Raw genomic sequence first — 81,177 nt, forward strand, 5'->3', positions numbered from 1 at the left:
TAAGCCAAAACTGTGAATGGCATAGGTATGACTAAAAGACAGCAAACCAAAGCCAAAGAACGTCGACATCATGCACAGAAACAAAGCCATACCCACCACCTGCGGGTGATCATGTCCGTGGCGGTAGAAAATCGCATAGTCCACCCCAATTCCAATGATCAGGAAGGTACCCATAATGCTGAATAAATTAATCTCGACACCCAGCCATGCCTGAATCGCAAACGTGGTCATTAGAGCCATACTGACAGGCAACACCAAAGGCAGAATGGATTTTTTGCCATAAAGTGCGCCTAAGCCAACAGCTAACATCAGCAAAGCGCTGAGCAATAGCCACTGTGCCTGCACACGATGCTGTTTGAATAACTCAGATAATTGATGAACGGGACGTAACAGTTGTACATCCGCATCTTCAAGCTGCTGTATGGCTTTAACATCATGCACATTTTGCAGCATTACTAAACGTTGCGTCGGACTCATCTGCAAAAAATGCAAGGGATGATCTTTAAAGACTGCTTCAGTCAGCAACGGTTGGTCTTTTAAATGCGCTTGCCAGTTTAAAACATCGGCTGCATTGAGCTGTAACGCTTGCGCATATTCCACTAAAGCCGGCTGAGGAATCGCCTGTAACATTTCAACATTCTTTTTTTGCTGCTCAAGCGATGGAATCCACTGCCCTAAAGATTGTATAGCATCTAGCTTTCCAGCCTGCTGCAAGGGCGCAAGCTCTGCCAACAGTTGCTGTTCACGTTGCTCTAACTCTGCTGGGGTTCTGCCCTGTACCACAAAATATTCACTGCTTTGCTGTTGCATAAAACGCGAACGAATATATTGATCTTCCTGCTTTAAAGTGGCATCCATACTTTGCAAATTGCGGATGTCATCATTGCTTTTCAGGAAGGCGAGGCTGCTGCCTGTCACCACTACAATTAGTGCAATCATGCCATAACGCAGTGTATTTCGACTCTGCACATAACTGCGTGCTTTGCCAATAAAGCCCAAAGCACGTATCGCAGGTTCCGCATTCAGCGCAGGCAAACGTGGCAGCAGTAAAATACTGGTCACCCATGCGGCACTCAATCCAACCATGGAAAAGACCGCAATCTGTTTAAAACCCGGAAATGGAGTAAAGCTCAGCACCACATAGGCCAACAGCGTGGTCATTAGCCCCACAAATAGACTCGGCAATAATGGTTTTAAAACAGCAAATCCATCGAGCTGTCGGTGCTGAGACTGCATGGCCATAAAGTAAAATGAAAAATCGACACAGACCCCAATCAGACTTGCGCCAAAGACCAGTGTCATCAGGTGAATTTCACCGAAAACCCAATAGGTCACCGCAAAGGCCACTAAGCTGCCTGTGCCGACTGCAACCATTTCCGTCAGCATCGGTCGTATCGAACGGAAGCCAAACCAGACTAGAAGCAAAATCCCGATGGTCGAACCCACGCCAATGGTGGAAATTTCCTCTTTGGCAGAGTTAGTGCCGAACTGTGCAAACAGCAGCGTACCTGTCCAGTGCGGTTTAACTTGCAACTGTTTGAGCTGCTGATTGATATTTTGGATAAACGCAGCGGTCTGCTCTTGGTAGGCAATATTATAAGGGCTGTTATTAAGCTGAAGTACCATCAGGCGTGAGATGCCTTGCGTATCACGAATCGTGGCAAAGCCCTGCTCTAAATTGATATCAGCATTGCTATGTAAAGCGCTTAAACCCACTGCATAACGCGGGAACAGCAGCAAGGGATCTTGCTTGAGCATTTCAGCCGTGATCGGCATGCCAGGACTCATCAGTTGCAATAAGCCCTGCTCTGTCAGTGCGGCATCATCCTGCTCCTGCAAAATCTGCTGATCGGTCTTGGATAATAACCCCGCCTTGTGTTGATACAGCGCTTGGGCAAATTGATCAGGATCAAGCTGCGGACGGACAGGTAAAAATAGCTGACTTTGGTCGGCTTGGGTTTTGAGTGCTTGCGTTGCCTGTTCTAATTGCTGATCCGTTTTGGCATCCAACACCACAAAAACTTTGTCATTTAACTGCTGACTGACGTATTGCTGTGCTTGTTCCAGATGCGCATCTTGATGTGCCTCAGGCAGCAAAGCAAAAATATTAGTCTCAATCTTAATGCCTTTATTCAGCCAAGCCACGCCCAGTGCCAAAGCAATGACACACAGCACCAACAGCCACAGGGCGCTAAATTTATTTTGCCAATTGGAAAAGCGCATTTTCCGCAGCCGTTAAAGTTTGAGGTTGAGCCTTTTGCTGGCTAAAACGAATGATGGTGCGGTTATTGGCTTGTTCCAAAATCGTGATACGGTCCACATAACGCTGGCCTTGCGCATCAACTTGGACAAAAAGCTTTTTAAATAGACTGCTTTTCGGCGTCAAGCTGACATTCCACTGCGTCGGGCTGTAGTTGGCAGATACCACATTAAAGTTTTTAGCGAGCGCCGCTTCGTTGCCCGACATCAACTGTAAAAACATTGTCGCGACTGAGCCATAGGGAGTCTTATCAACTTCAATTTGACTGGACGTACGCTGCGTCTTTTGTACCAACTTACGCGGTGTCACCACCAAATCAGCTTTGACTGGACTTTGAATCTGCCACAGCACGCCTTGGTTTTTGCTGAACAGCACCGTGCCTTTGGACACATAGGTTTTATTTAAAGAGGCCAGTTTTTTCTGTTGCTCAAATTGAGCACGCACAACAGGCGTTGCACCGAGTTGAGCAAACACCTGCTTCAATTCAGTATTTTGTGCATTCGCTGCGGGAGCAAGCAAAGTCATCGCACTTGCCATACACGCAACGGAAATCGTCTTAGAAAATTTGTATCGAATCATACTTGCATTACTCCGCCTTAAACTCAGGCCATGCATTTAAACAGTCCAACAACACCTGTGGTGACTGGAAGCACATTTCACGTTTTTCAATGTGTACCGCCACTTGCGAAGTAAAGCCCTTGGTCAGCTTTCTGCCTGAAACCGCATCGAAAATCAGATATTCAATTTTCAAACGATTTTCCCATTCTTTTAAAATGGCACGCACGCGAATTTTTTGCTCAAACTCAATGCCTTGCACATAACGTACATAGCTTTCAATCACAGGCCATGCATAACCCGAGTCGCGCATTTGGTTATAGTTATAGTGAAATTGATCCAGCAGTTTGCAACGCGCAATTTCAAAATATTTTAAATAATGCCCGTGCCACACCACATTCATGGTGTCGACATCGTGAAAAGGCACTTCAATGATTACATCAGCATGCATGCTCATTTCCTATGAATATTGAACAGCAACGCTGTCTAACAGTTCTAAATGCTCAAAGCGATTAACCAATGCTTGAAGCTCTTGTTGCAAAGGACGATCTTCCTCTACATAGGTGAAGCTCTGAAGCACCCAGTGTTGAAATGCTGTTAAAACAGGGCTGAGTTCTGTATCTACACCTTTGAGTTTGACCGCCTGAACTGCTGCACAACTGAGTGCCGCAATCACTTGTTCAGTCAGAGTAATCACACGACTGGCATCACGCGCAGCAATGGTGCCCATGCTGACTTTGTCTTGATTATGACATTCGGTTGAGCGTGAGAAAATCGACGCAGCAAGCGTCTGTTTCAAAGCTTCTGCCGTCCATGCCGAAACCCCGATTTGCACCGCTTTAAAGCCATGATTCAGTGGTAAACGCTCAGCACTTGAACCAGTTAAATTGCGTGGCAAGCCATTGTTCATTTTATAGTCAACTAACTGCGCCAACTGACGATCCATCAAGTCAGCAATATTCGCGATCATAATTTTCAGGCTGTCCATGGCTTGGGCAATATGTCCGCCATAGAAATGTCCACCATGCAGTACCCGCAGGTTCACAGGGTCAATCAATGGATTGTCATTACTTGAATTCAGCTCATTTTCAATAAACTGACGCAACCACAGTTTAGAATCTTCAAACACCCCAATCACATGCGGTGCACAGCGCAGTGAATAACGGTCTTGCAGACGTGAACTTTGGTGTTCGGTCTGCACTTCACTATTCAACCAGTCACGTAACTGAGCTGCAATATGTTGCTGTCCCGGATGTGGTTTTTGAGCAAACAAGACTTCATCAAAATGGCTTGGATTCCCTTCTAAAGCCAATACATTCAATGCGGTAATCAAAGTACTGGCAAAAGAAATCTGTTCGGCTTTTTTATAATTCAGGCAGGCAATCGCGGTCATGACCGCTGTACCATTCATCAGGGCCAAGCCTTCTTTGGGGCGCATCACCAAAGGCTGCACACCTTTTTCAGCATACACTTGTGCAATCGGCACGATCTGACCTTGATAGTACACATCGCGCTCACCAACCAATGCCCCAGCAATATAAGACAAAGGTGTTAAATCGCCACTAGCACCTACCGAACCTTCCGAGGGAATCACAGGAATCACATCTTCATTGAGCATCCAGACCAAACGCTGTAACAAGGCATGCGAAACACCCGAATAGCCGCGTGCCAAAGAACATAAACGCACCACCACTACAGCACGTGCGGTAATTAAGTCTAAGTTTTGGCCCATGCCACAGCCATGAAAACGCGACAAATGCAGTGGTAACTCATGCACTTGGTGGGCTGGAATTTCAACTAAGCACGAGTCGCCATAACCCGTGGTCACGCCATAAATGACGCCTTCGTCTTGCAACAGCTGATCGAGGAAATCTGCGCCGCGTTGAATCAATGCTGTCCATTCAGCAGAGGTAGGCAATGCCACCTGTTTTTCTTTAAATGCTACAGCTACAACATCTTCAATACTGAGCGGAGTTTCCCCAACAATTAACACAAGACTTATCCTTTATTCCAAAAATTATAAAAATTAAACCATTGATAAGGCGCACGTATGCAATGCCGTTCCAACAGTTCCACATACTGACTTGTGGTCTGTTGCATGGCCTGTAAACGCTCTTTACGCGGCCAGTTCAACTGCTCCGCCACTTGATGAATATGCACTTCAAAATGTGTATCAACTCGATAGCAAAACACTGCCAATACAGGAGCTTTTAGTAAGCTGGCCAAGATCCAAGCGCCTTGCGGCCACAGCGCTTGCTCGCCTAAAAAAGCAACCGATTGTACCCGATCTGACTGCACGGGTACGCGGTCTGCTGCCACAATCACCCATTCACCTTGATCGAGCTTCTCCTGCAAAATCAGTGCTGTTTCGATTCCTAGCTCATCCACCGAAACCAAATTAACATCGGCATGTTCATTCAGTTTTTTTAAAAATGCATTGAACTTGGTGGCATGTTTTTGATAAACCAACACATTAATTTTCTGCGGATGCTCTGCTTTGATGGCGCGCAGCAATTCAATATTGCCAAAATGCGACACCACAATCACCGCACCTTTTTGATAGTGCGAACGAAAGTGCGCATGACCATGTAGCTTTAAGTTCTGCTCAGGAATATGCCCGAGCCAGCCCTCAATTTTATCTAAAATACATTCGCCAAATTGCATTAAATGCGTATAGCTGAGCCACAGCTGTGGCTCAGCCTGAAACGGCGACTGTGCACCTGCAAAATGATGCAATTTCTTTAAGTACAGCAGAGAAGCTTGACGCGCGGTATTGGAAAAGAGCCAATACCATAAAATCACAAAGTATAAGATGACTCGGCACAGCCAGCGCCCACCCAAACGGTAAAAACCCAGCATCAGCATCAGCGGCAACATCCCGCCCCGCTCTTTCACGGCGTTCCATTTCTGCATATGCTTCTCTGACCGCCTTAGCCTTTGACTTTCTGATAAATCAGTTTGGGGAACCGCAGCAGCATGCCACCCAATAAGCGGCTATGCGCGCGCGCCATGCCCAAATTGTCACGCCAAACATCAAAATGTGAAATGCCGCCTTCAGGGTAAATCACATGCGTGGGCAGATTGATAAACGGCACATTGTCCCATTTCAAACGCACTAAAATTTCCGAGTCAAAGCCCATCCGCGGTTGAAACTTGGCTGTATTTAAAATGTTCACCGTCTGCGCCAGAGGATAAACGCGAAAGCCACACATGCTGTCTTTAATGTCAAAAGATAGGCTGTTAATCCACACCCAAATATGTGTTGCATAACGGCCATAGAGACGTTTTTTCGGAACAGTCGCATCAAAGATTGGCTGGCCAATAATCATGGCTTCAGGATGCTGGATAGAGGTGTCTAAAAAGCGTTGTACGTCCTGCCAGTCATGTTGACCATCGGCATCCAGTTGCAAAGCATGGCTATAACCACATTCAAAGGCATGTTTAAGACCCGTGATCACTGCCTGTCCTTTGCCCTGATTATGGGTATGTTCAACCAAATCGACCATTGGATAATCCTGCGCGAGCTGATGTAACACCGCCGTACAAGTAGCATCACTGCCATCATTCACCATAATAATCGGTAACTCGAAAGCGCTTAAATGTGACAGTAACGCAGCCAAATAATGCGGATGGTTATACACAGGAATCACGAAGCAGTGTTTCATTTTTGTCTCTCGGCTTAAACGTCTGAAGGGGCAGCAAACAGCAAACGTCCGGATGCCAATATTTTGTCATGATTTTTCAGCTCAAAACTGACCTTATGCGCTTTACGGCTGAGCACCAGTTCCACCGTTTGATAAGGTTGGATCAGTCCTTGAAATTTTATCTGTTCAAAACCATTACACCACAGTAAATCCGCCCAGTTTTGTTTGGCAAAATGCTGAATAAATCCTATTTGCCCTACGCCTGGATAAATCGGGAAGTTCGGAAAATGTCCTTTAAAGCATTCCAATTCAGGAATAAATTCCAAAGCATAACTGATCTGCGTATCCTGAGATTGCTGCATCAAAACCACAGGCAAGCTCATCGGTTGAAACAGCGATTTTAAATACTGTTTATTCAGCTTCGATTGTGCATTTTGTGGCATTTGCGTTAAGAACCGCCACTGTCGCGGAATCGCAATACTTTCCAGTTTTTGTTGTAATTGTTTTTTCAGCTCTGCGGTAAAGGAAGCTTTGCCCTTTTCAATGAGTAGCGCCCGAGCATCCTCTGTCAGCACAGCCACCACCGCCAAAATCTGACGCTGTTCTTTTTCGTGAGTTAGGACATGACATTGTTGTATTTCGACCAATTCAGCGATTTTCGCTTCAATCGCATCGAGACTTAAACGCTTTTCTTCAAGTTTAACAATGCGGTCCAAACGTCCCAATAACTGAAACGGACTTTTGAAATTCTGTACATCATCAACCCGCACTTTATCTCCCGTCAGAATCCAATCCGCGCTAAAGGCATGATTGGTTTTAACGGCTAACTCTTGCTGCTCAGTGCACTGAATTTCGACATTGGTAAAGGGTGTCCATAGCGCATCATCTGCCTGACGGTGAGCGATCCCGCCTGTTTCAGAACTACCAAACACTTCCGTAATCGGACGGTTCAGCAAAGGACGCACGCCTGCATCCAACTTTCCACCAGAGGAATAGACCCTATGGCAGTCTTGCAATACCACATCTGTGGTCCAGCGCTTCAACAAAGCGGGGCTGGAAATCAGATAATTGGGCAGCTGCACATGGGCAATTTTCTTTTGAAGATCGACCACATCCTCAGGAAAAGCCAGTTGTTTTTGATAGAAACTGCGCCCACTGGCTAAGGGCCACAACAGCTTAAACAACAAACCATAAATATGTTGATGGCTCACCGTGGCAATGGCTACCGCCTGCTCAGGTAAATCAAAACTGGCTTCCAAACCACAGACTTCGTTGAACAACTGTTGCAAAGTGCGGGGAATCTTTTTCGGCTGCCCAGTTGAACCCGAAGTATAAAAATACAGCTGCGCCTGATTGAAAAAGGAAGCATCAAATTGAAGCTCGAAGGTTGTCTCTGCTGTCGACGGCAAACGTTTTAAAAAATAAATCTGTTGTTCAGCCAATTCTTTTTCTAAGTCGCTGACCCGATGCGGCGGCAATAGCACTTGCTTGCCTGCTTGCAATGCCGCAAACAACAACACTAAAAATTCATAACTGTCTTCTTGCCAAAGCGCCCATACAGGCTGTTCCAACGGCTGAATTTGCGCAGCCTGTTCAGCCACATCCAACCAAAAATTTTGAAATGTAATGAGGCTTGAATCCGCCTGAATACACAGGGGACGCAATGAATGAAGATGCTGCTGAAAATGACAAGACATAAAATTTGTTTTTAAAACCGTATTTCTAATCGCTATAGTTCGAGGCCGCTGTTTCAGCTGCCCTGACGGAAATGCTGTTATTTCTGTACCTGATGCAATCGCTGCTGGCGTTTGCGCAACACAAACTCACCCAGCAACAGTCCACCCATCAAGACATAAGAGATCAAACCGTTATACAGCACCCAAATCTTCATTGGTGCGAAAAAAACGGTGATCAAAGCAAGGACCGCATTGATGCAGAAAAACCCACACCAAACTTTGGTCACTTGACGGGTCCATTCTACCCCTTCTTCGGGCAAATTAGGCTCTGCCAAACGTGCAAAACGTTCAATCATCGAAGGCGGTCGAATCAAGGTGCTGGCAAATATAAACAACGCCCCGAGACTCATAAAGACAGGATAGAGTTTAAGCCATGCATGATCTTTTAAAATCAAACTCAGCCCGCCACATAAAATGGCAAAACCCGTCAATGGCCACAGCAAGGCATTGCCCTTACTCAATAGACGCAGGGTGCCCAGTGCAATCAATACCGCACTGACCCAGACATACTGTCCATGCGCCAAAGCATAAGCCACAAAAAAAGGATAGAGGATCAATCCGACCCCTACTATCCCTTTTAAGATGTTGTTCATGCAGCAGACATATTCTGAATCACGAGCACCACATCTTGTACGGTACGCACGTTTTTAAAGTCTTCAGGATTGACTTGCTTGCCTGTCAGCTCTTTAATTTTTACGACCAAATCAATGGCATCAATACTGTCGACATCAAGGTCTGAGGCTAAGTTTGACTCTAACTGCACATCTTCAGGCGCAATTTCAAACAGCTCTTCCATCCACTCACGTAATTTTTCTAACACGGTTTCTTGTGCAAGCATAGCAACCTCTTATGCTGTTTTCTGTGCTTCAACCAAAGCCACTAAGCTTTGAATTGATTTAAAATGTTCTTTGGTTTCTGCAGACTCTGCATTTAGATGAATGCCATAGCGCTTTTTCAATGCCAAACCCAGTTCTAAAGCATCAATCGAGTCCAAACCCAGACCATCACCAAACAAAGGTGCGTCTGTATCAATGTCTTCAATACGGATGTCTTCAAGGGCGAGGACATCAATAATCATTTGCTTTAATTCATCAGCAAGATTGCTCATTTACGGATAACTCTTGGTTAAAAAACCACTGTAATTGTTGATTTAATTGACGCACATTTTTGGGATTGACCGTTACATCATCCAATACGTCTTCCACTCGGATCGCATCCAACACTTTCACATGGATATGAAAAGGCTGTTCTGGAATGTGATACCACTTTTCATTTTTAGTCAGGGTCGATGGCGTGCAGCTAATCAGCACAGGGCGAATCGGCACACCAGCACGCAAAGCAATATTGGCCGCACCACGCTGAAAATCATTCAGTTGCTCACCTTTTGCTGTCCGCGTCCCTTCAGGAAAGATCAACAAGGACGCCGCATGATCCTGCTGTAATTTGTGTACGCAGTCCTGAATAAACTGTTCAGAACCTGCATTTAAAATATAACCTGCGCTTTGCACAGGGCCTTTGGTAAATGGATTCGACCACAGCGCCTGCTTGACCACGCAGTTTGCTTGTTCCATTAAACCAATTAAAACCACCACGTCAATCAGTGTCGGATGATTGGCAATCACCAACTCTTGTTGACTGTGCTGTAGTTTATCTAAGCCTTCAACTGTATAAGTCATGATGCCCAGTTTCACCATCATTTCGGTGAAACCTTTAAAACTGTGCTTAATCACCTTTTGAGTGCGCTGCTTACGAAGCTCAAGGTCTGCTGAGCTCAGCTTGACCAGAGGTGCAATCAAACCACCAATCGCCACACCGCCTAAGCCAAAGCTGGCAAAACTAAACCCTGTCGCTCCAACACGCCAGACATAGTTGGCTTTTTGCTTGATTTGATTTAATTTCAGCATTTCGTCCACGCTTCAGATTCAGTTTGCTCAGGATTATTCCAAAATGTATTAAATGCTAAAGCCTGCTGATAAGTAGGCGTTGCATCCGCATGCTTTGGCGCCAACATCAAATTGGCAGGCGCTAGTGAAATCACCGCGGCCATTGCAAAAGCAGCAAATGGCTGATGCTCGATATAAATGTCCGGCAAGGCTTCATCATAATACACCAGCAAAACCTGACGAGCTTCTGGCCTTGTTTTTAACCATGCATAGGCTTCAATCAACCCATCATTCCACGAACCCGCCAAACTGGTCGCAGGTGTCGCATCCTGACATAAAATAGAATATAAGCCTGAAATTGCATTATGTACCGACGTTGAAAATTGAGTCGGTGAAGGGGTTTGCTCGCGTAACACATCTGCTAAAATATTCAGTGTTTTTGCTTCATCGCCATATTGCGACACCCACACAATATAATCGACTTTGTGGGTATCTAAAGTCTGCATTGCGCTATTCAAAGCCAGCTTTGCCAGACGCGATAAGCGCCGGCGTTGCATCGCAGGAATGTACTCTATAGCTGATAATTCTTGATCAACCAAGCTCATATTCAAGCGGGATACGTGGAGTTGCATCATCATGATCAGTGTTTAAAAGTTGACAAATTATCAGGCGCGCAATTATAGCACTGAGCCACATTTTTCACAAAAAATAACAAGCGCTGATAGGTTCAAAAAAGGAGGATGCAGCAACACTGATCCCCCTCCTTAAAACAAGAGCAACTAGATATAATATTGCGTTCTTTTCTTGGCAAATTTATCCAGTTGTTTTAAAAAGCCTTCGAAATAATCCTTCTCTTTTTCCTCAGTACGATAGCCTGCATAAAGAGTACGACGCAAACCTTCAGGCGCTACGCAGTCCAAACGACGCGAAGTCACCCAACCCTTTTGTTCATATTCGTTCACCACCCAATCGGGTAATGCCCCAATACCACGCCCACTTGCCACCAGTTGAATCAACATTTGGGTGAGGTCGGTGGTGCGGATCTGTTTCGGCAGGATATTGGCCGGAATAAACAGACGCGACATAATATCTAAACGGTGCTTATCCACTGGATAGGTCACCAAGGTTTCTTCTGCAAGTTCTTGCACGGTAATGTCTTTGGCACGAACCAAAGGATGGGTATTGGATAAAACCAAACGCGATTCGTACTCAAAAATCGGAAAATACTCCACCCCTTTTAACGCTATCGGGTCGGCTGTAATCAATAAATCAAACTCACCCGTCTGCAATAACTCATGCGGATTGGCCTCAAAACCTGAAGCGAAGTCCAGATCAACATCTGGATATTGTTGGCGATATTGATTTAATAACGGCATTAACCAATCGAAACAGCTATGACACTCTGAGGAAAAAGTAATACGTCCAGTTTGACCATGCACAATACGGGTGATGTCGCTTTGTGCAATTTGCACCTGCGGCAACACTTCATCAGCCAGTTTTAACAAACGCTGTCCCACATTAGAAAAGCTAACGGGACGGCTACGACGGTTCACCACTTCAACCCCAAACCACTGGTCTAACTCACGCAACTGGTGCGACAAAGCTGAAGGCGTTAAGCATAGGTCTCCCGCAGCAGCCACCAATGAGCCATGCTCTCTTAAAGCGGTTAAGGTTTTTAAATGGCGGAGTTCTAACATCTGGCGCGGCCCAATTTTTTAATCTTGATGAATACGGTATAGCTTAACCTATAAAAGTGAGATTCACTTATTTTTTTTCACCTTAATATATTTTTAATTAGTTTATTTCATTTTAACATCTATGATCTGCAACAAAAACACTCGCCCCATTTACAGAGAATGAAAAAATTTAAGCATTCAAATTCACAATCTTCATGATCCGTACATGTGCGCCAATCGAGAAGTAAGGCTTTCTTTTATAACTGTGGATGACTTTTAAGCCCATCTCTTAATCATGCCTAGGTTGAAGCGTGATTCCTTCAGTTTTTGAGAGGTACAACGACCGAATCCAGCCCACCAACTGTCCTATTTAACTCGTGGCTATGCATCGAACTCTTGTGATATCTCTACTTTGATACAACGAAATCATGTGAGAGCAAGCAGCATGCTCTTGTACCTGAGTTAAATTCAGCTCAAATATTGAGAACTGATGATTCTGATCTTTCATCGAAATTGAGGGGCTAAGCGCTGAAAAAGCATACCATGCTGACAGCAGAACTTCTCACCACCCTAGTCTTCGGGCTTTTTTATGTTCCACGTGAAGCATTATGTAAATATCGAATCAAAGTCGCTTGTCTCTCAAACTGATGAAATGCAAAACAGAGCATACAAAAACAAAAAAGCTTCCGACTAGGAAGCTTTTTTTAAATCTTAGATTTAACCATCAATCGTGAGCTTTAAAATCTCAGCTTTGGTATAACCCCGTTCTTTTAAAAGATGTTGAATGGCTTTTTTCTCATCTTGATCTTCAAGGAATTTACAGCGTTGGATCAAACGCATATCGGTCTCATACTGAAAGTTATGACGACACTCTAATTCCTTATTGGAAGGCGTAGTAAAAAAATGAAGCACAGCTAGATACTCTCTTTCTTGCTGTTGAAGTGGCCCGCCTTCAACGAATACCTATCTAACACAACTGTTAAACACCCTTTGGGTAAATGATGACGAATCTCGCTCAATTATGCAAGTTTGGGCCCCTCAAATGTTCTCTCTCTACTCATCTTCAGCGCTCAAAGCAGGTCTTCATCATCTGCCAAAGTCGATTTTAATCATGAAAATTCATCAGCTCATCCTGAGAATTCTTCATCCAATCGTCGTTGATCCGCTCGTTAGACGTTTTAAACTGTTGGGTTTAAATAGATAAAAATCATTCAATATGTCGAAGCTCGAACGTCAGAAACTTAGCCTCCCCACAGGTCATGACAAACTGCTCTTGCATTCCTGCTGTGCGCCTTGCTCAGGTGAAGTCATGGAAACCCTCATTGAATCGGGTATCGATTTTTCTATCTTTTTCTACAACCCCAATATTCATCCTGTAAAGGAATATCTGATTCGCAAAGAAGAAAATATTCGCTTTGCAGAAAAACATCATATTCCATTTATTGACTGTGATTACGACACAGACAACTGGTTTGCACGTGCCAAAGGTATGGAAAATGAGCCAGAGAAAGGTATCCGTTGTACCATGTGTTTTGATATGCGTTTTGAACGGACGGCATTATATGCAGCAGAACATGGCTTTAGCCTAATCAGCAGCTCTCTCGGCATTTCCCGTTGGAAGAACATGCAACAGATCAATGAGTGCGGACACCGCTCTGCTTCACATTATGCAGGCATTCACTACTGGGACTACAACTGGCGCAAACATGGCGGTGCGGTACGCATGCTGGACATCAGCAAACGTGAAGAATTTTATCAACAAGAGTACTGTGGCTGCGTATACTCACTGCGAGATAGCAACCGTTGGCGCATGAGCCAAGGCCGCGAACGCATCAAATTCGGACAAAAGTTCTATTCCAATGCCATGGATCAGGACAGCTGATTTCAGCCAGTAGCCTCCACATACCAATTTTTCCAAGAGCTGGTTCCACGCACCGCAATCGACACGGTCGGAATCAGCTTTTCTTTTAAGATCTTTGTTTGTCCAACGGCTTTAGCTAAGCGTGCTTTGACTGAATGAATGCATTCACGGTCACCAAATTCACAACGGTCTAAACTGGTTCCACCACAGGGCCCATTGGCCAAGCCTTTGGGGCAAGTTTCTGGGCAAATATACAGAGTCTCGCCTAAACGGCATTGACCACAACTTTCACAGCCCACCACTGCATGCTTACTCAAATGTTCTGTTTTCAGTAACGCTTGTTTGGCACGCGAGCAATCCCAAACATTGAAATTAAAAATAAACCGCCCCACGCCTTTGGCCAGTTTAGATTCAAATAAAGCATCGTGCATCAAATGCAGATGTTGGTACTTAATAATCTGACTCGATGTCGCAGGCCGTGAATAATAAGCCAGCTTCGGATGAAACTCTGTACCGGTTTGCACCTGCCAAAGCGTATTCCAAAGTCGTTCACACTCAGCAAAACTCAAGTGCCGATATTCTTCAATATAATGCTCCAGTAAGCTTTGTTCTTCAGGCTGATGGCAAGCTGATAAATGCACCCCCGCAAAACCCAAATGTCGACACATTAGAATCTGTAATGCGCAGCGCACATAGACGCGATCACTTAAACCCTGTTCTTTTTCCTGTTGCAACACCTGCAACATATGCGGGGTGATCACAATGCCAGCCACTTTATGTTTCAGCATAAACTTGGCCCGTGCCAAGGTCAGTGGCATGACGCAAGCTAAAATTTTCTGCGCATACTGATGCCGCGCTAAAAATGCATGCGCATCCTGTAAAGCAGTCATGTCATAGCCCAATTGGGTAATCACATAATCAGCCCCTGCTTTCATCTTTTTATGCAGTTTTAAATATTGCGCCTCTTTTTCCGCTTCCGCATATTTAAATGGATTAAACGCGACACCAATATGAAAACTGCCTTGGCGTTTGGCTTCCATGACAGCATTCACAGACTCCAAATAACGTGTTCGGGGTTCTAGGTCGTGGCTATAGCAGTGCTGTTTTAATTTATCGCCTGTTAAAAGCAACAGGTTCTTTTGACCCTGTGTTTTTGCATCTTTCAAAAACTGCTCAAAGTCTTGTATATCGCGCGCTTTCCCCGAAAAGTGAATGACTTTTTCAATCTCTTGTGGATACTGTTTGGCGACTTGCAAAGGCGCTTCATCGTCATCCGCATGCACCCGATCGGCCAGCGTCATAGCCGCAGGAAAGCCTGCAAATTCAGTTTTGACAGACCACTGGGTTTGGTGTGCACTTAAGTATTCAACCAATACGCAAAATTGTTTCTGTGCAAAATATTGAGCAAGTAAGGACATCACAGGAGAAATAATCCAGAGGATTAAAAAAGAAGAATTATAGTACAAATCAAAAATAGATGATGAGTCATCAGGTTATTCGCTATGACATATTCAATATTTTTTTGACTCGTCCTCTACCTGATGAGTGAGCACAAATATCCACCCCGATCTGATTGATCAGTTGCAGCACCCTGCTCAAAATGAACCTGATGGTCAATTTCAAAAAAGAAGGTACTCTAACGCTCAACCACACGCCGCCAAGAGCGCAACATTTGTCTAGACCCCTTATTTACTGCGCCGATTGACTTATTTTCGATAAGATTGTTCTTTTTTATGCTTTTCAATCGCTTAAAGACTAAGCACATTTCAACTTTTTAAAATAAAGGCATCTTTTCAAGCTTGGACTGACTGTGTATAACAATGGACGACTCAAGGAAATGATTCGCACATAGGCAAAAGCCTGAAAAAAGCTTAAACTATGTGCCAATGAAAACAAATGATATGTCGTCCATGGCGACAACGATGAAGGTGAAGGTTGATGCCGCTCAATACCGTTGAAGAGCTAGTTGCAGATATCCGTGCAGGTAAAATGGTCATCCTGATGGATGACGAAGATCGTGAAAATGAAGGTGATTTAGTTATCGCAGCGACCCATGTTCGCGCAGAAGACATCAACTTTATGATCACCCACGCACGTGGTTTGGTGTGCTTAACGCTCAGCCGTGATCGCTGTAAACAATTGAATCTTCCATTGATGGTCGATGCCAATGGCGCACAACATGGCACCAACTTCACGCTCTCCATTGAAGCGGCAGAAGGTATTTCTACAGGGATTTCACCTGCAGAACGTGCGCATACTATTCAAACGGCTGTAGCGGCACATGCAAAACCATCAGATATCGTTCAACCAGGACATATTTTCCCATTGATGGCGCAGCCTGGTGGCGTTCTACACCGCGCAGGTCATACCGAAGCAGGTTGTGATTTATCTCGCCTAGCGGGTCTAGAGCCTGCATCGGTCATCTGTGAAATCATCAATGAAGATGGCACGATGGCGCGTCGTGCCGATCTTGAAATTTTTGCTGAAAAGCATGGTTTAAAAATTGGTACCATCGCGGATCTGATCCACTATCGTATGACCAATGAACAAACCGTTGAACGGATTGATCAGCAAAGCATTGATACCGAATATGGCACTTTTGACTTATATCGTTACCGCGAATTAGGCAATCCAGATATTCACTTGGCTTTGGTGAAAGGCGAACCAAAAGAAGGGGTAACCACCGTTCGTGTCCATGGTTTCAACCCTGTTCGTGACCTGCTCAAACTCAACAAAAAAGACGGCGAGCCCGCATGGAATCTCGACAAAGCGCTGCAAGAAATCGCAAGCAGCGATCGGGGTGTTTTGGTTTGGATTGGCCAGCGTCATTTACAAGACTTAGGCCCAGCCTTAGACAGCCTTACAGCACCAAAACCAACCAAATCCAATGCTGCTTTATCTCAGCAGTACCAAACCATTGGGGTGGGCGCACAAATTTTACGTGATTTAGGCGTAGAAAAGATGAAGCTTTTGAGCTCACCTTTACGCTTTAATGCACTCTCTGGGTTTAATTTAGAAGTGGTGGAATATATCACCGCACATCAAACAACTTAAAAAATCATCGAGGTTGCTATGGCAATTCGCCGTATTGAAGGTATGTTACATCTCGCTAGCGAAGGCCGTTATGCGATTTTAGTGGGTCGTTTTAATAGTTTTGTTGTCGAACATCTATTAGAAGGTGCAATTGATACATTGAAACGTCATGGTGTATCAGAGGATAATATCACTGTTGTTCATGCACCAGGCGCGTGGGAACTTCCTGTCGTGGCTAAAAAATTAGTGGCGTCTGAACGCTTCGATGCCATCATTGCACTGGGTGCTGTGATTCGTGGTAGCACACCGCACTTCGACTTTGTTGCAGGTGAATGTGCCAAAGGTTTAGGCGTGGTTGGCCTAGAATCTGGTCTTCCAGTGATTAATGGTGTATTGACTACGGATAGTATTGAACAAGCGATTGAACGCTCGGGTACAAAAGCAGGTAATAAAGGCGGCGAAGCTGCTCTTACTGCAATTGAAATGGTTAACTTGTTAAAGGCTATTTAACGCTATGTCGCAAACATTGCAAGCAACTTATGCAGCAAAACGTAAAGCACGTCGCTTTGCTGTACAAGGAATTTACGAATGGCAAATGAGCCACAATCCAGTCCATGAGATTGAAGCACGTACGCGTGTGGAAAATGCCATGCACAAAGTGGATCTGAGCTATTATCATGAATTGTTAACCCAAGTGGTTGCCAATCATGAAGCATTGGATGCGCTCTTAATCCCTGTGCTTGATCGCGAAGTTTCTGCGCTTGATGGCGTTGAACTTGCGACCCTTCGTTTAGGCGCATATGAACTCAAGGAACATCTTGAAATTCCATATCGTGTGGTTTTAGACGAAGCGATCGAGCTTGCTAAACATTTTGGCGGTGCAGACAGCCATAAATACATCAATGGTGTATTAGATCGTTTAGCAACAACTTTACGTGCAGCAGAAAAGCAACAAGCGAACTCACAGTAGTAGATTTGTTGTATGGCTGAGTTTTCGATCATTGATACCTATTTTAATCGTAAGAGTCCTCATTCTGTCGATTTAGGCGTCGGTGACGACTCAGCCTTGCTCACCCCACCACCACAGCAACAATTGGTCATTTGTGCCGATACCTTGGTTGCTGGACGTCACTTCCCGCTTGATACCAGCCCACATGCGATTGGCTGGAAATCTGTCGCGGTCAATTTATCTGATATCGCCGCAATGGGCGCGAAACCTCAGAGTATTTTACTGGCTTTGAGCTTACCCCAAATTGATCATGACTGGCTCAAAGGTTTTAGTCAGGGTTTATATGATTGCTGTGATCAATTTGGCGTGAGTTTAATTGGTGGAGACACCACCCAAAGCCCACATCTCACCATTTCCGTGACAGCACTGGGTTGGGTCGATATCGGTCAAGCCATCACTCGCTCTGCCGCTCAAGTGGGTGATTTGATTTGTGTCAGTGGTACTGTCGGCGATGCTGCTTTTGCCCTGCAACACTTAGGCCATCCTCTCCAACACCGTTTGGACTACCCTACCCCACGCTGTGAACTGGGGCAAGCACTCAAAGGCTTAGCGCACAGTATGATTGATGTGTCAGATGGCTTAGCACAAGACTTAAGTCATATTTTAAAAGCATCCCATGTGGGCGCGACCCTACAGCTTGATCAATTGCCCATCAACACCACGCTACAAGATTTAACACGAGAACAACAATGGCAATATGCTTTGGCGGGTGGCGATGACTATGAATTATGCTTTACAATAAGCCCGCAGAATTATGAAAAACTTTTGCAACAACAAAACCATAGCAGCATCAGTGTCATTGGAAAAATTGATGCCGAAAGTGGTCTGCGTTTTCAACAAAATGGCTTAGACCATTCCTTGCAATTTAATGGATATCAACACTTTGCATAAGCCCCCTATCCTCTTTCGTCAGATGTCTTGGTATGACCGTTTCATCGTATTTTGTGGTGTAGGGTTTGGCTCAGGGCTAGCACCCAAAGCACCAGGAACGTTTGGTTCTGCATTCGCACTGCTGTTCGTCCCGATTTGGCTTGCAATTGGCTTATCGAACACCATTATTGCCATCATCCTCATGTCTCTAATTGGCATTTATATCTGTGGGCATACTGCCAAAGTGATGGGCGTCCATGATGATGGGCGTATTGTATGGGATGAGTTTGCTGGCCAGTCCATCACCTTTTTGCCTGTCCTGTATTTAGGGCAAATGAATTGGCTCTGGCTGCTGCTGGGTTTTATTTTATTTCGTATTTTTGATGTGTGGAAACCGTGGCCGATTCGTGTCATTGACCAAAAAGTCGAAGGTGGCTTTGGTATTATGCTCGACGACCTGATTGCAGGACTTTGGGCTGCACTTTGTATTTGGATTTATTTTTATTTCACTGTGGCTTAGGCCATTTTTAGGATTAGAACATGTCAACGACTGTTATTATTCTTGCTGCAGGTAAAGGAACACGTATGCGTTCTTCTTTACCCAAAGTACTACAACCACTTGCAGGACGTCCTTTACTTGGTCATGTCATCGACACTGCAAAAAAATTAAATGCAGCCAATATTATTACAATTTATGGGCACGGCGGAGCACGAGTTCAAGAAACATTTACTCATGAAAAGATTGAATGGGTGGAACAAGCTGAGCAACTCGGAACAGGTCATGCAGTGCAAATGACACTCCCAGTCCTTCCACAGGAAGGCAGCTCACTGATTTTATCAGGCGATGTACCTTGCATCTCTCAAAACACGCTACAAAAATTACTCAATGCAACTGCCGAGACAGGCATTGGTCTAGTGACTTTAACTTTAGCCGATGCAACAGGTTATGGGCGTATAGTGCGTGAGAATGGTCAGATTCAGGCGATTGTTGAACATAAGGATGCGACCACAGAGCAGCACCAGATTAAAGAAATTAATACAGGTATTTACTGTGTCAGCAATGCCAAATTACATGAGTGGTTACCACGCTTAAGCAATAATAATGCGCAAGGTGAATATTACCTGACTGATATTGTAGCAATGGCCTTAACAGATGGGATGCAAGTCGCATCGGTTGAGCCTGAACAAGCCTTCGAAGTTGAAGGAGTCAATGATCGCATTCAGCTTGCCGCATTAGAGCGCCAATTCCAAATAGCCCAAGCCAAAAAGCTCATGCAGCAAGGTGTGCATTTGATTGACCCTCGTCGCTTTGACCTTCGTGGACATTTAACCGTTGGACAGGACGTACGCATTGACATCAATGTGATTATTGAAGGCGAATGTGAATTCGGCGACCATGTAGAAATTGGTGCAGGTTGTATCATCAAAAACACCAAGATCGCAGCAGGTACAAAAGTTCAGCCGTATAGCATCTTTGATAATGCTATGGTCGGCGAAGATGCGCAGATTGGTCCTTTTGCTCGTTTACGACCAGGTGCAAAACTGGCTGCTGAAGTGCATATTGGTAACTTCGTTGAAGTCAAAAACACCAGCGTTGGCCTCGGTTCAAAAGCCAACCACTTTACCTATTTAGGTGATGCTGAAATTGGTGCAGGCTCGAACATTGGTGCTGGGACTATTACCTGTAATTATGATGGTGCAAATAAATTTAAAACCATCATTGGTGATGCTGCATTTATTGGTTCTAACAGCTCATTGGTTGCACCTGTCACGATTGGCAATGGGGCAACTGTCGGGGCTGGTTCAACCATTACCCGTGATGTTGCAGAGAATAGCTTAGCGGTAGAACGCTCTAAGCAAGTTGAAAAAGAAAACTATCAACGTCCACAAAAGATGAAGAAATAAGAGGATTAAATTATGTGCGGTATTGTCGGTGGCGTTGCAGAACGTAGTATTACCAATATTTTAATTGAAGGTTTAAAGCGTCTTGAATATCGTGGCTATGACTCTGCGGGTTTAGCGCTGGTCAATCAAGGCCAAGTTTTACGCGAAAGACGTGTCGGTAAAGTATCCAATCTAGAAGAAGCCGTTAATCAATCAGGTATTCTAGGTTCTCTAGGTATTGCACATACACGTTGGGCAACCCATGGCAAACCCACTGAAGATAATGCACATCCGCACATTTCAGGCGATGTTGCTGTAGTCCATAACGGCATTATTGAAAACTATCAAGAACTCAAAGACGATCTTGAAGCTTTAGGCTATGTATTTACCTCACAGACCGATACTGAAGTGGTCGCTCACTTGGTTAAAGATGCTTTAAAGTCTACCCCAAGCTTGCTGGAAGCTGTGCAACAAGTTGTGCCTCAGCTTAAAGGGGCTTATGCACTGGGTATCGTACATACCGACCATCCAGATGAACTGATTACCGTGCGTGAAGGTTCACCTTTGGTCATTGGCGTCGGTATTGGCGAAAACTTTATCAGTTCAGATCAATTGGCTTTACTGCCTATTACCAATCGTTTTATTTACCTTGAAGAAGGTGATATTGCTCGTTTAACCCGCAATAGCATTGAAGTTTTTGTCGCTGGTCAACGGGTCGAGCGCCCAATCAAAGAATTAGATGCTGCCGTCAGCAATGCATCTAAAGGTGAATATAAACATTACATGCTCAAAGAAATTTATGAGCAACCCGAAGCGATTCAACAAACCATTTCTCAAGCTCTAGATGGCAATGCACTGCGTGAAGACTTTCTTGCCAATGCAGTCGCGGATTTCCAAAAAATTCAGCAAATCCAAATCATTGCCTGTGGGACCAGCTACCATGCAGGGATGATTGCCAAATATTGGTTTGAACAACTGATTGATTTACCGTGCCAAGTAGAAATTGCGAGCGAATTCCGCTATCGCAGCCCTGTAATTGTCAATCACACACTTTATGTCTGCATTTCACAATCTGGTGAAACCGCTGATACTTTAGCCGCACTGCGTGATACCCAAAAACGTGCTGCAGCAAAAGGTGCTGATATCACCACCATGACTATTTGTAATGTCGCAACATCGTCTATGGTACGTGAGACCAATCATAGTTTGCTTACACTGGCGGGTCCTGAAATTGGTGTAGCATCGACCAAGGCGTTTACCACGCAGCTTGCAGCACTGATGTTATTGGTCCTAAAAATCGGTACAGTTAAGAAAAGCATTTCTGTACAGCATGTGGCTGAGATTACGGCTGAACTTTGGCATACCCCTAAAGTAATTTTAGATACCTTACGTAATGACCCTGAAATTTTACGTTTGTCTGAACTTTTCGTAGAGAAGCAGCACTGCTTATTCTTAGGTCGTGGCACGAATTTCCCGATTGCACTTGAAGGGGCGTTAAAACTCAAAGAGATTTCATATATCCATGCTGAAGGCTATGCCGCAGGTGAACTTAAACATGGTCCGCTCGCTTTAGTCGACAATGACATGCCTGTGGTCATTCTCGCACCGAAAGATGATATGCTCGATAAACTCAAATCGAATATGGAAGAGGTTCAAGCTCGTGGTGGTGAACTCTTTGTCTTTGCCGATGAAAATAGTGGCATTAAAGCCAAAGACCGTCAGCATGTGGTTTATGTACCAAGCATTAGCCCAATATTGGCTCCAATTGTTTATAGCGTACCTGTACAACTGCTGTCTTATCATGTTGCAGTCCTTCGTGGCACGGATGTCGACCAACCTCGAAACCTCGCTAAATCGGTCACTGTAGAATAATTATTTAAATAAAGGCTGGATATCCAGCCTTTATTCTTTATCTAAATAGAGAATTGCATATGTCGCAACTTACCTGCTTTAAAGCCTATGATATTCGTGGCAAGCTCGGGACAGAGCTAAATGAAGAAATTGCCTATAAAATTGGCCGTGCCTATGGACAAATTTATCAACCCAAAACTGTAGTTATCGGTTGCGATATCCGTCTGACCAGTGAAAGTCTCAAACAAGCCACTATTCAGGGCTTAAATGATGCTGGGGTGGATGTCCTTGATCTTGGTATGACAGGTACAGAAGAGGTTTACTTTGGTGCATTTCATCTCGATGTTCAAGGCGGTATTGAGATTACGGCGAGCCACAACCCCATGGATTACAATGGGATGAAATTGGTTCGAGAACAAGCGCGCCCTATTGGTGCAGATAGTGGTCTGGCAGAAATCCAAGCCTTAGCAGAATCGGGGGCATTTACAGAAGTCACGCAAAAAGGCTCAACCACACCATATAATATTCTACCTGAGTTTATTGAACACCTTATGGGGTATATTAATCCTGCAAAAATCCGCCCATTAAAATTGGTCGTAAATGCAGGAAATGGCGCCGCAGGTCATGTCATTGATGCGATCGAAGAAAAATTTAAAGCCCTAAATATCCCTGTTGAATTTATTAAAATTCACCATGAAGCCGATGGTCATTTCCCCAATGGCATTCCCAACCCAATTTTAGTTGAAAATCGTGATAGCACACGCCATGCTGTACTTGAACATCACGCAGATATGGGTATTGCATGGGATGGTGACTTCGACCGCTGTTTCCTGTTTGATGAAAAAGGACAGTTCATTGAAGGTTATTATATTGTCGGGCTTTTAGCACAAGCCTTCTTACTGAAACAATCAGGCGAAAAAATTGTCCATGACCCACGTCTGATTTGGAATACTTTTGATGTTGTAGAGAAATATCAAGGTATCCCTATTCAGTCGAAATCAGGGCATTCCTTTATTAAAGACACCATGCGTGAGCACAACGCCGTTTATGGCGGCGAAATGTCTGCACACCATTATTTCCGCGATTTTTCTTATTGCGATAGTGGAATGATTCCATGGTTGTTGGTTGTTTCCGTACTGTCTGAAACGGGACAATCTTTGTCCTCATTGGTTGAAGAAATGATCAAAAAATTTCCTTGCTCAGGGGAAATCAATTTCAAAGTTGCGGATACACAAGTCACAATTCAAAAGCTTTTTGACCATTTCGCAGATCAAAATCCAAGTATTGACCACACAGATGGCGTAAGTTTAGATTTTGGTGCTTGGCGCTTTAACGTACGTGCTTCAAACACAGAGCCCCTATTACGTTTAAATATTGAAACTCGTTTAGACCAACATCCAAAGCCGATGCAAGACTATGTTGATGAATTGACTCGGTTGATTCAAAATTAATTTCTCGGTTTTAAATATAAAAATAGGCACCTTAAGTGCCTATTTTATTGTGCGGAAAAATCTTATAGAAAATTATGCTTTGTAGCCTGTGGGATTCTGCTTTTGCCAATTCCAACTGTCTGCTAACATATCTTCTAATGTCAATTCAGGTGTCCAGTTTAATTCTCGATTGGCTCTTGAAGCATCTGCATAGAAGCATGCTAAATCACCAGCTCTTCGCTCAACAAACTCGGAATTAACGATAACGCCATTCACTTTTTCAAAAGTCTCTTTAATTTTTAATACTGAAATTGGAATGCCTGTCCCAATATTCCACGCACGACAACCTTTATGATTCAGTCTATTTTCAACAGCTAAAACATGCGCCTTTGCCAAATCAACCACATGAATAAAGTCTCTTTCACAGGTTCCATCATCAGTTGGGTAATCTTGTCCAAAAATAGACAGTTTTTCTCTGCATCCCACTGCAACCTGTGTCAAATAAGGCATTAAATTGTTTGGAATTCCTTGAGGATCTTCACCAATTTGAGCGCTTTTATGTGCACCCACAGGATTAAAATAGCGCAACAAGGCAATTGACCACTCATCATTTGCCTTTGACAGTTTTTCTAATAACTGTTCTACAATCAATTTGGTATAGCCGTAATTGTTGTTTGGCATCCCCAAAACCATATTTTCTTGATATGGCGGTGAGTTTTCTTCTCCATAAACAGTTGCAGATGAACTGAACACCAAGTTAAAAACGTGTGCACGCTCCATCGCTTGCACTAACTGGATTGAACCTGAAATATTATGATCAAAATAAGTCAGTGGTATTTGCTGGCTTTCACCTACTGCTTTTAACCCTGCAAAATGAATCACTGCATCAATGCGATTGGAAGAAAAAGCTTGATCTAAATCACTTTGATTACGAATATCGCCCTGAATAAACTTAAGCGTTTTTCCAGTTAACTCCTGAACACGTTTTAACGACTCTTCCGAGCTATTAGAAAGGTTATCGAGCACAATCACATCATGTCCAGCTTCAAGGAGTTCAACACAGGTATGTGAACCGATATAACCCGCCCCACCAGTCACTAAAATATTAGCCATCTATTTTTCCTAATAAGATTTTTAATAAACCCTGAGTCGAAACATCTAATGTAGATAGATCTTGTTGATGACCATTTAAAATGGGCAGTAACTGATTGGCAATTTCCTTGCCCTTTTCAACACCCCATTGATCGAAAGGGTTAATATTCCAAAGTACGGATTGTACAAATACTTTATGTTCATACATCGCGATGAGCATACCTAAGCTATAAGGATTGAGCTCCTGCATTAAAATAGTTGTACTAGGCTGGTTACCCTCATATTTTTTATATTCAGGCAACGAGGCTAATTCGCTCTGATCTAGCGCTTGATTTCCAAATGCCAATAAACGTGACTGTGCTAAACAATTTGACAGTGCCAAATGATGCTGTTCAATCAATGCCTCAGCATTATCCACATAGGTAAACTGATTTGCGTTATAACGTTGTATTGGTGCAATGAAGTCACAACTCACCGAATGTGTTCCTTGATGCAACAGCTGATAAAATGCATGCTGCGCATTCGGTCCCACCTCGCCCCACACAATCGGACAGGTATCCCATTCAACTTTTTCACCATTGCGTTGGATCGACTTACCATTCGATTCCATCTCAAGCTGCTGTAGATAGGATGCAAAGTACTTGAGGCGACCGTCATACGGTAAAACAGCATGGGTTTGAATGTCTAAGAAATTATTATTCCAAGCCCCTAAAAGCCCCATCAAGACAGGAATATTCTGCTCAAAAGGGGCATTTTGAAAATGCTGGTCAATGGTATAAGCACCCGCTAAAAACTGCTTAAATCCATTCACTCCAATAGTTAAAGCAATTGGAAGTCCAATACATGACCACAGAGAATAACGACCACCCACCCAATCCCACAATAAAAATTGATTCTCTGGCGCGATCCCCCAAGCAGTCATTTTTTCAGGCTTGGTCGATACGCCAATAAAATGATGCTTTAAGGTTTGGGCCTCTTGACCTAATGCTTTTTCAAGCCACTGACGTACCGTTTGAGCATTGGAGAGTGTATCAATCGTACCAAATGACTTTGACGAGATAATAAATAATGTGGTTTCTGGACGAAGCTTATGCAGAAGTTCTGAAAGCTGACTTCCATCTATTGTTGAAACAAAATGCAGATTTAAAGGCTTTTGTGTCGATTTTTTAAAATCAGATAAAGCATGGCTGACCATCAGCGGCCCTAAGTCAGACCCCCCCACACCAATATTGACTACATCTTGAATCACTTCACCAGTCGCGCCACGGTATTGGCCCTCGTGAATTTTGTTGACCAATCCATACATTTTTTGCAATTGTTCATGAACCTGATCAGCAATAGCCTGATGCTGTTGATCACATTTTGGTAAACGTAAAGCCCAATGCATGGCTGAGCGCTGTTCAGTATAGTTAATTGCTGTACTTGAGAATAAGTTTTTAATCCAGTTGGTTAAATCTCGTGTTTGCGCCCACTGTACTAAAGAATCAACTACACTTCGGTCAATACGATGTTTACTAAAATCAAAAATAATCGGCTCTAATACGACAGAGAGCTGCTCAAAACGAGTCGAATCATCTGCAAAAAGATCATTCAGATGATGCTGTTCAAAATGATCTTTCAAGCCCTGCAGTCGGGCAATGGCTGTATTAATATCTTCAACGGGATATGGTTTATTTTGATGCTTCATCGCCCTACTCCCTGATAGGCAAAGCCTTGGGCTTTGACATAGCATGGATCATAAATATTGCGACCATCTAGAATCAGTGGGTGCTGCATTTTTTTGAGTAGTTCTGAATAATTAGGGCTCCAATACTGCTTCCAAGCGGTTAATAAGCACAAAGCATGTGCTCCCTCAACTGCTTCATATTGATCGGTACAGTAAATCAAATCTTCTCGATGCCCATAATGTTTTTCAATTTCGGCCAATGCCTGAGGATCATGCAATTTGACCACCATATTTTGTGCCCAAAGCGCTTTTAACATGGCATGAATTGGAGATTGCTGAATGCGAGACGTGTTTTCTTTAAATGATGCACCCCAAATCGCAATCACCTTACCCGCCAAATCCCCATGATAATAATTCCATAATTTACGAAAGAGAATTTCTTTTTGCTGCTCATTGATATCCCAAACTTGTGCCAATAATTGGCTCTTCGCTCCAGTCCCCGAAACAGTATTTGCCAATGTTAAGACATCATGAGAGAAATTTTCACCGCCAAAGCCAGCACCTGGATAAAGATATGAAGCCCCGATTCGACTATCCGCCGCCAAGCCTTGACGTACATGCTCAATATCGATACCTAGCTTTTCAGCCACCACAGCTAAATCGTTAATATAACTGATGCGGGTTGCCAACATGCCTGAAACACTAAGTTTAGTAAACTCGGCATCTAAAACGGGCATAAACAAATATTGTTGTTCTCTTGGAAATAAAGGGCGAAGTAACTCTCGAATTTTAATTTGACTCGTTTCACTTGAACAGCCCACTGTCAGTTGTTTTGCCTGCACTAGGCTTTGTAAAGCATTACCTTCTTGGATTACGTCAGGCAAATACACCCAATCATCGTCCGATAATATTTTTTCAAATTTTTCAGTGCCATGTAACCCTAAAGTCGAGGCATTGATCATCAATTTAGGATGAATAATAGGCCGCTGTTTGAGTTCTTTTAAAATTTCAATGCCTTGTGATTCTTCTGTCGGACTCAGACTAAAAAAGTAAGCATCGATATCGAGAGGAATCGCATTAAAATTGCAGTATTGCAGAAATCCACTTTTTTCTTGCTTATGGAGTAGATTGATCACAGCATCATCTTGGGTATAGGCTTGCTCTGAAGCCGACCTTTTTAAGATATCGCACCAAAAGACCTGATGTCCACATTCAGCTAGCAATGCCGCCATAACACCTGAATACAGGGTTTGTCCAAATACTGCAACTTTCATAAGAGTTTCCCGCTGATCATTAAAGCTCTTGGATAAGCGCTTTAAATGCCTCACCCAAAGTCGGGTGATCAACCCCATAATGTAAAACGGCTTTTAAATAACCCAGTTTACTACCACAATCAAAAGTTTGACCTTTCATACGATAGGCTTCAACCGTATTGGTCTGTTGTAGCATGGCAATTGCATCGGTTAATTGAATTTCGTTACCTGCACCTTTCGGTGTTTGTTCCAAAAGTTGCATAATCTCAGCGGGCAAAATATAGCGTCCGACCACGGATAAATTAGACGGTGCTGAACCCACTGCTGGTTTTTCAACAATACCTTGCATCACTATACTTTGACCTTCATTGGGTACAGAAGCTACATCAACAATACCATACTGATCAACCAAATGGTCAGGCACCGCTTCAACCATAATTTGTGAAGCATGTGTTTCATTGAAACGCTGAATCATTAAGCTCAAATCATTAGTTAGATCAGCATCTTTAACTAGAACATCAGGTAACAGCACAGCAAAATCATCATTTCCCACAATCGACTTTGCACATAAAACTGCATGTCCAAGTCCTAAGGGTTGCGGCTGGCGCACACTGACTACGCTGACATGTGCGGGCAGAATATCCTTAATCTCTTTGAGTAAATCAAATTTTTGCTTCTGCTCGAGCGTTGTTTCAAGCTCAAAGTTACGATCAAAATAGTTTTCAATCGATGCTTTAGATGAATGCGTGACTAAAATGATCTGCTCAATACCCGCCGCAACAGCCTCTTTTACAACGTACTCAATCGCTGGGCGGTCAACAACAGTCACCATTTCCTTTGGAATAGATTTACTTGCAGGTAGAAAGCGGGTACCTAGACCTGCTACAGGAAGAATTGCCTTTTTAATTGTCATCACTGATCCAAAAATTTGTGCTCATTAAGCCATTAAAGCTTAGTTTACCTTAACTTCTCGACTTCGGTGATAGCCATCAACATAATGTTCTAACTGAGTAAGTGCCCAGTCAATGTCTTGATCAATTGCAGTTAAGCCATAAATGCGTTCGAAAATCGGCAATAATTCATCTAAAGAGAAATGCTTTTCAAATGAACGTAAGATTCGACTATGCTCAGTTAACTGTGTATCTTCATGATCAATTAGCAACTCTTCATACAACTTTTCGCCTGGACGTAATCCAGAGTATTCAATGGCAATGTCGCCAATATCCGACCCTTCTTCACGCATTTTTAAGCCACTCAACGCGATCATTTGACGTGCTAAATCTTGAATACGAACAGGCTCACCCATATCCAACAAGAAAACATCCCCCCCCGTACCCAAAGCACCAGCCTGAATGACTAACTGTGATGCTTCAGGAATCGTCATAAAGTAACGAGTCACTTCAGGGTGAGTCACCGTAATTGGGCCACCTTTTGCTATCTGTTGCTTGAACAGTGGAACAACTGAGCCTGAAGAACCTAATACATTCCCAAAACGGACAATACTAATTTGAGTTTGCTGCTGTGCTTCTGCCATCGCTTGACAGTACAGCTCAGCCATTCGCTTAGACGCTCCCATTACATTGGTCGGACGCACAGCTTTATCTGTTGAAATCAGTACAAAAGTCTCTACACCTCTTTTAATCGCCGCATTCACACTAAAGGCTGTACCAATAGAGTTATTTTTTAGTCCCGCAATGGGATTACACTCGACCAATGGAACATGCTTATAAGCCGCTGCATGGTATACAGTTTGTACATTATACTGCTCAATCACACGCTCAAGTTTAGCTTCGTCGAGGACTGTTCCTAAAATCGGAATAATTTCTACTTGTGACTTAAGACGTAACTCTTTATCAATACTATACAGTGCAAATTCACTAAGCTCATAAATAACTAATTTCTGCGGATTGTTCTTAATAATTTGTCGACAAAGTTCTGAACCAATAGAACCACCTGCCCCTGTGACCATCACTACTTTATGTTGAATATTTTTGGCCAATAATTCAGGGATCGGCGGAACAGGGTCACGTCCAAGTAAATCAATAATGTCTACTTCTCGGATGTCTGAGACTTTAATGTCGCCATCTACAAGCTTGGTAAGGCCAGGAATTTCGGTAATTTTAATATGTGCAGGTTCAAGAAATTGAATAATTTCACTTTTGCGCGTACGCCCTACAGATGGTAAAGCAATGAGAATTTCATCAACTGTTTCTCTTTCCAGACGTTTAAGCGCATGTTCAGCATTATAAACTTTTAAACCACCAATAATTTGCCCTGATAATGACTGTTCATCATCAATAAAAAATAAAGGAAAATGCTCATCAGAACGATTCAACATTGCTGCAATTTGTTGGCCTGCATATCCAGCCCCATAAATCACGATTTTTCTTTTTGGAATATCCGTTTGCAAACATGCTCGCACAATAAATCGAATAGCACCACGGCTGAACCAAATCCAGGAAAACATAAAGAAACCAAACATCAAAGGAATTGATGTCGGAATAAAAGCCTCTGTACAATATGCCAGCCCAAAAAGTCCAAGAACGGTTAACCCTGTTGCAATTGCTAAGCGTGTAAAGAACACCTCATTGAATGTACGAACAATAAAATGATATGTTCCACAAATCAATAACATAGTGATTGCTAAAACACTTACCCAGAGTGATCCAAATGAGATATTAGGAACAACTTCTGCCCCTAGGTTAAATTCACGTAATGCGTAGCTCAACCAAATCAAGACAGGAAAAACTAAAAAATCCAAAAGGATTAAAAATAATTGTTTGGCATATCGTGGCGATGTAACCAAAGGCAGAATGACTGATTTCACAGGGTGAGTCTTCTCTATGCTATTTATATAAGTAAACTAAATGTGTTTTTAAGTTATTTGCTACCCACAAACAAATGTAAAAATGTAAAGTGAATGCAAAAGCGAAGCATTCACTTTACATCAGAGCATTTAAATTCTAGTAAGTACTTGTTCAATAGCAGAAATAGTTTGATTAATACTATCTTCACTCAAAGTTGGATGAACTAAAAACATTAAACTATTTTCACCTAGTTTTTGTGCGTTCTGAAGTCGTTGAGTAGGGCGCCAAGGCGTATTGTCAAAAGCATGCTCTAAATACACTTCTGAACAAGAACCACTAAAGCAAGGAACACCTAATTCAGCAATTTCATTCATAATACGATCACGAGACCACCCTTTTGGTAATTGATCTACATTTACTTGAACATAACACTTATAAGCGGCATGTATATAATCATTCGAAGGCTGAAAAACGGTTATATATGGGGCCTTTTCAAATGCTGAATAAATGCGCTGCATATTTTGATTACGAATTTCAGTCCAGTCAGTCATTTTTTTCAATTGAATACGACCAATGACCGCTTGCATTTCCATCATACGCCAGTTGGTACCAAAAGAGTCATGTAGCCAACGAAAACCTGGTGGATGCTGCTTGTTATAAATACTGTCAAAGTTTTTACCATGATCTTTATAAGACCACATTTTTTTCCACAACGCTTCATCATTGGTGGTGACCATACCGCCTTCACCGCCAGTAGTCATAATTTTATCTTGGCAGAAAGACCAGGCAGCAATATGCCCAATAGAACCCGCAGGTTTGCCCTTATATTGTGCGCCATGTGCTTGCGCACAATCTTCAATCACATACAAACCACGCTCCGCTGCAAGTTGCATGATTGGATCCATATCACACATCCAACCTGCCAAATGGACACAAATAATCGCTTTAGTATTTGGCGTAAGTACCGCTTCAATAGTCCGAGCCGAAATATTTTGTGAATCCAACTCAACATCTGCGAATATAGGATTAGCGCCAGCAGTCACAATTGAGCTGGCAGAGGCTAAAAATGTCCGCGAAGTAACAATAACATCATCACCGGCACCAATATTTAAAGCCTTTAATGCAACATCAAGCGCTACTGTCCCATTTGCTAAAGCCACTGCATATTGTGTTCCTGCAAATGTTGCGAATTCTTTTTCAAATTTATGGCATTCTTGACCCGTCCAATAGTTTACCTTATTCGACAACAGTACTTTAGATACAGCATCTGCTTCTTCTTGCGTAAAGCTTGGCCATGGTTCAAATGCAGTGTTTAACATATTTATTTCCTAGTTAAATTCTTACAAAAATCTTTATTTTTTCTCTAAGATTCGGGCTGGATTACCCACGACGGTAACACCTGCGGGAACACTTTTGGTCACTACTGCACCCATACCAACCACAGCACCTTTACCAATCACTAATGGTTTGTCTGGTGTACCTTGTTTGATCACAGCACCAGTACCAATATAGGCATGATCTTCAATGTGTATATTGCCATTGCATTTTACACCTGGTGCAAATGTAACATAGTCACCAATGATGCAATCATGTTCTACATAACTGTACAAATTTGCATGGAAACATTTACCAATTTGAATATTCGAAGTCACCGTCACAAATGGACTTAATGCTGCGCCTGCGGCAATAATAGCCTCATCCATAATAATAGTAGTATTCGCTTGAACTGACCAAAGTTCAATTTCATCTTGTTCAAGTTTATTTGCTAATTTTTCACGTACTTGGCTATTTGCGATCGCAATTAAAACTGATTTCCGAGAGGCATTTAGTGCTTTGAACATTGCGTAGCTAATCGCCAGATGTCCATTCACTAACGTTTGTTCAGTTAAACTGTCATCTATAAAATAGATGTCAGCCTGAATACCTGTACGCGCTAAATGCTCTCGTGCAACAGGCATCAGGCTACGACCACAACCAGAAGCGCCATAAATCGCATACAGCGTTTCAGTCATGACCTTGCTCTGGTTTAGTCCCCGTGAACTTTGTCATGGTCGCTTCACCTTCTGCACTGATATCATCCTTCGCCATCACTTTCTGAACTGTCTTCAGCATGATTTTAAAGTCCAATACAGTTGATTGGTTTTCGACATACCATGTATCTAATTTGAATTTTTCTTCCCAACCAATAGCATTGCGGCCATTCACTTGTGCATGACCTGTCATGCCGGGGCGCACGTTATGACGCTTAGCTTGCTCTTCATTATATAAAGGCAGATATTCCATAAGTAATGGGCGTGGGCCAACAACACTCATATCACCTTTAATCACGTTCCAAAGCTCAGGCATTTCATCCAAACTGGTTGAACGCAGCATTTTACCAAATGGCGTCAAGCGTTCACTGTCGGGCAATGGATTGCCTAGGGCATCCACTGCATCTTTCATGGTGCGAAACTTAATCATTTCAAATGGCTTACCATTGAGCCCGGGACGAACTTGACGAAACAAAACAGGAGAGCCTAAGTTTTTTTTCACTTTATAAGCTACGAATGCATATAAAGGGGAAAGAAGAATAAGTGCAATAGTGGCGATAATGATATCTAACAGTCTTTTCACAATTATTCCTTAAACAATATTGAAGCCAATTTTTTAGTTAAACTTCCATATTCGTAGGATTGAACTGCTTCCTGATGCCCATTACTCCCCATAATAGCTCGTTCTTCAGAGCTCAAATTATAAAGTTTAAGTACGCCCTCAACAATATCAGCAACATTTTCAGGCTCAATTTGAATGCCTGCTTGAGAATCAGCAACAGGTGTATAAGGACCAGAATCAATTGCATATAAAACTGGCTTACCTGCATATAAATAATCAAAAAGCTTATTAGGAGAAACACCAAATCTAAAAAGCGGATCTTTCGTTAAGCCGATATAACAAACATTAAAGACTTTTAGTAAACTTTGAACTTGTCTTTTTGGGATAGCATCGACAAAGTAAACATTGGTCAAACCTAATTCTTCTACTTGCTGCTGTAGACTTTGTTTTAACTTCCCATTACCCACAAGTACAAATGCAATTTCCGAATATACCTTTAACTCATTTGCTGCTCGTATAAAAGAATCTAAAGCATTCGCAATCCCTAATGTACCAGCATAACCCACAATAAATTTATCTTTAGGTAGTTGATCTAAAGTAGATTGCTCTAATGGTTGAGCATTCTCAACTTCTTCTTTTAAGAAACCATTAGGTACCCATGCAAACTTTTCAGGCTTCATTCCTCTAGATTGCATATGTTCATAAGATTTTTTTAAATTTGATAAAACAAAATCTGAATTCTTATAAGCACGGTCCTCAATCCATTGTAATAACCGTATAAATGGATGGTTTTCAGAATATCCACCCAACTCACATAAAGTTAATGGCCAAATGTCACGGACCTCAAATGCCAATGGCACAGATAAATCACGTGCTAATTTTTCTGCTCCCAAATATCCCACTAAACTTGGAGATGAATATAAAATCACATCAGGTTTAGGCAAAATATTTTTCAGGTTTGTAATTTTCCACGCAAAAGAAAACCAATTAGCAATCCTTTTTTTACTATGTGCTTCAGCATACGTTGGCATTTTCACCCATACAAAATTAAAGTTTTCTGCAATTGGCTCAACTTTAAAATTATTTTCAAGAACAGGTGGTTCTCTCAGTAGGTGTGTAAATGCTGCACCAACTAAGTAAACCTCATATCCTAATTGTGCTAAAGACTTTGCAAAATAATAATGTCTGCCCCCAACACCTGTTTCTGGTGTTGAAGAGTATTGATTGATTATCCAAATGGTTTTCTTCTGACTCATCTTAAATTATATACCTGCTAATACATTGGCTATATTTTGCGATGCTTTACCGCCGCCGTATAGATTTAAAGGATCCTCAATATTTTTATTTAACATGGCTTGTGCGAAATCAATAATTTTTTGAGTATCTGCACCAGCTAAAACATTGACACCGTGCTCGATCAATTCAACCCATTCAGTTTGGTCACGCATGGTAATACATGGTTTTTTAAAGAAGAAAGCTTCTTTTTGAACACCACCACTATCAGAAACCACTGCATTACAATGCTTTAATAACCAGATCATTTCTAAATATCCCACAGGTTCAAGCACCAACATTTCCAATTGCAGTCCTAAAGATTTCACAACTTTCTGCGTCCGTGGGTGTAATGGAAGCACGACTGGTAAAATATTGTTATGAATATAATTCAGTGCATCCACAATTGCTTTTAGACGCACAGGATCATCGGTATTTTCTGCACGATGTAATGTCGCTACAATAAAATTATTTTCAGGTACAACTTTAAGTGCTTCACCTTTTACTGCACGCTCAGCAAAAAACATAGATGAGTCTTGCATCACATCACCGACATTTAAAACCTGAATTGGCTTTTGATCAAAACCTTCATTTTTTAAATTCTTGACGGCAGTTTCTGTTGGGCAGAATAAAATATCACTAACTTGGTCTGTTAAAATACGGTTGATTTCTTCAGGCATACGCATATTAAAACTACGTAAACCCGCTTCAATATGTGCAACAGGAATATGTAATTTAGATGCTGCTAATGCGCCTGCTAATGTTGAATTAGTATCACCATATACCATTAAACGATCTGGTTTTGACTCTAAGCAAATTTTTTCAATCGCTTCTAGCATGCGACCAGTCATTGAGCCGTGGCTGCCGCTATTAATATCTAACTGGTAATGTGGTTTTGGAATACCTAGTTGGTCAAAGAAAATATTAGACATGTTTGCATCAAAATGCTGACCGGTATGAATAATCTCTTCAGACAAACCCGCTGTTTTTTCAATCGCAGCTGATACTACACTCGCTTTAATAAATTGAGGACGTGCACCAATCACTGTAAGAATTTTCATATTAATTACCTTACTTTAAAAATTTTTAATGTTTTTTGATAAACATCTGACATTTTTTTTGCACACGATTGCCATGAAAAATTCGAATGTGCAAATTGTTTAGCTTCTATAGACATTGATCGTCTCAGCTCAGTATCTAAAATCAGTGTTTTAATAGCATTTGCTGCTTGTTGCGGATTTTCACTATCGACAATAAAACCTGTTTTTCCATTTTGCACAACTTCAGGTAAGCCACCTACATTTGAGACAACTACAGGAATACCCATAGCTTGAGCTTCAACCACAGCAACACCAAAGCTTTCTTGCCGACTTAGTGCAACATATATATCTAATCGATTTAATTCACTTGGAACGTCTTCATGAGCCACAGATCCAGTAAAATGTGTTAAATGATCTATTCCCAATTCGACAGCAAGCTTTTTAAGTTCATCCATATCTGTCCCACCACCAACTATTCTAAAATTTAATTGGTTAGAAACTTCAGGAAACTCATTTTTTGTATCTTTATATACGATAGATAAAGCTTTTAATAAGACATCTATACCGTATACATGTTTAAGCGTTTTGACCGTACCAATACAAATCGTTTGAACATTCGTATTTTTATCACAACCACTAGGGTTAAATTTTTCTAGATCTACACCAAAAGGTGTAATTTCAATTTCTTTATGATCAACAAAGAGTTGTGTCTGTTTAGCCATGCTTAGGCTAGTAGATGCTATAACATCTGCACTTTTAAGATTTTTTTGTAGTAGTTTTTTATGAAAAAAAGAACGGTAAGGAAATTCAAAAACATCACTTCCCCAAACGGAAAGTACATAGGGATGAAAGTTTGCTAAACGTGCAGTCGTACCATAACCACTAGCATAATGAATATTTAAAATATCTGGTTTAAATTCTTTTAACAGTTTTTTTAAAGCAAAAACATTAAGAAAATAACCTAAAAAACCAGAAAAGGGTAAAACATGGACTTTCACATCTTTAGGAAAATTATCGGCTATAGGATGCTGAGAAATGACTTCCACATCAAGACCTAATTTACATAGATGATTAACCCACTGTATTGTATGAATACTATTAGTACTCGATAATAAAATAACTTTCACAAAATCACGCCTAAGTCAGTACATACTTTTTTTGCTCTGCTTTCCCATGTTTCATGTATTTTCAACTCGCAAACTTGCTCAACTTTTTGATCATAATCAGCTTTAGATATATTAGACAATAAATTAACTAATTCATTAACATCATAATTAAGTACCCAACCAACATTATGATTAGCTACAAAATCACCAACTAAAGTTGTTGACGTACAAATTATAGGTTTGTTTCGTCCAATGTACTCATATAATTTAAAAGGTACAGCAAACTCACGATAATCCTTTGGTTCCACAAATAAAACAGCTATGTGAGCGTTGTTATACAAATCTCCAAGCTCATTACCACTTTTATGTACAATATTAATATTTTCAGAAATTAAACCATATTCATTTTTTACATTATTCCAATCAGATTCTCTAGTACAAAGAGTCAGGCAAACATTTGGAAGTAATTTTACTGCTTCAAAAAGCTTGTGCATTCTATAATCAACACCCATCCCTCCAATATATAATAGATTTAATTTTTTATAATAATTATTCTTGACCATATAATTTGAAGTAGAGTGTGCTGGTGGCAAATTATCAATAATACTTTTATTGAAAATATTTATATAATCTCCCATTTTTAAAGATGGTAAATAAAGTTTATCTAGCAGGTTGTTGTACATCTTCAAATCTAATCGGTAAAAAAACAAAGCTAATTGTTTCTTATACCAAGGTAAATTATTTCCATAATCATCAAACATCCAATAGATATCTCTGTAGAAAAGACCAATTTTAATATTTTTATTTTTTAAAAATTGGAAAAAACTAAAATCAAGAAATGGACATAATGGTAGGTGATGCTTATCAGTTAATGCTGTAGGCATTGTTGAGCTTTCTGAGTAGGCAAAATCATAAATTGTCCCAGAATTAATTTTCCTTTTAATATCTTTTATAGTTTTTTTTCGTTCTGAGCTGTTCCCAGCAACCACATCCACTTCAAAACCCAGACTTCGGAAAGCATCCAACATTTTAAGTGGCCTAATGCCACTTGCAGAAGTAGCATTATAATCCATAACAAATGGGCAATGAAAAATCATATTCATTATAATTTCGAACCTTCTCTATTTGATGAGTTAACACCAACAATATATGAAATTAAACAAAAAATAGGAACACTCATTGCTAAGTTATTTTGCAACAATGTAACCTCAAAATTTTGAATTAAAATTAAATAAATAAATAATCCATTTGCATAGTAAATATCTTTATTTCCTTTACCTTTCCAAATAAACAGCCAAAATAGTATATAAAAAATAAATATCAAAATAATACTAAAGTAGCCAATTTGCAAAGCTGTATGTAAATAAAAATTATGACTAGAAAATTTAAATGAACTTACATCATCCAAACTAACACCGCCACCCCAACCAAAGTAAGGATGTTGCTGGGTTAGATTCAAAACAAAAGGCCAAACCTCATTTCGACCAGAAAGTAAATTTTTACCAGAATACAATCTAAATAATTCATTATAATTTGTTAAGTCTAAGTAAGCCATAAAATAAACTATAGCTACCGCCAAAATTATAAAAAAAGTAATAATGAAAACATATAACCGTCTATTACTATAAAAATATGAACCAAAAATTATAAAAAATATAGATGATAAATATGCAAGTAGCGAACTTCTTGAAGAACTAATAAATATAAAAAAAAATCCCAAAAAGAAAATCAATGACTTTACATTTTTACCACTTAAATAAATTAGACTTAAAAAAAGTAATGCCGCATACATTCCAAATGCATTTGGATTTAGGAAAATAGACTGGTACGAACTAAATCCAGGATTAACAAAATATGAACTTAAGATTAATATTAAGACCATTAAAAGCAAATAGTATAGTTTGTTTTTTAAAATACCTTTATAATCAATTAGCCCAATTTTATAAAAAAAGCATATTGCGAACGCAATAAAGAAGATCAATATAGATCTTTGGAGTGAAACTAAGGGATTTGCTGTAACAAAAACATTGATAAAGTAAATTAGAGAAATGATAAAAATTGGTAATAGTGAAAAAAATAATTTTTTATCTACTGTTAAAAAAAACTTATGATTAATTAAAACTACCAAAAAAATAACAACAAGAGATGATAGTAGTAAAAAATCACCCAATATATTTAAATATTCCATATTAACAATTTTTAAAAATGATAAAAACATCATTAGTATTAAAATTGTACTTAAATTTATTAAACCTAAATTTGACTTTAATGTTTTTCTCATAATTCAAATCTTTTCAAGATACGCGCTGGTGTTCCACCTAAAATAAGATTACCTTCTTTAAAGCTCTGATTTACTACAGCACCAGCCGCAACAATTGTATTATCACCTAACTCAACTCCTGGCAAAATCACACAATTCATTCCAAGCCAACATTTTTCTCCAATTATTACATCCTTTCCGTCTTCATGATTATCAAGATCACCAATAATATGATTAGCTGTAATAATGCCGACATTAGGGCCAATGTACGATCCCTTACCAATATAAATCTTTGCTTTAAAGTTTTGATAATACGTTCCAGGCGATTGAAAATTATTAATATCATCTGGATCAAAAATAATATTATCACTATTTGAAACATGACAATTCAATGATGTAGGGAATCTATGAGGCACACCCAACCTAAGTATGTTTTTTGACCAAATTGATCTTAATGCAATCTTATAGCCTTGAAATGCATTATCAAAGTATCTTCCTTGTATATATTTTTTATCATAAAAAATACATACAAAAGTTTTGAGCAAGAATATCAATATTTTTTTCATGTTAAAAACCAAGCTCCATATAACGCATATAAAATAATAGAAAGCATTAGAAAATGAGTAGCTTTTATTATTTTAAAATAATCTTTTAACTTCAATCCTACATATGACCCAAACACAAAAAAACAAACGCAATAAAAAACAAAACTAGAATATATATAGGCTTCAACCATATATTTTTTTAAAAAAAAGTACGCAAATAAGATACTTGTCAACTTAACAATTAAGCCAAAAACTGTTAAATACAACATTATTTTCTGTTGGTTTTTTATATGCATTACCATAGATATAGGTGATGCAATAAATTGCATAACAAACCATGGAATCATAATAAATATTAACTCACCTGTTCTAGCCCAATTTTCACCCAATACAAAAGGAATTATCACTGAAATAATCAGCCCACCACCTATAATTAAAGAACTTATATTAATTAATTTTATTAATATGTTCTGCGTGTAAACTTTTAATTGATTTAATTTATATTTTTTGGGAGCTTCAGCTAAGTATACTTGTGATACGGCTCCACCAATCAATCCCATTGGCATAGCAAGTATCCGCATAGCCATCATCAAAAGCCCAACTTCTGGTCCAATTAATAGTGAAGCAATAATTATTAATGGCAATTGAATTGAACTTGTATTAGCAAATGCTTCAAAAGTAGAATACTTGGGGAAATTGCTATATTTTACAAATGTAGCTTCTAATGGGCTGCTTTTAACAATAGCTAAATCCTTTTTAGCACTCACAGCTAACTTAAATAGCCCACCAGAGAAATTTAAAAGTTGTCCAATAATCAATCCACCAAACCCAACAGAAAACATACCACCAGCTAAACTTGCAGTATTTCCAGATATAGCTTGTGTCATACGAGTCTTAGCAATATCTTTAAATCGTTTATGTCGTGTTGCCCAAAACTGTAGAGCAGAATAAAACCCTGATACAAATACACCAAGTGGAATTAACCAAATCCAAAAAGATAGCTGATCTATTATTTTATAATGCTGGATGTATGGATAACTTATAAAAAGTACTACATAAAGAATTATGCTAAAAATTGTATTACTCAAAAAAGACAAGAGCAATAAAGCCTTTCCATCATTTTCATTTTCTGGAATAGGGATGGCTATATCAAATCTTAAGCATGAAATTACAGCTAAAATAGCCACTATTGCAACATACACACCTAAAACTGAATAGTCTTCTGGTGTATATAAACGCGTTAATATGGGTAAACACAAAAAACCAATTAACTGAGCAAAAGCAGTTCCTCCAACCAAGACAGATACTGCTTTTAAAAAGCCCCCTTGTGCATTTAACTTTGCATTAACTTTATCAAGAAGGCTTTTCACAACTATTTACTCAAAAGTGCCGCAACAATCTTTTCTTGAGCTTCTGCAGTCAAGTAAGGATGCATTGGCAAACTCATCACACGCTCAGCAATTGCATCACCAACAGGTAAACTTACATTCGCATTGGCAACTGCTGGCTGCTTATTCAATGGAATTGGATAATGTACAGCTGTTGGTATACCCTGCTCTTTTAACTTCGCTTGCACATTATCACGGCTTTCAACTTGAATGGTATATTGCGCCCATGCACTCTGATTATGTGCTTCTATACATGGTGTAGTATTAACACCCGCGTCATTAAATAGTTTGGTATAGGTTTCCGCAACATGCTGACGCGCTTGCATTTCTTCATCCAAAATTTCAAGTTTTGGCAAAAGAATCGCAGCTTGCAATGTATCCAAACGACTATTCATACCTACACGAATGTGATGATAGCGTCGGTCTTGACCATGTCGTGCAATTTGGCGAATCACTTTCGCTAGCTCATCATCATTGGTAAAAATCGCACCACCGTCCCCATAGCAACCCAAAGGTTTACTTGGGAAGAAACTCGTACAAGCCACAGTAGTCAAATTACAACTTTTACGACCTTTATAGGTTGCACCAAAACTTTGCGCTGCATCTTCAATAACAGGAATATTATACTTCGCTGCAATTGCATTGATTGCATCAAAATCAGCGCATTGACCATATAGACTAACAGGAATAATCGCTTTAGTACGTGGTGTAATCGTTGCCTCTAATTGCTCAACGTCCAAGTTATATGTATTTGGATTGACATCGACATATACGGGAGTCGCACCCAATATTGCAACTGTTTCAGCTGTTGCAATATAGGTAAATCCGGGCGTAATCACTTCATCACCCGGACCGATACCAAACGCCATTTGGGCAATTTGCAAGGCATCGGTGCCATTTGCACATGTAATACAGTATTTTGCACCTACATAAGCAGCAAGTTTTTCTTCTAACTCTTTTACCTCAGGACCTAAAATGTATTGACCATGGGTTAATACATTTTGAATACCTGCTTCAATCTTATCTTTTAAACGAGCTTGCTGAGCTTTTAAGTCAATAAATTCAATCATTTTTATGCCTGTTCTTTGATTACAGTGCTACCAGACAATCGGTATATCGCACCTGTATGTGAACACACAGATTCTGCGTTACCGGTTAAAGGTAAATCTAACTGTTCACCGAACTCACTCATCCAACCAATTTGTTTTGCTGGAACACCCACCATCAATGCATATGCCGGTACGTCTTTATTAATTACCGCACCTGCACCAACAAACGAGTATTCACCAATCGTCACACCACAAACAATCGTACAGTTTGCACCTAGTGTGGCACCTTTTTTAACCAATGTATTACGATATTGGTCTTTGCGTTCAATTAAAGAGCGTGGGTTATACACATTGGTGAAAACCATACTTGGTCCACAAAAAACACCTTCTTCCAAGGTCACGTTATCGTATACCGACACGTTATTTTGAACTTTACAATGATCGCCAATAACGACTTTATTGCCAACGAATACGTTTTGTCCTAAAGATACGCCTTGACCGATTTTGGCACCGCCACATACGTGAACAAAATGCCAAACTCGTGAATCGCTTCCTATTTGCGCACCTTGATCAACAATCGCTGTTTCATGTTGATAAAAGCTCATGCTTTTTTCACCTTTGCCAATAATGGATGTGGATTTTCTGGGTTTTCAACAATAGGAGAAACACGAATGACTTCCACTGTTTCAATTGCTGCTCGGTTTTCTTCCACACCGTAACCTTTGCCTTCCAAAATACGTTGATAACTCTGCGTATGTAAATCTGTGAAACCGCCTGAAAATTCTAATTCTTCATTTTCAATCGTAATACTACGGTAAGTTAGTTTTTCACCTTGTACCGCATTGTCCGGAAGGTTATTCGCGTCAATAGACAAGAACCAACGCACACGTGCACGCTCATATTCTAAATAACCAGAAGAGGTTTTTTCATCACGGAAATGCACTTCATTTTTAACGATTTTTCCAAAAATAAAATGCAACATATCGTAGAAATGTACACCAATATTAGTTGCTACACCGCCAGATTTGTTGTCCACGCCTTTCCACGACTTTAAATACCATTTACCGCGAGAAGTTAAATAAGTGAGATCAACATCAAATACTTTATCTGTTGGTGCAGCCTGAACTTTATCGCGGAGGGCAATAATAGACGGATGTAAACGTAACTGTAATATTGAGTTTACCTTGGCACCATATTGTTTTTCATATTCAGAAAGCATGTTTAAATCTTCTGAACTCAGTACCAATGGTTTTTCACAAATCACTTCAATGCCATTTTTCAACGCATACTTCATGTGCGGCGCATGTAAATAGTTCGGTGAGCAGATTGCAACGTAATCCAGCTTTTCTCCTTTTAATTTTTGGTCTTCTACATAGGCCTCAAATTCTTCAAACTCAGTAAAGAATTCCGCTTCAGGAAAATGACTGTCCATAATCCCGACAGAGTCATTTACATCCATGGCAACAGCTAAAGTATTACCCGTTTCTTTGATCGCTTTAAGATGGCGTGGTGCGATATATCCAGCCGCACCAATAAGAGCAAATTTTTTCATCGTTTCACTTCTTTTCAATTTTTAAATTAGAGACGGAATACTGTAAAACCTTGTTCAGCCAGAGTTGTACGATCGAATAAACCTTTGACATCTGCAAGAACTGGCTTATTACTACGCACATAGCTTTTTAACTCGGCTGCAGGCAAGCTACGGAATTCATTATGCCCAACAGCAATCACCAGTGCATCGACTGGATGCTCAGCATTGACCTGCCCTAACTCAATACCATATTCGCCTTTCACTTCTTCAGCATCTGCCCATGGATCTGCAACGACCACTTGCACCCCCCAAGCTTCAAACTCTTTAATTAAGTCCGCAACCTTACTGTTACGGATATCTGGACAGTTTTCTTTAAAGGTAACGCCAAGTACACCTACTTTTGCACGAGGGACATCAATACCATTTTGTAACATACGCTTGATGGTATTACGTGCCACATAACGTGCCATATTGTCATTAATGCGACGGCCCGCCAAAATCACTTGTGGGTGATAACCGACCTCTTCTGCTTTATGGGTTAGATAGTAAGGATCGACACCAATACAATGGCCACCAACCAAACCAGGGCGGAATGGTAGGAAATTCCACTTACTGCCAGCGGCCTCAAGTACGTCAATGGTATCAATACCTAAACGATCAAAAATCACCGAGAGTTCATTCACTAAGGCAATATTTAAATCGCGCTGGGTGTTTTCAATTACTTTAGCTGCTTCTGCAACCTTGATACTTGAAGCTTTATGTGTACCCGCAGTAATGATACTGGCATAGACTGCATCTACTTTATCTGCGACTTCAGGCGTGCTGCCGCTGGTAATTTTCTTAATTTTGGTTAAGGTATTTACTTTATCACCAGGGTTAATACGTTCAGGACTATAACCCGCAAAGAAATCCTGATTGAATTTTAGGCCTGAGATTTTCTCAAGCACAGGAATACATACTTCTTCTGTAGCGCCAGGATAAACGGTTGACTCATAGACAACAATATCGCCTTTTTTTATCACCTTGCCTAATGTTTCGCTCGCTTTCTTTAAAGGCATCAGATCTGGGCGATTTACATCATCAACAGGGGTCGGGACAGTCACAATAAAAAAGTTACAACTTTTTAAGTCTTCTAAATTTGCGCTATAAGTTAAGTTTGTTGCTTGACTTAGTTCTTCTGGTGAAACTTCCAAAGTATGGTCTTGACCAATTTTTAATTCTTCAATCCGTGTTGTATGGATGTCAAACCCAACAACCGGTACTTTTTTACCAAATTCGACTGCCAATGGCAAACCAACATAGCCTAAACCAATCACTGCTATTTTTAGATCAGAGAGTTGTAGCATTTTAACGCCTTAATTTATTTCTGTTATGAACATGAATCAATCGGCAGAAATACTATCAGAAAAACATGAACTTTCTGTTATGATTTTTTACCAAATTATTAGTGCGGTTCTGTTTGGTTATGCTTGCAGACTAGATGGACCTTGCTATTTTGCTCAATACAGTAAAATCCGCAAAATTTGCATCCATAGCAATCAACAAAAATTCTTACTATAAAAATTGATTACAATTTGCTATATACCCAAAAGCTAAGTTCGGTAAAATGCTGTTTAATTGAAATGATTTTAAAAAATCTAAAATGGGAATTTTTGTGCGACATTTTAAATCTATAATTCTATTGTCCTTTATCATGACATCCTCTGGATGCGCTCTGACATCTGGGCTACAAACTTATGATTTACCTGATGAAGGTATGTATCAAACAGAGTTAGGCACACAAGTCAATGTTGTGAAACTCACCCAAACATCATTACCAGCTGTCCAACTTGCACAATACAATCAAGAATATTTTGCTCATTTGTTCAACATTCCTCAGAAAAATTACAAGCTCAGTGCTGGAGATATTCTCTCGATTTATCTCTGGGCATATCCAGAAATTACTCCACCTACAAATACCATCAGTAATGAAGAAGCTATCAAGTCCAATGGCTATCAAATTGATCAAAGTGGTTATATCCAATTTCCTATTATTGGTCGCTACAAAGCCGCAGGAAAGTCTTTAACACAAGTGAACCAAGAATTACGTAGCCAGCTTTCACGGTATTTAAAAACTCCCGACGTCATTGCTCGTGTTCTATCGTATCAAGGACAACGCTACTCTGTACAAGGCAGTGTCATGAAAGGTGGACAGTTTACTTTAACTGACCAACCCACCAGTGTTTATACTGCATTAGGTTTAGCTGGCGGTATCAATACTCAGTTAGGAGATAACACCTCTATTACACTTGTCCGCCAAGGTAAAACTTATAATCTCAATAGCATTTCGCTTGAAAAGGCGGGTTATTCACTACACAATTTATTGATTCAGCCTAATGATACACTTTATGTAAATTCAAAAGAAAATCAGAAAATTTATGTAATGGGTGAATCGGGACAAAACAAACCGATCCCGATGCGAGATCAGGGTATTAGCTTAAGTGATGTCATTGGGGAAAGCCTCGGTTTGAATCCACTTTCAGGCAGCCGAAGCAAAATTTATGTGGTTCGTAGTCATCGAGATGCAGGGATCACTGATGTCTATCACCTAGATTTAACCAGTATTGGTGATTTTGGACTGGCAAATAAATTTCAAATGCAAAGCAATGATATTGTGTATATCGATGCCTCAGGTTTAACGCGCTGGCAACGTGTTATCAACCAAGTCATTCCATTCTCAAATGTTATTTATAATATTGATCGCATGGGACAATAATGCAATTCAAAAATATTTTGGTAGTGTGCGTAGGTAATATCTGTCGTAGCCCTATGGCAGAGTACCTACTCAAACAAAACCATCCACAGCTCACAATTCACTCTGCAGGCATTTCTGGCATGATTGGATATGCGGCTGATGACAAAGCAAAGCTTTGCATGCAACGTATAGGGGTTGACATGAGCCCTCATATTGCAAGGAAACTTAATGCTGAACTGATTAAGCAAGCTGATTTGATTTTAGTCATGAGCCAAAATCAACAGAAGCACATTGAGCAAACATGGCCATTTGCAAAAGGAAAAACATTTCGCTTAGGTCATTGGCAAGGAAAAAATATTCCTGACCCCTATCAACATGATCAAGCTTTTTTTGATGAAACTTCCCTGCTTATACAAGCCTGTGTAGCAGATTGGACTAAACATATTTAACTTTGATGTACGATTATGAGCCAAACTACAAATACAGAAGATACTATTGATTTAAAAGAATTATTTTTCTCATTGATCGCACAATGGAAGTTAATTGCGCTGTGTATCCTTTTGAGTCTAATTTGTGCCCTACTATACTTAAGAGCAACTCCAGATACCTATTCGGTGGACGCCTTGGTACAAGTAGAAGAAAATAAAGGCGCTTCCGCAGCTCTATTAGGTGATCTCTCGAGCATGGTTGAGCAAAAACAACCCGCTCAAGCAGAAATCGAAATTTTAAAATCGCGTTTGGTATTAGGCAATGTTATTCAACATTTGAATTTAGATCTTAAAATTTCGGGCACGCAAAATTCATTTACTGATCGTCTATTATCTCCACACCATTATCAAACAGAGTACCAGCCGAAATCGGTGTTGTTTAAAGATGATGAAAAAGCATTCGATATTCGCCAGTTTAATGTTCCATCAAACTTCCGTGATAAAAACCTTGAACTTCGCTTTAAAGATGGTCAGTTTAGTTTAACGAATACACAAACTGAACAAGTCATTTTAACAGGAAAAACGAACCAATCGAATACCTTACGTACAGCGGATGGCTTGTGGAATATTTCTATTTATACACAAGACCAGCTGAATGATGTTTATCTCATTCAAAAACAATCTCTACCAGCTGCTGTCAATAATATCTTGACAAATTATTCAGTCGCAGAAAAAGGAAAGTTAACAGGTATTCTTGGGCTCAATTATCAAGGTACAGACAAAACTCATATTACCCAAGTACTCAATGCTATTCTGGTTTCTTATAGTCAACAAAACATTGAACGTCGTTCAGCTGAAACAGCGCAAACACTTAAATTCTTAGATGAACAACTACCAGAGCTGAAACAACAACTTGATGTAGCAGAGCGTGAATTCAATAAATTTCGCCAACAATACAACACTGTAGATGTCACGAAAGAATCTGAGTTATTTTTAACCCAAAGCGTAACCTTAGAAACTCAAAAAGCAGAACTTGAACAAAAAGTTGCAGAGGCTTCGGCCAAATATACTGCTGAGCATCCAGTCATGCAGCAAATGAATGCACAACTAGGAGCAATCGATAAAAAGATTGGGGAGTTAAATGCGACATTAAAAGAACTGCCAGATTTACAACGTCGTTATTTACAGCTTTATCGTGAAGTTGAAGTTAAACAACAACTTTATACAGCGTTATTAAACTCATATCAGCAACTACGTATTGCTAAAGCGGGCGAGATTGGAAATGTTCGTATTGTCGATACAGCAGTGGAACCAATTGAGCCGATTGCACCGAAGAAGCTACAGATTTTAATTCTCTCTATTTTCTTAGGTGGTTTCCTCGGTACACTCTTGGCATTATTACGTAATATGATGCGTTCAGGGATCAAAGACTCAGCTCAAATTGAAAATGAGTTGGATCTGCCCGTGTATGCAACGGTTCCTCGTTCACCTGTACAAGAAAGCCGTATTAATATTTTAAAGAAGAAAAAGAATATTCCTATTCTGGCTGTTAAAAATAGTGATGATATCGCTATTGAGAGCTTAAGAAGTATGCGTACAGCCATTCATTTCGCGCTAAGCTCTGCCCGAAATAATCTAATCACAATTTCAGGCCCTGCGCCAGAAGTTGGTAAATCCTTTATCTCAACCAACTTAGCCACAATTTTGGCGCAAAGCGATAAACGTGTATTAATCATAGACGCAGACTTACGTCGGGGTTATTTACACAAGTATTTTAATCTCGACACACAACCTGGCTTAACAGAGTTACTCAATGGTCAACAAAGTTTAGACACGGTTATTCGTCCTACAGAAGTGCCAGGTTTAAGTGTGATTTCTCGCGGGAAAAGTCCAGCCAATCCTTCTGAACTACTAAGCTCTAACCAGTTCAAAAATCTATTAGAGCAAATGTCTGAGAAATTTGATCATGTGATTATTGATACCCCACCAGTCTTAGCAGTGACGGATGGCATCATTATTTCTCAATACACAGGTGTTAACTTAGTGATTGCCCGTTATGCGAAAACGCAGATGAAGGAGCTTGAATTGACCCTGAATCGCTTCGAACAAGCCGGTGTGAAAGTCAATGGATTCATTCTAAACGATATTCAACGTTCGGCAGGCTCTAGTTATGGCTATAACTATGCTTATGCCTATAAAGCCAATAAAGAATCAGACTAAATACATCCTCTAACCGATAAAAAGCCAGAACTTGATTTCTGGCTTTTTATTTTGTATGACAAACGTTTATATATTCAAATCCTTATAGTTTTTTTAAGGACTTCGGCATATATTAATTTGAAAATGTACTGGTGGTACAAAACACGTCATTCATGAAGTCTGCTAAGATGCTAAAAAACTTTTTGAATGTAATAGAATTAGGAAAAATTTCACATGAGTAAAGCCTTACCCATTGCTGTAGCTGTTATTCTAGGCGGTGCTGCACTTGTTCCCGTTTATTATGCATCTCAACACCCAGCTTCAGCCGAAGCCCAAGTTTCAAAAAATGCATCTGCCGTAGAAAAAATTAGCTATGCACTGGGTTATGAGGTTGCTCATCAAACCCCACCAGAACTCGATATTAACAGTTTTGTAACTGGTGTCCGTGCAGGTCATGCTCGTAGCCAACCTGCCTATACTGAAGAAGAATTAAAACAAGCCTATGAGCAGTTCCAACAAGAAATGCAGCAAAAACAGGCCAATGATGCGAAGCAAGCACAAACAACTAGTGACAGCTTCTTAACCGAAAATGCAAAAAAACCTGGGGTGAAAACCACAGCGTCAGGCTTACAGTACAAAATTACGCAAGAAGGCACAGGCAAGCAACCCACTGCCAGCTCTGTCGTGACCGTGCATTACAAAGGCCAACTGGTCGATGGTAAAGTCTTCGATAGTTCGCTTGAACGTGGCGAACCGATTGAGTTCCCTTTAAACCAAGTGATTCCAGGTTGGACTGAAGGCCTACAACTCATGAAAGAAGGTGGGAAAGCGACCCTCTACATCCCTTCGAACTTAGGTTATGGGCCACAAGGTGTACCTGGCATGATTCCAGCCAACAGCACGCTTATTTTTGATGTTGAACTGATCAAAGTAAAATAAGACAAGTCAATCAAAGGAGAGCTTTTGCTCTCCTCTTTTTATTGAGAATACAAGATGAAAATTCAAACAACGTTACTCTGCGGCTTGTTGCTCTCTGCACCTGTTTTTGCTGCACCGATTAACAATAAAAGTAATATCAACCAACAAGTCGGTTATAGCTTTGGCTACCTCATGGGTCGGAGCAATGCCGAGTCTATTCAAGATTTAGATCTCGATGCTTTTGTGCAAGGGTTACGTGAAGCATCTAAAGGTCAAGCTGCTTCATTAAGTGATGAAGACATGGCGCGAGTACTTACCCAATATAAACGCCAAGCCGAGGCAAAACAGTTATTAGAAGTTAAACAACTGGCTGATAAAAATGCCAAAATTGGTGCGGCCTTTTTAGCTGAAAATGCGAAAAAACCCGAGGTGAAAACCACGACTTCAGGCTTGCAATATATGGTTTTACAACAAGGCCAAGGCAAGTCACCTAAGGCCAACAGCAAAGTCAAAGTTCATTATGAAGGGCGTTTGATTGATCAGACCGTTTTTGACAGTTCGATTGCACGTCAACAGCCTGCGGAGTTTCAAGTCAGCCAAGTGATTCAAGGTTGGACTGAAGGCTTACAGCTAATGAAAGAAGGTGCTAAATATCGTTTCTTTATTCCCGCTAAACTGGGCTATGGCCAAATTGGTTCAGGTGATGTGATTGAACCGAATAGCACCTTGATTTTTGATGTGGAACTGATTGAAGTGTTGCCAAAATAAGGCAGCAATGCAAATGCAATGCTATATACAAAATAAAAAGCCTGATCTTCGTGATCAGGCTTTTTATTAATTTCAATCTATTCTTAAATCAAGCCATGCTTTTTTAAGCTACGCGCTTCGCTTGCAGTATAAATAAAGTACTGCTTTGTTTTATGCTTCATGTTTGAGATGACGTGGTCTAAACCCGGTAAAGAGCAAACCAACCGCATAAGCCACAACGCCGACCACGCACAGCCCGATCACTTCGGCAACGCGAATCCACTGTGACACGTCACCATTATACCAAGTCAATGCATACCACAAAGCCACAATCATCACGGCGTTAGAAATACCAAACTGGATAAACAGTTTTTTCCAGTGTGCACCAAAACGGAAAATATCGCGCTTGTGTAGATAGAAATACAACATCCCCGCATTCACCAGAGCAGAACCCGAAGAGGCTAAAGCCAAAGCCATATGCTCTGCCTGCCAGTCAATCAATTTAAAGAAGCCAATAAACACCACGTTTAAAATCGCATTTGCGGCAACGGCCATTAAACCGACACGAACTGGTGTTTTGGTGTCTTGTTGCGCATAAAATCCGGGTGCAAAAACTTTAATCAACATAAATGAAATCACCCCAGCACTCATACATTGCAGCGCTAAAGCCGTCATTTGTGTATCTTCAAGGGTGAATTGACCGCGTTGGAACAGAGCTTGAATAATAGGGGTCGATAACATAAACAACGCAATACTAGCAGGCACACCAACCAAAACAATGACCTTCGCAGCCCAATCCATCATGCCACGGAACTTCGACATATCTTGCTCTGCATGACGGGTCGACAAAGCAGGTAAAATCACCGTGCCGATCGCTACCCCAATCAAGCCCAAAGGTAATTCAGTCATGCGTTCCGCACTGTACAACCATGACACTGAACCATCTTGCATAAACGAAGCCCAAATGGTGTTCAGGAGTAAGTTGATTTGCGTGACAGAAACACCAAATAGCGCAGGCAGCATCAATTTCATGATGCGATCCACCCCTTCATGTTTAAAATCAACTTTCGGCGGAATCAGTAACTTTTTATGCCAAAGTTCAGGAATTTGGATCGCCAGTTGCAATACACCCGCAGCAATAACTGCCCAACCGAGTGCCATAATCGGCTCCGCCATATACGGCGTCAACCACCATGCCCCGGCAATCATCGCAACATTCAGCAATACTGGTGAAAAGGCGGGCGAAGCAAAGGAACCATAACTATTTAAAATACTGCTGGCAAATGCCGTCAACGACATAAACAATAAATAAGGAATGGTGAGGCGGAACATTGAAACCGCGAGGTCGAACTTCTCTGGATCGGCATGGAAACCTGGTGCGTATATATATAGCACCGCTGGAGCTGCAACCATGGCAATGAAGGTTAAAGCCGTCATAACCGTCATTAAACAACCAAAGACACGGCTAATCAGAATCTGAACTTCCGCATGGGTACGCCCAGTTTTATATTCGGTCAGTACCGGAATAAACGCCTGTGAGAATGCCCCTTCAGCAAATAGCCGACGGAAGAAGTTCGGGATACGAAAGGCCACCACAAAGGTATCAAAATCTTTCCCCGCACCAAAGACATTCAGTAAGACAATGTCTCGTACCAAACCCAAGACCCGAGAAAGCATGGTCATTGCACTTACAATTACGGTTGACCGCCACAGCGCCATCGTATCCACCTAGTTTTTCATTTGCCGCTATTGTAATGAAACTTCAGCGAATATTTGATTGTTTAATGTTGTTGTCGACTCTCAATTCATTGACTTTTTAACTGCTGCAAACGATTTCGATAGTCTAACCAATCAAAAAATGTGCCTGGGTCGGTCTTACGTCCTGGCGCAATATCGGAATGTCCTGCCAAATGCTGTTGAATTTGAGGATAGGCCTGTTGTAAACAAGCCGTCACGTGTACCAATGTTTCATATTGGGCATCTTCAAAAGGCAAGTCATCACTGCCCTCAAGCTCAATGCCAATCGAATAATCATTACACTCTTTCTTGGCCAAATAGCTTGAACGCCCTGCATGCCATGCACGGTCGTTAAAATTGACAAATTGTAAGACTTCACCACTTCTTAAAATCAGTAAATGCGCTGAAACTTGCATGCCTTGAATGGTTTGAAAATACGGATGTACTGACCAATCCAATTGATTTTTAAAAAATTGTTCAATATAGCCGCCGCCAAACTGTGAGGGAGGCAAGCTGATATTATGAATGACAATCAGTTGAATCTCAGTATCCACAGGACGTGCGTTAAAATTAGGCGATGGAATTTGTCTCGCTCCTAGCAGTTGCCCTGCTTGCACTTGAAACGACGGAATGACCTGCATCTTTTTATTCCTCAAATCCATTGCGCCCTTTGGGCAATCTTTTTTAATGTCTCTCATGCTAAATCTTTCCCCGTCATTTCTCAAATTGATCAGCGTTTGATTCTGAAATTTTCACGCCTTTTTCAGGAAAAATGCTAATATATTGCGCAATTTTCATGGCTTCTATAAAGATACGGACAATCGGATGAGCATATCGCAACAACTGCTTGAACAATCTATTCAACTGAATATTCAACAAGCATTACAAGAAGACATCGGTGATGGCGATATTACGGCACTTTTGACGCCTGAAGATGAACAAGCGACTGCGACCATTATTAGCCGTGAAGACATGATTCTTGCAGGTCAGCCTTGGGTCAATGCATTAATTGCAGCTTTTGATCCAAGTATACAAATCACGTGGCTAAAAAACGATGGCGATCTGGTTCTTGCCAATGAAACCATTTTCAAACTGGCGGGTTCAGCACGCAGCTTACTTACGGTTGAACGCCCTGCGCTCAACTTTGTACAAACGCTATCTGCTGTGGCCAGCAAAACGGCGGAATATGTCAAACAGCTCGATGGCTTAAACACCAAATTGCTCGACACCCGTAAAACCCTACCGGGTCTGCGTATTGCCCAAAAATATGCTGTCGCGGTCGGTGGTGGTCAAAACCACCGTTTAGGTTTATTCGATGCTTTTTTAATTAAAGAAAATCACATCATGGCAGCGGGTGGCATTGCTCAAGCCATTGCCAAAGCGCATCAAATTGCCCCAGGCAAACCTGTCGAAGTCGAAGTTGAAACTTGGGCTGAATTAGACCAAGCATTGGAAGCCCAAGCCGATATCGTGATGTTAGATAACTTTAGCCAGCAACAAATGATTGATGCGGTCAAGCATGTTGCAGGACGGTGTAAATTGGAAGCGTCAGGGAATATCACCATTGCCAATTTACGCGAAGTCGCAACCTCAGGCGTGGATTATATTTCGATGGGTGTATTGACTAAAGATGTCAAAGCCGTCGACCTTTCTATGCGTTTTAATGCTTAATTCCAATAGTTCGCATTCAAACGACACACAATAAAAAAACGCACTCTAGAGTGCGTTTTTTATTGCGTTAAAACTTACCAACCCAGTGCTTGCTGCTGTTTTTTCACCAATTCTTGAATGCCCTTTTCCGCCATTTCTAACATGGCATTGCACTGTACACGGGTAAAGGGTTTATCTTCTGCCGTGCCTTGAATTTCAATAAATTCGCCAGCTTGGGTCATCACCACGTTTAAATCCGTTTGGCAGTTTGAGTCTTCTTCATAGCACAAGTCTAAAAGCACTTCGTCTTGGAAAATACCGACTGAAATGGCAGCCACTAAGCCTTTTAATGGATCTTGCTTAATTTTCTTTTTCTCAAGCAATGTGTTCATCGCATCAATCAGGGCCACGGCAGCACCGGTGATCGCAGCAGTACGTGTACCGCCATCCGCCTGAATCACATCACAGTCGATGGTGATGGTGTTTTCACCGAGTTTTTTTAAATCCACCATGGCGCGTAGACTACGGCCAATCAAACGTTGAATTTCTTGAGTACGACCACTTTGCTTACCACGCGCAGCCTCACGGTCACTGCGGGTATGCGTCGAACGTGGCAACATGCCATATTCAGCGGTTACCCAGCCCTGACCCTTGCCTTTTAAAAAGCGTGGTACTGAGTTATCAATACTTGCCGTACAAAGAACTTTGGTATGACCAAACTCAACCAATACCGAACCTTCCGCATAACGTGTGTAGTTACGAGTAATGGTGACATCACGTAATTGATCTAATGTTCGTTGGTCGATACGCATAATACGCCCTTCATCTGACTAAATAGGTTGGCGCATAGTATAGCAGAAGCAGACCCAAAGCATTTGTCTGACTGCATTGCATTTGTAATTGATCGCCTGTTTCCCTACCCATCCATATTCTTTGTTAAACTGAAGCTTAAAAGAGGCTGAGGCAATCATCTATGTCGATTCGAGAAGAACGTAAACAACAAAGCCGCCAAGCTTTGTTGAATGCTGCATTACAACTCAGCACCTCTGGACGTTCCTTTGGTCGCATTAGTCTCCGTGAAGTCACTCGCCAAGTGGGTTTAGTACCGACCGCTTTTTATCGCCACTTTAATGACTTGGATGAGTTAGGACTTGAACTGGTCGATCAAGCGGCGCTCCACATCAAAAGTATGTTAACGCAATTGGGACAAAGCTATGTTTATGGTCCACATGCCACGATTGAGCACAGTTTAGATCTATTTTTTCATGCTGTAGAGCAACATCCTGAACAGTGGATTTTCTTGATTGGAGAACGTTGGGGTGGTTCAACCTTGATCCGTGCTGCCGTTGAGCGAGAAATTGCCTTTTTAATCGATGACTTCGCCCATGAACTAACCCGTATTGAAAGCATGCAACATATCCATGACAGCGAAGACCTCAAAGTTTTGGCCAATATTTTAATGGATGCCTCCTTTAACTGGGCCATGCGCTGGATTGGTTTGAGTCGAGATGTGGCTCCCGAGAAACTCCAACAGCAGCAGGCTGCATTTAAACTGCAAACCATCGTGCAGATTCAACTCATGTTCCGCGGAATCTCTAATTGGCAACGACCATCTGCTCAAACCAAACACGCCAATCCGACTTTGCATTAAGCCGCTCCCAGACGTAATTTTTGCCGTATTACAAAATTTTTAATGTGCTTTGCTCAAACTTGGATGCTTTTTCACTATCATAGAGCCAGTTTTTTCATCTGTAGCTCCTATGCGTTTTTTTCTTTTTTTAGCGGCGAGTGTCTGTATTGCCTTGGCATGGCTATTGCCCATTCATTATCGACCTTGGGTCACCTATACAGGTGAATTGTTTGCATTTTTATCTTTATTTGCACTCTCTGCCTTATTTTTAAAAGAAAAACTCTTGCTCCCGAAAGTGAGTCTGCCGCTATTGCTGTTGAGTCTGGTGCCCTTCATTCAGTACGGTTTTGGCGAGCTGTTCTTTTTCAGCAAAGCGCTGATGTGTGGCTTATATATCTTTGCATTCTGGCTGAGTATAGTTTTAGGTTTTAACCTGAGCCAAAAACCCTTAGAACGTGAACAATTATTTAGTGGCCTGTGTAGTGTATTTTGGTCAGTCGGTCTGGTAACAGCGCTCATCGCCACTTGCCAATGGCTCAATATTGAACAGTACATTCCCGGCATGACCACTTTACAAAGCAATCGTCCTTATGCCAACTTTGCTCAGCCGAACAATATGGCGAGCTTTCTGATTCTGTCCTTACTCGGCACACTGTACCTATTTGAAAAGAAAAAACTCAACTCGATTCTGCTGTGCGCAAGTGCTGCATTGATGTTATTTGCGGTGGCACTGAGTCAGTCCCGCACATCATGGGTCGCAAGCATTTGTGTACTGCTGTATTTGCTCTATCAACAGTACAAAGGTGTTGTTCAACTGAAGTGGTATAGTGCCCTCTCATGGTTTGCGTTGTTCATTGCATTTACTGCCTTTATTCCGCAGCTTAATCATCTATTGGCTCAGCTGTCTAATGTCGAAGTGACCCAAACCCGTGATGCAGTTGCGCGAGCAACAGGCGATATGTCACGTCTTGCCATTTGGCAACAGATGCTCCATGCCATTGCTGAGCGATCTTGGTTTGGTTATGGTTGGCATCAAACCAGTGTGGCTTACACCCTAATCAGTGATCAGTTCCAAGGCCCCGTTTGGGTGAAAAGTGCGCATAACTTCATTCTCGACTTTATTGTGTGGAATGGATTAGTGATTGCGATTCCATTTTTTGCCTATCTCAGCTATTGGGGCTATCAACTGCAAAAGCATGCAACATCGCTCGAATCTGTGATTGGACTTCTGATGGTCGGCGCTTTACTCATTCACGGTATGCTCGAATTTCCGTTGTTCTACGCTTATTTCTTGCTGCCACTCGGATTGATTCTAGGCATTATTCAATCTCAGCAAAAAGTGAAAACGTGGACTTTACCGAGCTTTGCCATGCCGATTACATTTACTGTCTGTGTGGTCTTGGTCGCACTGATTATTCGTGACTATGAGTTGATGGTACCGAAGCTGAATGAGGCTTCTCGTTATGAACAGACTCCTGAAAAGTTCACCAATCACGATCATATTTTACTGCTGTCGGAGTTTAACCGCCGCATTGAATGGATTCAGTTAAATCCATACAGCAAAGTCAGCCCTGAGCAAATACGTGACTATGAGGAAATGGTGCTGAACTACCCGATTCCCTATGATTTGACCAAATTTGCCAAACTCTTGGCCTTTAATGGCTATGAAGCCGAAGCCCGCCATCAACTTTGGCGCTTAAAAACCTTAAGAAAAATTGAGCTGCGTTATGAGGATTTATTACAACCTGCATCAAGTGTGCAATAAACATCGTTAACGCATAAAAAAGCCTGCATCAGCAGGCTTTTTTAACTGAATAAGGACTTACAAACAGATTCAGCTTATTTTGCAGCACGTTCTTTTTCAATCAAGTAATCAACGACTTGAGTCACTTTAGCATCTTCACCTTGCACAATATATTTACCATTCACCGTCACCGCAGGAACACCACTGAGTTGATAGCGCTTGGCTAAGTCTTGTGCTTGGGCAATTTTTGAAGTAATGGCAAATGATTTATAAGTACTGTTAAATTTCGCTTCTGGAATACCAAACTGAGTATAGAACTTGGCTAAAGCAGGTTGCTCTAGAATTGGTTGATTTTGATCATGAATGGCATGGAATAACGTCAGGTGGGTCTTTTTACGTACACCTAAAGCCTCAGACACATAATAAGCTCGCGCCGCTTGTTCCCACACTGGATTCATGGCTGCTGGGGTACGCACAAAACGTACATCTTTCGGTAGTTTTTTCAACCAAGTCTGCATATGCGGTTCAAGTTTAAAACAGTGACCACAGCCATACCAAAAGAATTCGCGGACTTCAATTTTTCCTGGCACTTCCACCTGTACAGGTGTTGGTACGACGATATAGTCCTGACCAGCTACAAAATTTGCAGCCAATGCGCTACCAGAAATAGCGAAAACAGCGGTTGCTAATCCACTCAAAAGGAGTTTTTTCATTGAACTTATTGTCCTCAAAATCATTATGATAAGTTTATGCAAATACTATAAATCAAATATGCCAAATTCGTTTTCATTCTGTGAACTTTTTTCAGGCTTTTATCGCTTTTTCTAGAATAAACGCTACACTAAGCCCTATTGAACATTTTAAATATCATGACTTAAATTGAGGTGCCGACGATGTCGCAACTGAATGTTGATCCACAAGAAATTGCCAAATTTGAAGCATTTGCTGCCATATGGTGGGATCAGCACTCGGAATTCCGCCCTTTACATATGATCAATCCACTGCGCTTAAACTGGATTGATGAACATGCAGGTGGACTCAATGGGAAAAAAGTCCTTGATGTCGGCTGTGGTGGCGGAATTTTAGCTGAAAGTATGGCACGTCGTGGTGCAGATGTCCTCGGCATTGATATGGGCGAAGCCCCCCTGAATGTGGCACGTTTACATGCAGAACAAGAAGGTGTTGAGCATATCGAATATCGCCAAATTCCAGTGGAGCAGCTCGCAGAAGAACAAGCAGGACAATACGATGTCGTGACCTGCATGGAAATGTTGGAACACGTACCCAATCCAGCCTCAATCATTGCAGCCTGCCATAAACTGGTGAAACCAGGTGGTCATGTATTCTTCTCCACCATTAACCGTAATCCCAAAGCCTACCTGTTTGCTATTATTGGCGCTGAATATGTACTGCGCATGTTAGCCAAAGGCACCCACGATTATCAAAAATTCATTAAGCCCTCAGAACTGGCACATGATATTCGCGGCGCAGGGCTCAAACTGAAAGACATGACGGGTTTACATTACAATCCCTTGACCAAACGCTATTGGTTAGCGCCAAATGTCGATGTCAATTACATGGTCTATACCATCAAAGAAGGTGCTGCATGAAAGCCGTCTTATTTGACCTTGATGGCACACTGATCGACACTGCCGCCGACTTTATTCGCATTATTCAAGACATGTGCCGTGAAAAAGGCATCGCTGTGGTCGATGCAGACCTAATCCGTAGCCAAGTCTCTGAAGGTGCACGGGCGATGGTGAAATTGGTTTATCCAGAACTGGAAGTCGAAGACCCGATTTTTCTGGCACATCGTCAGCGTTTTTTAGATACATACGGTGCCAATATCGCAGTAGATACTGACCTGTTTTCGGGCATGTATCCGCTTATTGAAAAACTTGAAAGCCAAGAGATTCCTTGGGGCATCGTCACCAATAAACCGCGCTGGCTCAGTGAAACATTATTAGATGCGCTGAATTTGACAGAGCGCTGTGCTGTTTTGGTCTGCCCTGAAGATGTCTCTCAGACTAAGCCTGATCCTGAGCCGATGTATTTAGCTGCCAAGCACATCGCGATTGCGCCTGAAGACTGTATCTATGTCGGCGATCATCCACGTGACATCGACGCGGGTCGTAACGCACAAATGTATACCATTTTGGTGGCTTATGGTTATTTACCATTCGCGCACAAAGATGACTTAACAGCGTGGCAAGCAGATTGTATAGTGAAGACTGTGGCTGAATTGGACGATGTTATTCAGTCTCTCGTGAATCAAACTACACCGTCCAACTCACTGACTTGATCACAATTAAAAAATCAAAATAACGAGGAGGTAATGATGAAATATTCAGAATATCAACCTCGCCCCGATCTGCTCAAGGATCGCATCATCTTAATTACAGGTGCGGGCGATGGTATTGGTCGTGCTGCTGCATTAAGTTATGCCCTACACGGCGCAACTGTAGTGCTGCATGGGCGTACCTTAAATAAGCTCGAAGTCATTTATGATGAAATTGAAGGCTTAGGTGCGCCGCAACCTGCAATTTTACCCTTACAGCTGTCGAGCGCCTCTCCTCGTGATTATGAATTATTGGTCGACACTTTAGAGCGCCAATTTGGGCGCCTAGATGGCATTTTGCATAATGCGGGCATCTTGGGTGAGCGCACCGAACTGGAAAATTATCCTGTCGATGTCTGGGATGATGTCATGGCCGTCAACTTGCGTGCGCCATTCGTTATGACTCAAGAGTTAATGCCACTCCTGAAAAAATCTGAGCATGCCTCCGTGGTTTTTGCCAGCTCAGGTGTCGGACGTGAAACGCGTGAACGTTGGGGCGCATATTCGGTGTCTAAGATCGCGATTGAAGCGGTCAGCCAACTATTTGCCAAAGAAAATACCTCACCGAATATCCGCTTTAACTGTATCAATCCAGGGGCTACGCGCACTGCAATGCGTGCCAAAGCCTATCCCGATGAAGATCCAAAAACATTGCCAACGCCTGAAAATATCATGCCTGCCTATCTGTACTTGATGGGCGATGACAGCTTACATATGAATGGTCAAAGTATTGATGCACAAGACTAAAAGTATTCACTCAAAAGGAAGCTTCGGCTTCCTTTTTTTATGCGTCAAACTGAAGCTTAGTCATCTGCAACATGATCTCAAGTTCAGAAAAGGTTGTCTTTTTTTAATTTTTGCGGATACTGATGCCCAACTCCATTTTTGAAGCAAATGCCATGACGGACTTGAGCAACATCACTGTACAACCCACTGAAGATGGTATGGTTAGCCTGTTGATTGACCAACAACCCATTTCAGACAAATATGGAATGAAGTTTGAAGCCAGTATTGTGGAGGAACTTCAAGCGCTAGAAAATGGCGCCACACTGAAACTTTTCGACCAGTTTGTTTTTGCCCATACCGACTTGAACTTTGAACATAGCTATCACTACGTCACGGTCATTGCCAAGAATAATGAACAATACAAAGCCAAGAAAAGCTTTGTTTATCGCATCAAAATTGAAGGTCAGCCCGACATTGAGCATGCCATCAGTAAAAATGGTGAACCGATGACTGCAGCCGATGTACGTGAATTTATCCAAGTGCATGTACAGAAATCATTGAGTGATTATACCGACCTCAACTACGCCTATTAAGCCGAATCAGTCAAGTTAAAACTCAGCTTGGCTAGCTCGATATTTTAAATCGTATTTTTAAATTATTTTAATAAAAATATTCGGTTTTTAAGATCAAAATTTCCTATTTATCATTCTGATTGATCAAGAATTGAAAATAAGGATGCAGCATGGCTGATTTGCAACGTAAACATGACACTATTCGTCATATCCATCATTTACAACTCCCCGAAAGCTTGATTTGTGCTTTAGAAGATGTCAGCCAAGCTGAATCAGTGGTTCATTTAATCCGTTCATTACAACATCTGACGCAGCAGTGGAATTAAATAATGCACTATGCGTTCTTTGACAAAGGGAGATCTGAGCCCTCAAAATGAGTCAAAAATCAGAAGAAACAAACTGTTTGCTTTGGACTTTGGCGCAATTGATGATTTAATTCAGGCTTAGAATTGGGCATAATCTTCTTAATATCTCTGCATTTGTTAATAAATACCCAATTCATCTTCACAGTTTCTCTGCATTTTTTTCGTACATTATAGGAAAGAATGAAATTACCTTAATGAGGATTCAACATGAAAAAGATTTTGACAGTATTGGCAATCTCTTTCAGTGCTTTGATGGCAAGCAGTCTCAGTACTGCTGCCCCTCAGTTTGACCACGATCATCCACGCTATGGCAATGAGCCCCGCGGACGTGACTTTCGCGATTCAGATGATGACGATCAGCAAGATCGTCGACGTATGCGCGAAGAGCGCGGTGTCAAACGTTTACAACAGCATAAATGGCAACAAGGTTATGTCATGCCACAGCATTACCGTGGTAACGGCTATAAAGTCGAATATAAAGACCATAATCTTCCAAAGCCAAACCGAAACCAGCAGTGGTACAAAATCAATAATGACTATATCTTAGTCGACGCAGACAGCAACAATATTCTGCGGATTATGGGGCTTTAATCTACGCTTCATTTTGTACAACGCAGCGACCATTATTATTGAGACCTGAATCAACACCCTTTCACCCGCTTTAGTACGACTGCATACTCCTCTTAAGAGACCACAGTCAGACACAGCATGGAAGGCGTTGTTTCAGGTTTTTTATGTGCCAAAGCTTTTGTTTGCAAGCATTGCAGAAAAACAACAATCTCCTCAGTCTCTTCATACATTTCACAATTCACCTAAATAGCCCTCACGCTTTCTCTAGAGTTATTCGCTAATTTTGAATGATCGAAACAAGACTAATACTGGACGAAAGCAATGAAAAAAATTCTGACTGCAATCACACTCTCTTTAGGCGCGCTCATGGCTACATCTGCAATGGCGGCACCACAGTACTATGACCGCTCGCATGATCATGACTCCGGTTGGGATCATCGCGATGACCGCCGTTGGGACAATGACAACCGCTACCAAAACAAACGTGTTAACCCAAGCCGAGACTGGCGCTCAGGTCAAACTTTGCCACGCGGCTATGACTCATCGCGTTATCATGTCAGTGACCGCGAAGCACGTCGCCTACCCAACACTGGGCGCTACCAACAGTGGTATAAGGTCAATGGTAACTATGTTTTAGTCAATGAACGTAATAACCGTATCCTGCGTATTATCGGTTAATTCTGGCTAGTGTCGCAAAACCGATAGAACACCTGAACGTTGCTTCAGGTGTTTTTCTATTTAAGACTTCCTCTTCTGCATTTTTTGATTAAAATCATGCTAAGCAGTTCATTTTGAGATAGGCATGCAAACGAATTCCATCGAAACACATCACAGTACAACTTTGCAGTATGTGCATTGGTTTCGACATTCTGCGCCTTATATCAATGCTCACCGTAATAAAACCTTTGTGATTATGTTCGATGGTGAAGCCGTTCAGCATGATAACTTTCAACATATTATTCACGACATTGCCCTGCTGCATTCACTCGGGATTCGCCTGATCTTGGTGCATGGAGCACGACCGCAAATCAACCACAACTTAAAACAAAGCCAACTACAAACGCCGTTTCATCAGTATCGTCGCGTCACCACCCGAGAATCTCTGGGCTGTGTAATGAATGCGGTGGGCTCGATTCGTTTGCAAATTGAAGCCTTACTCTCCATGGGACTAGCCAACTCGCCGATGTATGGTGCACGTATTGATGTAGTTTCAGGGAATTTTGTCACAGCCAAGCCCTATGGCATTCGCGATGGGGTCGATTTTCAGTTAACCGGCGAAGTCCGTACGGTCGATACCGATGCCATTCAACGCCATTTGGATAACCACAATATTGTGCTGCTCGGGCCAACTGGCTATTCCACCACAGGCGAAGTATTCAATCTGTTGGCTGAAGAAGTGGCGACCCGCACGGCGATTCATCTTAAAGCAGACAAATTGATTTTCTTGGGTAAACAACATGGTCTGCTCAATGAACATGGTCAGTTGCAACGCGAAATTTCGCCACACAAGCTCGATGCACAAATTGAAAAATACCAAGATTCGAATCCAGACATTGCCGTGCATTTACGCGGTGCCAAAAAGGCCTCCACGCATGGCGTCCATCGTGTCCATCTGATTTCCTATGCTTATGATGGTGCCTTGGTTGAGGAGCTCTTCACGCGTGATGGTTCGGGCACCATGATTACCGATGCCCATTATGAAGAAGTCCGTATGGCCAACATTCAAGATGTCGGCGGGCTGATTAACCTATTACGCCCACTTGAAGAAGAAGGCATTTTGGTTTATCGCTCACGTGAACGTCTCGAAAACGAAATTGGCCAATTTGCGGTGATTGAACGTGATGGCATGATCTTGGCCTGTGCTGCGCTCTACCCACTGCCAGCGGCAGAGGGTGAAATCCGCAGTGCCGAAATTGCCTGTGTCGCAGTCGATCCTAGCTATCGCAAATCAAATCGCGGCAGCCAAATTTTGCATTATCTCGAAGGTAAAGCCCGCAGTATGGGCATTCAACAGTTGTTTGTACTGACCACACGTACTGCACATTGGTTCTTAGAACATGGCTTTGAAACGGCCAATGTCGATGAACTTCCCAATGCACGCCAAGCCTTATACAACTATCAGCGCAACTCACTCGTCTTTAAAAAGCCACTTTAAGTGGCTTTTGCAGGATTATGGATATCTTTATTTCTCATATCTTTATCTAGAAAACACCGCAAAAATCGCTCAAATCTATATTGAGTGAAACACTAAGCTTATTCCAAAAACAAAAATACCTTTTAAATAATAAATATCAATAATTTAACCTCAATAAATTTTATATTTTATGTTTTTTATATTGCTGTTTTTTGCATAAGTTTTGCACTTTTGTTTTTATCTTTTTTTTTCATGTCTAAAGCCCGATTTCTTATTTTTTCTGAAAAGAAATGCCTATTAGCGTATGTGTTCACCAACTCACTCACCTTATTTATTTGGAGTTATGAAACACATGAGCACTTCTCGAGCACAGTTCTGGATCAAAACAAGCGTTCTTTCTGCAGCAGTCGTGGGTGCCATGATGTTATCTGGATGTGGGAAAAAAGAAGCTGAAACCGTCACACTCAATATTGGCTTTCAAAAATATGGCATTTTGCCAATCGTTAAAGAGCGTGGCACTTTAGAAACGGCGCTTAAAGCACAAAATGTCCAAGTGAAATGGGTCGAGTTTCCTGCAGGTCCACAGCTCCTCGAAGGCTTAAATGTCGGCAGTGTGGTCTTTGGTGAAGCAGGTGAAGCCCCTCCGATTTTCGCACAAGCTGCAAATTCGAACTTGGTTTACATTGCCAACCAACCTGCTGCACCTAAAGCAGAAGCACTGATCGTACAAAAAGACTCAAAGATTCAAAGCATCCAAGATTTAAAAGGCAAACGGATTGCACTCAACAAAGGTTCAAATGTGCATTACCTGCTACTCAAACTGTTAGAAGCAAATAACCTGAAACTTTCTGATATTGAAGCGGTGTATCTTCCGCCATCGGATGCACGTGCCGCATTTGAACGTGGTGCAGTTGATGCTTGGGTCATTTGGGATCCCTTCTTTGCTGCCGCTGAACACCAAATCTCAGCACGTGTGATTGCTACCGGAGAAAACTTAGTCAGTAATCATCAGTTCTATTTGGCAGATCGTAAGTTTGCCGAAACCCATCCAGAAGTTTTAAAAACGGTCGTGAATGAACTCAACACCACCACACAGTGGGTCGAACAAAATCAACAACAAGCAGCCAAATTGTTAGAAAAACCGACAGGCTTGTCTTTAGACATTTTACAAACTTCGATTGGTCGTATGGGCTTTGGCGTTCAACCCATTTCAGCCGAAGTCGCAAAAAAACAGCAGTACGTTGCGGATGCTTTCTATCAACAAAAACTCATTCCGAACCAGCTGAATATTGACGCTGCCATTATTAAACAAAAATAATGAGATCATTATGAAAACACTGAAAACAGTTTCCAGTATTGGCATCGTCACCTTGAGTCTGGGACTCGGGGCATGCCAAAAACAAGACACGGCAGCAACAAATACTTCTGAAAAGCAGGCAGCAGATCCAGTTGAAACCCTGTCGATTGGCTATCAAAAGTCGTCTTTGAACCTGTTGGTCGCACGTGAGCAAAAATTATTTGAGCAACAATTTCCTCAAGCCAAAATTGAATGGAAAGAATTCCCCGCTGGCCCACAAATGTTAGAAGCCTTGGCCGTCGGCGCAGTTGATTTTGGCTCTGTGGGCAATACCCCACCGATCTTTGCCCAAGCCGCTGACAAAGAGCTGAGTTATGTCGGCTATGAGCAGGTTCCGGCCAATGCTCAAGCGCTGTTGATTGCTAAAAATAGTTCCATTGATTCAATACAGGCCTTAAAAGGCAAACGGATTGCGGTACAACGCGGCTCAAGCGCACATGAGTTACTGGCGAAAGTCTTACAAAAAGCAGGACTCAGTTGGCAGGACATTCAACCGATTTGGCTGCCCCCTGCGGATGCGCGTGCCGCGTTTGATAAACAATCCATCGATGCATGGGCCATTTGGGAACCCTACCTCAGTGCAGCAGAGCAAGATGCACAGGCCAAAGTCTTGATTGATGGCACGGCATTTCCGCAAACCTATTCTTTTTATATTGGTAACCCCAAGTTCATTCAGACCTACCCTGAGGCCACCGCTCAGTTCATTCACGGGCTAAATTTGGCCGATCAATGGGTACTGAAAAACCAAGCACAAGCACTTTCGGTCTATACCCAAAGTACAGGTTTACAGCCCTCTATTGCCCAACGCGTCATCGACAAACGTCTGAAGCCTTCACCAATTCAAACCCTGACGCCTGAAGTGGTGCAAGCACAACAACAAATTGCGGATTTGTTCCAACAAGTCCAGCTCATTCCGAAACACATTCAAGTTCAAAGTACCGTTTGGGTTGCACCGAGCAAACCTTAAACGACTCTATCTAAGGATTTTTTAAAATGAAAATTTTCTGGTTTATCCCAACTCACGGTGACAGTCGCTACTTAGGTACCAGCAAAGGTGCTCGTCAAGTGGACCATGCCTATATGAAACAGATTGCGGTTGCCGTGGATAATTTGGGTTATGAAGGTGTGCTGATTCCAACAGGTCGTTCATGTGAAGACCCATGGTTGACCGCAGCCAGCCTAATTGATGCCACAAAAAAATTAAAATTCCTAGTTGCACTACGTCCAGGCGTGACCACTCCGGCATTGGCTGCACGGATGGCAGCCACCTTTGACCGTCTCTCCAATGGTCGGGTTTTATTGAACTTGGTGACAGGTGGCGATGAAAAAGAACTGCAAGGCGATGGCGTTTATGAAGACCACTCGACTCGCTATAAAACTGCCAATGAATACGTCAAAATTTGGCGTGAGATTTTAACCCGCTCCCATACAGGTGAAAGCTTTACCTTTCATGGCGAACGCCTAAACGTAGATGATGCAAAACTGCTATATCCACCTGTGCAACAACCCTACCCTCCACTTTGGTTTGGCGGCTCATCGGATGATGCCATCGAGTTAGCCACTGATCAGGTCGATACTTATCTGACATGGGGCGAACCCCCTGCCGCAGTCAAAGACAAAATTGACACTGTCCGTGCCAAAGCTGAAGCCAAAGGTCGTACACTCAACTATGGTATTCGTCTGCATGTGATTGTGCGTGAAACCAATGAACAAGCATGGCAAGCGGCGGAAGAGCTCATTCAATATGTCGATGATGCCACCATTGCTGCGGCACAAGCCAAATTTAAGAGCATGGACTCGGTCGGTCAACGTCGCATGGCTGAACTACACAATGGTGACCGCAGCAAACTTGAAGTGTCCCCAAACCTTTGGGCTGGCGTAGGTCTGGTTCGTGGGGGTGCAGGTACGGCATTGGTCGGTGACCCTGAAACGGTTGCAGCCCGTATTCAAGAATATGCCGACTTGGGCATCAACACCTTTATTTTCTCAGGCTATCCACATCTTGAAGAGTCGATTCGTTTTGCCGAGTTGGTGTTCCCACTCCTACCGCTTGAAACTCAAGCAAAGTTAGCACAGCCAAATTTAACAGGCCCCTTTGGTGAGATTGTGGCAAACAACTACACACCCGATGAAAACAAAAAAACCAAAGTGATTCAGGAGCCTGCCTAATGTCCAAAATTGTTTCAGTGCAAACCCTCCAACAGGAAAAGGTTTCACGTGGAACTCAGTTAGGGCAGCTATTGCTGCCTTGGCTCTTTCCTATCGGCTTGATTGTGCTTTGGCAAATTGCCTCCAGCACAGGAATTTTAGAAAGTCGGATTTTACCTGCACCAACGGCAGTGGTTACTGCTTTTTGGCACCTGCTACTGAGTGGTGAACTATGGAAGCATGTGCAAGTTAGTGCAGGCCGTGCCTTACTCGGCCTATTGGTGGGTGGGGGGTTAGGGCTCTTTCTGGGTTTGTTAAATGGTTCATCGAAAACGGCGTCAACCCTACTCGACACCACCCTACAAATGATCCGAAACATTCCTGCACTGGCACTTATTCCGTTGGTGATCTTATGGTTCGGGATTGATGAAACCGCCAAGCTGTTCTTGGTTGCGGTCGGGGTCTTTTTTCCCATTTACATCAACACCTATCACGGCATACGTTCGGTAGATCCACAACTGATTGAAATGGGGAAAAGCTATGGTTTGACCCGTTGGCAACTGTATAAAGAAATTATTTTACCGGGTGCGATGCCCTCTATTTTAGTCGGACTACGCTTTTCACTGGGTTTGGTATGGGTCCTGCTGATCGTTGCCGAAACCATTTCTGCCCAAGCGGGCATCGGTTATATGACCATGAATGCGCGTGAATTTTTACAAACCGACATCGTCTTGGTGGGGATTTTACTGTATGCCCTACTTGGAAAATTGGCTGATGTACTGGCCATCACATTAGAAAAATACCTGCTGCGCTGGCATGCAGGATACCAAAAATAAGGAGTTTGAGATGACTGATTTAAGCCTTGGTCGCCATGCCAATATTCCGTCGCCGCCAAATCACAATCAAGACATTAACCCTCAAGCGGTGCTTGGGGCCGAAATTATTATCGAGCAACTGCATAAGTTTTATGGTTCAGTTAAAGTCCTTGAAGACTTAGATCTACATATTCAGCCGGGTGAGTTTTTAGCCATTGTCGGACGCAGTGGTTGTGGTAAAAGTACCCTCCTGCGCCTGATTGCCAACTTAGAACAACAAAGCTACGGCGAAATTAAGTTTAAGTCCGCACGACACCTCCGCGAAGGGATTACCGCAGACGATATACGGGTCATGTTCCAAGATCCACGACTGTTACCATGGCGTTCAATTGAACAAAACGTACAACTGGGGCTGCCGAAACAACAACATGCCACTGCCTCGGGTCTGCTTGAAAAAGTCGGACTCAAAGAAAAAGCGGGACTTTGGCCTTCGCAGCTCTCTGGGGGACAGCGTCAACGGACCGCTTTGGCACGGGCTTTATCACATAAACCACGGATTTTATTGCTCGATGAACCTTTGGGTGCACTCGATGCCTTAACCCGCTTAGACATGCAGAATTTGATTGAAAAATTATGGACGGAACAGGGCTTTACCGCCATTTTAGTCACCCATGATGTCAGTGAGGCCGTTCAACTGGCCGATCGGATTATTTTGCTGGACCGTGGCCATATTGCCAAAGAGTTTCAAGTCGACCTACCCCGCCCTCGCGTCAAAGATATGCCGTTCAATACCCTTGAACAGCAGGTGTTAAATGCGGTTTTAGCCACATAAGTAGACTAAAAAATCCTTAGCTTGGGGGGCTAAGGATTTTTTATGCTGAATTTCAGTCAAAAAAGCAGAAGACTGTCATATGACTTAAGCATACTTTATTTTAAATAATGTAATAAATTTCACGTTATTTTTATCAAAACATGCCACTTCACATTGAATCATTTCATATAGTTTAGACAAAATAGTTTTTATATAATTATATTTTATTGGACAACTTTTAGAATTTATCGCAATTTAAGAGCCAATCTACAGAATAAATGATCATTATTCAAAAAATTAAATTTCCACTTTGTGCACAAATCTGATGATTTGCCGTACAATTTGTCCTTCCCCCTTTTTATTGTTTTTTAAATTAGAGAATGGAACAGAAAAAGAGTACTCAAAAACGCCATCAGCTGCTGAATGCTGCACTAGACGTCTTCTCGCTCTATGGATTTAATGGAGCAAGCTTAGATGAAATCGCACAGATTGCTGAAATGCACAAATCGAATATTTTCTATTACTATGAAAATAAAGAAGCTTTGTACGTTGAAGTTTTAACGACGGTTTTACAAAAATGGTTAGCCCCACTACAGATGTTAGAAGCTGACTTAGAGCCGGAAGAAGCGATCACCAACTACTTATTGCAAAAGATTGAGGTTTCTCGGACTCAACCAAAAGCATCTCGCTTGTTTGCGTTAGAAGTGATCCAAGGGGCTCCGCATATTTTGGAAATCCTCAAAGGGCCTTTAAAGAAGTTGGTCAAACGTAAAGCCAAAGTCATTAGCAATTGGCAAGAGCAAGGTAAAATTTCAACTGAAATAGACCCTGAGCTGTTAATCCTCAACATTTGGGCATTAACACAAAATTATGCTGACTTTGCCACGCAAATGGAAATGGTAACAGGTAAAACCCTACGTAACCGCAGTATGCAACAACGAGTCATTCAACATACCGTGCATATGATGCTGTATGGCGTGATCCCGCGAACACCGTCTGAATTATTCAAAGCTGAGTAATTTTGGCATACGACCATAGCACTCTATGGTCGCCGAATTGAAAAAGACAGAATCAAAGCCTCAGATACTTTCAAATAATGCTAATAATTTCTGAGCTCCCAATAACAAATTGTCTTCCCAGTCCAAATGCGCGGTGTCGTTGGCACCATCTGAAATATATTTGACCGAAATCAGACGGACACCCTGTTTTTTACAGACCTTTGCCAGCGCATATCCTTCCATATCAACCAAATGACACGGTACTTTGGGTTCACCCGTTTCAAAGCTATCCCCTGTTCCACAGATGCCAGTGCGGAGGTATTGGAAAAACGGTTCTAAATGAATTTCCGCAGGATGCATGGTGTCAAATGGGGTAAAACCGACAGTGAAACCGAGTGGAGACACATCCATGTCACGTTGTACGAATTGAGAGACTTCGACCAATTCGTGCTTATCAAAATACGTACTGCCTGCTGTACCTAAATTAATCAGAGTTTTACAGCCTGTTTTTTGAATGACTTCAAATGCTTTATAGGCCGCGTTGACTTTACCAATACCGCTGTAGTGAACTTCAATCCCTGCTTGCTCAAACAATCCTTTAGACTCATTCGGCAAAGCCATGATCAATGCAACATCCGACATAAAATACTCAATTAACAGACTTCATGCGTGCCATTAGAAAACAAATCGATCCGAAAGAAAAGCGCCTCTGGTCTCTGCTCAAACAACCTACATAAGATCAGATGGCGCTTTAAACTGAAAGGATTGTAGACCTCATTTATACTGCTGTTCTAAATAGGTTTTTAAGCAGGGCGAAAAGAACAAATCCCCTTGATAAAAACCGTGTGCCGTCTTGGTTGCAACCAAACTCCATAACAACATCAGTATGGCTGCAAAAGCATAGCCAACGGCATACAGGAAGGCCAAATTGAGTTGCTGGGCTAAGGTTAAGATTGCGAGTGTATATACGCCCAATGGGAAAGTCAGTCCCCACCAGCCCAAATTAAACGGCAAATCCTGTTTGGCATGGTGCAAAGTCGTCAGTACCGCAATCCCCAACCACCACAGCCCAAAACCCAGCAGAATTAAACTGGCCAAAATTCCCGCCTGCTGAAATAACTGACCTAGTTCTGTTAAGCCCAAACTCGCCATCAGCATCGGTGCCTGATGCCCCAGAACCAATAACGCCAAAGCAGCAGTGCCTATCGGTCCCAAAGCTAACCAACTGCTGACCGCCAACTCTTTTTCAGGCAATTTATGTAAGACCAAACGCAACATTAAAATCGTTAAAATTGCAAAGGCGGGTAATACTGAAACACCCCACAACACATAACTCCCCAATAAAATCGCAACGGCGTGAGTATCAGCTGCCAAATGCCCCAGCAATAAACCACCACTGCTGGCTGCAACTTCACAGGCCACGATCGGCAATAACCACACCGCAGTCATCTGCTGTAAAGCATGCTCCTGATGCCGATACATGGCAAAAGGAACTGCCCACGCCACCAAGAGCGCCAAGACTACATCTGCATACCAGAGCGCTTGAGCAATCTGTACAGCTGTGTCGCCATAAATAGGCTGACCATACTTTAAAAAGCCATTGAGGATGGTGGCCAGCGCCATCGGGATCGTCCCTAAAAATAGGCTCATACTTGGATGTTGAAAAATCTGTTTGGCTTCGTGCGGATAAAATGCCCAACGTAAGCCATATAGCACACTAAAAAGTACGAACAGTAAAATATTGAAATACCACAGCCCTGTGCCCAGTTGCCATGTGATTGCCTTTAACATCGGAAACTCTGATACAATTAATGCCACGACACCTGTTCCCATACTGACAGTGAACCAGTTGGGGGTGAATTGACGAATGATATTGTGGCGCTGTCCAAGTTGTGTAAATGGTTTTTGCATGAGTTCGGCCTCATTTAAAATCTACATTTATACTAGTCAAATTTATAAATAAGAAAAATTGATTAATTTATATTAAATAAATCAATAAAATTGATATAAATATACTTTGCACTAAATTTTGCGTTGTCAAAAAACAACCACAAGACGAATGCCCAAGAATATGGCAATATATAAGCCGTTCTTAATTCCAAGCACTTGATTTGCCCATGAAGCTGCTCCGTCTAAATGCTTTGCCCTCAAATACCCAATTAGAAAAAACCGCTGTCACCATCGGTAATTTTGACGGGGTGCATTTGGGTCATCAAGCCATGATTCATCAGCTCAAAGCCGTTGCAAAACAACAAAATCTAAAAACAGTGGTGATGATTTTTGAACCTCAACCACTTGAATTCTTTAAAGGTTATGATGCTCCACCGCGTATTTCGTCATTGCGTGAGAAAGTCGAATATTTAACTGAGCTGGGTGTGGACTATATTGCGGTCGCGAAATTTGACAACAGCTTCCGAAGTTTAAGTGCAGAACAATTTGCCGATATTTTAAAAGAAAAACTCAATGCCCAAAGTTTAGTTTTAGGCGATGACTTTCACTTTGGTAAAAACCGCCAAGGCAACAGCGAATTTCTAGAAAACTATGGTTTTCAAGTCCACAATCTAGAAACCATCCTCTCAGAAGGTGAACGCGTCAGTTCAACTCGGATTCGCCAAACACTGGCCGCAGGGGACTTGGCGCTGGCTGCTCAGTTATTAGGGCGCCCTTATAGCATTACGGGTCGCGTACAATATGGTGACCAAATTGGCCGAACCCTTGATTTTCCAACCATTAATGTACGTTTAAACCGACATAAACCCTGTTTAAACGGCATTTATGGTGTAGATGTGATGTGTGAAACCACGTCTTTACGTGACAAAGTGAAAGCAGACCAGCCTGATCGATTAGGGGTTGCAGGATATGACCATTCAGCGCTTTTTGGTGCGGGTCATGTCGGAACACGTCCAGCCATTCAACAAGCACAGCCAGAATGGCGATTAGAAGTACATTTCCCTGATGTTTCTGCTAATCTGTATGGCTTGTTAATGCGGGTCACTTTCTTAAACTACTTACATGGTGAAAAGAACTACCCTTCGCTGGAAGCACTAAAAGCGGGAATTGATGATGATGTGGTGAAACTGCTTGAGTTCCGCCAAAACACCCCCACATTTCCCTTTTAAATACCAATCAATTTTATGTAAAACGCGTCAGCCGAGCCGCTGATTAAATTGGAAGACATCTTGCATGAGCGATAAGCAAACTACTGAAAATGCAGTGGATTATAAAGCCACACTCAACCTCCCAGGTACCGAATTTGCCATGAAAGCAAACCTTGCGGTGCGTGAAGCAAAATGGTTAGAAGAGTGGTATGCCGACAACATTTATCAGCAGATTCGTGCGTCGCGTATTGGCAAGAAAAAATATGTCCTGCATGACGGCCCTCCTTATGCAAATGGCCAAATTCACTTGGGTCATGCGGTCAATAAGGTTTTAAAAGATATCATTATTAAAAGTCGTATTCTCGACGGCTTCGATGCCCCTTATGTACCGGGTTGGGATTGTCACGGCCTTCCGATTGAACTAAAAGTAGAAGAGAAAGTCGGTAAAGTGGGTGTGAAGGTGGATGCTTCTACTTTCCGTAAAGCCTGCCGTGAATATGCTTACACCCAAGTTGAACTGCAAAAGAAAGACTTTGTACGTATGGGCGTGTTTGGTGACTGGGACAATCCTTACCTGACCATGAACTTCAAGCAGGAAGCGGACATTGTGCGCTCTGTTGGCGCGATTGCAAAAGCAGGCCATATCGAACCAGGTCTTAAACCTGTGAATTGGTGTTTAGACTGTGGTTCAGCTTTGGCTGAAGCCGAAGTGGAATATGAAGATAAAAAATCTGACGCGATTGACGTTGGCTTTACGGTTGTCGACTTAAAAGACTTAAGCGCACGTTTAAATCTCAACGTAGACGCTGCAACAGATATCGTAATTTGGACCACCACGCCTTGGACTTTGCCTGCAAACCAAGCGGTTGCCGTCCATGCTGAAATTGACTATCAACTTGTTCAAGTTAGCACCGACCGTGGCGTGCAAAACTTTATTTTAGCTAAAGACTTGGTTGAATCAGCAGTTGAGCGTTATAAGCTTGAAAACCCTGTGGTTCTAGCTGATTTTAACGGCTCAGTAATCGAAAACCTATTATTACAACACCCGTTACTGACTGATCGCCAAGTGCCTGTGATTTTAGGTGAACACGTGATTGCAACCAGCGGTACAGGGGCGGTACATACGGCACCTGGCCATGGTGTAGACGACTATAAAGTTGGCTTACAGTACAACTTAAAAGTTGAAAACCCAGTGGGCGGTAATGGTGTGTATTTACCAACTTCACCGATTTTTGCAGGTGAGCACATCTACAAAGCCAATCCAAAAATCATTGAAGCTTTGGGTTCTGTCGGTCGCTTATGGGCACATCAACCGATCAAACACAGCTACCCACACTGCTGGCGCCATAAAACGCCGATTATCTTCCGTGCGACCCCACAGTGGTTTATCAGCATGGATGCTCAAGGTCTGCGTCAAAACGCGTTAAATGCGATTGAAAACGAGATCAGCTTTGTACCTGATTGGGGTAAAAACCGTATTCAAGCCATGATCGAAGGTCGTCCCGACTGGTGTATTTCGCGTCAACGTACGTGGGGTGTGCCAATCCCATTCTTCGTGCATAAAGACACCAACGAACTCCATCCGCGCACAGCAGAGTTGATCGAAGAAGTCGCGAAGTTGATCGAACAAGAAGGAATTGACGCTTGGTATAACCGTGAAGCGAAAGATTTTATCGGGGATGAAGCGGAACAGTACAACTGTGTTCGTGACACTTTAGACGTGTGGTTCGACTCAGGCACAACGCACTATGCCGTACTGCGTGAACGCGAAGAACTCACCGATCCTGCTGATTTATACCTTGAAGGTTCAGACCAACACCGTGGTTGGTTCCAGTCTTCATTGCTCACCTCGATTGCGATCAATGAACGTGCGCCGTACAAAGGCTTACTGACTCATGGCTTCGTGGTGGATGAAAAAGGCCGTAAGATGTCAAAATCTTTGGGCAACATCATCACCCCACAAGACATCATTAAAGACATGGGTGCAGATGGCTTACGTTTCTGGATTGCATCAGCCGATTACCGTTATGAAATGACTGCTGGTAAAGAAATCTTTAACCGTGCATCAGATGGCTACCGCCGTATTCGTAATACCTTGCGTTTCTTATTGGCAAACTTAAATGGTTTCAAACCATCGACGGATGCACTGCCTGTAGATCAATTGATCGCACTTGATCAATACATCTTGCAACGTGCAGCGGACGTACAGAAAACCATTCAACAAGCCTATGAAGATATGAACTTCCATATCGTGGCAAATGCACTAACCAACTTCTGTATCAATGACTTGGGTGGTTTCTACCTCGACATCATCAAAGACCGTCAGTACACCACCAAAGCCGATTCACAAGCGCGCCATTCAGCTCAAACTGCGCTGTATCATTTGGTTCAAGCCTTTGTACGTTGGATGTCACCAATCTTAAGCTTTACCGCTCAAGAAGCATGGCCACTCATTCCAGAACAAACTGAGAAATATGTATTCACTGCGGAATGGTATGACATTCCTGTGGCTTCAAAAGCAAACTTGTTGTCTGAAGCCGATTGGCAAACCCTGATTGCAGTGAAGTCTGCGGTGAACAAGTTCATCGAAACTGCGCGTACCGCGAAAATTGTGGGTTCAAATCTCTCTGCCAAAGTTGAACTGTGGGCAGATGCAGAACTCAAAGACGTACTGGATCGTCTAGATGATGAACTTCGATTTGTTATGATCACTTCACAAGTCTTGGTCAATGCATTCGATGCAACTCAAGGTGAAGCCTCTGATCTGGCGGGTCTGAATGTTCAAGTCTCGGCGGCTGATGGTGAAAAATGTGTACGCTGCTGGCATGTTCTGCCAGATGTGAATACACATGTTACACATCCAGGTCTATGTGGTCGTTGTATTATCAACCTTCCTACAGGCCAAGGCGAAGAGAGAAAGTATGCCTAACCCACAACATAAAAAGGGCTTATTCCAATTCTATCCGCACAATTTGGTGTGGGTAGGTTTGGCTATTCTAGCCATTGTCTTAGATCAATGGACCAAATGGATTGCCAGTACCCATCTGAATTATGCAGATCCAGTACCAGTCCTGCCCTTTTTAAATTGGACTTTATTGCATAACTATGGCGCAGCCTTTAGTTTCTTGTCCGATGCGGGCGGCTGGCAACGCTATTTCTTTACCTCTCTTGCAGGTATTGTGTCTGTCATTTTTCTGTTTTGGCTGATGCGTATGCCCAAAACCGTGAAAGTGCTGCCCATCGCGATTGCCCTAATTTTAGGTGGTGCTATAGGGAATTTAATTGACCGTGTAACATTAGGCTATGTGGTTGATTTTATTCATGTGTACTATCAAAACAGCCACTTCCCTGCGTTTAATATTGCAGATAGTGCGATTACGCTAGGAACGATCCTTTTGTTGATCGATACCTTTTTTCTCGAAAAAAACCGTATCCAACGTGCCGAAGTAAACCATGACTGATTTTATTAATCCCAATGAAGAAACTCGCGTAAGCGAAGGTTCAAAAGTAGAGTTACATTTTTCTGTTTGCATTGAAAATGGCGTAGAAATTGATAACACACGTAGCCGTGAAGAACCTGTGAGCCTTGTAATGGGTGATGGTAGCTTACTCCCTGGTTTTGAAAAAGCACTGTTCGGTTTACGTGCTGGCGACCGTCGTACTGTAAGCCTACCACCAGAAGATGCTTTTGGCCCGTGGAATCCTGAAAACGTACAACAGTTTGATACAGTCAAATTTGAACAGCGTCCTATTGAAGGGCACATGATTGAATTTGAGGACAAAGCTAAACAAAGTCTTTATGGTGTGGTTAAAACTGTAGGTGATGACATCACCGAAGTCGACTTTAACCATCCATTGGCAGGTAAAGATATTACCTTTGAAGTGGAAATCTTCAAAGTGACCCCTGCCGGCCAACAAGGCATCAAAATTATGTAAAGCCACAGATCGACTGTCTGTGTGTCAGCCAAAGCTCCTTCGGGGGCTTTTTTAATGCCTCAAACATTTGTCGATCAGATACACATTCAATCTATGCAAAGCCTAATTTTCATACTACCGTAGCGTAATCACATTTATTTCCCAAGGATTTTTCATGAAAATTCAGGTCATTATAGGCAGTGTGCGCGAAGGTCGAACAGCCATTAAAGTTGCGCGATGGGTGCAAAAAGGCTTTGAACAACTTGAACTCAATACGGTCCAACTCGAATTAGTCGACTTAAAAGAGTGGGATTTGCCAATTTTTTCAGGTGCAAATCCCCCAATGACAGGGATTTATGATCAACCCAAACAACAAGCATGGGCCGACCACATTGCCCAAGGTGATGCCTTTATTTTCATTAGCCCCGAATACAATCATGGTTATAGCCCTGCACTTAAAAATGCCTTGGATTACTTAGGCAAAGAATGGCAAGGCAAACCTGCAGCCTATATCAGTTATGGCGGGACCAATGGCTCACGCTCCATCGACCAAATTCGTCAAGTCGGTACTCAACTCGGTCTGGTCGATACCAATGCGGTGATTGAAATTCGAGATATTTTTTCACGCAATAAAACCGAAGATTTTGAACCAAATCCTTTTGATGAGAAGAATCTAAAAGCAGCAATTGATAAACTCATTAAATATGTCAGCGCATAAGCATGAGATTCTTCTGTACGCTATTGCTTACAGTAACTTAAGTATTTGTCGGCTTTTCAATAAACAGCATCGACGCTATAGTTAAATCATACAGAGACAGGATGTCTCAGATGAAAAACAAAAATAACAACATACACAGCAGGATGCTGATCGGTAGGACAGGAGTTATACCGCTTGAAAGAATTTTAAAAGCCCTCGACAGGATGTCGGGGGCTTTTTAATTGTATTGATTTTTAACTCAATGCTTCTCCACAAGCCCAAATCTAGATCAAATATTAACTAACCTCTTATATGCTTCAATGCTTTAAAAGATGCTCGTGAATACAAACCAAATTGGTCTACTGGGATGTCTATCTTAATTAAAAAATTCATAAGATAATGATATAAAACAAAAATATAAACACATGCAAAATTTAGAAAATGATCACTTCCGTCCAACGTACATATTTAAGCGCTAATCTATAAATTAGATCCATCAAATATTAAGACTTTCACCGTTTGTCGGTATGTTCTTCTGTACAACGAAATATTACATCTGGCGCTCGCACTACACTTTATACTCTCGCCCACTGAACATTTGCCGCTTCACCAAAATGCTTCAGTCCAATACAATAAATTAAAAAAACAAAAAATAGAGACCATTCACATGCAACTAAACACCACACTTTTAAATGATTATTGCAAAATTTATGTCGCTGATCCTGAATATACCAATGTAGATGCTCTAGCCGCCTACATTAGAGTCCATCGCGCAGAGCTTATGCAAGAGTTGCATCAGTACGGCATCTTATTATTTCGTGGCTTTAAATTACAACATCACTATGAATTTCATGAGTTGATCGAACATCATTTTCAGCTTGAACCTTGGCATACATTTACGCCTAAAAAATCAGGTTGGTTCGCCTCTCTCATGCGTAAATATAGCGAAAATCGCGTCAGTGATGATAGACCTTACCTCAACTGCAATACGGTACAATTAGGCTCTGTTGAAAACTCAATTCAAGGTCCACATGTCGAAGGTGGCCTACATTCGACTCGCTCACGTTATATTGCCTTGTTTTGCCAAGAACCTGCGAACCATGTGCTCGAAACAGGGTTTAATAACCTCGAAAAAATTTGGGCCCATTTTCCAGTCAGCGTACAGCAAAAATACTTAGGCGCATGGAATCATTTTTCTTATATTTCAACACGTAAACTTAATCTATTTGATCGCTTGCTATTAAACAAAAAGCCCTTTCGTTTCAACAAACAACCAAATAAAGAAACCAAACTTACCTTAAAACGCTCACCTTTCGTTGTCATACACCCGAACACGCAAAAGTTGATGATCCAGCCGTGGGCTTTTGCAAACAATACCAACGCTTTTGCCCACCAAGCTGCACAAAAAAGCTTTAAGCAGCGAGGAAAGCTTCAACCAGACCCCACGGCTAACTGCATGCAACTGTCATGGGAACTTTTTACCCATGAAGGTGAAAAAATTGAATGGACCGATCAGGAAAAACAGCACTTCTTTGAAGCCTTATATCACGATGCACTCTTGCTCCAGTGGCAAAAAGGGGATGTCGCCTTGGTCGATAATATTAAAATTGCCCATTGGCGGATGAATGGCAAACAAGGACAACGAAAACTGATGCAGATCCAAGCCAATGTCTTCAATGCCGATCGACATGCTGCGCTTTAAGACCGTCTTTCTTAGCAACACTCTGTTTGGGTGATTAATGTGAAAGAAGCTGAATTAAATCTGCATGTTTCCCATCCTCAATCACCCAAATACTGCCATCTTTCGCTTGTTGTAAACCACGGATACGTTCTTTCATATCTATCCGTTGGATTTCTTTTACTGGCTGTGCTGTGGTGTCTACAATAATTAATACTTTAGATGAAAGCCCACCAATGATGGCTTTATCCTGCCACTTTGGAAACATCTGTCCCGTATAAAAAATCAAACTCGATGGAGAAATTACGGGTGTCCAGTCTAATTTTGGCGCTTCAAACTCAGGCCGCGTGGCGTGGTCAGGGATATTCACACCACTATAATGATCACCATTCGAAACGATTGGATAACCATAGTTTTTAGCCTTTTGAATTAAATTAAGCTCATCCCCACCTTTGGGGCCCATCTCCACCACCCAAAGTTGTTTTTTGGCATCCAAAGCCATTCCTAAAGGATTACGATGCCCCAAACTCCATATTTGTTTTGCGATATCCCCCTGCGCCTGAAATGGATTATCTAAGGCAACCGAACCATCATCATTCAAACGAATCATTTTTCCAAGGTTCGATTTTAAATCTTGTGCAGGATCAAACTTTTGCCGTTCTCCCGAACTAATCCATAATTTCCCTGCGCTATCAAATAATATCCGATGTGCATAATGTCCCTGCCCGCGCACCTTGGGTACTTGTTTCCATATCGTTTTAAGGTTATCTAATTTTGGCTGTGTCTGATCTAAATTCAAATCAGCACGAATCACAACCGCACCAAAACCTTCTTGCCCTGCTTCTGCATAGCTAAGATAAATTTGATGGTTTTGTGCAAACTCAGGATGTAAAACAATATCGCCCAATCCACCCTGGCCACCATAAGCCACTTTAGGTATATTCCTAATGAGAGTCTTTGTCTGATCGATGGGACTAAATAAAATCAACTGTCCTGATCTTTCAGTAATTAATAATCGCCCATCAGGCAATACCGCTAATGCCCATGGCTCATTAAATTCAGCAATACGTTTGAGGTCTATAGATGTGCCTAAAGAAGCAGAACTGGCCTGTTGTTCCTGTGCTGCTGACTCCGCTGGTCTTTGTCCATGACATGCCATTAATCCAAAAAATGCACTCACTGTCATCAACAAACAAAAAGCTTTTTTTCTCAGCATTGCCTTCCCCATTAAATGCACGATCACCATTCATTGTAGAGAAATCATAAATACAACGTTACCCGCATTGGTAACAAGATGAATCTGTATAAGTTAAAGCTTACAAATACTGAGGAAAGTGACCACTAGTCTTAAAAGAGCTTACAACATATATTTAAATCATCAGGAAACAGGATGTTTCCCAAACTTAAAACAACAATAATCAGTTTGAGCATCAGGATGTGAGATATAACAGGAGTTGTGTCTAAGCACTGAAATACAAAGAAACCTCGACAGGATGTCGGGGTTTCTTTTTTTATTGAGCACATTAAAATCTAAATCAAAACCTGTTTTGGCATATTTTGCATGATCACGAGTTAACTATAGCCATTCTTTTCCAACAGGTATAAATGAAATAGCTGCCCAATTGCTCAAAATGCATTCATATTGTTAGTTAAAATTTCTTTTAGTGAATAATAAATCATCAAATTCAAGTGAAAAACTAAATCTATTAAATTTTAAAGGCTATGTTTTATCTAATATTTTCAACCTTCCTTGCATAAAAAAATCCCCCTATCTCATTTGAGTTAGGGGGATTTGAATTAATGAGCTGGCGATGACTTACTCTCACATGGATAACTCCACACTACCATCAGCGCTAAGAGGTTTCACTTCTGAGT

78 protein-coding genes (1 of these 78 only partly in view) are annotated in these 81,177 nt (G+C 41.8%); 37 read left to right on the forward strand and 41 right to left on the reverse strand.

All coding sequences use genetic code 11. The features are described from left to right. The 14 genes from KVY11_RS12645 to KVY11_RS16630 form a co-directional block, all read right to left on the reverse strand. Nucleotides 1–2,223: the 5' portion of an MMPL family transporter gene (locus KVY11_RS12645; protein ID WP_218289143.1), read on the reverse strand. Its footprint begins 102 nt before the window's first position; the window shows 2,223 of its 2,325 coding nt (coding positions 1–2,223); it begins with the start codon at nt 2,221–2,223; its stop codon lies beyond the left edge, outside the window. Continuing rightward, nucleotides 2,198–2,797 (reverse strand): outer membrane lipoprotein carrier protein LolA, encoded by a 600-nt coding sequence (locus tag KVY11_RS12650; RefSeq protein ID WP_256350770.1) that lies wholly within the window; start codon nt 2,795–2,797, stop codon nt 2,198–2,200. Before KVY11_RS12650 ends, KVY11_RS12645 begins: the two co-directional genes overlap by 26 nt. A gap of 49 nt (nt 2,798–2,846) precedes the next feature. Beyond that, complete coding sequence (locus tag KVY11_RS12655; protein ID WP_218289145.1) at nt 2,847–3,266, reverse strand: thioesterase family protein; 420 nt, start codon at nt 3,264–3,266, stop codon at nt 2,847–2,849. A 9-nt stretch (nt 3,267–3,275) separates the two neighbouring features. After that, nucleotides 3,276–4,808: an aromatic amino acid ammonia-lyase gene (gene hutH, locus KVY11_RS12660; RefSeq protein ID WP_218289146.1), complete on the reverse strand. Its 1,533-nt coding sequence runs from the start codon at nt 4,806–4,808 to the stop codon at nt 3,276–3,278. 5 nt (nt 4,809–4,813) lie between these two features. Continuing rightward, on the reverse strand, nt 4,814–5,728 hold the full coding sequence (locus KVY11_RS12665; protein WP_218289147.1) for an acyltransferase: 915 nt from the start codon (nt 5,726–5,728) through the stop codon (nt 4,814–4,816). Nucleotides 5,729–5,745: 17 nt separating this feature from the next. Continuing rightward, nucleotides 5,746–6,480, reverse strand: coding sequence for a glycosyltransferase family 2 protein (locus KVY11_RS12670; RefSeq protein ID WP_218289148.1), 735 nt, complete (start codon nt 6,478–6,480; stop codon nt 5,746–5,748). A 14-nt stretch (nt 6,481–6,494) separates the two neighbouring features. Next, entirely contained in the window at nt 6,495–8,156 is a 1,662-nt protein-coding gene (locus tag KVY11_RS12675) for an AMP-binding protein (protein ID WP_218289149.1), read from the reverse strand. 77 nt (nt 8,157–8,233) lie between these two features. Next, a complete protein-coding gene (locus KVY11_RS12680) occupies nt 8,234–8,788 on the reverse strand; it encodes a septation protein IspZ (protein WP_218289150.1) in 555 nt (184 codons plus the stop codon). Further along, the gene (locus KVY11_RS12685) at nt 8,785–9,033 is read right to left on the reverse strand and encodes an acyl carrier protein (protein WP_004684310.1); all 249 of its coding nucleotides are present in this window, start codon (nt 9,031–9,033) and stop codon (nt 8,785–8,787) included. Before KVY11_RS12685 ends, KVY11_RS12680 begins: the two co-directional genes overlap by 4 nt. Before the next feature lie 9 nt (nt 9,034–9,042). After that, nucleotides 9,043–9,303: a phosphopantetheine-binding protein gene (locus KVY11_RS12690; protein ID WP_005012584.1), complete on the reverse strand. Its 261-nt coding sequence runs from the start codon at nt 9,301–9,303 to the stop codon at nt 9,043–9,045. Continuing rightward, entirely contained in the window at nt 9,287–10,099 is an 813-nt protein-coding gene (locus tag KVY11_RS12695) for a 1-acyl-sn-glycerol-3-phosphate acyltransferase (RefSeq protein ID WP_218289151.1), read from the reverse strand. Before KVY11_RS12695 ends, KVY11_RS12690 begins: the two co-directional genes overlap by 17 nt. Then, nucleotides 10,093–10,713, reverse strand: coding sequence for a beta-ketoacyl synthase chain length factor (locus tag KVY11_RS12700; RefSeq protein WP_218289192.1), 621 nt, complete (start codon nt 10,711–10,713; stop codon nt 10,093–10,095). Before KVY11_RS12700 ends, KVY11_RS12695 begins: the two co-directional genes overlap by 7 nt. Before the next feature lie 144 nt (nt 10,714–10,857). Further along, nucleotides 10,858–11,775 carry a LysR family transcriptional regulator gene (locus tag KVY11_RS12705; protein ID WP_004684302.1) on the reverse strand — a complete coding sequence of 306 codons (918 nt, stop codon included), beginning with the start codon at nt 11,773–11,775 and terminating at the stop codon, nt 10,858–10,860. A gap of 696 nt (nt 11,776–12,471) precedes the next feature. Next, entirely contained in the window at nt 12,472–12,594 is a 123-nt protein-coding gene (locus KVY11_RS16630) for a hypothetical protein (protein ID WP_004684300.1), read from the reverse strand. 376 nt (nt 12,595–12,970) lie between these two features. Here KVY11_RS16630 and KVY11_RS12710 point away from each other — a divergent pair, with 376 nt between their 5' ends. Next, nucleotides 12,971–13,636, forward strand: coding sequence for an epoxyqueuosine reductase QueH (locus KVY11_RS12710; protein WP_218289152.1), 666 nt, complete (start codon nt 12,971–12,973; stop codon nt 13,634–13,636). A gap of 2 nt (nt 13,637–13,638) precedes the next feature. Here KVY11_RS12710 and KVY11_RS12715 read toward each other — a convergent pair whose 3' ends face one another. Next, complete coding sequence (locus tag KVY11_RS12715; protein WP_218289153.1) at nt 13,639–15,033, reverse strand: methylenetetrahydrofolate reductase C-terminal domain-containing protein; 1,395 nt, start codon at nt 15,031–15,033, stop codon at nt 13,639–13,641. Between the two features lie 520 nt (nt 15,034–15,553). Here KVY11_RS12715 and ribBA point away from each other — a divergent pair. Genes ribBA through KVY11_RS12755 form a run of 8 tightly spaced genes read left to right on the forward strand, consistent with a single transcriptional unit; the run spans nt 15,554 to nt 23,713 of the window. Next, nucleotides 15,554–16,669 carry a bifunctional 3,4-dihydroxy-2-butanone-4-phosphate synthase/GTP cyclohydrolase II gene (ribBA, locus tag KVY11_RS12720; RefSeq protein WP_004983924.1) on the forward strand — a complete coding sequence of 372 codons (1,116 nt, stop codon included), beginning with the start codon at nt 15,554–15,556 and terminating at the stop codon, nt 16,667–16,669. A gap of 18 nt (nt 16,670–16,687) precedes the next feature. Next, complete coding sequence (gene ribE / locus KVY11_RS12725; RefSeq protein ID WP_004684294.1) at nt 16,688–17,158, forward strand: 6,7-dimethyl-8-ribityllumazine synthase; 471 nt, start codon at nt 16,688–16,690, stop codon at nt 17,156–17,158. A 4-nt stretch (nt 17,159–17,162) separates the two neighbouring features. Further along, nucleotides 17,163–17,618, forward strand: coding sequence for a transcription antitermination factor NusB (gene nusB / locus KVY11_RS12730; protein ID WP_004983920.1), 456 nt, complete (start codon nt 17,163–17,165; stop codon nt 17,616–17,618). Between the two features lie 12 nt (nt 17,619–17,630). Continuing rightward, the gene (thiL, locus tag KVY11_RS12735; protein ID WP_160362077.1) at nt 17,631–18,548 is read left to right on the forward strand and encodes a thiamine-phosphate kinase; all 918 of its coding nucleotides are present in this window, start codon (nt 17,631–17,633) and stop codon (nt 18,546–18,548) included. After that, nucleotides 18,526–19,047: a phosphatidylglycerophosphatase A gene (locus tag KVY11_RS12740; RefSeq protein ID WP_004983912.1), complete on the forward strand. Its 522-nt coding sequence runs from the start codon at nt 18,526–18,528 to the stop codon at nt 19,045–19,047. The genes thiL and KVY11_RS12740 overlap by 23 nt, the downstream gene beginning before the upstream one ends. Before the next feature lie 20 nt (nt 19,048–19,067). Next, nucleotides 19,068–20,432, forward strand: a complete 1,365-nt coding sequence (gene glmU, locus KVY11_RS12745; protein WP_218289154.1) for a bifunctional UDP-N-acetylglucosamine diphosphorylase/glucosamine-1-phosphate N-acetyltransferase GlmU — start codon at nt 19,068–19,070, stop codon at nt 20,430–20,432. 12 nt (nt 20,433–20,444) lie between these two features. Beyond that, complete coding sequence (gene glmS, locus KVY11_RS12750) at nt 20,445–22,283, forward strand: glutamine--fructose-6-phosphate transaminase (isomerizing) (protein ID WP_159126964.1); 1,839 nt, start codon at nt 20,445–20,447, stop codon at nt 22,281–22,283. Nucleotides 22,284–22,342: 59 nt separating this feature from the next. Further along, nucleotides 22,343–23,713, forward strand: a complete 1,371-nt coding sequence (locus KVY11_RS12755; RefSeq protein ID WP_218289155.1) for a phosphomannomutase CpsG — start codon at nt 22,343–22,345, stop codon at nt 23,711–23,713. 72 nt (nt 23,714–23,785) lie between these two features. Here KVY11_RS12755 and galE read toward each other — a convergent pair whose 3' ends face one another. From galE to KVY11_RS12850, 19 genes are all read right to left on the reverse strand, one after another. Next, nucleotides 23,786–24,805 (reverse strand): UDP-glucose 4-epimerase GalE, encoded by a 1,020-nt coding sequence (gene galE, locus KVY11_RS12760; RefSeq protein ID WP_218289156.1) that lies wholly within the window; start codon nt 24,803–24,805, stop codon nt 23,786–23,788. Continuing rightward, nucleotides 24,798–26,471, reverse strand: coding sequence for a glucose-6-phosphate isomerase (gene pgi, locus KVY11_RS12765; protein WP_218289157.1), 1,674 nt, complete (start codon nt 26,469–26,471; stop codon nt 24,798–24,800). Before pgi ends, galE begins: the two co-directional genes overlap by 8 nt. Then, nucleotides 26,468–27,724, reverse strand: a complete 1,257-nt coding sequence (locus KVY11_RS12770) for a nucleotide sugar dehydrogenase (RefSeq protein WP_168159550.1) — start codon at nt 27,722–27,724, stop codon at nt 26,468–26,470. Before KVY11_RS12770 ends, pgi begins: the two co-directional genes overlap by 4 nt. 19 nt (nt 27,725–27,743) lie before the next feature. Then, entirely contained in the window at nt 27,744–28,616 is an 873-nt protein-coding gene (gene galU, locus KVY11_RS12775; protein ID WP_218289158.1) for a UTP--glucose-1-phosphate uridylyltransferase GalU, read from the reverse strand. Nucleotides 28,617–28,655: 39 nt separating this feature from the next. After that, nucleotides 28,656–30,530, reverse strand: coding sequence for a nucleoside-diphosphate sugar epimerase/dehydratase (locus tag KVY11_RS12780; RefSeq protein ID WP_218289159.1), 1,875 nt, complete (start codon nt 30,528–30,530; stop codon nt 28,656–28,658). Between the two features lie 129 nt (nt 30,531–30,659). Next, on the reverse strand, nt 30,660–31,829 hold the full coding sequence (locus tag KVY11_RS12785) for a DegT/DnrJ/EryC1/StrS aminotransferase family protein (protein ID WP_218289160.1): 1,170 nt from the start codon (nt 31,827–31,829) through the stop codon (nt 30,660–30,662). A gap of 33 nt (nt 31,830–31,862) precedes the next feature. After that, the gene (locus KVY11_RS12790) at nt 31,863–32,522 is read right to left on the reverse strand and encodes an acetyltransferase (RefSeq protein ID WP_218289161.1); all 660 of its coding nucleotides are present in this window, start codon (nt 32,520–32,522) and stop codon (nt 31,863–31,865) included. Continuing rightward, nucleotides 32,515–33,126: a sugar transferase gene (locus tag KVY11_RS12795; RefSeq protein WP_371315992.1), complete on the reverse strand. Its 612-nt coding sequence runs from the start codon at nt 33,124–33,126 to the stop codon at nt 32,515–32,517. Before KVY11_RS12795 ends, KVY11_RS12790 begins: the two co-directional genes overlap by 8 nt. Further along, a complete protein-coding gene (locus tag KVY11_RS12800; protein ID WP_218289162.1) occupies nt 33,126–34,358 on the reverse strand; it encodes a glycosyltransferase family 4 protein in 1,233 nt (410 codons plus the stop codon). Before KVY11_RS12800 ends, KVY11_RS12795 begins: the two co-directional genes overlap by 1 nt. 6 nt (nt 34,359–34,364) lie before the next feature. Next, complete coding sequence (wecB, locus tag KVY11_RS12805) at nt 34,365–35,435, reverse strand: non-hydrolyzing UDP-N-acetylglucosamine 2-epimerase (RefSeq protein ID WP_256350765.1); 1,071 nt, start codon at nt 35,433–35,435, stop codon at nt 34,365–34,367. A 5-nt stretch (nt 35,436–35,440) separates the two neighbouring features. Continuing rightward, a complete protein-coding gene (locus KVY11_RS12810; protein ID WP_218289163.1) occupies nt 35,441–36,541 on the reverse strand; it encodes a glycosyltransferase in 1,101 nt (366 codons plus the stop codon). Continuing rightward, complete coding sequence (locus KVY11_RS12815) at nt 36,538–37,623, reverse strand: hypothetical protein (protein ID WP_218289164.1); 1,086 nt, start codon at nt 37,621–37,623, stop codon at nt 36,538–36,540. The genes KVY11_RS12810 and KVY11_RS12815 overlap by 4 nt, the downstream gene beginning before the upstream one ends. Continuing rightward, nucleotides 37,623–38,801 carry an O-antigen ligase family protein gene (locus tag KVY11_RS12820; protein ID WP_218289165.1) on the reverse strand — a complete coding sequence of 393 codons (1,179 nt, stop codon included), beginning with the start codon at nt 38,799–38,801 and terminating at the stop codon, nt 37,623–37,625. The genes KVY11_RS12815 and KVY11_RS12820 overlap by 1 nt, the downstream gene beginning before the upstream one ends. Further along, nucleotides 38,798–39,346 carry an acyltransferase gene (locus KVY11_RS12825; protein WP_218289166.1) on the reverse strand — a complete coding sequence of 183 codons (549 nt, stop codon included), beginning with the start codon at nt 39,344–39,346 and terminating at the stop codon, nt 38,798–38,800. Before KVY11_RS12825 ends, KVY11_RS12820 begins: the two co-directional genes overlap by 4 nt. After that, complete coding sequence (locus KVY11_RS12830; RefSeq protein ID WP_218289167.1) at nt 39,343–40,695, reverse strand: oligosaccharide flippase family protein; 1,353 nt, start codon at nt 40,693–40,695, stop codon at nt 39,343–39,345. Before KVY11_RS12830 ends, KVY11_RS12825 begins: the two co-directional genes overlap by 4 nt. A 2-nt stretch (nt 40,696–40,697) precedes the next feature. Next, entirely contained in the window at nt 40,698–41,783 is a 1,086-nt protein-coding gene (locus KVY11_RS12835) for a DegT/DnrJ/EryC1/StrS aminotransferase family protein (RefSeq protein ID WP_218289168.1), read from the reverse strand. Nucleotides 41,784–41,785: 2 nt separating this feature from the next. Beyond that, nucleotides 41,786–42,367 (reverse strand): UDP-2-acetamido-3-amino-2,3-dideoxy-D-glucuronate N-acetyltransferase, encoded by a 582-nt coding sequence (gene wbpD, locus KVY11_RS12840; RefSeq protein ID WP_218289169.1) that lies wholly within the window; start codon nt 42,365–42,367, stop codon nt 41,786–41,788. After that, a complete protein-coding gene (locus KVY11_RS12845; RefSeq protein WP_218289170.1) occupies nt 42,364–43,314 on the reverse strand; it encodes a Gfo/Idh/MocA family protein in 951 nt (316 codons plus the stop codon). The genes wbpD and KVY11_RS12845 overlap by 4 nt, the downstream gene beginning before the upstream one ends. 26 nt (nt 43,315–43,340) lie before the next feature. Further along, nucleotides 43,341–44,639: a nucleotide sugar dehydrogenase gene (locus KVY11_RS12850; protein ID WP_218289171.1), complete on the reverse strand. Its 1,299-nt coding sequence runs from the start codon at nt 44,637–44,639 to the stop codon at nt 43,341–43,343. Nucleotides 44,640–44,947: 308 nt separating this feature from the next. Here KVY11_RS12850 and KVY11_RS12855 point away from each other — a divergent pair, with 308 nt between their 5' ends. The 5 genes from KVY11_RS12855 (at nt 44,948) to KVY11_RS12875 (ending at nt 50,340) form a co-directional block, all read left to right on the forward strand. Then, complete coding sequence (locus KVY11_RS12855; RefSeq protein ID WP_218289172.1) at nt 44,948–46,048, forward strand: polysaccharide biosynthesis/export family protein; 1,101 nt, start codon at nt 44,948–44,950, stop codon at nt 46,046–46,048. Further along, nucleotides 46,048–46,476: a low molecular weight protein-tyrosine-phosphatase gene (locus tag KVY11_RS12860; RefSeq protein ID WP_131229764.1), complete on the forward strand. Its 429-nt coding sequence runs from the start codon at nt 46,048–46,050 to the stop codon at nt 46,474–46,476. The genes KVY11_RS12855 and KVY11_RS12860 overlap by 1 nt, the downstream gene beginning before the upstream one ends. A gap of 15 nt (nt 46,477–46,491) precedes the next feature. Continuing rightward, the gene (locus tag KVY11_RS12865) at nt 46,492–48,675 is read left to right on the forward strand and encodes a polysaccharide biosynthesis tyrosine autokinase (protein ID WP_218289173.1); all 2,184 of its coding nucleotides are present in this window, start codon (nt 46,492–46,494) and stop codon (nt 48,673–48,675) included. Between the two features lie 213 nt (nt 48,676–48,888). Next, on the forward strand, nt 48,889–49,593 hold the full coding sequence (locus KVY11_RS12870; protein WP_125274497.1) for an FKBP-type peptidyl-prolyl cis-trans isomerase: 705 nt from the start codon (nt 48,889–48,891) through the stop codon (nt 49,591–49,593). Between the two features lie 54 nt (nt 49,594–49,647). Beyond that, nucleotides 49,648–50,340 carry an FKBP-type peptidyl-prolyl cis-trans isomerase gene (locus tag KVY11_RS12875; RefSeq protein ID WP_218289174.1) on the forward strand — a complete coding sequence of 231 codons (693 nt, stop codon included), beginning with the start codon at nt 49,648–49,650 and terminating at the stop codon, nt 50,338–50,340. A 150-nt stretch (nt 50,341–50,490) separates the two neighbouring features. Here the strand turns inward: KVY11_RS12875 and murJ are convergent, their stop codons facing one another. Both murJ and ampD read right to left on the reverse strand, forming a co-directional pair. Next, nucleotides 50,491–52,047, reverse strand: a complete 1,557-nt coding sequence (gene murJ, locus KVY11_RS12880) for a murein biosynthesis integral membrane protein MurJ (RefSeq protein WP_218289175.1) — start codon at nt 52,045–52,047, stop codon at nt 50,491–50,493. A gap of 77 nt (nt 52,048–52,124) precedes the next feature. Next, the gene (ampD, locus tag KVY11_RS12885) at nt 52,125–52,697 is read right to left on the reverse strand and encodes a 1,6-anhydro-N-acetylmuramyl-L-alanine amidase AmpD (RefSeq protein WP_218289195.1); all 573 of its coding nucleotides are present in this window, start codon (nt 52,695–52,697) and stop codon (nt 52,125–52,127) included. Between the two features lie 184 nt (nt 52,698–52,881). Between ampD and nadC the strand changes: the two genes are divergently transcribed. After that, nucleotides 52,882–53,727 (forward strand): carboxylating nicotinate-nucleotide diphosphorylase, encoded by an 846-nt coding sequence (gene nadC, locus KVY11_RS12890; RefSeq protein WP_218289176.1) that lies wholly within the window; start codon nt 52,882–52,884, stop codon nt 53,725–53,727. A gap of 74 nt (nt 53,728–53,801) precedes the next feature. Here nadC and rph read toward each other — a convergent pair whose 3' ends face one another. Continuing rightward, nucleotides 53,802–54,518 carry a ribonuclease PH gene (gene rph / locus KVY11_RS12895; protein WP_004684198.1) on the reverse strand — a complete coding sequence of 239 codons (717 nt, stop codon included), beginning with the start codon at nt 54,516–54,518 and terminating at the stop codon, nt 53,802–53,804. Between the two features lie 161 nt (nt 54,519–54,679). Here rph and KVY11_RS12900 point away from each other — a divergent pair, with 161 nt between their 5' ends. Together KVY11_RS12900 and KVY11_RS12905 are read left to right on the forward strand one after the other, a co-directional pair. Then, complete coding sequence (locus KVY11_RS12900) at nt 54,680–55,357, forward strand: TetR family transcriptional regulator (protein ID WP_218289177.1); 678 nt, start codon at nt 54,680–54,682, stop codon at nt 55,355–55,357. A 109-nt stretch (nt 55,358–55,466) separates the two neighbouring features. Beyond that, the gene (locus KVY11_RS12905) at nt 55,467–57,101 is read left to right on the forward strand and encodes a PglL family O-oligosaccharyltransferase (RefSeq protein ID WP_218289178.1); all 1,635 of its coding nucleotides are present in this window, start codon (nt 55,467–55,469) and stop codon (nt 57,099–57,101) included. 74 nt (nt 57,102–57,175) lie between these two features. Here KVY11_RS12905 and KVY11_RS12910 read toward each other — a convergent pair whose 3' ends face one another. Further along, complete coding sequence (locus KVY11_RS12910; RefSeq protein WP_004684194.1) at nt 57,176–57,793, reverse strand: thiol:disulfide interchange protein DsbA/DsbL; 618 nt, start codon at nt 57,791–57,793, stop codon at nt 57,176–57,178. Nucleotides 57,794–57,973: 180 nt separating this feature from the next. Between KVY11_RS12910 and ubiG the strand changes: the two genes are divergently transcribed. From ubiG to KVY11_RS12980, 14 genes are all read left to right on the forward strand, one after another. Next, nucleotides 57,974–58,690, forward strand: a complete 717-nt coding sequence (ubiG, locus tag KVY11_RS12915; RefSeq protein WP_218289179.1) for a bifunctional 2-polyprenyl-6-hydroxyphenol methylase/3-demethylubiquinol 3-O-methyltransferase UbiG — start codon at nt 57,974–57,976, stop codon at nt 58,688–58,690. Continuing rightward, nucleotides 58,687–59,382, forward strand: a complete 696-nt coding sequence (locus KVY11_RS12920; RefSeq protein WP_218289180.1) for an HAD family hydrolase — start codon at nt 58,687–58,689, stop codon at nt 59,380–59,382. Before ubiG ends, KVY11_RS12920 begins: the two co-directional genes overlap by 4 nt. Before the next feature lie 36 nt (nt 59,383–59,418). Beyond that, complete coding sequence (locus KVY11_RS12925; protein WP_005401600.1) at nt 59,419–60,165, forward strand: YciK family oxidoreductase; 747 nt, start codon at nt 59,419–59,421, stop codon at nt 60,163–60,165. A gap of 152 nt (nt 60,166–60,317) precedes the next feature. Beyond that, nucleotides 60,318–60,737 (forward strand): hypothetical protein, encoded by a 420-nt coding sequence (locus KVY11_RS12930; RefSeq protein ID WP_218289196.1) that lies wholly within the window; start codon nt 60,318–60,320, stop codon nt 60,735–60,737. A 149-nt stretch (nt 60,738–60,886) separates the two neighbouring features. Continuing rightward, a complete protein-coding gene (locus KVY11_RS12935) occupies nt 60,887–61,042 on the forward strand; it encodes a hypothetical protein (RefSeq protein ID WP_164836596.1) in 156 nt (51 codons plus the stop codon). Between the two features lie 246 nt (nt 61,043–61,288). Next, nucleotides 61,289–61,672, forward strand: coding sequence for an RcnB family protein (locus KVY11_RS12940; RefSeq protein ID WP_004983820.1), 384 nt, complete (start codon nt 61,289–61,291; stop codon nt 61,670–61,672). Nucleotides 61,673–61,972: 300 nt separating this feature from the next. After that, nucleotides 61,973–62,329 carry an RcnB family protein gene (locus KVY11_RS12945; RefSeq protein WP_218289181.1) on the forward strand — a complete coding sequence of 119 codons (357 nt, stop codon included), beginning with the start codon at nt 61,973–61,975 and terminating at the stop codon, nt 62,327–62,329. Between the two features lie 124 nt (nt 62,330–62,453). Next, nucleotides 62,454–63,806: an amino-acid N-acetyltransferase gene (argA, locus tag KVY11_RS12950; RefSeq protein WP_058868595.1), complete on the forward strand. Its 1,353-nt coding sequence runs from the start codon at nt 62,454–62,456 to the stop codon at nt 63,804–63,806. A gap of 331 nt (nt 63,807–64,137) precedes the next feature. Then, complete coding sequence (locus tag KVY11_RS12955) at nt 64,138–65,103, forward strand: sulfonate ABC transporter substrate-binding protein (protein ID WP_218289182.1); 966 nt, start codon at nt 64,138–64,140, stop codon at nt 65,101–65,103. 10 nt (nt 65,104–65,113) lie between these two features. Next, entirely contained in the window at nt 65,114–66,109 is a 996-nt protein-coding gene (locus KVY11_RS12960) for an aliphatic sulfonate ABC transporter substrate-binding protein (protein ID WP_218289183.1), read from the forward strand. Nucleotides 66,110–66,135: 26 nt separating this feature from the next. Further along, the gene (ssuD, locus tag KVY11_RS12965) at nt 66,136–67,311 is read left to right on the forward strand and encodes an FMNH2-dependent alkanesulfonate monooxygenase (RefSeq protein WP_218289184.1); all 1,176 of its coding nucleotides are present in this window, start codon (nt 66,136–66,138) and stop codon (nt 67,309–67,311) included. Continuing rightward, complete coding sequence (ssuC, locus tag KVY11_RS12970) at nt 67,311–68,126, forward strand: aliphatic sulfonate ABC transporter permease SsuC (RefSeq protein WP_218289185.1); 816 nt, start codon at nt 67,311–67,313, stop codon at nt 68,124–68,126. The genes ssuD and ssuC overlap by 1 nt, the downstream gene beginning before the upstream one ends. Before the next feature lie 10 nt (nt 68,127–68,136). Then, nucleotides 68,137–68,937 carry an ABC transporter ATP-binding protein gene (locus tag KVY11_RS12975; RefSeq protein ID WP_151837245.1) on the forward strand — a complete coding sequence of 267 codons (801 nt, stop codon included), beginning with the start codon at nt 68,137–68,139 and terminating at the stop codon, nt 68,935–68,937. A gap of 359 nt (nt 68,938–69,296) precedes the next feature. Continuing rightward, nucleotides 69,297–69,935, forward strand: coding sequence for a TetR/AcrR family transcriptional regulator (locus KVY11_RS12980; RefSeq protein WP_004684172.1), 639 nt, complete (start codon nt 69,297–69,299; stop codon nt 69,933–69,935). A 60-nt stretch (nt 69,936–69,995) separates the two neighbouring features. Here the strand turns inward: KVY11_RS12980 and KVY11_RS12985 are convergent, their stop codons facing one another. Together KVY11_RS12985 and KVY11_RS12990 are read right to left on the reverse strand one after the other, a co-directional pair. Further along, nucleotides 69,996–70,556: a 5'-nucleosidase gene (locus tag KVY11_RS12985; protein WP_218289186.1), complete on the reverse strand. Its 561-nt coding sequence runs from the start codon at nt 70,554–70,556 to the stop codon at nt 69,996–69,998. A gap of 132 nt (nt 70,557–70,688) precedes the next feature. Beyond that, the gene (locus KVY11_RS12990) at nt 70,689–71,825 is read right to left on the reverse strand and encodes a TDT family transporter (protein WP_218289187.1); all 1,137 of its coding nucleotides are present in this window, start codon (nt 71,823–71,825) and stop codon (nt 70,689–70,691) included. A 206-nt stretch (nt 71,826–72,031) separates the two neighbouring features. Here KVY11_RS12990 and ribF point away from each other — a divergent pair, with 206 nt between their 5' ends. The 6 genes from ribF to KVY11_RS13020 all read left to right on the forward strand — a co-directional run bounded on the left by ribF (nt 72,032) and on the right by KVY11_RS13020 (nt 79,326). Further along, nucleotides 72,032–73,033, forward strand: a complete 1,002-nt coding sequence (gene ribF / locus KVY11_RS12995; RefSeq protein ID WP_218289188.1) for a bifunctional riboflavin kinase/FAD synthetase — start codon at nt 72,032–72,034, stop codon at nt 73,031–73,033. Between the two features lie 64 nt (nt 73,034–73,097). Continuing rightward, nucleotides 73,098–75,941: an isoleucine--tRNA ligase gene (gene ileS, locus KVY11_RS13000; protein ID WP_218289189.1), complete on the forward strand. Its 2,844-nt coding sequence runs from the start codon at nt 73,098–73,100 to the stop codon at nt 75,939–75,941. Then, nucleotides 75,934–76,473: a signal peptidase II gene (gene lspA / locus KVY11_RS13005; protein ID WP_010325539.1), complete on the forward strand. Its 540-nt coding sequence runs from the start codon at nt 75,934–75,936 to the stop codon at nt 76,471–76,473. The genes ileS and lspA overlap by 8 nt, the downstream gene beginning before the upstream one ends. Next, nucleotides 76,466–76,948, forward strand: a complete 483-nt coding sequence (locus tag KVY11_RS13010; protein WP_004684162.1) for a peptidylprolyl isomerase — start codon at nt 76,466–76,468, stop codon at nt 76,946–76,948. Before lspA ends, KVY11_RS13010 begins: the two co-directional genes overlap by 8 nt. A gap of 154 nt (nt 76,949–77,102) precedes the next feature. Beyond that, nucleotides 77,103–77,645 (forward strand): NADPH-dependent FMN reductase, encoded by a 543-nt coding sequence (locus tag KVY11_RS13015; protein WP_114836732.1) that lies wholly within the window; start codon nt 77,103–77,105, stop codon nt 77,643–77,645. 646 nt (nt 77,646–78,291) lie between these two features. Next, nucleotides 78,292–79,326 carry a TauD/TfdA family dioxygenase gene (locus tag KVY11_RS13020; RefSeq protein WP_218289190.1) on the forward strand — a complete coding sequence of 345 codons (1,035 nt, stop codon included), beginning with the start codon at nt 78,292–78,294 and terminating at the stop codon, nt 79,324–79,326. Nucleotides 79,327–79,360: 34 nt separating this feature from the next. Here KVY11_RS13020 and KVY11_RS13025 read toward each other — a convergent pair whose 3' ends face one another. Next, entirely contained in the window at nt 79,361–80,518 is a 1,158-nt protein-coding gene (locus tag KVY11_RS13025; protein ID WP_218289191.1) for a PQQ-dependent sugar dehydrogenase, read from the reverse strand. Between the last annotated feature and the right edge of the window lie 659 nt (nt 80,519–81,177).

This window comes from Acinetobacter sp. CWB-G5, assembly GCF_019209785.1.
GTDB classification, from domain to species: domain Bacteria; phylum Pseudomonadota; class Gammaproteobacteria; order Pseudomonadales; family Moraxellaceae; genus Acinetobacter; species Acinetobacter johnsonii.

What these genes read in the sequence shown, in the direction of transcription:
- KVY11_RS12650 (WP_256350770.1), bottom strand. Translation starts at nt 2,797, where the DNA reads ATGGCAAGTGCGATGACTTTGCTTGCTCCCGCAGCGAATGCACAAAAT.
- KVY11_RS12655 (WP_218289145.1), bottom strand. Translation starts at nt 3,266, where the DNA reads ATGCATGCTGATGTAATCATTGAAGTGCCTTTTCACGATGTCGACACC.
- KVY11_RS12665 (WP_218289147.1), bottom strand. Translation starts at nt 5,728, where the DNA reads ATGCAGAAATGGAACGCCGTGAAAGAGCGGGGCGGGATGTTGCCGCTG.
- KVY11_RS12670 (WP_218289148.1), bottom strand. Translation starts at nt 6,480, where the DNA reads ATGAAACACTGCTTCGTGATTCCTGTGTATAACCATCCGCATTATTTG.
- KVY11_RS12675 (WP_218289149.1), bottom strand. Translation starts at nt 8,156, where the DNA reads ATGTCTTGTCATTTTCAGCAGCATCTTCATTCATTGCGTCCCCTGTGT.
- KVY11_RS12680 (WP_218289150.1), bottom strand. Translation starts at nt 8,788, where the DNA reads ATGAACAACATCTTAAAAGGGATAGTAGGGGTCGGATTGATCCTCTAT.
- KVY11_RS12685 (WP_004684310.1), bottom strand. Translation starts at nt 9,033, where the DNA reads ATGCTTGCACAAGAAACCGTGTTAGAAAAATTACGTGAGTGGATGGAA.
- KVY11_RS12690 (WP_005012584.1), bottom strand. Translation starts at nt 9,303, where the DNA reads ATGAGCAATCTTGCTGATGAATTAAAGCAAATGATTATTGATGTCCTC.
- KVY11_RS12695 (WP_218289151.1), bottom strand. Translation starts at nt 10,099, where the DNA reads ATGCTGAAATTAAATCAAATCAAGCAAAAAGCCAACTATGTCTGGCGT.
- KVY11_RS12700 (WP_218289192.1), bottom strand. Translation starts at nt 10,713, where the DNA reads ATGATGCAACTCCACGTATCCCGCTTGAATATGAGCTTGGTTGATCAA.
- KVY11_RS12705 (WP_004684302.1), bottom strand. Translation starts at nt 11,775, where the DNA reads ATGTTAGAACTCCGCCATTTAAAAACCTTAACCGCTTTAAGAGAGCAT.
- KVY11_RS16630 (WP_004684300.1), bottom strand. Translation starts at nt 12,594, where the DNA reads ATGCGTTTGATCCAACGCTGTAAATTCCTTGAAGATCAAGATGAGAAA.
- KVY11_RS12710 (WP_218289152.1), top strand. Translation starts at nt 12,971, where the DNA reads ATGTCGAAGCTCGAACGTCAGAAACTTAGCCTCCCCACAGGTCATGAC.
- KVY11_RS12715 (WP_218289153.1), bottom strand. Translation starts at nt 15,033, where the DNA reads ATGTCCTTACTTGCTCAATATTTTGCACAGAAACAATTTTGCGTATTG.
- ribBA (WP_004983924.1), top strand. Translation starts at nt 15,554, where the DNA reads ATGCCGCTCAATACCGTTGAAGAGCTAGTTGCAGATATCCGTGCAGGT.
- ribE (WP_004684294.1), top strand. Translation starts at nt 16,688, where the DNA reads ATGGCAATTCGCCGTATTGAAGGTATGTTACATCTCGCTAGCGAAGGC.
- nusB (WP_004983920.1), top strand. Translation starts at nt 17,163, where the DNA reads ATGTCGCAAACATTGCAAGCAACTTATGCAGCAAAACGTAAAGCACGT.
- thiL (WP_160362077.1), top strand. Translation starts at nt 17,631, where the DNA reads ATGGCTGAGTTTTCGATCATTGATACCTATTTTAATCGTAAGAGTCCT.
- KVY11_RS12740 (WP_004983912.1), top strand. Translation starts at nt 18,526, where the DNA reads ATGGATATCAACACTTTGCATAAGCCCCCTATCCTCTTTCGTCAGATG.
- glmU (WP_218289154.1), top strand. Translation starts at nt 19,068, where the DNA reads ATGTCAACGACTGTTATTATTCTTGCTGCAGGTAAAGGAACACGTATG.
- glmS (WP_159126964.1), top strand. Translation starts at nt 20,445, where the DNA reads ATGTGCGGTATTGTCGGTGGCGTTGCAGAACGTAGTATTACCAATATT.
- KVY11_RS12755 (WP_218289155.1), top strand. Translation starts at nt 22,343, where the DNA reads ATGTCGCAACTTACCTGCTTTAAAGCCTATGATATTCGTGGCAAGCTC.
- galE (WP_218289156.1), bottom strand. Translation starts at nt 24,805, where the DNA reads ATGGCTAATATTTTAGTGACTGGTGGGGCGGGTTATATCGGTTCACAT.
- pgi (WP_218289157.1), bottom strand. Translation starts at nt 26,471, where the DNA reads ATGAAGCATCAAAATAAACCATATCCCGTTGAAGATATTAATACAGCC.
- KVY11_RS12770 (WP_168159550.1), bottom strand. Translation starts at nt 27,724, where the DNA reads ATGAAAGTTGCAGTATTTGGACAAACCCTGTATTCAGGTGTTATGGCG.
- galU (WP_218289158.1), bottom strand. Translation starts at nt 28,616, where the DNA reads ATGACAATTAAAAAGGCAATTCTTCCTGTAGCAGGTCTAGGTACCCGC.
- KVY11_RS12785 (WP_218289160.1), bottom strand. Translation starts at nt 31,829, where the DNA reads ATGTTAAACACTGCATTTGAACCATGGCCAAGCTTTACGCAAGAAGAA.
- KVY11_RS12790 (WP_218289161.1), bottom strand. Translation starts at nt 32,522, where the DNA reads ATGACTGAAACGCTGTATGCGATTTATGGCGCTTCTGGTTGTGGTCGT.
- KVY11_RS12800 (WP_218289162.1), bottom strand. Translation starts at nt 34,358, where the DNA reads ATGAGTCAGAAGAAAACCATTTGGATAATCAATCAATACTCTTCAACA.
- wecB (WP_256350765.1), bottom strand. Translation starts at nt 35,435, where the DNA reads ATGAAAATTCTTACAGTGATTGGTGCACGTCCTCAATTTATTAAAGCG.
- KVY11_RS12815 (WP_218289164.1), bottom strand. Translation starts at nt 37,623, where the DNA reads ATGAATATGATTTTTCATTGCCCATTTGTTATGGATTATAATGCTACT.
- KVY11_RS12820 (WP_218289165.1), bottom strand. Translation starts at nt 38,801, where the DNA reads ATGAGAAAAACATTAAAGTCAAATTTAGGTTTAATAAATTTAAGTACA.
- KVY11_RS12825 (WP_218289166.1), bottom strand. Translation starts at nt 39,346, where the DNA reads ATGAAAAAAATATTGATATTCTTGCTCAAAACTTTTGTATGTATTTTT.
- KVY11_RS12835 (WP_218289168.1), bottom strand. Translation starts at nt 41,783, where the DNA reads ATGATTGAATTTATTGACTTAAAAGCTCAGCAAGCTCGTTTAAAAGAT.
- wbpD (WP_218289169.1), bottom strand. Translation starts at nt 42,367, where the DNA reads ATGAGCTTTTATCAACATGAAACAGCGATTGTTGATCAAGGTGCGCAA.
- KVY11_RS12845 (WP_218289170.1), bottom strand. Translation starts at nt 43,314, where the DNA reads ATGAAAAAATTTGCTCTTATTGGTGCGGCTGGATATATCGCACCACGC.
- KVY11_RS12850 (WP_218289171.1), bottom strand. Translation starts at nt 44,639, where the DNA reads ATGCTACAACTCTCTGATCTAAAAATAGCAGTGATTGGTTTAGGCTAT.
- KVY11_RS12860 (WP_131229764.1), top strand. Translation starts at nt 46,048, where the DNA reads ATGCAATTCAAAAATATTTTGGTAGTGTGCGTAGGTAATATCTGTCGT.
- KVY11_RS12865 (WP_218289173.1), top strand. Translation starts at nt 46,492, where the DNA reads ATGAGCCAAACTACAAATACAGAAGATACTATTGATTTAAAAGAATTA.
- KVY11_RS12870 (WP_125274497.1), top strand. Translation starts at nt 48,889, where the DNA reads ATGAGTAAAGCCTTACCCATTGCTGTAGCTGTTATTCTAGGCGGTGCT.
- KVY11_RS12875 (WP_218289174.1), top strand. Translation starts at nt 49,648, where the DNA reads ATGAAAATTCAAACAACGTTACTCTGCGGCTTGTTGCTCTCTGCACCT.
- ampD (WP_218289195.1), bottom strand. Translation starts at nt 52,697, where the DNA reads ATGCAGGTCATTCCGTCGTTTCAAGTGCAAGCAGGGCAACTGCTAGGA.
- nadC (WP_218289176.1), top strand. Translation starts at nt 52,882, where the DNA reads ATGAGCATATCGCAACAACTGCTTGAACAATCTATTCAACTGAATATT.
- rph (WP_004684198.1), bottom strand. Translation starts at nt 54,518, where the DNA reads ATGCGTATCGACCAACGAACATTAGATCAATTACGTGATGTCACCATT.
- KVY11_RS12900 (WP_218289177.1), top strand. Translation starts at nt 54,680, where the DNA reads ATGTCGATTCGAGAAGAACGTAAACAACAAAGCCGCCAAGCTTTGTTG.
- KVY11_RS12905 (WP_218289178.1), top strand. Translation starts at nt 55,467, where the DNA reads ATGCGTTTTTTTCTTTTTTTAGCGGCGAGTGTCTGTATTGCCTTGGCA.
- KVY11_RS12910 (WP_004684194.1), bottom strand. Translation starts at nt 57,793, where the DNA reads ATGAAAAAACTCCTTTTGAGTGGATTAGCAACCGCTGTTTTCGCTATT.
- ubiG (WP_218289179.1), top strand. Translation starts at nt 57,974, where the DNA reads ATGTCGCAACTGAATGTTGATCCACAAGAAATTGCCAAATTTGAAGCA.
- KVY11_RS12920 (WP_218289180.1), top strand. Translation starts at nt 58,687, where the DNA reads ATGAAAGCCGTCTTATTTGACCTTGATGGCACACTGATCGACACTGCC.
- KVY11_RS12925 (WP_005401600.1), top strand. Translation starts at nt 59,419, where the DNA reads ATGAAATATTCAGAATATCAACCTCGCCCCGATCTGCTCAAGGATCGC.
- KVY11_RS12930 (WP_218289196.1), top strand. Translation starts at nt 60,318, where the DNA reads ATGACGGACTTGAGCAACATCACTGTACAACCCACTGAAGATGGTATG.
- KVY11_RS12935 (WP_164836596.1), top strand. Translation starts at nt 60,887, where the DNA reads ATGGCTGATTTGCAACGTAAACATGACACTATTCGTCATATCCATCAT.
- KVY11_RS12940 (WP_004983820.1), top strand. Translation starts at nt 61,289, where the DNA reads ATGAAAAAGATTTTGACAGTATTGGCAATCTCTTTCAGTGCTTTGATG.
- KVY11_RS12945 (WP_218289181.1), top strand. Translation starts at nt 61,973, where the DNA reads ATGAAAAAAATTCTGACTGCAATCACACTCTCTTTAGGCGCGCTCATG.
- argA (WP_058868595.1), top strand. Translation starts at nt 62,454, where the DNA reads ATGCAAACGAATTCCATCGAAACACATCACAGTACAACTTTGCAGTAT.
- KVY11_RS12955 (WP_218289182.1), top strand. Translation starts at nt 64,138, where the DNA reads ATGAGCACTTCTCGAGCACAGTTCTGGATCAAAACAAGCGTTCTTTCT.
- KVY11_RS12960 (WP_218289183.1), top strand. Translation starts at nt 65,114, where the DNA reads ATGAAAACACTGAAAACAGTTTCCAGTATTGGCATCGTCACCTTGAGT.
- ssuD (WP_218289184.1), top strand. Translation starts at nt 66,136, where the DNA reads ATGAAAATTTTCTGGTTTATCCCAACTCACGGTGACAGTCGCTACTTA.
- ssuC (WP_218289185.1), top strand. Translation starts at nt 67,311, where the DNA reads ATGTCCAAAATTGTTTCAGTGCAAACCCTCCAACAGGAAAAGGTTTCA.
- KVY11_RS12975 (WP_151837245.1), top strand. Translation starts at nt 68,137, where the DNA reads ATGACTGATTTAAGCCTTGGTCGCCATGCCAATATTCCGTCGCCGCCA.
- KVY11_RS12980 (WP_004684172.1), top strand. Translation starts at nt 69,297, where the DNA reads ATGGAACAGAAAAAGAGTACTCAAAAACGCCATCAGCTGCTGAATGCT.
- KVY11_RS12985 (WP_218289186.1), bottom strand. Translation starts at nt 70,556, where the DNA reads ATGTCGGATGTTGCATTGATCATGGCTTTGCCGAATGAGTCTAAAGGA.
- KVY11_RS12990 (WP_218289187.1), bottom strand. Translation starts at nt 71,825, where the DNA reads ATGCAAAAACCATTTACACAACTTGGACAGCGCCACAATATCATTCGT.
- ribF (WP_218289188.1), top strand. Translation starts at nt 72,032, where the DNA reads ATGAAGCTGCTCCGTCTAAATGCTTTGCCCTCAAATACCCAATTAGAA.
- ileS (WP_218289189.1), top strand. Translation starts at nt 73,098, where the DNA reads ATGAGCGATAAGCAAACTACTGAAAATGCAGTGGATTATAAAGCCACA.
- lspA (WP_010325539.1), top strand. Translation starts at nt 75,934, where the DNA reads ATGCCTAACCCACAACATAAAAAGGGCTTATTCCAATTCTATCCGCAC.
- KVY11_RS13010 (WP_004684162.1), top strand. Translation starts at nt 76,466, where the DNA reads ATGACTGATTTTATTAATCCCAATGAAGAAACTCGCGTAAGCGAAGGT.
- KVY11_RS13015 (WP_114836732.1), top strand. Translation starts at nt 77,103, where the DNA reads ATGAAAATTCAGGTCATTATAGGCAGTGTGCGCGAAGGTCGAACAGCC.
- KVY11_RS13020 (WP_218289190.1), top strand. Translation starts at nt 78,292, where the DNA reads ATGCAACTAAACACCACACTTTTAAATGATTATTGCAAAATTTATGTC.
- KVY11_RS13025 (WP_218289191.1), bottom strand. Translation starts at nt 80,518, where the DNA reads ATGCTGAGAAAAAAAGCTTTTTGTTTGTTGATGACAGTGAGTGCATTT.